Genomic DNA, 112,037 nt, shown 5'->3' on the forward strand with positions numbered 1-112,037 from the left:
ACCGGGTCTGGGGCTGGGGACCGGGTCCGGGGCTGGGACCGGGGCTGGGGCCGGTCTGGGGACCGGGTCCGGGAGCCAACCGCCGGGAGCCTGGGTACGCGCGACCGGAGGGCCGCGTGCGAGGCCGGGCCGCAAGGACGGGCAGCCGCGTCCGACGCCGGGTTCTGGGACCGTGGGGGCGCCGGAGGCCGGGGTGACCGACCGGCAGGTATGGAAGCGGGATACCATCGCTGACGCCATGCAGACGAATCCCGCATCTCCCCCTTACAACAGCCTGGTCGCGGTCGGCGACTCCTTCACCGAGGGCATGTCGGACCTGCTGCCCGACGGTTCCTACCGGGGCTGGGCCGATGTGCTCGCCGGGCGGATGGCTGCCCGCACACCGGGTTTCCGGTACGCCAACCTCGCCGTGCGCGGCAAGCTGATCGGGCAGATCGTCGACGAGCAGGTCGACGTGGCGGCGGCCATGAGCGCCGACGTGATCACGCTGGTCGGCGGCCTCAACGACACCTTGCGGCCCAAGTGCGACATGGGCCGGGTGAAGGGCCTGCTGACCGAGGCGGTGGAGCGTCTGGCGCCGTCCTGCCGGCAGCTGGTGCTGATGCGCAGCCCCGGCCGCCAGGGCCCCGTGCTGGAGCGGTTCCGGCCGCGCATGGAGGAGCTGTTCTCCTGCGTGGACGAGCTGGCCGCGAAGAACGGCGCGATCGTCGTGGACCTGTACGGCGCCGCGTCGCTGGCCGATCCCCGGCTGTGGGACGTGGACCGGCTGCATCTGACGGCAGAGGGGCACCACCGGGTCGCCGAGGCGGTGTGGCAGACGCTCGGGTACGAGCCGGAGGACACCGAGTGGCGGGTGCCGATGCCGGCCACACCGCCGCCGGGCTGGGCGACGCGCCGGGCCGCGGACGCGCGCTTCGCACGGCAGCATCTGCTGCCCTGGATCGGCCGCCGGCTGACCGGCCGCTCCTCGGGGGACGGCCGCCCGGCCAAGCGCCCGGAGCTGCTGCCGTACGAGGGACAGGCCTAGCCACGGGTGATCGACGCGCGGGACGGGAACCTCGCGCACCGTCGGCGACGATCAGTGACCCCCGTCTCGTAGCTTCCGCCGAACGGAGGTGTGGCGCCGACCTGCACAAACCGCCAGTAGAATCTGTACACGTGACTTCTGCTGCGCCCGCCAAGCCCCGCATCCCGAACGTCCTCGCCGGACGCTACGCCTCCGCCGAGCTCGCCACGCTCTGGTCCCCCGAGCAGAAGGTGAAGCTGGAGCGGCAGCTCTGGCTCGCCGTGCTGCGCGCCCAGAAGGACCTCGGCATCGAGGTGCCGGACGCGGCGATCGCCGACTACGAGCGCGTCCTCGACACCGTCGACCTGGCCTCGATCGCCGAGCGCGAGAAGGTCACCCGGCACGACGTGAAGGCGCGGATCGAGGAGTTCAACGACCTCGCCGGGCACGAGCACGTGCACAAGGGCATGACCTCCCGCGACCTCACCGAGAACGTGGAGCAGCTCCAGATCCGGCTCTCGCTGGAGCTGATGCGCGACCGTACGGTGGCCGTGCTGGCGCGCCTCGGCAAGCTGGCCGGCGAGTACGCCGAGCTGGTCATGGCCGGCCGCTCGCACAACGTGGCCGCGCAGGCCACGACGCTCGGCAAGCGTTTCGCGACGGCGGCCGACGAGCTGCTCGTGGCCTACGGCCGGGTCGAGGAGCTGCTCACCCGCTACCCGCTGCGCGGCATCAAGGGCCCGGTCGGCACCGCGCAGGACATGCTGGACCTGCTCGGCGGCGACGCGGCGAAGCTCGCCGAACTGGAGCACCGGATCGCCCACCACCTGGGCTTCTCGCAGGCCTTCACCTCGGTCGGCCAGGTCTACCCGCGCTCGCTGGACTACGAGGTCGTCACCGCGCTGGTGCAGCTGGCGGCGGCGCCGTCCTCGCTGGCGAAGACGATCCGGCTGATGGCGGGCAACGAGCTGGTCACCGAGGGCTTCAAGCCGGGCCAGGTCGGCTCGTCGGCGATGCCGCACAAGATGAACACCCGCTCCTGCGAGCGCGTCAACGGCCTCATGGTCATCCTGCGCGGCTACGCCTCGATGACCGGTGAGCTGGCGGGCGACCAGTGGAACGAGGGCGACGTGTCCTGCTCCGTGGTGCGCCGGGTCGCGCTGCCGGACGCGTTCTTCGCGCTCGACGGTCTGCTGGAGACCTTCCTGACGGTCCTCGACGAGTTCGGTGCCTTCCCGGCGGTCATCGCGCGTGAGCTGGACCGTTACCTGCCGTTCCTCGCCACCACCAAGGTGCTGATGGGCGCCGTGCGGGCCGGGGTCGGCCGCGAGGTCGCGCACGAGGCGATCAAGGAGAACGCCGTCGCCACCGCGCTCGCGATGCGTGAGCAGGGTGCCGAGCGCAACGACCTGCTCGACAAGCTCGCCGCCGACGAGCGCCTGCCGCTCGACCGGGAGCAGCTGGCAGCGCTGATGGCCGACAAGCTGTCCTTCACCGGTGCCGCCGCCGACCAGGTCGGTGTCCTCGTCGGCCGGATCGAGGAGATCGCCAAGCAGCGCCCGGAGGCGGCCGGATACACCCCCGGGGCGATCCTCTGACCCGCTTCAGCCGGGAGGAACTGGAGGCCGCCCGCGACCGTCTCGTGCCGGACGTCGTCGCGGCCGGCCTCCGGGTGCTCTTCTGCGGAATCAACCCGGGGCTGCTGACGGCGGCAACCGGTCATCACTTCGCCCGCCCGGGCAACCGCTTCTGGCCGGTGCTGCACCTGTCCGGCTTCACGCCGAGGCTGCTGGAGCCGGCGGAGCAGCGGGATCTGCTGTCGTACGGGCTGGGCATCACGAACGTGGTGGCGCGGGCGACCGCGCGCGCCGACGAGTTGAGCAACGACGAGTACGTCGAGGGCGGCCGGCTGCTCACCGAGAAGGTGGCACGGCTCGGGCCGAGGTGGCTGGCCGTGGTCGGGGTGACCGCGTACCGGGCGGCCTTCGGGGAGCGCACGGCTCAAGTGGGGCCGCAGGAGCGGACGTTCGGGGAGACCCGGGTGTGGGTGCTGCCCAATCCGAGCGGGCTGAACGCGCACTGGACGGCGCAGACGATGGCGGAGGAGTTCGCCCGGCTCAGGGTGGCCGCAGAGTCGTAGCGGCGAGGTGGGCGGTCACGGCGGCGGGGTCGCCGTGACCGCGGCCAGGAGCCGTATCTCGTCCGTGTCGTCCCGGTCGGCGACGCCGAGGGCGAGCCAGCCGCCGGCCCCCGTCGGCTGCCACACGTCCAGTTCGTCGGTGAGCAGGCTGAGGGTGGCCCAGGGCTCCGGTATCTCCTCGCCCCTGGCCAGGCGCAGCCGCACCGTCTGCTGGCCCGAGGGGTGTTGCCGGCCCCAGCGGTCGTGCAGCCGCTGCGCCAGCGCCTCCCGGTACGCGTGGAAGTCCGCGACGGTCCGCTCCCGCGTCAGGGCGTCGTCCGCGCGTGTCCCATGGCTGGTCGCTAACTCCACCGTCCGGTGGCCGGCTTCCGGGAACTCTCCCGTGCACAGCGACTCGACGGCGGTCAGGCACTTCGCGATGTCCATGTGTTCCAGTAAAGCGGGCGGTACTGACAATTGGCGGGCTGTCAGGCGTCCCGGCGGTGCAGGGTCCACGCGCCCGCGAGCAGCGCGGCCGCCGCCCACAGCGCGGTCACCGCGAGCCCGCTCCAGGGGCCGAGGGCGCCGTCCCAGGTGCTGTGCAGGGCCACCTGGCCGGCCCGGTCGGGGAGATAGTCGGCGACGCCGCCCGACAGGTCTCCGACGACGAAGGACACGATCAGCACGAACGGGATCAGGACGGACAGGGTCGCGACGCCGCTGCGCAGCACGGCCGCGAGTCCGGCGGCGAACAGGGCCATCAGGGTCAGCTGGAGGCCGCAGCCGACGGCGCCGCGCAGGCCCGCCGTCCACGTCGGCCCGTCGGCGCCGAGGACCGCCTTGCCGACGAGCAGCGTGACCAGTCCGGTGAGGAGGCCGACGGCCAGCGCGGGCAGGGCGATCGCCGTGGCCTTGGCGGCGAACCACCGCCGCCGGTCCGGCACCGCCGACAGTGTCAGCCGCAGCGCGCCACCGCGGAACTCCGCCGCGACCGCCGTCGTACCGAAGGCGATCGCGGCGATCTGGCCGAGGCTCACGCCGGAGAACACCGCGTACAGCGGGTCCGGGTCGGCGCCTGCCGCGGCCGCGACGGCGGAGAACGCGGTGGTGGCGAGGAGGATCCCGGCCAGGCCGCCGAGCAGCGAGGGCAGGGTGCGGATCTTGATCCACTCGGCGTGCAGTACAGGTGCGAGCGGCATGGTCAGGCCTCCTGGGGCTGTGCGGTGAACTCGGCCTCGGCCGCGGTCAGATCCAGATAGGCCTCCTCCAAGGTGGCCTCCCGCGCGGCGAGTTCCAGGACGGGGACGCCCGCCTCGGCCATGATCCGGCCGAGGTCGTCCACGCGCGCGTGCCGCACGGTCCGGGCTCCGTCCGCGTCCCGGGAGGCGTCGAGGCCGTGCCGGGCGAGCAGGTCGTCGAGCGCGGCGGGGTCGGTGGTGCGGATCCGGACGTGCGGCCGTACGCGCGCGTGGATGAAGTCCTGGACGGGTGTGTCGGCCAGCAGCCGGCCCCGGCCGAGGATCACGAGGTGGTCGGCGAAGGCGGCGGTCTCGCCCATCAGATGGCTGGAGACCAGGACCGTACGGCCCTGTGCGGCGAGGCGGCGCAGCAGCGTGCGGATCCAGACGATGCCCTCGGGGTCGAGGCCGTTGGCCGGCTCGTCGAGCAGGACCACGTCGGGATCGCCCAGGAGGGCGGCGGCGATGCCGAGGCGCTGGCGCATGCCGAGGGAGTACGTCCGCACCCGGCGCCGCGCCACCGAGGCCAGCCCGGTCTCCTCCAGGACGATGTCGACCCGGCGGTCCGGGATCCGGTTGCTCGCGGCGAGGGCGCGCAGGTGGTCGCGGGCGGTGCGGGAGCCGTGCGCGGCGCGCGCGTCGAGCAACGCGCCGACCGTGCGCAGGGGTTCGCCGAGCCCGGCGTAGACCCGGCCGCCGATCGTGGCCGTGCCGGAGGTGGGCCGGTCGAGGCCGAGGACGAGGCGCATGGTGGTGGACTTGCCGGCGCCGTTGGGGCCGAGGAATCCGGTGACGCGGCCGGGGCGCACGCGGAAGGTGAGTCCGTCCACGGCCCGTCGTCCGCCGTACTCCTTGGTGAGGTCGTGTACGTCGATGCTGGTCATGCCACCAGCCTTGCCGCTCGGGCGGGTCGGGGCCTCCCCCGTGGGCGGAGGGCTTCTCCCCCGTGCGGGGGAGGTCCGTTGTCAGTGCCGACTGCGACGATGGGCGTCGTGGTCATGCCCCGCTTCCTGCGCCCGCTGCTGCGCGGGACGACGTACGCGCGCCTGCTGCACCTGTGGGTGCCGATGCTGGTCGTCAGCATCTGGCTCTTCATCGACATGTCGACTCCCTGGGTGCCGGCGCTGCTGCTCGTCCCGGCCGGCCTGCTGCCCGCGGTGCGCACGGGCGAGGGCGTGCAGGCGCGCCTGCTGCTCACGCCGGGCGAGGCGGAGCCGGGCATCTCCGAGGCGCCGTCGGCGACCTGGCGGGACCGGCTGCGCACGGTGCTGTGGCTGGAGCTGCGGATGCTGCTCGGCGCGGTGGCCATGTTCGCCACGGTGCGGTTGCTCGTCATCGGCTTCGAACTGGCCCGGTGCGCCTGGGGATCGGCGCCGTCGGGGGTGCCGCTGCTGGACCGGCTGCCGCCGCACCGCGCGTGGGCCCTGCTCACACCGCTGCCGCTGCTCGCCCTGTACGGCGTGGTGGTGGGTCTCGGCGAGCTGGTCACGGCCTGCGCGCGCCGGCTGCTGGGCCCGTCGGCGGCGGAGCGGCTGGCCGCGCTGGAGGAGCGCACCGAGCAGCTGCTGGAACGCACGCGCATCGCGCGCGAGTTGCACGACTCGATCGGGCACGCCCTGACGGTGGCGGTGGTGCAGGCCGGTGCGGCGCGAGCGGCGGGCGATCCGCGGTTCACCGAGCGCGCGCTGGACGCCATCGAGGAGACCGGCCGGGCGGCCCTGGAGGACCTGGAGCGGGTGCTGGGCGTCCTGCGGGAGGCCGGGCGGCCGGTCAGCGCCCGGCCCACGCTCGCCGACGCGGACCGGCTGCTGGAGTCGGCGCGGGCCTCGGGCGCGAAGGTCGACGCCGAGGTGACCGGTCCGGTCGCGGCCCTGCCCGGGCCGGTGTCCCGGGAGGGCTACCGCATCCTCCAGGAGGCGCTCACCAACGTGCTGCGGCACGCCGGGTCCGTGCCGGTGCGGGTCCACATCGCGGTCACGGACGGTCGGCTCGCCCTGGAGGTCCGCAATCCGCTGCCGGCCCCGGTGCCCGGCCCCGGCCGGGGTAGCGGCCTGCGCGGCATACGCGAGCGGGCCGCCCTGCTCGGCGGCAGCGCCCGCACGGGTCCGCACGAGGGCGACTGGCAGGTGCGGGCGGAACTGCCGCTCGGCTGATCCGGGCCGGCCGGCCCGCTCATCGCTGCGCTCAACTGATCTAGTCTGGCCGGATGCCGGTCACCGTACTCCTCGTCGACGACGAGCCCCTGGTCCGCGCGGGTCTGCGGGCCGTGCTGGAGGCGCAGCCCGACATCGAGGTGGTGGGCGAGGCGGCCGACGGCGCCGCGGTCATCCCGCTGGTGCGGCAGCTGCGGCCCGACGTGGTCGCGATGGACGTCCGCATGCCCCTGCTGGACGGCATCGAGGCCACGCGCGCGGTGCTGCGCACGGTGGCCGAGCCGCCGAAGATCCTCGTCGTGACCACCTTCGAGGACGACGCGTACGTCTACGAGGCGCTGCGCGCGGGCGCCGACGGGTTTCTGCTGAAGCGGGCCCGGCCGGCCGAGATCGTGCACGCGGTACGGCTGGTCGCGGAGGGCGAGTCGCTGCTCTTCCCGGCCTCCGTACGGCGCCTGGCCGCCCGGTACGGCGACGGCGGGCGCCCGGCGCGTGCCGTGCTGGAGCGGGCCCGGCTGACGGAGCGCGAGGAGGAGGTGCTGCGGCTGATGGCGCGCGGGCTGTCGAACGCGGAGATCGCCGCCCGGCTGGTGGTGGGCACGGAGACGGTGAAGTCGCATGTGAGCGCCGTTCTGGCGAAGCTCGGCGCGCGCGACCGCACCCAGGCGGTGATCGCGGCCTACGAGTCGGGGTTCGTGGCACCGGGCTGAGCCGCACGGGCGGCCACCGGATGCGGAACGCGGCACTCGCCGCGGGCGCGTCCGGCCGAGTACGATCCGCCCCAACACCCCCGCGAGCTGGAAGGACGGACGGTGACGCAGCTGACCGGCGGCGATCCCTCGCTGCTGCGAAGGATCAATTCCGCGGTGGTGCTGCACGCGCTGCGCGGCACGGACTGCGCGACGCTCACGGAGATCACCCGCTTCACCGGACTGTCCCGGCCGACCGTCGAGGGGGTCGTCGAAGGGCTCATCGAGGCCGGGCTGGTCGTGGAGACGGCCGCCGACGAGGGCGGCGCACGCCGTCAGGGCCGGCCCGCGCGCCGGTTCCGCTTCCGGGCCGAGGCGGGGCATCTGCTGGGCCTGGAGATCGGGCCGCACCGGGTCGCCGCGCTGCTGTCCGACCTGGACGGGCGGGTGCTGGGCGCGCAGGCCAGGGAGGTCGACGAGACGGCCTCGGCGGACGAGCGCCTGGACCGGCTGCGCGGCGTGGTCGCCGAACTGCTGCGCCGGGCCGGGGTCGCGCGCGGCTCGCTGCGGGCGGTCGGCGTGGGCACACCGGGAATCGTGGAGACCGACGGCACGGTACGGCTGGGCACGGCGCTGCCGCAGTGGACCGGGCTGCACCTGGGCGAGCGGCTGGGCCGGTCCTTCACGTGCCCGGTGCTGGTAGAGAACGACGCCAACGCGGCGGCCGTCGCCGAGCACTGGAAGGGAGTGGCGACCGACTCCGACGACCTGGTGTTCGTGCTGGCGGGGCTGAGCCCGGGCGCGGGTTCACTGATCGGCGGGCGGCTGCACCGGGGGTACGGCGGGGCGGCCGGGGAGATCGGGGCACTGCACCTGCTGGGCCGGGAGGAGATGCCGGAGACGCTGCTGTCCACCACCGACGAGCCGCTGCATCCGCTGGACGAGCAGGCGGTCGCCGAGGTGTTCGCGCTGGCGCGCGAGGGCGACCAGCGGGCGGGGGCGGCCGTCGACCGGTTCATCCAGCGGCTCGTGCACGATGTCGCCGCGCTGGTGCTCGCGCTCGATCCCGAGCTGGTCGTGATCGGCGGCTGGGCGGCCGGTCTGGACGGCGTCCTGGAGCCGCTGCGCCGCGAACTGGCGCGGTACTGCCTGCGGCCGCCTCAGGTGGTGTTGTCGTCGTTGGGTGAGGCCGCCGTGTCCACCGGGGCACTGCGGTTGGCCTTGGACCATGTCGAGGCACAACTGTTCGCCGTCGACGGTTCGGTGACGGGCCGTCGGTGAGCGCCGCGCCGTGACGGCGCGGCGCGTCGCACGACTGCCGCACCGTCACGGAAGGACTCAGGACGCCTGGCGTTCCGGGTCGTGGTGTATCTCCACGCCCGTCGAGTCGCCGAAGGTCAGCCGGCAGGTGTCGGCCCGGTAGGTCGCGACGGACAGGACGGCCGTACGGCCCTCGGCCGCGAAGCGGGTCGTGACGACCAGGACGGGTGAGCCGGGGAGACGGTCGAGGTCCTTGGCGTCGTCCGCACGGGCCGAGCCCAGTTCGACGGAGCGGTCCTGGCTCTCCTGGGACAGGTGCTGGAGCTCGCGCAGCACCGCACGCGCGCGTGCCGGGCCGGACGGGGCGTCGATCGCGGTGAGGCCGGGCACCGAGGCCGCCGGGATGTAGAGCAGCTCGGTGGCGACGCGCTGGCCGTGGGACATCCGGGACCGGCGCACGACGTGCACGGGCTCGTCGGCGCCGCTGTCCAGGGCCGCGGCGACGACGGCGGGCGGGATCGTCTGCTCGCAGTCGACGGGCTGCCAGGCGTCGCCGGCGGCGCCCGGCCAGGCGTGCTGCTCGGTGCCGACGGCCACGCCGACCCGCGGCGGCGCCACGGTCGTGCCGACACCGCGGCGGCGCTGGAGGCGACCCTCCAGCTCCAGCTGTTCGAGCGCCTGGCGGAGCGTGGCGCGGGCCACGCCGAAGCGGGCGGCGAGGTCGCGCTCGTTGGGCAGGATCTCGCCGACCGAGAACTCGGAGTCCAGTGCCTCGCTCAGCACCGTCTTGAGATGCCAGTACTTCGGTTCCGGCACCGATTCCAGCTGCGTGGTCCCCACCCTGTCCTCCGCGAGAGCCGTGGTCCGGCGGTTTTTAGCGCCCTTGTTTATTAAAGGTTGTTGCACTTGTCTGCGACCATAGGGCGGCCGTCACCCTTGGTCAAGACCAATCCTCGATCCCTTGGGGAACCCACGGGCGCGCCGCCGCGCAGCGTTCACGAGGCGTTCGCACGCGCGCGTGGGTGTGACATCGCGGCAAAGCCCCCTGGAATCTGCCTAGGGCGGGGGCTTCGCGAGGCGGGAGGGTGCCCGGGTCAGACGGTGGCGAGGTGCCGCAGTTTGTCGGGGTTACGGACGATGTAGACCGTCGTGACACGGCCGTCCGTGATCTCCAGCTGGAAGAGGCTGTCGGGCCGGTCGCCGTCCAGGACCAGGACGGCCGGGCCGCCGTTGGCCTCCACGAAGCGGTACGACATGGTCTCCCAGGTGCCCGGTACGACGGCGGCCAGGAAGCGGCCGACCTTGTCGGCGGTCTGCACGATCCGCGAGGGCGCCTTGGCCTTGCCGCCGCTGTCGCCGACCAGACGGACGTCGGGCGCGAGCAGGGACATGAGCGCGTCCAGGTCGCCGTCGGACGCGGCGTCGAGGAAGCGCTCGGTCACCGCGCGGCGCTGGACCGGGTCCACCTCGTAGCGCGGCCGACGTTCGTCGACGTGCCGTCGGGCCCGCCCGGCGAGCTGCCGTACCGCCGCCTCGCCGCGGTCGAGCAGCGCGGCGATCTCGGCGAACGGGTAGCCGAACGCCTCCCGGAGCACGAAGACGGCCCGCTCCAGCGGGGACAGCGACTCCAGGACGACCAGTACGGCGAAGGAGACGCTGTCGGCGAGCAGCACGCGGTCCGCCGCGTCCGGGGCCGTGTCGCCGAACTCACCGACGTACGGCTCCGGCAGCCATGGTCCGACGTACGACTCGCCGCGCGCCTGGACCTGGCGCAGCCGGTCGATGGCCAGGCGGGTGGTGATGCGCACGAGATAGGCGCCGGGTTCACGGACCTCCGCGCGGTCGGCGCGGGACCAGCGCAGCCAGGCGTCCTGGACCACGTCCTCGGCGTCGGCCACGCGGCCGAGCATGCGGTAGGCGACCCCCATGAGCAGGGGCCGGTGGTCTTCGAAGACATCGGTGAAGGCATCGGTCTCGGTGTCGGAGCTCACCCGTGCATCCCATCCGACCCGCGCCGGGTGTGTCCAGTTCGCTCGCCTCCTCCCTCGCCCCCGTCCGTCGTCGCCGCGCTCCCCGCTTTCCGCGCTTTCCGCGTGCTTCGTCCGCGCCCTGACACGGACCGGGCGGAATCGGCCCGTCCGCACAAGATCCGGATCACAATGTCCGCGGACCGCCGGAGGTCGGCGGCAGGTGACCGGGAGGTGGCCGATGCGGTACGGGGTACTGGGCACGGGCGAGGTGGGCCGCACGCTGGCCGGCAAGCTGGTGGAGCTGGGGCACGAGGTGACCCTCGGGTCGCGCGCCAAGGACAATCCGGTGGCGCTGGAGTGGGCCGCGGGCAAGGGGGACCGGGCCCGCGCGGGCACGTTCGCGGAGGCGGCCGCGGCGGCCGAGGTGGTAGTCAACGCCGTGGGCGGCCCGGTGGCGCTCGACGCGCTGAGCGCGGCCGGCGCGGAGCATCTCGACGGCAAGGTGCTGGTGGACGTCTGCAACCCGCTGGCGTTCGTGGACGGCGAGGCGCGGCTGGACCCGGTGGAGTCGGACAGCGTGGCCGAGCGGATCCAGCGGGCCTTCCCGCACGCGCGCGTGGTGAAGACGCTGAACACGGTCAACGTCCAGGTGATGGTGGACCCGGACCGGGTGCCGGGTGCGCACAACCTCTTCGTGAGCGGTGACGACGCCGCTGCCAAGGAACAGGTGACGGCGCTGCTCGGGGAGCTGGGCTGGCCGGCGGAGCGCGTGGTGGACCTGGGCGGGCTCCGCACGGCGCGGGCGACCGAGATGTATCTGCTGCTGTGGTTCACCATGTACCGCAACTCCGGGAGCGCGGACTTCAACATCGAGGTGCGCAGGGCGGGCTGACCGACAGTGGCCCTTCCGGGGGCTACCGACGGGTAGCAGTTGCTGACAAACTGTCTATGACGTTCGTCAGCAGCCAGACGAGGAGCACCCCATGCCCGCCACCGTCTCCTTCCCGGTCCCCGGTCCGCACGGCCCGAAGGACGTGACCGTGTCCTTCGCGCGCGTGGGCCGCGGCGAGCCGCTGGTCCTGCTGCACGGCATCGGCCATCACCGGCAGGCCTGGGACCCGGTGGTGGACATCCTCGCCACCGAGCGCGAGGTGATCGCCGTCGACCTGCCGGGCTTCGGTGCCTCGCCGGGCCTGCCGGACGGCCTCGACTACACCCTGCCCGACACCAACGCCGTACTCGGCGCCCTGTTCGAGACCCTGGAGCTGGACCGCCCGCACGTGGCGGGCAACTCGCTCGGCGGCCTGCTCGCCCTGGAGCTGGGCCGGGAGAAGCTCGTACGGTCCGTCACCGCCCTGTCCCCCGCCGGGTTCTGGACCGAGGCCGAGCGCCGGTACGCCTTCACGACGCTGCTCGCGATGCGGGCGGTCGCCCGGCGGATGCCGCTGCCCCTGGTGGAGCGGCTGTCGCGGACGGCGGCCGGACGTACGGCGCTCACGAGCACGATCTACGCCCGTCCCGCGCGCCGCGCGCCCGAGGCCGTGGTGGCCGAGACACTGGCGATCGTGGAGGCCACGGGCTTCGACGCGACACTGCGGGCGGGCAAGGCGGTGCGGTTCACCGACGAACTGGCGGGCCTGCCGGTCACGGTGGGCTGGGGCACCCGGGACCGCATCCTCGTGCGCCGGCAGGGCGTGCGCGCCAAGCACATGATCCCGCACGCGCGCCTGGTGCGACTGCCGGGCTGCGGCCATGTCCCGATGAACGACGACCCGGCGCTCGTCGCACGCGTCGTCCTGGACGGCAGCCGCTGACCGGAACCGTGGTGCCGGCGCGCACGAACCCGCCGCCCCCGGCGGGTTGTTGCGCTGACCGGAACCGTGGTGCCGGCGCGCACGAACCCGCCGCCCCCGGCGGGTTGTTCACCTCGGGTTCGCGTGCGCGCCGCGACGGCCCCGTAGGTGTGGCTGTGCACACTGGCCGGATCCCGCCCCTGGAGGCACAGCCATGTCCCACCGTCCCTTTCCCAGCCGCCGCAGCGTGCTGCGCGGCTCGCTCGCCGCGTCGGCGGCCCTGACCCTGCCCGTCGGCCTCGGCGCGGCCCCGGCGTTCGCCCGCTCCGGCCGCCCTCAGGCGCGCTGGGGCGTGCAGGCGGGCGACGTGAGTGCGAACACCGGCCTGGTGTGGGTGCGTTCGGACCGGCCGGCCCGGATGATCGTGGAGACGGCGGCCACCGAGTCGTTCCGCAACCCGCACCGCTGGCGGGGCCCGCTGCTGGGCTCCGGCACCGACTTCACCGGGACCACCCGGCTGCACGGCCTGCCCGCGGGCGAGCAGATCCACTACCGCGTGCTGCTCGCCGACCCCGACGACCCGCGCCGTACCGGCGAGCCGGTGACCGGGACCTTCCGCACGGCGCCCGCCGGGCGGCGCCACGGCGTGAGGTTCGTCTGGTCGGGCGACCTCGCCGGACAGGGCTGGGGCATCAACGAGTCCATCGGCGGTTACCGCATCTTCGACGCCATGGCGAGGACGGACCCGGACTTCTTCCTGTGCAGCGGCGACAACATCTACGCCGACGGCCCGATCGCGGCGAGCGCGCCCCTGCCCGACGGCAGCGTCTACCGCAGCCTCACCACCGAGGAGAAGTCGCACGTCGCGACCACCCTGGCCGACTACCGGGGCAACTTCCGCTACAACCTGCTGGACAACGCGCTGCGCCGGTTCAACGCCCAGGTGCCGAACATCATCCAGTGGGACGACCACGAGGTGCGCAACAACTGGTACCCGGGCGAGGTCATCGGCACCGGCACCCCCTACCCGGCCGGCACGCGGCTCGACGACCTGGCGCGGCGCGCACGGCAGGCGTTCTCCGAGTACTTCCCGGTCTCCACGATCAGCGGCCGCCCCGACGGCCGGATCTACCGCGTCGTGCACCACGGCCCGCTGCTGGACGTGTTCGTGCTCGACATGCGCACCTACCGCAACGCCAACTCACCCGACGACCAGACCACGGACCCGGTGGGCATCCTCGGCCGCGAGCAGCTGGAGTGGCTCAAGCGGGAGCTGGCGAAGTCCCGCGCGGTGTGGAAGGTGATCGCCAACGACATGCCGCTCGGGCTGGTCGTGCCGGACCCGGTCGAGGGCAAGCCGAACTTCGAGGCGGTCGCGCAGGGCGATCCGGGCGCGCCGCTGGGCCGCGAGCTGCAGATCGCCGAGCTGCTGCGGTTCGTCAAGCACCGGCGGATCACCGGCACGGTGTGGCTGACGGCCGACGTCCACCACACCTCCGCCCAGCACTACGACCCCTCGCGGGCCGCGTTCAAGGACTTCGAGCCGTTCTGGGAGTTCGTCTCCGGCCCGCTCAACGCCGGCGCGTTCCCGGCCAACGACCTCGACGGCACGTTCGGCCCGGACCGGGTGTTCGTCAAGGCGCCGCCGACCGCGAACGTGTCCCCGGCCGAGGGCTACCAGTTCTTCGGCCAGGTGGACATCGACGGCGACAGCGGCGAACTGACGGTCCGGCTGCGGGAGTACGACGGTACCGTGCTGTTCACGCGGACGCTCCGGCCGGGCCGCGTCGGCCAGTAGGCGGCGGGTACGCTTCCTCTCACACCGTGCCGCGCTACGGCGTCATCCTCCGGAGCGCGGCAGGGTCCCGCCGCGCCCGGGTCCGGTCGGCGACCCGGGATCGTAGAAATCTGGACAAATGTCACGGAGCATGCTTTACCCATCGGTCACAAAGCGTTCGTGATCACGCAACACCTTTCCTTCACAGTGGGTGCATGACTCCAGAGATGTCCGATGTGACCCGCACGAAGCACGGACGCCCCGTGCACCACTGGCGCCGCGACGTCGTCGAACTCGCCGCGCTCTTCACCGCCGTCGCGGTCGCCGACGGAGTGGCGAACCTGATCGGCCACGGCCCCGACGGTCCCGCCCTGCTGGTGGTCTCGGCGGTGCTGCTCGCCGCGACGGCCGGCTTCCACACCTGGTGGGCACGGCGCCACGGCCACGCACCGCCGGCCGACGATACCGGTACCCGGCCCGCGTCCGAGGCGCGGTCGGCCGGGCCCGCCGAGCAGCCCGGCACGGCGGCGGACGAGCCGGCCGGCGCCGCCGCGCTGTGGCGGATGCGGACGACCGTGCGGGACGAGCCGGGCTCGCTGGCGGCCCTGTGCGCGGCGCTCGCCGGGCAGCGCGTCGACATCCTCAGTCTCCAGACGCATCCGCTGGCCGACGGCACCGTGGACGAGTTCCTGCTGCGGGCGCCGGGCGGTCTGGAGGCGGCCGCGATCACCCGGGCCGTCGCGCTGGCCGGGGGCGTGTCCACCTGGATCGAGCGGGCGGACGCCCACGACCTCGTCGACGCACCCACCCGGGTACTCGGGCTCGCCGCGCGCACCGCGCTGGACGCCGCCGAACTGCCGCTCGCGCTGCGGCAGTTGCTGGGCCGCTGCACCATCCGTTCACTGCCCGGCAAGCCGGTCGGCGGGGGCCGCGGGCCGCGGCCGGTGCCGGTCGAGGGCGTGCTGGAGGACACCGTGATGCGGCTGCGCGCGCCCGAGGGCGGGGTGCTCACGGTGGAGCGGCCGTATCTGCCGTTCACGCCGACCGAGTTCGCGCGGGCCCGGGCGCTGGTGGAGCTGGACAACCGGCTGGGCCCCCGCGTCCCGCGCGGCGAGGACGTGCTGACGCTGCCCGCGGGCCACGACATCACCGTCCGCCGCGCCGACACCGGTGACCTGGAGGCGGCCAGGGCGATGCACGAGCGGTGCTCGCCGCGCACCCTCGGCCTGCGCTACCACGGCCCGGTCGGCGACGCCGACCGCTATCTGAACCACCTGCTCAGCCCGCGCTTCGGGCGCACCCTGGCCGCGCAGACCGCCTCCGGCCGCATCGTCGGCCTCGGCCATCTGCTGTGGGACGGCGACGAGACCGAGGTCGCGCTGCTGATCGAGGACGACTGGCAGCAGCGCGGCATCGGCGCCGAACTGCTCCGCCGGCTGGTGGCCATGGCCGAGGAGGCCCGCTGCGCGAGCGTGTACGCCGTGACGCAGGCCTCCAACACCGGCATGGTCGCGGCGATGCGCGGCCTCGGCCTCCCCCTGGACTACCAGATCGAGGAGGGCACCCTGGTGATCACCGCCCGGCTGGACGCGACCCGCTCGGTCTCCTCCCACGACGCCGGTACCGCGCGCACCCGGCTCACCTGAGTCCGCCGCGCCGGCGCTCAGCCGCGACGAAGGTGTCCGGCGGCGACCGACGCACCGGCGCCCACCGGGGTTTCCGGCGCGGCCCCGAGGGCCTGGTCCAGGTCCGCCCACAGGTCGGCCACGTCCTCCAGGCCCACCGACAGCCGCAGCAGCCGGTCGCTCACCCCCGCGCCGCGCCGGTCGTCGGCGTCGACGATGCGGTGGCTGATGGAGGCGGGGTGCTGGATGAGCGTGTCGACACTGCCCAGGCTGACCGCCGGGGTGACGAGCCGGACCCGGGAGATGACCTCGTGCGGGTCGCCGTACACCTCGAAGGCGATCATGGCGCCGCCGAGGCGCGGGTAGTGGACGCGGGCCACGCGCGCGTCGACGGTGAGCCGGCGGACCAGTTCGGCGGCGTTCGCGGAGGCGGCCCGCACGCGCACCGGGAGCGTGGACAGTCCGCGGAGCAGGAGATAGCCCGCGAGGGGATGCAGGACGCCGCCGGTGGCGAACCGTATCTGCCGCAGCCGGCCCGCGAACTCCTCGTCGCAGGCGACCACTCCGGCCAGCACGTCCCCGTGGCCGCCCAGGTACTTGGTGGCGCTGTGCAGCACCAGCCGGGCGCCCTGCTCGGCCGGGCGTTGCAGGACGGGCGTGGCGAAGGTGTTGTCGGCGAGCAGCGGCACCGAGCCGCAGGCATGGGCGACGGCCCGCAGGTCGAGTTCGGCGAGGGTCGGGTTGGCCGGGGACTCGACCAGCACCAGACCGGTGTCCGGGCGCAGCGCGTCGGTGATCCCGGCCGGGTCGGTCCAGGTGACCTCCGTACCGAGGAGCCCGGCGGTCAGCAGATGGTCGCTGCAGCCGTACAGCGGCCGTACGGCGACGACGTGCCGCAGGCCCATGGCGGACCGCGCGAGGAGGACGGCGCTGAGCGCGGCCATGCCGCTGGCGAAGGCGACCGCGGACTCGGTGCCCTCCAGGCGGGCCAGTGCGGTCTCGAAGCGGGCGACCGTCGGGTTGCCGAGCCGGCCGTAGACGGGTGGCCCGGCCGGGTCTGCGCCGTCGGCCGCGAACGCGTCGATGCGGGCGGCCTCGGCGCGGCTGTCGTACGACGGGTAGGTGGTGGACAGGTCGATCGGCGGGGCGTGCAGGCCCTGGCGGGCGAGATCGTCGCGGCCGGCGTGCACGGCCTCGGTGGCAATGGCTCTGGTCGCGGTGCGTACGCCGTCGTAGGCACCGGTGCTCGCTGTGTCCATGGCCGGAAGGGTGAACATCGAACGGTTTCCAGGGATCGGTCACCGTGCTACGTTCGGCCAATGGCCGAATCTGTCGTACTGGATCCGGTGGACCTCCATCTGCTGCGGCTCCTGCAGAACGACGCCCGGACCACCTACCGCGACCTCGCCGAGCAGGTGGGCGTGGCGCCGTCGACCTGCCTGGACCGGGTGACCCGGCTGCGCCGCTCGGGCGTGATCCTCGGGCATCGGCTGCGGCTGGATCCGGCCAAGCTGGGGCGCGGGCTCCAGGCGCTGCTGTCGGTGCAGGTGCGACCGCACCGGCGGGAGCTGGTGGGACCCTTCGTGGAGCGGATCCGGGCGCTGCCGGAGGCCCGGTCGGTGTTCCATCTGACCGGGCCGGACGACTATCTGGTGCATGTGGCCGTCGCGGACATGGCCGATCTTCAGCGGCTGGTGCTCGACGAGTTCACGGCACATCGGGAAGTGGCCCGGGTGGAGACCCGGTTGATCTTCCAGCAGTGGGAGTGCGGGCCGCTACTGCCGCCCGGCCATGCCCACAGCTGAATCCCCCGAACACGGGTGACGCGGAGATCGCCGTCGTACGAGGATGGACGGCATGTCTGAGACCAAGAGCCCGTTGCCCCGTCAGGTGGCCGACGCGTATGTGGACGACCTCATCGCCCTCGACCCGGTCACCGGTACCTATCTCGGTGTGAAGGAGAGTTCGACCCGGCTGCCCGACTACTCTCCGGCCGGCCAGGAGGCTCTCGCCCGGCTGGCGCGGGCGACCCTCGCCCGGCTCGACGAGGCGGAGCGGCAGCCCGGCGCGGACAGTGACGTGGAGCGTCGCTGCGGGCGGCTGCTGCGGGAGCGGCTGACCGCCGAACTCGCGGTCCACGAGGCGGACGAACACCTGCGCGCGGTCGGCAACATGCACACCCCCGGCCACGCGGTGCGGGACGTGTTCACGGTGACGCCGCAGCAGACGGAGGAGGACTGGGCGGCGATCGCCGAGCGGCTGCGCGCGGTGCCCGGTGCGCTCGCGGGCTACCGGGAGTCGATCCGGCTGGGCCTGGACCGCAAGCTGTTCGCGGCGCCCCGGCCGACGGCGACGTACATCGAGCAGCTGACCGAGTGGACGGACACCGACGGCTCGGGCCGCGGCTGGTTCGAGGACTTCGCCGCCGCCGGGCCGGACGCGCTGCGCGCCGAGCTGGACGAGGCCGCCCGCGCCGCGACCGCCGCCCTGGCGGAGCTGCGGGACTGGCTGCGGGACGTGTACGCCCCGGCGATCGAGGGCGCCCCGGACACCGTGGGCCGCGAGCGGTACGCCCACTGGTCCCGCTACTTCAACGGCACCGACCTGGACCTCGACGAGGCGTACGGGTACGGCTGGGCGGAGTTCCACCGGCTGCTCGGCGAGATGAGGCGGGAGGCGGAGAAGATCCTGCCCGGCGCCGGGACGCCGTGGGTGGCGCTCGCCCACCTGGACGAGCACGGCCGGCACATCGAGGGCGTCGAGGAGGTCCGGGAGTGGCTCCAGGGCCTCATGGACCAGGCCGTCGCGGACCTGGACGGCACCCACTTCGAACTCGCCGAGCGGGTGCGCCGGGTGGAGTCGCGCATCGCGCCGCCCGGCGGCGCCGCGGCGCCGTACTACACGGCCCCGTCGGAGGACTTCTCGCGCCCGGGCCGCACCTGGCTGCCGACCATGGGCCAGACCCGCTTCCCCGTCTACGACCTCGTCTCGACCTGGTACCACGAGGGCGTGCCCGGTCATCACCTCCAGCTCGCGCAGTGGGCGCACGTGGCGGAGAACCTCTCCCGCTACCAGGCCACGATCGGCGGGGTCAGCGCCAACGCGGAGGGCTGGGCGCTGTACGCGGAGCGGCTGATGGACGAGCTGGGCTATCTGAAGGGCCCGGAGGAGCGGATCGGCTATCTGGACGCGCAGATGATGCGCGCGGTCCGGGTGATCGTGGACATCGGCATGCACCTGGAGCTGGAGATTCCGGCGGACTCGCCGTTCCACCCCGGTGAGCGCTGGACGCCGGAGCTGGCGCAGGAGTTCTTCCGTGCGCACAGCAGCCGGCCGGCGGACTTCGTGGAGAGCGAGGTGACCCGGTATCTGACGATTCCGGGCCAGGCCATCGGCTACAAGCTCGGTGAGCGGGCGTGGCTGCTGGGCCGGGAGAAGGCGCGCGAGCGGCACGGCGACGCATTCGACCTGAAGGCCTGGCACATGGCGGCGCTGTCGCAGGGTTCGCTCGGTCTGGACGACCTGGTGGACGAACTCGCCCGGCTCTGACGTCCCGCTGTTCCAGGGGAGTTGAGCAGGGGCGGACCTCCTGGCCGGCGGGCGCGTCGGCGGGGGGGGCCGGGTGAGGTGCCCCGCCCGGTGCCGTCGGCTCCCGCGCCGTGGCCGGTGTCCGCCGTCCGGCCCTGCCCCGGTGGCGGGCGCGGGCGGCGGGCTGCTGGCTGGTGGCGGAAGCGATGACGCCGGCGGCGAGGAGGCGGGGTGCGTGGCGGGGAGTCATGAGGCGGGGGCGGCGGGAGCGGCGGAGGAGGCGCTGCGGACGCCGCGGGCCGCCGGGCTGGCCGGGGTCGTGTTCGCGCTGCTGCTGGCGGCGGTCATCGTGCTCGTGCGGCTGGCCATCCCGGAAGGGGAGCACGTCGTCACCGCCCGCGGGTTCACCGACCCCGGGCGGCGTGGCGCGCTGCGGACGGCCCTCGCGCTGGTGCCGTTCGCCGGGATCTTCTTCCTGTGGTTCATCGGCGCCGTACGGGCGCACGTCGGCGCGGCGGAGGACAAGTTCCTCGCGACCGTCTTCCTGGGCAGCGGGCTGGTCTTCACCGCCGCGCTGTTCGGCGCCGCCGCTGCCGCCCGTGCGGTCCTCGACGTCGCGCATCCGAGCGGTACGGCGCCGCCGCCGGCCTCCTGGGACTTCGGCCGCCACTTCGCCTATCACCTGCTGATGGAGTACGCGATGCGGATGGCGGCCGTCTTCGTGTCCTCGCTGTCGGTGCTCGGCCACCGCCGCGGCGTGCTGCCCCGCCCGCTCACACTGCTGGGCTTCCTCACCGCCGTGACGCTGCTCTTCGCCGCCTCGAACGTGCCCTGGGCGGAGCTGGTGTTCCCCGCGTGGTCGCTGGTTCTCAGCGGCTACATCCTCGTGGTGGGCGGTCGTACCCGTTGACCCGGACGGTGGTGCCGACGAGCGCGGTGCACGCGCGTCTCTCATGCTGGCGAGCGGGACATGACCACGGGAAGAGCGGAGCGTCGATGAGGCTCGTCGTCGATCTCAACAAATGCCAGGGGTACGCCCAGTGCGCGTTCCTCGCGCCGGACGTCTTCGCGATGCACGGCGAGGAGTCGTTGATCTACAACCCGCACGCGCCGGAGGAACAGCGCGAGCGGCTGGCCCGCGCGGTCGCCGCCTGCCCGGTGCAGGCGATCACGGCCGACGGGCTGGAGGACTTCACGGGTGAGCCGGGGCCCGGTCCCGGCCAGGTGGCGTCCGATGGCCGGTGACTACCTGGACCGGCTCCGGCGCGAGGGCCGGATCGTCATCGTGGGCGCCTCCCTGGCGGGCCTGCGGGCGGCGGAGACGCTGCGCGCCGAGGGCTTCACCGGCGAGCTCACCCTGATCGGCGACGAACCGCACGAGCCGTACGACCGGCCGCCGCTGTCGAAGTCCGTCCTGCTGGGCATGGCGTCCCCGCGCCGCACCGAGCTGCCGCACCGCCGGGAGATCGACGCCAAGTGGCGGCTCGGCATCGCGGCGACCGGGCTGGACCTGGCGGCGAAACGGGTCAGGCTGGCCGACGGGGACGAGGTGCCGTACGACCGGCTGCTCATCGCGACCGGGGTGCGTGCCCGGCCCTGGCTGAAGGAGGACGAGGCCCGGCTCGACGGCGTCTGTCTGCTGCGGACCCGGGACGACGCGGCCGATCTGGTCCAGCGGCTGGACGCGGGACCGCGCCGGGTGTTCGTCATCGGCGCCGGGTTCGCCGGTTCGGAGGTCGCCTCGGCGTGCCGGGAGAAGGGCATCCCGGTCACCGTGGCGGAGCGCGCCGGGGCGCCGCTGGTGGGCGCGCTCGGCGGGGTGATCGGCGCGGTCGCCGCCGACCTCCAGACCGAGAACGGCGTGGACCTGCGCACCCATGTCACGGTGACGGGGCTCGAGGGCGACTCGATCGGCCGGGTGCGGGCGGTCCATCTGTCCGACGAGAGTGTCGTCGAGGCGGACGTGGTCGTGGTCTCGCTGGGCTCGCAGCGCAACACCGAGTGGCTGACCGGGTCGGGGCTGGGTGCGGGTCCCCGGGGCATCGCGTGCGACGCGGGCTGCCGGGCCTTCGACTTCCGGGGCATCGTCACGGACGACGTCTTCGTGGCGGGCGACGTGGCGCGCTCCCCGCACGCGCTGTTCGGCTACCAGTTCCTGTCGCTGGAGCACTGGGGCAACGCCGTCGCGCAGGCGGAGACCGCCGCGCACAACATGATCTGCCACGGTGCCGACCGCCGCCCGCACCTGTGGATGCCGGCGTTCTGGTCGTCGATGTTCGGCGTGAACATCAAGTCGGTCGGTGTGCCGCCCATGGGCGACCAGCTCATGATCACGCAGGGTTCGCTGGCCGAGCGCCGGTTCGTCGGCGTGTACGGCTACCAGGGCCGCGTCATCGCCGCCGTGACCTTCGACAACGCCCGTTGGCTGGAGTTCTACGCCCGGCAGATCGAGCGGGGCGCCCCGTTCCCGGTGGAGTACCCGACGATGGACCGGCGGCCCGAGAACCGGCAGCCGGTGGCGGCCGACTTCCCCGATCCGTCCCTGCCGACCCACGGCCCCACGGTGACGCTCAGCGGCTACTCGCCGGCCGACCAGCAGCTGGTCTTCCACCCCGCCCGCCACTGACGGCCGCCCGGCCCGACGCTCCGAGGAACGAGTCATGCCGAAAGCCCCGCTGTTCCGCCAGATCACCGACTTCGCCCACCGCGCCGACCCGTACCCGCTGTACGAGGAACTGCGCCGGACACCGGTGCTGCACGAGGAGGCGGACGGCCCCTTCGTCATCAGCTCGTACTGGGACATCGAGGCGCTGCTGCACGATCCGCGGATCAGCTCCGACGCCACCAATCTGGCCGCCGCCGGGGCCGACGAGCTGAGCCACTCGGACGAGACGGGCGGGCTGCCGCCGTCGTTCATCCGGCTCGACCCGCCCGAGCACGACCGGCTCCGGCGCATCGCCAACCGGGGCTTCGGTCCGCCGCGCCGGCCGCGCCGGATCGAGGGCATGCACGGTGAGCTGGAGGAGATCGTCGCCGGTCTGCTCGACGGACTCGGTGACGCCCGGCAGATCGACCTGGTGGACCAGTTCGCCTACCCGTTCCCGGTGACGGTGATCTGCCGACTGCTGGGCGTGCCCCGCGAGGACGAGCCCAGGTTCCGCGCCTGGGTCGACCCGATCGTCGCCGGTCTGGACCCCGACTCCCGCACGAGCGCCGACTCCGCGCGTGCCGCGCAGGAGGCACGGCTGCAGCTGGGCATGTACCTGTCCGGGCTGGTCGAGCAGCGCACCAGGGAGCCGCGGGACGACCTGCTGTCCGACCTGGTCACCAGTCACGGCCCGGACGGCTCCATGACGATGATGGAGGTGCTCGCCACCGCGGTGCTGCTGCTGATCGCCGGCCATGAGACGACGGTCAACCTCATCACCAACGGCATGCTGACCCTGCTGCGCCACCCGGACGTCCTGCGGCGCCTCGCCCGGGACCCGGGGCTGTCGGTGCGGATCGTGGAGGAACTGCTGCGCTACGAGCCGCCGGTGCAGATCGTGCCGCAGCGCACCTGTATCGCCGACATCGAGGTGCGCGGGGTGATCATCCCGAAGGGCTCGCGCATCTGGCTGATGCTGGCCGCGGGCAACCGCGACCCCGAGCGGTTCAAGGACCCCGACCGGTTCGACCCGGACCGTGAGGACATCCAGCATCTCGGCTTCGGCAGCGGCGTCCACAGCTGCTTCGGCGCCCCGCTGGCGCGGCTGGAGGCCCAGATCGCCCTGGCCGCGCTGGCCCGGCGGCTGGAGAATCCCCGCCTGGTCGCGGACCCGCCGCCGTACCGGCAGAACGCGATCCTGCGGGGCCCGCGCCATCTGGAGATCGCCTTCGACGGGCTGAACTGACCACCGGGGTCCGGTGCGGGGCCGGTCAGTTGCCGAGGCGGCTGAGGCTGACCAGCCCCACCCAGGTCTCCGGGCCCGGCTGGGCGTACGCGGCACGCACCGCGTACGTGCCCGCCTCCAGCGGCACCCGGAGGTGTTCGATACGGCCGGCGGCGCGGCCCGGCCAGGCCGAGTCGAACAGCAGCACCGGGCCGGGCACCCGCCAGCGCACCTCGCTGCCCCACACCGCCGAGTCGAGGGCCGCCGGGACACCGGCGAGCAGTTCGTCCTCGGAGTGGGCGGCGGACCACCGTACGAAGGTGGCGTGCTCCGGCAGGAAGGAGGTGGAGGCGGGTTCCTCGCCGAACACGAGGGCCGCGCTGTCACCGACGGGCAGCAGGCCGACGTGCCCGTCGACCTCGCACGCCCGGTCGTAGTCCGTGGCGAGGTCCTCGTTGTCGGCGCCCGCCCAGAACGGAAGTACCGTCTCGGGCACGGCTATCAGAGGGCCGCCGGCCGACTCCACCCACTCCAGCACGCCTGGATCCGCGTATCGAGCCATGGCCCAAGAACCTACACGGGCCGCCGTCAGCAGCCGCACTCGCCTTCGACCGGCGCGGTCAGCGGGTCGGCGTCCCGGCGTGCCGGTCCCTCCCAGGTGTCGTAGGCGAAGCCCTCACGTGCCCAGTACTCGAAGCCGCCGAGCAACTCCTTCACCCGATAGCCGAGTTCGGCGAGGGCGAGGGCGGCACGGGTGGCGCCGTTGCAGCCGGGGCCCCAGCAGTACGTCACCACGGGCACGGAGAGGTCGAGGAGTTGCCCGGCCTGTTCGGGGATGAGGGAGGTGGGCAGGTGGACGGCGCCGGGGATGTGACCCTGGTCCCAGGACGCGGTCGAGCGGCAGTCCACGACGACGAACCCGGGGTCGCCGCCGGCCGCCAGCGCCGCCGCCACGTCGGAGACATCGGTGTGGAAGGCGAGGCTCGCCCGGAAGTGGGCGGCGGCCTCGGCGGGGGCGGCGGGGGCCACGCGCAGGACGGGGTTCACGGAGGCCGGTGAGGCATGGGTGGTCATGGCTGAGAATTTACGGCCGCACGCCCGGCTCCTGAAGGGGCGATCCCCGGCCCCGCCCTTGCCGCGCCGGGGATTTCCCTGCTATCCATCCGGGATGACCGTGCATTCCCCGGACGCCACCGACTGGCGCATCCTCGAGGTCCTCCAGCGCGCGGGCCGGGCCAGTTACGCCGAGCTGGCGCGCGCCGTCTCGATGTCCCCGAGCGCCGTCACCGAGCGCGTACGGCGGCTCGAGGAGGCCGGCGTGATCCAGGGATACGCGGCGGTCGTTGACCCCGAGCGGCTGGGGCTGCCGATCCTGGCGTTCGTGCGGCTGCGCTATCCGAACGGCAATTACAAGCCGTTCCACGACCTGGTCGCCGTCACGCCCGAGATCCTGGAGGCGCACCATGTGACGGGCGACGACTGCTTCGTGATCAAGGTCGCCGCCCGTTCCATGTCCCATCTGGAAGAGATCTCCGGGAAGATCGGCGCGCTGGGCTCGGTGACCACCAGTGTCGTGTACTCCTCCCCGCTCCCCCGGCGCGCGCTCGGGCACTGACCCGAACAGGGCGTGCCGGACTACGGCTTGCGCGCCACTGCGCCGAAGTTGTCGACTTCGGCCGGTACTTCGGCCCCGCTCGATGCGGGACGCCACCGGGTCGTCGAGACCAGGCCGGGCTCCAGCATCTCCAGGCCGTCGAAGAAGCGGGCGAGCTGGTCGGGGCTGCGGTTGACGCGAGGGTTGTCGCTCGCCTCGTTCCACTGCTCGACCATGGCGCGCTGCTGCTCGGGGTGGACGATCTCGGTGCTGTCACAGAACACGAGGTGGCTGCCGGACGGCAGGGCGTCGAGCAGCCGGTGCACGATGCCGTAGACGGAGTCGTCGGTGACATGCGCGGCGATGCCGAGCAGGATCAGTGCCACCGGCTGGGTGAAGTCCAGTGTCCTGGCGGCCTGTTCGAGGATGCCGTCCGGGTCCCGCAGGTCGGCGTCGATGTAGTCCGTCGCGCCCTCGGGCGTGCTGGTGAGCAGCGCCTCGGCGTGCACGAGGACGACCGGGTCGTGATCGACGTAGACGATCCGCGCCTCGGGCAGCAGGCGCTGCGCGACCTCGTGCGTGTTGTCCGCGGTGGGCAGGCCGGTGCCCACGTCCAGGAACTGGCGGATACCGGCGTCCCGGACGAGGTACTCCACGGCCCGGACGAGAAACGCCCGCTGCGCCCGGGCGGTGTCGAGGATCCCCGGGTTGGCCGCGGCGATCTGGTCACCCACCTGCCGGTCGATCTCGTAGCAGTCCTTGCCGCCCAGCCAGTAGTTCCAGATACGGGCGGAGTGCGGCGCGCTGCTGTTGACAGGCGGGCGTTCGACGGACATGTGGGCTCCCCGAGTCGGACAGTGGTCACCACACAACTTAGCCCTCACACCCCCCGCTGCCGCAGCGTCGACCCCGTTCTCCCCTTGACGACCTCCAGTTGGGCATGGATCCTCCGCCGCAGGTCGGGCACGTGGCTGACGATGCCGACGCTGCGGTCGCGTTCGCGCAGGGAGTCGAGGACGTCCAACACCTCGTCCAGGGTCTGGTCGTCGAGGCTGCCGAAGCCCTCGTCGATGAAGAGGGTGTCGAGCCGGACGCCGCCGGCCTCGTCCGTGACGACGTCCGCGAGGCCGAGGGCGAGGGCGAGCGAGGCGAAGAAGGTCTCGCCGCCGGAGAGGGTGGCGGTGTCGCGCTCGCGGCCGGTCCAGGCGTCGACCACGTGCAGCCCGAGCCCGCTGCGACCGCGGCCGGAGCGGTCGTCGGAGTGGACCAGGGTGTACCGGCCGGACGACATGCGCTGCAGGCGCGCGGTCGCGGCGGCGGCGACCTGTTCCAGGCGGGCCGCCAGGACGTACGACTCCAGGCGCATCTTGCGCTCGTTGTCGGCGGAGGTGCCGGCGGTGAGGGCGGCGAGGCGGGCGACCCGGTCGTACTCCTCGCGCAACGGGGCGAGTTGGCGTACGGCCTCGGTGGCGCGGGCGGAGAGGCGGTCCAGCTCGGTGCGGCAGTGGGCGGCCGCGTCGCGCGCGGAGGCGGCCGTGCGCAGGCGGTGCTCCGCCTCGGCCGCGGTGCGCTCGGCCGAGGTGAGGTCGGCGGGTGGCTGCTGGGCGGCGGCCGCGGTGTCGCCCTCGGCCAGCACGGCCCGCACGGCCGCCTCCTCCGACTCCCAGGCGTCCAGCCGGTGTTGCAGCTCGCGGTGGGCGGCGGGGTCGAGGAGGGCGGCGGCCGCGGCCTGCGGGGTGTCGAAGCCGGCCCGGTAGGCGGCGTCGGCGAGGCGGGCGTCGGCGTCCTTCAGGCGCTGGGCGGCGTCCTCGGCGGTGCGCGTGGCGTCGGCGGCGTCGCCGAGCAGGGCGACGCGCCGCTCCAGCTGGGCGGCGCGCGCGGCCACGCTGTCCGCGCCGCCGCGCGCCTGCGTCAACTCCGTTTCCAGCCCGTCCTGTTCGCGCTCCAGGGTTTCGCGCCGGGTGAGCCGGGACGCGGTCCGCACGGCGGCCTGCTGGCGGTCGGCGAGGCGCTGCTCGCGTTCGCGCTCGGCGCGGCGCAGCTCCTCGTGGGCGGCGTGCAGCACGGAGGCCTCGCGGCGGGCGCGGGCGTACTCCTCCGTCAACTCGCCCGCCTGCGCTTCCAGTTGCTCGGTCGGCGTGTCACCGGCCTCGGCGGTGGCGGCGGCCAGGGCCTCGCGGACGACGCCGAGGCGCCGTTCGTCCTCGGCGCGGCGCTCGTCGGCCTGCTGGAAGGCCCGGTGCGCCCGCTCATCGGCCACGCGGTCGACGTGTCCGGCGGTCTTGCGGGCCGGGGCGGGGTGTGCGGTGGCTCCGCAGACGGCGCAGGGCTCGCCGTCGGTGAGGTGGGCGGCCAGCTCGGCGGCGATGCCGCTCAGGCGCTGTTCCTTGACGTCGAGCCAGTGGGCGCGGGCGTCGAGGGCCTGCTGCCCGGAGGCGCGCGCCCGGTGCTGCGCGGCCTCCAGATCGGCGGCCAGCGCGTCCCGGGTGCGGGCCGCGGTGAGCCGCTTGGCCATCGGTTCCCGCTGAACGGCGAGCTGTTCGGCGCGGGTGGCGGCCTCCTGGGCGAAGTCCACGCGGGCCTGGAGCGCGGAGCGCTTCGCGTCCCAGCCGTCGAGCCAGGTCTCGGCCTCGCGCAGCACCTCCTCGTCGGCGCGCTCCTGCCGGTCGAGTCCGCGCCGCTCCTCGGCCAGCTGGACGAGCCGCTGCTCGGCGCGCCGGGCCGCGTCCAGGCCGCCCAGCTCCTCGGCGGCCCGGCGGGCGGCGGCGGCCAGTCCGCTCGCCTCGGCGTCGGCGTACGCCTCGGGGAGCGCCCCGCGCGCGTGTCCCTCGGCCGCCGCGGCCCTGCGGTGCTCCTGCTCGGCGGCCTCGCGCAGCTCCAGCGCGGGCGCGACCATGTCCGCCCTGCGGGCCCGCTCCATGCGCTCCTGGGCCTCACGGTACGCGCCGGAGTGCTGCTGGAGCCGCTCGGCCCGCTGCCGGGCCTCGGCGAACCTGCCCTGGAGCCGGGCGAGTTCGCGCACGTCGTCCAGGGCGCGGCGGGCGTCGGTGTGCGCGGCCTCGGCGGCGCCGAGGCCGAGGTGGGCGATGGTGAGGCGCTCGCGGGCGGCGGCGCGGGCCACGGCGGCGGCAGCGAGCACCTCCTCCGTCAGGCCCGGCTCGCCCGGCGCCAGGTCCGGCAGCTCCATGGCGTCCCCGGCCTGCTGCTGCATGCGGTGGGCGCAGGCGAGCAGTGCGGCGTCGCCCTCGCGCACGCGTGCCTCGGTGTCGCGGCGGCGGTCGGCGAGGCGCTTCTCGACGTCGGCGAAGCGCTGGGTGTCGAAGAGCCGGCCGAGCAGCCGGCCGCGGGCCTCGGCGTCGGCACGCAGGAAGCGGGCGAAGTCGCCCTGGGGCAGCAGTACGACCTGGCAGAACTGCTCACGGCTCATACCGAGCAGCTGGGTGATCTCCTCGCCGATCTCCTGGTGGGAGCGGCTGCGGTCGCGCCAGGCCCCGGCCGTGCTGTCGTACTCGCGCAGCCAGGTCTGGGCCTTGTCGACCGTGGTGCCGCTGCCGCGCAGTTTGCGGCGCTGCCAGGGCGGCTGCCGGGTGATCTCCAGCCGGCGGCCGGCGACGGTGAGGTCGAGGCGGACCTCGGTGCGGGTGCCGGGCTCGGCGTGATCGCTGCGCAGGGTCATGCCCTGGCCGTTGCCGTTCTGCCGGGCGCCGGGGACCGAGCCGTACAGCGCGTAGCAGACGGCGTCCAGGACGGAGGTCTTGCCCGCGCCGGTGGGGCCGTGCAGCAGGAAGAGTCCGGCGGCGGACAGGGCGTCGAAGTCGACGCCGAGGGTGCCGCCGAAGGGCCCGAAGGCGGTGATGTCGAGCCGGTGCAGCCTCACCGGGCCACCTCCCGCACGGCGTCGTCGGCCCGCACGGCGTCGAACGCCTCGCGCAGCACGCCCAGTTCACGGTCGTCCGGCCCGGCGCCGCGCACATGGGCGACGAAGTCCTCGGCGACCTGCTGGTCGCTGCGGCCCGCGAGCCGCCGGGCGTACGACGCCTCGGGGTCGTCCGGGGCCCGCTCGGGGGCGAAGACGAGGCTGAGGGCGTGCGGGAAGCGCTCGGTGAGCCGGGCCATGGGATCGGCCGGGCGGACCGGGTCGGTGAGGGTGGCCTCGACCCAGGAGTCCTCGTACCGGCTCAGCTCCGGGTCGGCCAGCAGGTTCTCCAGCGTGCCCCTGACGCGGGCCAGCGGGCGCGGCACCGGGCAGTCGAGGCGCTCGGCGGTGACGGAGCCGTCGGCGCCGAGGTCGATCAGCCACATGCTCTTGCGGTGGTCGGCCTCGGAGAAGGAGTAGGCGAGCGGGGAGCCGGAGTAGCGCACGCGCGCGGTGAGGGTCTGGCAGCCGTGCAGATGCCCGAGGGCGACGTAGTCGACGCCGTCGAAGACACCCGCCGGGACGGCGGCCACCCCGCCGACGGTGATGTCCCGCTCGCTGTCGCTGGCCCGGCCGCCGGTGACGAAGGCATGGGCGAGGACGACGGAGCGGGTGCCCCGCGCGCGTGTGGCGAGGTCGGCACGGACGCGGTCCATGGCCGCGCCGAGCACGGCCTCGTGTCCGGCCCGCTCCACCGCGAACTCGTCCTTCACCAGGGCCGGTTCGAGATACGGCAGCCCGTAGAAGGCGACGTCCCCGTGGGCGTCCGCGAGCAGCACCGGGGTGCCGGCGGCGGCCGGGTCGGTGCGCAGATGGATGCCCGCGCGGTCGATGAGCCCGGCGCCGACGCCGAGGCGGCGGGCCGAGTCGTGGTTGCCGGAGATCATCACCGTCGGCACGCCGAGGCCGGCGAGGCGGTGCAGCGCGTCGTCGAAGAGCTCGACCGCGGCGAGCGGGGGCACCGCGCGGTCGTACACGTCACCGGACACGACCACCGCGTCCACGGCGCGCTCGCGCACGGTGGTGACGAGGTGACCGATGAACTCGGCCTGGGCCCCGAGCATGTTCACCCGGTGGAAGGCCCGGCCGAGATGCCAGTCGGACGTGTGCAGGAGTCTCATGATCCCCGAGATTAACGGCCGGGTCTGACATCACGGGCGGTTACTCCCGTATCGACCGGCAGGGTGGAGAGGTTCGTACGGTTACGTCCGATCAGTCCGAGATGTCACGCATCTCCGTAGGCCTCCCCGCCCAGTTCGAACCCCGCCGAGCCGGCCGTCGCGTCGGCGAGCCACGCCCGGAAGGCGTCCACGTCGGCGTCCGGCAGCCCGATCTCGATGGTGACGGCCTCGCCGTACCGGACGTCCCGCACCTCGCGCCCCGTGGCGCGCAGGTCGTTCTGAACCTTGCCCGCGCGCTGGTGGTCCACGGTGACGGTGGCCAGCCGGAAGCGGCGCCGGGTGAGGGTGCCGAGCGCGTCGAGGGTCTCGCCGACGGCGCCGCCGTAGGCGCGGATCAGTCCGCCGGCGCCGAGCTTGACGCCGCCGTAGTAGCGGGTGACGACCGCGACGACGTAGCGCATCTCACGGCGCAGGAGCATCTGGAGCATGGGGACGCCGGCGGTGCCGCCCGGTTCGCCGTCGTCGCTGGCCTTCTGCACACAGGCGTCGGCGCCGATCACGTACGCCCAGCAGTTGTGCGTGGCGTCGGCGTGCTCCTTGCGGACGGCGGCGACGAAGTCCTGCGCCTCCTGCTCGGTGGCGGCCGGGGCGAGGGCGCACAGGAAGCGGGAGTGGTTGATCTCGGTCTCGTGCACGCCCGCGTGGGCGACTGTGCGGTACTCGTCCTGCATCCCGCCAGCCTAAGCGGTGGCGGACGGTGCCGGTCCGGGCGGAGGCCGCGCCCACGCGCGCGTGGCGGCGGATCCGCCTTCTCGCCGCTGCCCGGCTACTGCTTCCTGCTGCCGCGCGGCACGGTGACCCAGGTCAGCAGGGCGACACCGGGGGCGAGGGCGGACCAGCCGGTGCCGTGCCAGGTGAGGACGGCGATCGCGGACGTCGGGAACTTGGTCCGCACCCGTTCCAGCGTGTCGTCGAGGCCGTCCCCGGCCAGCTCCAGGACCAGTTCCTCCAGCCCGGGGTTGTGCCCGACCAGCAGCAGGGTCTCCACCTGGGACGGCACCTCGCGGACCACCTCCATCAGGTCGGCCACGTCGGCCGCGTACAGCCGCCGGTCGTAGCGCACCGGCGGCGGGGTGCCCCACTCGCCGGAGGCCAGTTCCCAGGTACGGCGGGCGCGTGCGGCCGTGGAGCACAGGGCGAGGTCGGGCAGGCAGTCGGCCTCGGCGAGGGTGCGTCCGGCGGCCGGGGCGTCCTTGAGGCCGCGCGGCGCGAGGGGCCTGCGGTGGTCATCGACGCCCTCGGGCCAGGCGGACTTGGCGTGCCGCAGCACCACCAGCCGGCGCAGCGGACCCGAGGCGCCCGCCCGTGCGCTCACCCGAGGCTCCCGAGTTCGCGGGCGAGGTCGAGGGCCAGCAGCCGGTCCACGTAGGCGAACGTCTCGAACCGGGCGCCGTCGGGCAGCTCCGGGTCGCGCGCCACGTCCCGCAGCACGTCCAGGACGCCGGGCAGGTCGAGATCGTCCTCCCACGCGGAGCGCAACCGCACCCGCACCGGCTCCGGCACCGGCCTGGACGGCCGCCGGGCCCACCCGGCGACGGCCCGCCGCCACTGCGCCAGCCGCCCGGCCGCCGCGTCCAGTACCGCGGCGTCCAGCCGAACCGGCTCGCCCCGAGGGACGGAGAGCAGGGCGAGCCGCACCGCCTCGGGGTCTTCGAGGAGCGCCGGGAGCGCGGGGTGGGAGCGGGAGGCGGATGTGCGGCCGGGGGCGGGTGCGGACGCGGGTCCCGCGTCGCGGCCGGCCGTCTGCGCCCCCTGTCCCTCCCCGTGCCACTGCCCCTGACCCTGCTGCTGCCCCTGGCCGTCCGTCTGCCAGTGCACGGGTGCCACCCGCATCACCGGGCCTTCGCCGACGGTGGCCGTGGGGTCGGCCGTCACGTGGATCGCCTGGGACTCGCCCAGTCCCGAGGCCAGGTCGCGGCCGTCCTCGAAGGGCCGGATGGCGAGGGCGGTGGCGGCTGCCCGCAGTTCGGCGTGCTGGTGGGGGGACGTGAGGATCGTCCAGACCGGGGTGCCGCCCAGTTCCAGGGCGCGGACCAGGAGGTCGGCGGTGAGGAGCACCCGTAGGGCGGTCGGGTCCAGCCCGGAGGCGTAGGCCTCGATGCGGGTCAGGCCGCGGCGGGCGGGCGCGGCGGGGACGGGCTCACCGGTTCGGTCGTCGAAGATGCGCAGCACAGCGCGAGCGTAGGCGGGCAGAGCCTCCTACGCAGGCATCTTGCTCCGATTCCGGACATGGCGGCGGGTACCGGGGCGGGAATCCGTACCCTGCGCTCCGCTGTTGCCCAGGCGAACTGTTCCCGCGAACGGAGGAGGCGGCCATGGCGGTCGTGCACGGCGACGACAGCTACGACGGTGTCGACCACGGCGACGATGACGGCGACGAAGCGGTGATCCGCAGGATCCTGACCGGGCTGGGCGACACCTGGGCCGTGGTCGGCCTGTCGAACAACCGGAACCGGGCCGCCTACGGGGTGGCACAGGTGCTCCAGCGGTTCGGCAAGCGCGTCGTGCCGGTGCACCCGAAGGCGGAGACGGTGCACGGCGAGCGGGGCTACGCTTCCCTCGTGGACATCCCCTTCGACGTGGACGTGGTCGACGTCTTCGTCAACAGCGACCTGGCCGGGGCGGTGGCCGACGAGGCCGTGGCGAAGGGAGCGCGCGGGGTGTGGTTCCAGCTCGGGGTCGTGGACGAGGCCGCCTGCAGCCGGACCCGGGCGGCCGGGCTGGACATGGTCATGGACCGCTGCCCGGCCATCGAAATTCCCCGCCTCGGCTAGAGAATCTCTCCTTCTACCTACAATTCGTCGCTGAATATTGACATTCGCACGAGGCATCTGACCTGTGACAAGGCAGTGACCGAGCGTGGGCCCAAGACACCTAAGATCCCGGGTCAAAATTTGGTTAACGCTCTTTTGACAACATGGAACGCGCCCCTAGCCTGTGGCCTCCTCGCCCGTTAACGCTGCGTTTAGATCTGAGAGGCCACTACACATGGCGAATGTCGACCAGGCTGCACCGGTAGCCACAAGCGACACCGGTGGTCTGCGCCGAGACGTCGGACTGATCGGTCTGATGTGGGCCTCGGTGGGTTCCATCATCGGGTCGGGCTGGCTCTTCGGCGCCGAAAAGGCCGTCGTCGCGGCAGGTCCCGCTGCGATCATCTCGTGGGTGATCGGCGCGGTGGCCATCGTGCTGCTCGCCCTCGTGCACGCCGAGCTCGGCGGCATGTTCCCGGTGGCGGGCGGTACCGCGCGCTACCCGCACTACGCCTTCGGCGGCCTGGCCGGCATGTCCTTCGGCTGGTTCTCCTGGCTCCAGGCGGCTACGGTGGCCCCGATCGAGGTCGAGGCCATGATCGGCTATGCCAAGCACTGGCACTTCGCCGACGGCCTGCAGAACGCGAACGGCACGCTCACGACCAGTGGCATCGTCGTCGCCGTCCTGCTCATGGCGGTCTTCGTCGCGGTCAACTTCCTCGGCGTCCGCATCCTGGCCCACACCAACAGCGCCGCCACCTGGTGGAAGATAGCGGTCCCGCTCGCGGCGATCTTCATCATCGCGATCGGCAACTTCCACCCGTCCAACTTCACCTCCCAGGGCTTCGCGCCGTTCGGCGCGAAGGGCGTCCTCACCGCGATCAGCTCCAGCGGCATCATCTTCGCGCTGCTCGGCTTCGAGCAGGCGATCCAGCTGGCGGGCGAGAGCCGCAACCCGAAGCGTGACCTGCCGCGCGCGACGCTCGGCTCGGTGGCGATCGGCTCCGTGATCTACCTGCTGCTCCAGATCGTGTTCATCGCCGCCCTGCCGCACGCCTCCTTCGCGAAGGGCTGGGCGAACCTGGCCTACGCCGGCATCAGCGGCCCCTGGGCGGGTCTCGCCTCCGTGGTCGGCCTGGGCTGGCTGGCCTGGGTGCTGTACGCCGACGCGATCGTCTCCCCCGGCGGCACCGGCCTGATCTACACCACCGCCACCTCCCGTATCTCCTACGGCCTGGCCAAGAACGGCTACGCGCCGAAGCTCTTCGCCAGGACCGACTCGCGCGGTGTGCCGTGGTTCGGCCTGGCGATGTCGTTCGTGACCGGTGTGATCTGCTTCCTGCCGTTCCCGAGCTGGCAGACCCTGGTCGGCTTCATCACCTCGGCGAGCGTGCTGATGTACGCGGGCGCGCCGCTGGCCTACGGCGTCTTCAAGGACCGCCTGCCGAACCACGACCGTCCGTACAAGCTGCCCTTCGGCAACATCATCTCGCCGCTGTCCTTCGTGGTCGCCAACCTGATCATCTTCTGGTCCGGCTGGGACACCCTGTGGCGACTGGGCTTCGCGATCCTGATCGGCTACGTGCTGCTCGGCTCGTACGCCGCCTACGCGATCCGCAAGGGCCTGCCCGACGCTCCCCGGCTGGACTTCAAGGCCGCGCAGTGGCTGCCGCCCTACCTGCTGGGCATCGGCGTGATCTCCTACCTGAGCACCTTCGGCGGTACCGGTGACCTGCCGCTGTGGTGGGACATGCTGGTCGTCGCGGCGTTCTCGCTCGTCATCTACTACTGGGCCAAGGCCACGGCCTCCGCGCCCGAGGCGATCGAGCGCAGCATCGAGGAGGTCGTCGTCACCGACGCCCCCGCGCACTGAGCCGTACCTCCTCCCGGTGTCCCGTCAGCCGATTCCCGGCTGACGGGACACCGTCATAATGCGGGAGTGATCTCCCCCTCCCCCTCCCCTCACCCCGATCCCGCCCACCCCACGCGCCGGGCAGCCCGAACGGTCGTCGTCGTGGGCGCCGGTCCCGCCGGGCTCACCGTCGCCAACATCCTGCGGGCCGCCTCGGTCGACTGTGTCGTGCTGGAGACCGAGAGCAGGCAGTTCATCGAGACCCGGGCCCGGGCCGGTGTCATCGAGGAATGGGCGGTGCGCGAACTCGGCCGCCGCGGCCTCGCCGGGCACCTGCCCCAGCGGGCCGAGCTGCACAGCGCCTGCGAGTTCCGCTTCGCCGGCGAGCGGTACCGATTCCCGTACACCGAACTGACGAACCATCACCATTACGTCTACCCCCAGCCGTTGCTGGTGACGGACCTGGTGCGCGAGTACGCCGACGCGCGCGGCGGCGACATCCGCTTCGGCGTGCGCGACGTCATGCTGCACGACCTGGACACGGACCGGCCGGCGGTGTCGTACCGCTGTCCGGAGACGGGTGAACGGCGGCTGCTGCGCTGCGACTTCGTCGCGGGGTGCGACGGGGCGCGCGGGGTGACGCGCGACGCGATTCCCGAGCGGCACCGGCGGATCGCCCGGCAGGACGACGGCATCGGCTGGCTGGCGCTGCTCGCCGAGGTCCCGCCGTCGACGGACTGCGTCCTGTTCGGTGTCCATCCGCGCGGCTTCGCCGGGCAGATGCCCCGCAGCCCCGAGGTGACCCGGTTCTACCTGCAGTGCCCGCCGGGCGACGATCCGGAGAACTGGCCGCACGAGCGGGTCTGGACCGAGCTGCACGAGCGGCTGGCCGCGACCGGGGCGCCCCCGCTCACCGAGGGCCGGATCGTCGAGAAGCGGGTGCTGGACATGCACCACTACGTCGTCGAACCCCTCACCCACGGGCGGCTGTTCCTGGCCGGCGACGCCGGTCACCTCGTCGCGCCGATCGCCGCGAAGGGTATGAACCTCGCCCTGCACGACGCCTTCCTGCTCGGTGACGCGCTCGCCTCGTACGTCACGCGGGGCGACGGCGCCGGCCTGGACGGCTACTCGGCCGCCGCGCTGCGCCGGGTGTGGGACTACCAGGAGTTCTCACAGTGGCTGTCGGACATCTACCACGGTGTCGCGTCCGGTGATCCGTTCCGCGCCGGCACCACGCTCGCCCGGCTGCGCCGGCTGTTCTCCTCGCCCGCGGCGGCGTCCGCCTTCGCCGAGCAGTACCTCGGCACGGCCGCGACCTACTGAGCCCGTTCGGCGAGGTGGTGGTCGGCGGTCTTCAGCGCCTCGTCCACCAGCCGCCGCAGATGCCCGTGCGCGAGTGAGTAGACCACCCGGCGGCCCTCCTTGCGGGTCCGCACCAGACCCGCGAGCCGCAGCCGGGCCAGATGCTGGCTGACGGCGGGACGGGCCGCTCCGCATGCCCCGGTGAGCGTCGTGACGTCGGCCTCGCCCGCCGCCAGCGCGTGCAGCAGGGTGAGGCGGGTGCGGTCGCCGAGCAGGGAGAGCAGCTCGGCGGCGAGCGTGAACTGCTCCTCGCCCAGGGTGCGCGGATGCGTATGGTGCGCAGGTGATAGGTGCATGCGTGCGCTCATACGCACATAATGGTCCCGTGGACCGCCGCGCGTCCACTCCCGCACACCGGAAGGGGACCCACGTGAGCGACCGGCACCCTCACCAGCACGGGCATGCGCACGGGCACGGGCATGAGCACGGCCACCGCGCCGCCGGTCTCCGGCACCGCCTCGCGCATCTGCTGACCCCGCACTCCCACGAGAGCGCCGACAAGCTGGACCCCGCCCTGGAGTCCTCGGCGCGCGGGATGCGGGCGCTGTGGGTGTCGCTGGCCGCGCTCGGGGCGACGGCGCTGACCCAGGCGGCCGTGGTGGCCGTGTCCGGTTCGGTGGCGCTGCTCGGGGACGCCGTGCACAACGCCGCCGACGCCCTGACCGCCGTCCCGCTCGGCATCGCCTTCGTCCTGGGGCGGCGGGCGGCGACGCGCCGGTTCACCTACGGCTACGGCCGGGCCGAGGATCTGGCGGGGCTGGTGATCGTGCTGACGATCGCCGCGTCGGCGGCCTTCGCCGCGTGGGCGGCCGTCGGCCGGCTGCTCGACCCGCGCCCGGTCAGCCATCTCCCGGCCGTCGCGGCGGCCGCCCTGGTCGGCTTCGCCGGCAACGAGTGGGTGGCCCGGTACCGGATCCGGGTCGGCCGCGAGATCGGTTCGGCGGCGCTCGTCGCGGACGGGCTGCACGCACGCACCGACGGGTTCACCTCGCTGGCCGTGCTCGTGGGCGCGGGCGGCTCCGCGCTCGGCCTGCAACTGGCCGACCCGGTCGTGGGGTTGGCGATCACGGCCGCGATCGCGCTGGTGCTGCGGGACGCGGCGCGGGAGGTGTTCCGGCGGATCATGGACGCCGTCGACCCGGCGCTGGTGGACCGCGCCGAGCGGGCGGTGCGGGCGGTGCCCGGGGTGCGCGAGGTGGGCGAGCTGCGGCTGCGCTGGATCGGGCACCGGCTGCGCGCCGAGCTCGCGGTGGTCGTGGACGGCGAGGCGACGGTGCGGCAGGCGCACGCGATCGCCGTCGAGGCCGAACACGCCCTGCTGCACGCCGTACCGAGGCTGACGGCCGCCCTGGTGCACGCCGATCCGGCGCCGGCGCCGGGCGAACGCGACCCGCACCTGGCGCTGGCCCACCACCTGACCGCCTGACGGCGGGCTCCGGCAGCCCGGCCTCAGGCGGCCCCGAGTCCCTCCAGCACCATGGCGCCGGGCAGTTCGGCGAGGGCCTTGCCGGGTACCAGCAGCTTGCCGCGTCGGCGTCCGCTGCCGACGAGGACGTACGGCAGGTCGGCCACGGCCGAGTCCACGAGCACCGGCCAGCCGGCGGGCAGGCCGACCGGGGTGATGCCGCCGTACTCCATGCCGGTCTCGCCGGTCGCCGTGTCCATCGAGGCGAACGAGGCCTTGCGGGCGCCGAGATGGCGGCGCACGACGCCGTTGACGTCGACCCGGGTGGTGGACAGCACGAGGCACGCGGCGAGGGAGGTCTCACCGCCGCGCCTGCCCGCGACGACCACACAGTTCGCCGACTGCTCCAGCAGGTCGCGGCCGTAGTGCTCCACGAAGACGGCGGTGTCGGCCCAGCGCGGGTCGGTCTCGACGTAGAGGATCCGGTCGGCGGGGACCGCGCCCCGCCAGTGCCGGACGGCGTCGGCGACGGGTGCGACCAGGTCGTCCAGGCAGTCCGGGGCCGGGGTGGCGGTGTCGAAGTCCCCGATGGGTGCGCGCATGGCCGCACGCTAACAGTCCGCGCCGCGGGGCCGTTCAGCGCACGGGCGGCACGGAGACGGCCATGACCATCTCCATCGGTACGTCGCCCTCGTTGCCGTACGTGTGCTGGGTGCTCGCCTCGAACGTGGCGCTCGCGCCGGCCGGCACCAGGTGGGCCACGCCGTCGACGGTGAGGGTCAGTTCGCCGGCGGTGACGTGGACGAGTTCCACGGTGCCGGCCGGATGCGGCTCGGAGGGGCTGGACTCGCCCGGCATCAGCCGCCAGTCCCACATCTCGACCGGGCCGGGCGCCTCCGTGCCCGCCAGCAGGCGGTTGTAGCTGCCGGCGTCGGTGTGCCACAGGCGTACGGCCTGGCCGGGGGCGACGATGCGGACCTTGGGGCCCTGTTCGTAGTCGAGCAGGGTGGTGATGCTGATGCCGAGCGCGTCGCCGATCTTGACAACGGTGCCGAGGCTGGGGTTCGTCCGGGCCTGCTCGATCTGGATCAGCATGCCGCGGCTGACTCCCGCACGGGCGGAGAGCACGTCCAGGGTGAAGCCGCGCACCGTACGCCAGTGCTTGACGTTGCGTGCCAGGGACTGGGTCAGCAGGTCGAGGTCCGACACATCACGTCCATCGAGAGGAGTTCACTATATGGGATGACGTAGTTCATTGTGTTGAACTACGGTGGGGTGCACCTGATTGTTCAGCAAACTGTACTGCGAGGCCGCCCGTGACAGCATTCTTCGCCCTCACCACCAGTCTCCTGTGGGGACTGGCCGACTTCGGCGGCGGACTGCTGACCCGGCGTACGCCGGCGCTCACGGTCGTCGTGGTCTCCCAGTCCATCGCGGCGGCCGTACTGGGCGCGATCGTCGTCGCGACCGGCGGCTGGGGGGAGGCCGGGCCCCGGCTGTGGTTCGCGTTCGCGGCGGGGCTGGTCGGCCCGGTCGCCCTGCTCGCCTTCTACCAGGCCCTGGCGCTCGGCCCCATGGGGGTCGTCTCGCCGCTCGCCACCCTCAGCGTGGCCGTCCCGGTCGGTGTCGGCCTCGTCCTCGGTGAGCGCCCGGGGCTGCTCCAGGTCGCGGGCATCGCGGTCGCCGTCACCGGCGTCGTCCTCGCGGGCGGCCCCCAGCTGCGCGGCGCGCCGGTCCAGCGGCGGGCGATCCTGCTCACGCTGGTCGCGGCGCTCGGCTTCGGCACGGTGTTCGCGCTGATCAGCGAGGCCTCGACCGATGTGACCGGGCTCTTCCTCGCCCTCTTCGTGCAGCGGCTGACCAATGTCGCGGTCGGCGGGACCGCGCTCGCGGTCTCCGTCCGCCGGGGCGGCCGTGGCCTGCCGGACGGCGGCTTCCCGTGGTCCTCGCTGCCCGCGCTCGCCTTCGTCGGGCTCGCGGACGTGGCGGCCAACGGCACCTACGCACTCGCCGCGCGACACGGCCCGGTCACCGTCGCGGCGGTACTGGCCTCGCTGTACCCGGTGGTGACCACACTGGCCGCACGCGGCTTCCTCAGCGAACGGCTCCGCGCGATCCAGACAGCGGGCGCGGCACTCGCCCTGCTCGGCACGCTCCTGCTGGCAACCGGCTGACCAGCCCGCCCCGATCCCGGCCTCCGCGCCATCCTCGCTCCCGACATGGGAACAGCCCCGGCCCCGGGCCCCGACGCGGCCCCGGCCCAGCTCGACCCCGGCTGCGACCCGGCCTGCGATCCCGACTCAACACTCGACCCCGACACGGCTCCGGCCCCGGCGTCGGCTCGGCCCCCGACTCCGACGCCGGCCTCGGTCCAGCACCCGGCCGTAGTCCACCCCAGCCCCGACTCGGTCCCGGTCCCGCATCACCCCTCCGCTTCGAGCTCCGCGAGGCGCGTCACCGTTTCCTCGTCCAGTTCCGCCAGGGCGCGCAGCTGATCCGGGGTCGTGCCGACCGGGATCGGGACCGGGGGCGGGGTGCGCAGTGGGGGTTGCCAGCCGTCGGCGGGGGTCCAGCGGCGGACGACGCGGGCCGGTGCTCCGGCCACCACGGCGTGGTCGGGCACCGCACCGCGCACCACGGCGCCGGCCGCGACGACCACGTTCCGGCCGATCCGCGCGCCCGGCAGGATCACCGCGCCGGTGCCGATCCAGCAGCCCGGGCCTATCTCCACCGGCTCCATCCGCGGCCACTGCCTGCCGATGGGCTCGTGCGGGTCGTCGTAGGAGTGGTTGGTGGAGGTGACGTAGACGTACGGGCCGAAGTAGCAGTCGCGGCCGATGGTGACCGTCGTGTCCGCGATGACGTGGCTGCCGCGGCCGAGGACGACTCCGTCGCCGATGCGCAGGATCGGGTCCGGGCCGAGGTCCAGGTCCGGCATCAGACCGGCGGTCAGCGTGACCTGCTCGGCGATGATGCAGTGGGAGCCGAGGTGGATCCAGGGTTCGCCGAAGACGGTGCCGAGCGGGAAGGCGAGGCGGGTGGCTTCGCCGATCGAGCCGAAGCGGAAACCCGCCGGGTGCTCGGCCGTGACGGAACCCGCGCGCTGGATCCAGGCCCAGGCCTGGTGGACGACACGTTGCGCTGCGCGGCGTCGCCGGAATGAGAACGTGTTCTTCCGCTGGGGCACGGGGTTACGTTACTAAGCGGACGCTTTCGGCAAGAGGGCCGCCTGCTGTGATCTTTGCCCCAGCCCGTGCCGTACGGTGCGGGGGACGACGACGCGAGGAGAACCGTCATGACACAGCAGGCGCTGATCGTGGGCATCGGCGGCCGGGAGCCCCAGGTCGATGCCGAGGCGTTCGTGGCGCCCACGGCCTCCGTGATCGGGGACGTCACGCTGCACGCCGGGGCCAGTGTCTGGTACGGGGCGGTCGTACGCGGTGACGTCGAGAAGATCACCGTGGGGGCGAGCGCGAACGTGCAGGACAACGTGACGCTGCACGCCGATCCCGGGTTTCCCGTCAGCGTGGGTGAGCGGGTCTCCATCGGGCACAACGCGGTGGTGCACGGGGCGACCGTCGAGGACGACTGTCTCATCGGCATGGGGGCGACCGTGCTCAACGGCGCGGTGATCGGGGCGGGATCGCTGGTCGCCGCGCAGGCGCTGGTCCCGCAGGGGATGGTGGTGCCGGCCGGCTCACTGGTGGCGGGGGTGCCGGCCACGGTGCGGCGGCCGCTCTCCGAGGAGGAGCGGCAGGGCGTGACCCTCAACGGCACGATGTACGCGGACCTGGCGAAGGCGCACAAGGATGTGCATCGCCCGGCATAGCCGGGCACAGGGAGGTGTCGCCGGGCCGGTCACGGCCGTCCGGCAAAGCCGCGTGCCGGTACCGCCCCGCGCGCCTTCGGGGCGGTGTCAGTCACCGGCGCCGACCGGCTCCGCCTCCTGGCCGTGCTCCTGCCGGGCCTTCTTCGCCTTGCGCCGGACCAGCAGCATCGAGGCCAGGCCGACGAGGACCGCCGCCGCGAGGCCCACGTAGGAGAACTTCTTCAGCCAGCCCTCGGCGACCACGCCGACGTAGTAGATGACGGCTGTCGTGCCGCCCGCCCAGCAGATGCCGCCGAGGACGTTGGCGATGAGGAACTTCCAGTACGGCATCTGCAGGACGCCCGCGAGGGGGCCGGCGAAGATGCGCAGCAGGGCGATGAAGCGGCCGACGAACACGGCCCACATGCCCCACTTCTCGAAGGAACGCTCGGCGGTGGCCACATGGCCCGCGCCGAAGTGTCTCGGGAACTTGCCGCCCAGCCAGGCCAGCAGCGGGCGGCCGCCCTTGCGGCCGATCGCGTAGCCGATGGAGTCGCCGATCACCGCGCCGGCGGTCGCGCACGCGCCGAGGACGACGGGGTTGATGCCGGAGTGCTGGGAGGACAGCAGCGCCGCGGACACCAGGACGATCTCGCCCGGCAGCGGGATGCCCAGGCTCTCGACACCGATCACCAGGGCCACCATGGCGTAGACGGCGACCGCGGGCACCGAGTCGAGCCATTCCTGCACGTGCACCGCGGGTTCCTCCCCTGTCGCCGACCTTTGGCTGCCGGACACCGCATGCAAAGAGCGTCCCAAGGGAAGGCTACCCGGTCGGCGGTGAGCGGTGGTTAAGCGCAGAACTTCCCGGCCGTTCCCGGCGCCTCCCCGGTGGCACCCTCCCGCCCTCCGCCCTTGGGCTCTCGGACACCCCGGTGTCACTCGGGCGGGGAAAGCTCCCGCGGTATCGCCCGACCCGCCTCCCCCAGGTCCCCGCCCGGGACCCGCCGCGGAAGGACGACGTCCCCGTGCCCTCACCGTCCCCGGTCCCGCTCTCCCTCCCGCTCCCGCCGCCCTCCGCCCCGCTCGCCGGAGAACTCCCCGGTCACCTCGCCGACGGCCCCGTCGACGGCGTCGTCCACAGCCCCGCCGATGATCTCGCCGAGGAAGCCGTCCGCACCCCGCTCGCGGCGGCGACGCCCCCGCCCCGGCCGTCGTCCTTCCTGGCGGGCCGGTCGGTACGGCTCGCCCTGTGCCTCGCGCCGCTGCTGCTGGTGGGCGGCTGGGCGGTGGCCAACCGGCCCGTGGTGTACGAGGGGGTCCGGCGGCTCGTCGCGGCCGATCCCTGGTGGCTGCTGGCCGGGGGCGGTTTCACCTGCCTGAACTGGGTGGCCGCCGCGTGTGTCCGGCAGGGCGCGCTGCCCGACCGGGTCCCGGCGGGGCAGTTGCTGGCCTCGCAGTTCGCCGCCGGTGCCGCCAACCACGTGCTGCCCGCCGGGCTCGGCGCCCACGCCGTCACCGTGCGCTTCCTGCGGGCGCGCGGTGTGCCGCTGGAGCGGGCGACCGCCTCGATCGGGCTGTACTCGCTGGCGAAGTCCTCCGCCAAGACGGTCGTGCTGGTGGTCCTGCTCGCGGTGTCGCCCGCCTGGCGGCGCCTCGGCGAGCTGGTCCCGGACGGGCGGCTGCTGGTGCCGCTCGCCGCGGTCGCCGGCGGTGTCCTCGCGGTCGCCGGGGTGCTGCTGACCGTCGTACGACCGTTGCGGCGGCCCGTGACCGGGCTGCTGCGCTCCGCCCTCGCCGACGCGCGGGAGGTGCACACACGGCCCTGCCGGGTGGCCGCACTGTGGGGCGGGGCGGTCGCGATGCCGCTGCTGCAGGGGGCCACCCTCGTCTGTGTCGGGGCCTCGCTCGGGCTGCACATGCCGTGCGAGCAGGTGGTGCTGGCCTACCTCGCGGCCGGTACGGCCGTCGGGGCCGTCCCGGCGCCCGGCGGGTTCGCGGTCGACGCGGCACTGGCATGGACGCTGATCACCTTCGGCGCGGCACCGGCCGTGGCCACCGCGACCGTCATCGGCTACCGGGTGCTGACCGACTGGGTGCCGCTGGCGCCGGGCGCCCTGACGTTCTCGGCGTTGATCCGCGCCAGGATCCTGTGAGCGTGCGTCGCGTGCCGGTCAGTCGCGGCGCGCCACCAGGCGGTAGGCGTTCGCGACGCCCAGGCGGTGGGCGAGGGGGCGTACCGCGAAGCGGTCGAGGAGCGTGGCGGTGACGAGCGCGGGCACACCCGCGAGGAGAAGGGCGGTGCGTGCGGCGCGGCGCAGGCCGCCGGGCGGTTCGGGCAGCCAGGGCGCGTCCTCGCGGGGCGCCGCGTGGTCGAGGGCCAGCCAGACGGCGGCGAGCAGGTCGACCGGATCGTGCGGTTCGGCGTGCTGCTCCGCGACCACCGTGAAGCCCAGCCCGGTCAGCCGCCGCCGGAGGTTGGCGGCGGGCATGAAGTGCAGGTGCTGCGGCTGGAGCCAGGGCAGCCACCAGCGGCCGAGCAGCCGGGCGTAGCGGCTCTCGGGGTCCGGCACCTCGATGAGGAGGTGCCCGCCGGGGCGTACGGCCTCGTGGGCGGCGCGCAGTTCGCGGTCGGGGTCGGTGCTGTGCTCCAGGTAGTGGAACATGCTCACGACGTCGTAGCGTGCGGCGAGTTCGGGGGCGAGGGCGGGGAAGGCACCGCGGTAGCCGTGGTCCACGCGGCCCTCGCGGGCGGCGAGTTCGACGCCGTCGGTGAAGTCGAGTCCGTCGAAGGAGGTGCCGGGCAGGACGGTGCGGGCGGCGGCGCAGAAGTGTCCGTGGCCGGTGCCGACGTCCAGCCAGGTCTTCGGGGCCGGATCGTAGGGCAGCATGGCCTCGGCACGGCTGCGGTACATGGCGGTGCGGCCGCCGAAGGTGCCGCTCATGCGCTGCTCGCCGAGGCCGTCGTAGAAGTCCCGGTAGTAGAACTCCAGTCCCTCCTCGGTCAGTTGGGGGTTCTGGAAGACGTGGCCGCAGTCGGCGCAGCGGTCGAGGGTGAAACGGCCGGGCTTGTGCTGGAGCAGGTCGGTGGTGTGCAGGCGGGGGGCGAGCCGGACGGAGCCGCACCAGGGGCAGTCGGGGCGCGGGGTCGCGAAGAAGCGGTCCGGACCGGCGGTCAGGTCCCGCAGGTAGGCGGGGCGCAGGGCGGCGATGCGTGCCTTCCTGTCGCCCTTCTCGCTCGTGTCGTCGGTCATCGGCTCTCCGCTTCGAAGTCTGCGAGGTGTTCGAGGTGGGCGGCGGCGGTCCGGGCGCCGCCCGCCGCGCGGAACGCGGTGCGGATCCGGGCGGCGGCGGCTCGGTGGGCCGGGTCGGTGAGGACGGCGTCGAGGGCCGCGCCCAGCCGGTCCGCGCGGACCCGGCCGAAGCGGACCCGGACACCGGCCCCCGCGTCCACGACCTGCCCGGCGATCACGGGCTGGTCGTCGCGGATGGGGGCGACGACGAGCGGGACGCCGTGCCACAGCGCCTCGCACACGGTGTTGTGTCCCGCGTGGCAGACGACCGCGTCCATCCGTTCCAGCAAGGGGAGTTGGGGCACGGACGAGAGGGCCAGGACGTCCTTGTCGCCGGGCGGCACGGACAGGACACGGCCGGGGTCGGTGATCACCGCCTGCACCCGGTCGGCGCGCTCGCGCAGCGCGGTCAGACACTCGGTGAGGAACCGGTCGCCCGCGTCGGCGTTCGCCGTGCCGAGGGTCACCAGGACCTTCGACCGGCCCGGGTCGAGCCGCTGCCAGGGGAAGTCGGGACCGGCCGGGCGCCCGCCGACCGAGGGGCCGACGTAGTGGATGTGCCGGGCCAACGGCGCCTGGGGGCCGATGAGTTCGGGGGTGCTGAAGATCAACAGGAGGTGGGGCGAGAAGCGCGGGTCGGCGGTTGCGGACGGGTCGCCGATCCGGGTCCGCAGCTCGGCCAGACTCCGGTGCAGCCACTCGGCCACCTTGGGCAGGCCGTCGTACGCGCCGCTGAACTCGGCCGACGTGGTGGCGGAGGTGGCCCAGGGCAGCCCGCACCGCTCGGCGACCAGGGCGCCGGCGAAGGCCTGCTGGTCGGCCACGACGACATCGGGGCAGAACTCCCGGACCGCCGCCACGACACCCGGCGCCATGGCGTCGGCGAGCGGGAGCAGGTACCGCTCCCACAGGAACTTCAGCGCCTCCGCGCCCCGCAGGTCCGGCGGTCGTACGACTCCGTCGGCCCCTGGCACCGGACCCGCGCACCCGTGCACCTCTGCGTCCAGGCCCGCGAGCCGCCGCACCAGTGCCGGGTCGGCGCACGCCCAGGCGACCCGGTGCCCGCGCGCGGCCAGTCGGGCGGCGACGCCGACGGCCGGGTTGATGTGGCCGGTCAGCGGCGGTACGACGAAGAGGAAGGCGCTCACCGGACCCCCGCTCCCGCTTGGATCAGGTCCAGGATGTGCCCGCCGACCGCCGTCGGCGCCTCGACCAGCACCGAGTGCTCGTGTCCGGGCAGGACGACCGCGCGGAAGTCGGTGAGCAGCGCCCGCTTCAGCGGCACGAGGTCGACGAGGTCCGACTCGCCGCCGTACAGCCCGAGGACCGGGCAGTGTACGGCCCTGATCTCGTCCTCCGTGAGCACCCGGCTGGCCGGGATGTCCCGGCCGAGGGTGGTCTCGCGGGCGAGCCGGGCCGCGCCCTTGGCCAGGCGGGCGGTGTTGTGGCCCCGGTTCGCGGTGATCCAGGCGATCGCGTCGGGCTCGTTGTGCGCGAGGTGGATGACGACCCGGTCCAGGATGGCGCCGAGTTTGGTCGCCCAGGCGGAGGTCGCCGGCTCGGACTCGATCAGCGTCAGGCTGAGCACGCGATCGGGGTGGCGGGCCGCGTAGCCGAAGGCGATGGTGCCGCCGTAGGAGTTGCCGACGAGGTGGACGGGGCCGGTGACGGCCAGCCGGCCGAGCAGGGCTTCCAGGTCGTCGATGTTGTGGTCGAGGGTGTAGCCCGCGGAGGGGCGCTCGCTGCGGCCGTGTCCGCGCAGGTCGTACATGACCACGTCGAGTCCGGCCGCCGCGAAGCCGGGGGCGACGGTGAAGTAGTAGCTGGCCAGGCTGTCGGTGAGCAGCCCGTGCACCAGGACGACCGTGGGACGCGGGGACCGGTCCTCCGCCGGCCCCATGCGCTGGACGTGCAGCCGGATCCCGCCGGCGTCGACCATCGCCACGGCTCAGCCCGCCTGCGTGGTCTTCAGGCTCCACACCACGTACTCCACCAGCCGGCCCACGGTCAGCTCGATGATCTCGTCGAACTCCATGCCGGCCAGGAACTCCGCCAGGTTGACCCGCCGCCCGTACCACTCCTCCAACAGGCCGGCCAGGGTGACCAGGTCGATGCTCTCCAGCTCCAGGTCGCGGTTGAAGGTGGTGGACATTCCGATCTCGGCGTCGTCGTCGCCGTACTCCGCGAGCACGGTGCGGAGCATGCCGCAGACGTCGGCGAGGACGGCGTCGGTCGTGGGCGCGGTGTCGGTCGTGGGCTGCGCCGGGGCCGGCTGGGTGGGGTTCATCGGGGGTCACTCCTCGGCTGCGTCGTCATCGTCGGGTGGTGTGTCGTCGGTGCCGGGGCCGGCCGTCCAGGCCACCACGTAGGACCGGGCGGGCAGCGCCGGCGGATTGCCCACCAGTGCGCAGTGCACGGTGTAAGAGCGCTCCAGGCGGCCGGAGACGACCAGTCGGCCGCCGCCCGGGGCGGTCTCCAGCACCGCGAAGTCCCGTGGCCGGCCGCCGAATCCGACGCCCTCGGCCTTGGCGACGGCCTCCTTGGCGGCCCAGAAGCGGGTGAACCACAGGTCGCGGGGGTCGGGGCCGTCCGCCGACAGGCCCTCCAGGAGCCGCAGTTCGGCCGGGGTGAGCGCGGTGGCCAGGGTCGCGGGGTCGCGTGCGGTGACCTCCTCGATGTCGATGCCGGGTCCGGGCCCCGGCCCGTGCGGCCGTACGATCGCCACGCCCGCCTCGCTCCGGTGCGCCAGCGAGACGTCCAGCGGGGGCAGGGTGCGCCCGTGCACCCCGGTGACGTACGGCCGCCCCAACTCGTCGTTGTGGACACGGAGTTCGGCGGGGAAGACGGGGCCCTCACCGTGCCGCCAGAGCCACTGCCGCACCGCGTCCTTGGCCGCGATCCGGCCGAGCAGCCACTGACGGCGGCCGCGGGGCGGGCGGGCGGCGTACGCGGCGCGCTCGGCCGCGCCCAGCACATTGCGCATGATCAGCTCGCGGGAGGCGAGGTCGGGCCAGCGCTCGTGCACCAGCGCCCATCCGCCGGGGCGGGCCGTGGACAGGGTGTGGCGCTCAGGGAAGCGTTCGACGGGCCGGGTCGTGGGGTCGTTGTCGAAGCGGCGGTCCTGCCAGCCGGTGATCACTGCCCACACCCGGCCGTCGGCCGTCAGCTCGGCGTCCGCCTCCAGGAGGGTGTCCGTGAGGGTCGTGATCCGCACGCGGCAGCCGACCTCGGTGCCGGGGGCCGGGTGCGGACCGTGGAACCTCAACTCGCCGATTCCCACGGGGAATACGACGGTCCGTTCGGCGCGGGTGGCCATGATCCAGTAGCCGAGGAGCTGGCCCACGTTGTCCAGCAGGGCGCCGGGGGCGGCGGGCGCGGTGATCACTCCGCGGATGTGCCGTTCACCGATCGCGGTGAGGTCGGTGAGGCCCTGGAAGCCGGGGCCGTGGAACATCCAGCGCTCCCGGTACACCTGGGCGGCGGTGTGCTCGGGGCGGCGCTCCGCGGCGTACGGGAGCGGGCCCGGCGGGGGCGGTGCGGGATGGTCCGGGGCGAGTTCGACGACAGCGCGGGCCGTGGGCCCGAAGGCGACGGTGACCCGGTCCGGGCGGTCGGCCGACGGGGTGACGGCGACCTGGACGTCGACCGGGGGTGTCGCCGTGAGCCAGCGGTCGAACCGGGCGCCGTGCACGGCGACCGCCCGCAGCCCGGGGGCGGCGGCCTCCGCCGCGTCCATCATGTGCCGCACGATCGTGGTGGCCGGCACCACCGGCCAACGGTCCTCCACGTCCGGCCAGTCGGGCCGCTGCGGGAAGAAGCAGTGGTCCAGGAGGTGGGGCATGGTCCGGGGTGAGACGTGGAGCGTGGTGGTCGTCGCGGCCGGCCTGGCGAGGGTGGGTACGGCGGCGGGCGGGGGACGGCGGCGGCCCGCGGCGATCAGCTCGGCCGCCGTGTCCGCGGTGTCCCGGAGCAGGGCGGTCAGCTCGGCGGCGGCCGGGGTGCGGGTGGCCAGGGCGTCCAGCGCGTCGAAGCCCGGGCGGGCGGAGCCCGGGTGGACGGGGCCCGGGTGGACGGGGCCCGGATGAGTGGGGCCCGAGTGGGCGGCGGGACGGAGTACGGCGCGCAGTGCGTCGAGTTCCGGTCCGTCCAGCGAGACGAGGGCGCCGGAGAGGTCCAGGCGGACGGGCGGAGGCCGGCGCGAGGTCACCGCTGCCGTGTCGCGGAGCGGCAGCGCGGGTGCCACGGACGCGCCGGCCGTCCACAACGCCGTTGCCACACGGTGGAGTTGGGCCATCCCGCTGTGCTGGGGCGCGTTGGCGGCGACGGCCAGGTGGTCGCGATCGCCGAGGGTGTCGTCGATGAGGGAGGTGAGCCGACCGGGTCCGGTCTGGACGAAGACGCGGTGCCCGGCGGCGTACAGGGCCTCGGTCAGCTCACGGAAGCGGACGGGTTCCAGCAGATGCCGGACGAACAACGCGCGCACCTCCGCCGCGTCCTGCGGGAAGGGTGCCGCGGTCGTGCCGGACCACACCGGCACGGTCGCCGGATGGAGCCGGAAGCGGTCGGCGGCCTCTTTGATGGGGGCGAGGTACGGCTCCAGCATCGGGGTGTGGAAGCCGGAGCGGAACGGCAGCACCTGGCAGATCACGCCCTCGGCGCGCAGGGACCGCACGAACGCGTCGACGGCCGCGCCGGGTCCGCAGACCATGGACTGGCGGGGCGCGTTGTCGTGGGAGAGCACGATCCCGGAGTCCGGCCAGTCGTCGGCGAGCGCGGTGCGTACGTGCCCGGCGGAGGTGCCGAGGGCGGCGAAGACGAGGCCGGGGACGGTGAGCGCGTCGGGGTCGAATCCGGCCATGAACGCGTCGACCTCTGTGGCCGAGTAGAGCCCGGCCGCCGCCATGGCCGTCCACTCGCCGACGCTGTGTCCGGCGACCGCGTCCGGTACGACGCCGATGCGGCGCAGCGCCCGGTCCAGCAGGCGGCCCACACCGACGACACCGACGCCGTGCCGTGCGACGTCGCCGACCTGCACGTCCGTGGCGGGCAGCGGGGGCAGGCCGAAGTGGGCCGCGACGTCGTCGGTGCGCGGCGTGAAGTCCCCTTCCAGGCCGGGGAAGACGAACGCGAGCCTGCCACCGCCCGCCCCGAGCAGCGGGCCCGGCCGGAACCACAGGTCCCCGCGCCCCTGCCAGGCACGCCCCTTGGCCACCGCCCGCCGGGCCAGGCCCAGTGCCTTGGCGTTCGGCCCCACGATCCCGAGCCGCACGGGCCCGGCCCCGGGGTGCGACCGCGCAGGGTCGAGCCCGGCGGCGAGCACGACGGAGTCCTCGGCGTCGAGAAGCGCCCCGAGCCCCGCCACACTGCCGGCGGCCAGGAGCAACACCGGTTCGGGTTCGACGACGTGGGCTGCGGGCAGGGGCGGGGCGGTGGCGACGGGAACGGCGGAGTCGCCGGCCTGGGCGCCGGCTTCAGCTCGGGCAAGTACGGGAATCTGCAAGGCAATTGGCGCCGGGGCTGGGTCGGTGGCCCGGGGGGTGTCGGTGGTTCGGGTCGGGGCGGGGTGCGGGGCCGGGGCGGCGGAGGGCTCCTCCAGGACCACATGGGCGTTGATGCCGCCGAATCCGAAGGCGTTGACGGCGGCCCGGCGCACCGGTCGGCGAGGATCGGTCTCCCAGGGCCGGGACCGCTCCAGGGTGCGGAAGCGGGTCGCGGCGAGGGCGGGATGCGGGTCCTCGCAGTGGAGGGTGGGCAGCAGGGTGCGGTGGTGCAGCGCGAGTGCCGCCTTGACCAGGCCCGCGACTCCGGCGGCCGGCATGGTGTGGCCGATCATCGACTTCACCGAGCCGAGGACCGGGCGGAGGCCGTCGGGGCCGGGTACGGGTGCCCCGAACACCTCGGCCAGGGTGGTGAGTTCGGCCGCGTCCCCGGCGGGGGTGGCGGTGCCGTGTGCCTCCAGCAGGCCGAGGGAGTCCGGTGCGGCGGGGTCGAGTCCGGCGGTCCGCCAGGCCTGCCGCACGGCGCGGGCCTGTCCGCCCGGGTCGGGGTTGACCAGGCCCGCCGTACGGCCGTCGCTGGCCACACCCGTGCCCCGGATCACCGCGTACACACGGTCACCGGCGCGCTCGGCGTCGGTGAGTCGTTTCAGTACGACGACGCCGGTGCCCTCCCCGATGAGGATGCCGTCCGCGTGGCGGTGGAAGGGGCGGATGCGCTCGGTCGGGGACAGGGCACGCAGCTGGGAGAAGACGCTCCAGAGGGTGATGTCGTGGCAGTGGTGCACTCCCCCGGCCAGCATCATGTCGCAGCGTCCGGTGGTGAGCTCGGTGACCGCCTGGTCCACGGCGACCAGCGACGAGGCGCAGGCGGCGTCCACGGTGTAGGCGGGGCCGCGCAGGTCGAGCCGGTTGGCGATGCGGGAGGCGGCGAGGTTGGGGACGAGGCCGATCGCCGACTCGGGGCTGTCGGGGCCGAGCCGCTCGGTGAACGCCGTGCGGATCCGGTCGAGTTGGGCGGAGTCGAGGTCGGGCAGCAACTCGCCCAGCGTGCGGACGAGTTGACCGGCCGTCCGGACCCGCTGGTCGAGCCGGACCAGGCCGGGCGTCAGGTAGCCGCCGCGGCCCAGGGCGACCCCGATCCGGTGCCGCTCGGGGAGCCGGTCCGTGCCGCCCGCGTCGGCGAGCGCGGCGGCGGCCACGTCGAGGGCGATCAGCTGGTCGGGCTCGGTGCCGGAGACCGAGGCGGGCATGATGCCGTAGCGCGTGACCTCGACCTCGGCGAGGCCGTCCACGAATCCGCCGCGCCGGCAGTACACCTGGTCGGCGACGGCGGGCCCGGCAGCCGTACCGGGCCGGTAGTAGTCGGCGTCCCAGCGCTCCGCCGGGACCTCGCTGATCGCGTCGACGCCGTCGCGCAGATTGCGCCAGTAGGCGTCCAGGCCGGGGGCGCCGGGCAGCAGCACCGCCATCCCGACGATGGCGACCGGCGTATGACGTTCCGTCATGTCACCAGCCCGACGCGGTGTGGACGACGGCGCGGGTCGCCGGGTCGCCCCAGGCGAGTTCCCGGAGCAGGGCCGCGGTGCCCTCGTCCGGGTCGATCAGCTCGACTCCGCGCCGGGCGTACTCCCGGCCGAGTTCCGCCCCGACCATCCCGGTGTGCGTGCCGGACGGCGCCCAGGGCCCCCAGTGGACGGTCAGCGCGCGGTTGCCGGTACGGGCGGCCCAGTCCGAACCGAGCGACTCCAGCGCGTCGTTGGCGGCGGCGTAGTCGGCCTGGCCGCGGTTGCCGAGCACGGCGGCGATGCTGCCGAACAGCACCGTGAACGCCGGTCCCGATGGCAGGTCGTCGAGCGCGGCGAACAGCGCGGCGGCCCCGGCCGTCTTCGTGCCGTAGACCCGTTGGAAGGACTCGGGGGTCTTGTCGGCGATCAGCCGGTCCTCGATGATCCCGGCGGCGAAGACGACGCCGTCGAGTCTGCCGTGTTCGGCGTGGATCTCCTTGACCGCCTGGAGGACGGCTTCCCGCTCCCGGAAGTCGACCGCGCGGTAGCGCGCCTCGCTGCCGTGCGCGTCGAGTTCGGCCAGGGTGGTGGCGATCTCCCGCTGGGCGAGGAGCAGTTCGGCGGCCTTGTTGATCTCGGCGGGCCTCGGCGCCCCGGGCCCGGCGGCGAGCGCGGCCCGCAGTTCGGCCGGGGTGCGGGCGGCGGCGGTGCGCGGGTCCTCGGGCTCGGTGGGCGCGGGAGTGCGGCCCAGCAGTTCGACGCGGCAGCGGCAGGCGCGGGCGAGTGTGGCCGCGAACCGGGCGGTGATGCCCCGGGCGCCCCCGGCCAGCAGGACGACGGAGTCCCGGTCGAGCCCGAGCGCGGCCGCCTCGGCGGCGCCGTCGGCGGCGGGTCCGGCGCCGGTCGTGCCGAGCAGCCCGAGGGGCGCGGGCACCAGTTCCAGACCCTGCCGGGCGCCGGCCGCCGTACGCAGGACGACGGGGGCCGCGCCCTGCGGGGCACGCAGCTCGGCGAGCACGGCGTCGGCCACGGCCGCCGGCGCGGTGTCCGGTACGGCCACGACCCTGGTGAGCAGGTCGGGGTACTCGCGGCCGATGGTGCGGAACAGCCCGTCCAGCCCGGCCGCCCGTGCCGCCGCCCGCTCGGCGGACCGCACGGCGAGCAGCGCGCGCGGGCCGCACGCCAGCGCCGACCGGAGCACCGGGAAGGCGTCCGGCAGCGCGGGGAGCTCGGGACCGGGCAGCGCGCCCAGGTACACCACACCGTCGACGGGACCGTCGGCGGCGGCGAGGAGGTGCCCGCCGTCGAGCGCCACCGCCTCGGCTCCGGCCCCGGCGAGCCGCGCCGCGACCTCATCCGCCACCGCGTCGCCGCCGAGGAGGACGAACCGCCGGCCGGCCGGGTCGAGGCCTGCCGGTCCGGTCTCCGGGAGGCGTACGGGCCGCAGCTCACAGCGCCGGGGTGGCACACCGGGGACCTGCGCCGGTCCCGATGCCTCTGCGCCGGTGTGCGGCACCCCGCCCGAACGGCCCGCGTCCTCGGTACCCATGTCCTCGGCGTCCGCGTCCTCGGTGCCCTCCCCGACCCGCGCCGTCAGCCACCCCGTCACCGCCGCTGCCGTACGGGCCTTCGCGAGTTCTTCCAGCTCGGCGTCGTCCAGGACGGCGGCGCCGCCCGCGATGCCCAGGCGCTTGGCGAGTTCGCCCGCTATCTCGGCCCGCTTGATGGAGTCGATGCTCAGGTCCGCCTCGAGATCGAGGTCGGGTTCGATCATGTCGACGGGGTAGCCGGTCCGTTCACTGATGATCTCCAGGACGATCCGCTCGACGTCGTACACCGGCGCCTCGACGGCCTGCTCGGTCAACTGCTGTTCCACCGAAGCGAGTTCGGGCACCACGTGCGCAGTCGGTACTGCCACCGGGGCGACCGGCGGCGCCGGTACGGCACCCGGCACGGCTCCGAAGTAGGTGAGCAGCACATCGCGCTGGGCGGCGATCATCTCCCGGCTGGTGCGCAGGAACTCCGAGATCAACTCGTCCCGGTCGGCCGGGGTGCCGTGCGGCTGGTCGGTGGTCACGGGCGTCTCCACGACTCGTCGGGCCGGTGCGAGGGCACCGGGCAGGAGGGCTCCGTCGGCGGTGCGGACGAGGTGTCCGTCGACCGTCCAGCCGGGCCGTTTCGGCGCCGGGGCGCGCAGGGCGTCGACGGCGTCACGGCCCCGCAGCAGCCAGGCCGTACGCACCGGCCGCCCGGCGACGGCGAGCCGCGCGAGCGCGTCGAGCCAGCCGCGCAGACCGCTGTCGGCCGTCGGTTCGCAGGCGACCGTGCGGTGCGGTCGGTCGCCGAGGATCTTGCTCACCAGCCGGGTGAGCACGGTGCCGGGTCCGGTCTCGACGAAGAGCCGCGCGCCCGCCGCGTACATCGCCTCGATCTGGGCGGTGAAGTCGACCGGGGAGCCGATCTGGGCGGCGAGTTCGGCGCGCACCGCGGCGGGGTCGGCGGGGTAGGGCGCGGCGGTGCGGTTGGCCCAGACGGGGAACTCGGGCGCGCGTACCGGCTTGCCGGCGAGGACCTTCGCGAAGCGCTCGCCCGCCGTGGCCACGAGCGGGCTGTGGAAGGCGCAGGCCACGGGGATGCGCCGAGCCCCGAGCCCGGCCTCTCGCAGCAGTCGTACGGCGGTCTCGACATCCGGCGTCGGCCCCGAGATCACCGTCTGCTCGGGCGAGTTGACGTTGGCCACGACGACCGAGGCGGGCGCCCCCGAGGTGCGCAGGGCGGCGCCGACGGTCTCGGCCCCGGCGCCGACGGCGGCCATGGTGCCGGGTTCGTCACCGGCCGCCGCCAGAATCGCGTCGGCGCGTTCGGCGCTCACTTCCAGCAGGGTCTCGGGGTCGAGGGCGCCGGCCGCGGCGAGGGCGGCCAGTTCGCCGTAGCTGTGGCCGGCGGCCTGGTCGGGGTGGACGTTCGCGCAGGTGAGGAAGGCGTGAGCGGCGAGACCCGCGATGCCGAGGGCGGGCTGCGCGGACCGGGTGTCGGTGAGCGCGGCCCGGTGCCGTTCCCGGACGGTGTCGTCGAAGGCGGCCGGCGGGTGGACGGTGTCGGCGTGGGCGCGGCCGAGGTGCAGGAAGTGACGCAACCCGGGGAGCGTGACGAGGAGTTCGGACAGCATGCCGGGGCGCTGGCTCCCCTGGCCGGGGAAGAGGAAGGCGACCTGGCCGGCCGGCGGATCCGTGTCGTCCTGTGGATCGGTGCCCGGCGTCGGAAGCACCACGTGGATCCCGGCGGCCGGATCGTGCTCGCCTGCGAGGACCCGCCGCAGTTGACCGGCCAGGTCGTCGACGTCCCGGGCCACGACCGCGGCCCGTACCGGTTCGTGCGTGGTGTCGGCGCGGCGGGCGGCGGCGAGGGCGAGGTCCCGCAGCCGCCAGGGGCGGCCGTCCGCCTCGGCGGCGCGCAGGATCTCGGCCACCGTCCGATGGGCCGCCGCCGTGTCCCGGCCGCGGAAGAGGAACAGCTCGCACGGCCAGGCGTCCAGGCTCTGCGCGGGCGCCGCGGTGCCCGCGTGCGCGGCCAGCACCGCGTGGAAGTTGGTGCCGCCGAACCCGAACGCGCTGACCCCGGCGACGCGTCGCGCGGCCGGCTGCGTCCAGGGGCGGGCCCGGGTGTGGAAGACGAAGGGGCTGTCGTCCTGCGTCCAGGCCGGGTTGGGCCGCTCCAGGTGCAGGGTGGGCGGGGTGACCCCGGTGTAGAGGGCGAGGGTGGCCTTGATCAGTCCGGCGAGTCCGGCGGCGCACTTGGTGTGGCCGATCTGGGACTTGACGGACCCGAGCGCGCAACTGCCCGTGTCGGCACCGGCTTCCGCGAACACCTCGCTCAGCACGGTGAGTTCGGTGCGGTCGCCCACGACGGTTCCCGTGCCGTGCGCCTCGACCAGGCCGACGTCGGCCGGTGAGACGCCCGCGTTGCGGTAGGCCCGCTCCAGCGCGGCCCGCTGGCCTTCGGGCCGGGGCGCGGTCAGGCCGAGGGAGCGGCCGTCGCTGGCGGAGCCGAGGCCCTTGACGACGCCGTAGATCCGGTCGCCGGCGCTCTCGGCGTCCGCGAGCCGCTTGAGGACCAGGCACGCCGCGCCCTCGCCGAGGGCGATGCCGTCGGCGCAGGCGTCGAAGGCGCGGGAGCGGCCGGTCGGGGAGAGCGCGTGGACGGAGGAGAACAGGACGTAGTCGTTGATGCCGTTGTGCAGGTCCGCGCCGCCGCACAGCACCAGGTCGCTGGTGCCGGAGACGAGTTCCTTGCACGCCACGTCGAGGGCCGCCAGCGAGGAGGCACAGGCGGCGTCGACGGTGAAGTTGGCGCCGCCGAGGTCGAGGCGGTTGGCGATCCGGCCGGAGATGACGTTGGCCAGCATGCCGGGGAAGGAGTCCTCGGTCAGCCGGGGCAGCTGCTCCTCGATGCCGTCGGGGACGCGGCCGTAGTACGCGGGCAGGACGGCGCGCAGGGTGACGGCGTTGGACAGGTCGCTGCCCGCCTCGGCACCGAAGACGACCGAGGTCCGCGCGCGGTCGAACGCCCGCCCCCGCTCGCCGTACCCGGCGTCCTCCAACGCCCGGCGGGCCGCCTCCAGGGACAGCAGCTGGACGGGTTCGATACTGCCGAGGGAGGCGGGCGGGATGCCGTAGCTCAGCGGGTCGAAGGGGATGCGGGGCAGGAAGCCGCCCCACTTCGACGCGGTGCTGCCGGCCGCGTGGTGCACGGCGGGGTCCCAGCGGTCGGGCGGGACCTCGGTGACGGCGTCGTGTCCGGAGACGACGTTGGCCCAGAACGCGGCGAGGTCGGGGGCCTGCGGGAACATGCAGGCCATGCCGACGATCGCGATGTCGAGCGGGGCGGGCGGGGCCGGCTCCCGCACGCCCTGCGGTTGCGGGTGCCCGGCGCGCCGGGTCAGGAAGTCGGCGGCGCCGTCGGTCACCGAGCGGTGCAGCTCGGCGATGGTGGTGGTCGCCGAGCGCAGCACGGCGACCTCGCCCGCCATGAACATCCCGTCGGTCAGCTGCCGTCGCTCGTCGACGTCCGCCAACTGCCCGTCGGTGCCCCGCTCGACGCCCTTGCTGGCGATGCGCAGCCGGCCGACGTTGAGACGTTCCAGTCCCTCCCAGACCTCGCGGTCGGTCAGCCCCCGGGCTCGCAGGGCGGCCTCCCGGTCCGGGTAGTCGCCGGTGAAGGGGCTCGGCACACAGCGGGTTGCGTGGCCGGGCGCGGTCCGCAGCAGGGCGGTCCTGGTGGCGGAGAGCACCTGTCGCTGGAAGAGGGGCCGGATCGCGCCGTGTGCCACCGCCTCTTCCGTGAACAGGTAGGCGGTGCCCATGAGGACGCCGACGGCGGCGCCCCGGGCGGTGAGCGGGGCGGCCAGGGCGGCGACCATCGCGGCCGACCGCTCGTCGTGGATCCCGCCCGCGAAGAAGACCTCCACCTGCCGGGCGGCTTCGTCGTCAGCACTCGCCACGTACTCCTCCAGTACGGCGAGTTGCGCCTCCCACAGCGGGAAGGACGCCCGGGGTCCCACGTGCCCGCCGCACTCGGCCCCCTCGAACACGAACCTACGGGCCCCCGCCTCCAGGAACTGCCGCAGCAGCCCCGGCGAGGGCACATGCAGGAAGGTCCGGATCCCGGCCCGCTCCAGCACCTCGGCCTGGGCCGGCCGGCCGCCCGCGATGACCGCGTGCGTGGGCCGCAGCTCCCGTACGGCGTCCAACTGGGCGTTCCTGACCTCCTCCGGCGCGAAGCCGAGGACACCCACACCCCAGGGCCTGCCGTCCAGCACGGCCCGCGCCTCGGTCAGCATCGCCCGGGTCCGCGCCCCGTCCGCGAGCGCCAGCGCCAGGAACGGCAGCGCACCACCCTCGGCAACGGCGGCAGCGAAACCCGCCTGGTCGCTGACCCGGGTCATCGGCCCCTGCGCCAACGGCAACCTGGTCCCGAGCGCCCGGCTCATGGCGGACCCGGGGCGGAGAGCCGCGGCTGGGGCGGGGACGGAGGGGGGATGGGGTGCCGCGTCGGACGGGGTGGAGGTTCGCGCAGCGGTCGGGGCGGGGGTTCGCGTCGTGGCCGAGGCGGAGGTTCCCGTGGCGGCGCAGGCACGGGGTCCCGGGACGACCGGGGCGTCAGGTGCCGTACCCGCCGGGGCATGGGAGCCCGTACCGGCCGGGGCATGAGATCCCGGGACGACCGGGGTGTCGGGCCCCGTGCGCGCCACGTCGCGGATCGCCGTCGACAGTTCCCGCACCACCCGCCGAACGTCGCCCCACCGATCGGCGAACCGGGCGGCGAGGAAGCCGTCCTGGCCGACCGGCAGCAGCTGGCCGCGCGTGTCGTCCACGCCCAGCAGGGCCGCGATCGCCTCTGGGTCGTCGGCCGGGGCCTGCGGGGCGGCGGGGCCGCGCCGCCGCAGTACGCGGTGGCCGCCCAGCAGCACGGTCTCCGAGCCGTCCAGGTTCCGCAGCGCGGCCCGGACCGTCTCGGGCAGGCCCGACTCGGGCAGCAGGGCCAGTTGGCTGTCGAGGACGACACCGGCCGCCCCGCCGGCCACGGCGGCCGCCGCTGTTCGCGGTCCGACACCGCCACAGGCCCAGACCGGGACTCCACCCAACCCGCTGTCGGACAAGAGCTGTTGCAGCAGGACGAAGGTGCTCAGCTCACCGACCCGGCCGCCGCTCTCGCCGCCCCGGGCGATCAGGCCCCGGGCACCGGCACGGACGGCGGCGTGCGCCTCACCGAGATCGGTCACCTCCGCCAACACGCGGTATGACAGCGGGAGTTCGGCCATGTCCCACGGCGTGTCCGAGGTGAGGACGACCACGTCCGGGCCGTCCCCGACGTCGGCCGGAGCCAGCGCGCAGCGCCCGCTCACGCGTACCCCGAAGGCTCCTGGAGACGCTCGTTCCAGCCGGGACAGCTCCTCTCGTGATCTTCGGTCACCGGAGCCGAGGTCGAGGATGCCGAGCCCGCCGGCGGCGCTGGCGGCCGCGGCGAGCCCGGCGTCGGGCTCGCCGAACGGGGTGAGGCACAGGATCAGGTCGTGGGCGCGCACAGGGGAGGTCATGTTGCTCCGGCACGGTCGGCGAGACAGCACGGTGGGGGTGTGCGGCGGAACTCTCTGGTGCGAGGGCACCGGAACCTAGCGAGGTGTTACTGAGGGGTCAATAACGTCGCGCCCATTTCGCGGCCCGTGACGCCGATTCGGCCATGCGCTCGAATTCCCCGCAAGGGTCGAAAACGCGGCGAATTCCGTCACGGGCGTGGGCCCGGAACCGCCCCGGCCCACGCACCACACCACCCCAACCCCGGCAATCCGCCCGCCCGCTTCACCGCACACTCACCCGGGCGCAACACGCTGGGACAGTCTCGCGACGTCTGTAAATTCTGCATGACTTCACGCCGGTGACTCGATCACGATCCACCGCCCGCCGGCCCCCCGGCCCGGCCGCGCCCCCCTGCGCGCGCCCGGCCGACCTCGCCCCCGGCACACCGCCCGACCAGCGGCGCCACCGCACCCCCACCGCCTCGGCCGACCGTCGGACCACCGCCCCGTTCCGGCAGCTCAGCCGAGCAGTTCCCGCACCGTCGCCGGTGCCGCCGCGACCGGGCCGGGGGCCCGGCGGAGGACACCGCCCACCGCGCGGAGCACGTCCCCCGGGGACCCCGGTTCGGTACGGCGCCGCTGCTCACCGACCCGGACTTGGACGATCCTGGTCTCGTTCTCGTTCTCGGCCCCGCCCCCGGACGACCTCAACTGCCCGCCCCCACCGGGAGGTTCGAGATCTCCCGGCGGTGGCTCGGGCTGCCCGGCGGCGTCCGGCGCACCCGGCGCACCCGCCGGCCCTGTCCGGTCCGGCAGCCCCTGGCCACCGGGCGCCACCTCGCTCGCCCCCGGCACGCCCCCACCGGGCCCCAGCCCCCACCGCTGCCCGGTCGACCCGTCCCGCCGCGCCACCCCGACGCCGTCGGCCGAGCCGCCCGCTCCCGCAGCCAGCGCGAGTCCCCCGCTTCCGCGGAGCAGGATCTCGCCCCGCACGGTGAAGTCGTAGACCACCTCTCCCGCGTGCACGACACACCCGGCCAGCACGACGCTCTTCGTCCCGGGATCGGCGGCCAGGCACAGAGCCGGGTCGGCGGCACTGCGCAGCAGTCCGTCGTCCTGGTACGACCACTGCTGCGAGCCGACGGCCGAGCACGCTGCGAGCCGGACCCCGGCGCCCGGCTCGACCCGGCCCGCGCGCAGGTCGCCTCCGCGCACGTCGACTCCGCGCGCGTCCAGGCAGCGCCCGGAACCGAGGGCGCGCAGATTGCCGTGGGCGACCTCGACAGGGGCACCCAGGCCGCCGACCGAGCCGGTGGACGCGGCAGACGCGGCGGAGGGCGCGTCTCCGGGGCGGCTGTCGCGCGGCGGGCCGGTGTGGCCGGCAGGGGCGCCCCAGGTGGCGCCCGGGGTGGGGACACCGTTGTCATCGGACCAGCTTCTGACCGCGAGGACAGTGGCGAGCAGGGCGAGCGAGGTCAGTCCGGCGCCGACGAGCAGGGCCGTACGGCGGCGGCCACCGGAGCCGGTGCGATGCCGGGCGCCGCCCGCCGCCCGGTCCGGGTCCACCGCGGGTACGGCCGGCCACTCCTCGACGGCGCCGCGTCCGGGGCGCGAGTCGAGGTAGCGGCGGGCACCCCAGCCGAGCACGGTCTCGGCGAGCATCAGGCCCAGATCGCCCTCGAACTGCCCGATGGTGTCGGCGGCATGCCGGCAGTACGGACAGACCGACAGATGGTGCCGCACATCCGGCAGCAGGGCGCCGCCGCGGCGCATCGGGACATCGAGGAGCCGGTTGTAGAAACGACATTCCTTCGTCGGTGCGAGTTCTCTGTGGGCACGTACGCAGCCCGTACGGAATTGCTCGCGGACCCGTTCCAGTGCGGCCGTCGCGGTCGCCGGGGCGATACCCAGCAGACCAGCGGGTATGTTTATCGGCTCCGCTTCCACCTCGGTGTGCCACAGAAGGCATTGCGCCGTGCCGGGAAGGTCCCGGAAAGCGCGCTCGGCGAGCTGTCGCCTTTCCGGCGTTCCGGGGTGTGCGGCGCGCAGCCCGCGGCCGCCGGTGGGCCTGCGCAATTCCGGCAGAGTCGTACAGGTCGCGTCGTCCGCGGCCCAGGTGCGGACGGTGTCGCGGACGGCGACCAGGAGGTGCGGGCGCAGGGCGCCGCCGACGGCGCCGCCCGCCGCGCGGCCGAGCACGTCATGGAAGGCGGCGGTGGCGACGAGCGGGGCGGCGGGGCCGAAGGAGGCCAGGCAGACGACGGCGTAGTCGCGTGCGGCTCGCCAGTGCCGGGCCAGCAGCACCGCGACGGCGTGCTGGCGGGCGACGTGCGGGCCGGTCAGCCGGGCGAGGAGATCACGGTCGGAGGCTCCGCTCGGACCGGGCAGGGGCGGGTACGGCGGGCGTGGGGGGTGAGGGGACTGCACGGAACCATTTCCTTTCCCACCGCAGAACTGCGTACGAAATGCGGTTCTGTCGGAAAGCAGTGCCTGATCGGTGCGTACCACCAGGGCCGGTCTCGGCGTTCGACGCCGGCCTTCGCCCTTCCCGCGGGGAGGCTCACCTTCGCACACGCGCCTCACAGGAAACAAGGAGATGGATTGACTGGGCTTCAAAATCGGCGAATTCCACAAGAGTTACCGCCGGTATCCGATCCCGGCGGGTTCTCCGACGGGTTCTCCTGCAGCTTCTCCCGCGGGGTTCTCGGCGGGTGGCCCCGACGGCTTCTCCGGCGTCCACAGCCGGTTCCCATGCTTCTCCGGGCGCGCTCTCATCCACGTGCTCCACCATGAGCCGCATGATCGCCCCCCACTCCACAGCGACCCCCGTCTCCCCCCGCGCCGTCCGCAAGGCGGTCGTACCGGCCGCGGGACTCGGCACCCGGTTCCTGCCCGCGACCAAGGCCACGCCGAAGGAGATGCTGCCGGTCGTCGACAAGCCGGCCATCCAGTACGTGGTCGAGGAGGCCGCCGCGGCCGGTCTCGACGACGTACTGATGGTCACCGGCCGGCACAAGCGGGCCATCGAGGACCACTTCGACCACGCCTTCGAGCTGGAACAGGCGCTCGCTGCCAAGGGCGACACCGTGCGCCTGGACGCCGTACGCGATCCCGCCCGGCTCGCCGACATCCACCACATCCGCCAGGGCGAGCCGCTCGGCCTCGGCCATGCGGTGCTGTGCGCCCGGCACCACGTGGGGAACGAGCCGTTCGCGGTCCTGCTCGGCGACGATCTGATCGACCCGCGCGAGACCCTGCTCAGCCGCATGCTGGACGTGCGCGAGCGCCACGAGGGCAGCGTGGTCGCGCTGATGGAGGTCGATCCGGAGCAGATCCACCTCTATGGCTGCGCCGCGGTCGGGGCGACCGGCGAGGAGGGGGTCGTACGGGTCACCGGTCTGGTGGAGAAGCCGGCGCCCGGGACCGCGCCGAGCCGGTACGCGGTCATCGGACGCTATGTGCTGGACCCGGCGGTGTTCGACGTCCTGGAGCGCACCCCGCCGGGCCGCGGCGGCGAGATCCAGCTGACCGACGCCCTCCAGGACCTCGCGACGGGCGGCACCGTGCACGGGGTCGTCTTCGACGGGCTGCGCTACGACACCGGCGACAAGGCCGACTATCTGCGCACGGTGGTCCGGCTGGCCTGCGACCGCCCGGACCTGGGCCCCGAATTCCGGCGCTGGCTCAGGGAGTTCGCGGCCGGCCTGGGGGACGGCTCGACCGGCGACGGCGAGGAGCGCCGGGCCGCCTGAGCCGTCGACGCACCGGTCGGCGGGAGCAACGACAACGCCACAGGCCAGAGGGCCTTGCCCGGGAAAGGCCGCAGGTGACGGCGGACGGCAACGGCCGACCGGGGGCAGAACCGCCGCGCCGCACCGCCACATCGCGGCGACGCCGATGCCCGCCGACGGGGTCGAAGGGAACCCGGTGCCTCGGTGACGTACGGGCTCCACCCGGCCGACTCGCCTGTCCCGGCGAACTCGGCCCAGCGGTCGGGCATGACGTCGGAGAGTCCGGCGGGCGGGTTCGCCGGTAATGCGTCGACGCCGGGTGCGGTCAGGGTCCGCGTCCGCCACACGAACGGGATCCCGGCCACATGGCAGGCGCCCAGAGGCAGGCCCGGGGCGTACGCCTTCGGGGTGCGCCGGCCGAACTCGAAGACGCGGGTCGGGGCCGGGGCGGCCGCGGCGGGGATTCCACGAGAGGACCTCGTGCGCGACAGCAGGCAGGGGACCCCCGGACGTGCCGGCGGACTCCGGGCGAACCGACCGGGAGGCGGCACTCCGGGTGCTGGGACGCGCCGTTCGGTGAGCCGCCGACAGCCTCCGTCACCAGGACCGGGCCTCCGACGGCGACACGCTGGACGATGCCGACGAGGCCGAGGCCCTGACCGCCCTTGCGGAGGCGCTGCCCGGACTGCTGGAGGCGGGGATGGCGTCGGAGCGGGCAGCGTTGAGGGCTCGCGGAGAAGGAGCACGAGCTGGGCGTGGGCTCCCGGCAACTCGCCGCCGACCAGGACCGGCTGGAGCGCATACGGGCGGAACAGGGCCAGGTGTTCGCGTCCCTGACCCGCCACGCCGAGGCCGACCGGGAGCCGGCGCAGGCCCTGCACGAGGCCGCCGGTTCGGACATCCGACGCGTCGTCCGGGGCGGGGCCTCACCCTGGAGGAGGTGGAGGACCTCACCCGGGCCGTCGAGCGGCGGCTCATCGCCGCGGACCAGACCCTGAGCCGCGTCCTGACGGACCGCCGAGGGACGGAGGAGGACGGCGGGACGAAGATCACCAGGGCTCAGCCCTGACCGGGTCCTCCTCGGCCGCCGCAGCTCCCCGCGCCGTCCCCCGGTCCCGCGCCTCCCGCAGCAACCGCTCCGCGCGCTCCCGGTCCGCGGGTTCACCACCCCCGGCGGAGTACCGCATCTCCCCCGAGGCCTCGGCCCCGTTGGAATCAAGGCCACTATGCCGATCGGCCGGACGTACGGCGACGAGATCCTGCGCTTCTCCCCCTCAACGCCCGACGTTCGGCCCACCACCGACCATCGGCACCGCGGCCGGGAACGCACGCGCGCGGGGCGAGCTCGCCCCCCGGGAGCCGTACCGCCGGCCTTCCCCTTGCGACGTCAGCCATTCAGCCGCAAGGTCCACACAACCGTCATCTCACCCGTAACGGCCCCGTCTTCGCGCTGCAGAGCGATACCGACCGGAAACTCCGGCCGCCCGCCCGCGTCGAGCTCGGCAACCACCTCGGCCGCCGGGCGGCCCAGCGTCGCGGTGGCCGTCACCGACCCCATCGCCAGCTTCTTGTAATCGATCTCGGCCCGAACGGCGAGCGGCACCGCGCGGGAAAGCTGATCGCCGAAGGCCGTGAGCACGATGGCACCACTGGCGGACTCGGCCAGCGTGAACATGGCGCCGGCGTGGGGGCCACCGATGTGATTGTGGTAGTCCGGCTGATCCGGGAGCCTGAGCACGGCCCGCTCCGCGGTGACCTCGACGAACTCAAGGTTCAGCGTCCGCACCATCGGAACCGCGGTGGCAAGCATCTCGCCCATCGAGGCGCTGTCAACAGTCATGAGCCCGATGTTACCGATGGGTAGGACAGCTGGCCAGCCCCGCACATCTCACCCCCGGGCCGGACGGGCCGCGCCCGCCCGCGCATCGCCACGACCCGCTCGCTACGACCCTGACGAGGGCCGGTGACCGAACCGTGTCCCTGGCCCCATAGGGTTACTGGCCATGTGGCCAGATCAGCAGCCGCCAGGGGGCGCGCCGAACCCGCAGCAGAACCCGTACCAGCAGCCGGGTTACCAGCAGCCGAACCCGTACCAGCAGCCCGGGTACCAGCAGTACCCGCAGGCCGGGCAGTACGGCCAGCAGTCGCAGTGGGGGCAGTCGCAGCCGCCCACCGTGCCCGTTCCGACACCTCCGCAGGGCGGCGGCGGCCGCACGAAGATGATCGCGATCATCGCCGCGGCGGCCGTCGTGGTCGCCGCCGGCGTGACCGGATTCCTGGTCCTCGGCAAGGACGGCAAGAAGGACGACACGGCGGGCAAGGGCGGCGGGCAGAGCCAGTCGCCGTCGGCCCAGCCGTCGTCGCCCTCCCCGTCGGTCACCGACGATCCGCGCGGCGTCAGCAACGAGAAGGCGACCATCCCCGGCTGGAAGGTCGTGGTGAACCCCAAGTACGGCACGGCCTTCGACGTGCCGGCCGACTGGGAGGTGGAGCGTCCCGGCGTCTTCTCCTTCTTCGAGGACAAGAAGAAGAACGACGGGTCGGCGTACATCGGCTTCTCCGCGCCGTCGTTCCTGAAGCCGGACTACTGCAGCGTCGATGCCACCGGCTCCGGCTCGAAGGAGAACTACGCGCTCGCGGGCAGCGGCACGAAGGGCGAGAACGGCGGCAAGGACACGGCCAGCATCGCCCGCGGCGACGCGGCCGCCTTCGTGTTCGGCGGCTACACCGACCAGTCGGACGCGGCCAAGAAGTATCTCCGGATCGGCTCGGCGAAGCCCTTCACGACGACGTCCGGCCTCAAGGGCAGCGTCGCGTCGTCGTACGTCACCGGTGTGCCCAAGAAGAACAAGTGCGACACCGACGGCAAGGCCATCACGTTCGCCTTCAAGAACTCCGCCGACAACTTCGTCTCCTGGACGCTCTACGGCGAAAAGGGCATCAAGGACGAACTGTCCGACGCGACGATCCAGAAGATCCTCGCCACCGTACGGCTGCACGGCGCCCCGACCGTGGAATGACCGGCGCTCGGCACGCCTGACAAGCGTGTGGCGCCGCCCGCCCCGGGGAACGGGGTGGACGGCGCCACACAGGGAACCGGCTGCTTATCCGGGGAACGGCTTGCTGCCGTCCCGCTCGGACGCGATGCACTGGTCGAGCCGGTGCTGGATGGCCGCCGCGTCGCTGAGCGCCTTGCCGGCCGCCGCGGTCTCACCCAGCTGCTTGAGCTGCGCGGCCTTGCGCTTCAGGTTGGCTATCTGCTGGCGCATCTGGCTCTCGTTGCACGTGACGGTGGCCCTCGCGACCGCGTGGCCGGCCGTGGCGGCCTGAGCGGGTACCGACGTGACGAGGAAGCCTCCGGCGACGGCCACGGAAACGGCCAGGACGGAAAGGCGCTTGGTCATGAGTTGTTTCCCCCGGATAGGGCTGAGTCGATCGGAGTGGATCTTACAAGCCACTCGGACCCGACAGTAACAAGCCCTGCCACCAGCCGACTTGGTCCGGGCTTGGCAAACCCGGAGCAGGAGGGGACAGTCGGCCGGTGACCCACCGCACCCGCCGGTCGCGTCAGCCGATGCCGAACGCCCCGTCAGGGGGCTCGGGTGACGGAACCGCGTCCGCGTCCTCCACCGGGCGGGCGCCGCCGATGAACTGCCGCACCGCCGACCCGTGTTCGACCCGCGCCGGGAAGGCGTCCGCCGCCGTGCGCCGGGTCAGGGTGGCGACGTCGAGGGGACGGTGCGAGGCGACCAGCAGGGTGTTGCCGAACCGTCGTCCGCGCAGCACGCCCGGCTCGGCGATCAGCAGCAGCTCCTCGAACAGCTCGGCGAACACGGCCAGTTGGGAGCGGAGGAAGGCGAACGGCGCGGAGTCCGCGAGGTTGGCGAGATAGACCCCGCCGGGGCGCAGCACCCTCTCGGCCTCGCGGGCGTAGGCCCGTGTGGTGAGATGCGCCGGCACCCGGGAGCCGCCGAAGACGTCGGCGATCAGCACATCGGCGTGATCGTCCGGCGCCCCCTCCAGCCAGGCCCGGGCGTCGGCGGCGTGCAGCTCGACACCCGAGCCCGCCGGCAGCGGCAGATGCCCGACGACCAGCTCCAGCAGTGCGGCGTCCGCCTCGACGACGTCCTGCCGTGAGCCCGGCCGGGTCGCCGCCACGTACCGCGGCAACGTGAGCGCGCCCCCACCGAGATGCGCCACGTCCAGCGCCCGCCCGGCCTCGGCCACGACGTCGAGCACATACCCGAGGCGCCGCGCGTACTCGAACTCCAGATGCGCCGGATCATCGAGATCGACGTACGACTGCGGCGCCCCGTCGACCGTGAGCAGCCAGGCCCGCGCGCGGTCGACGTCGGGCATGAGCTTGGCGGTGCCGTGGTCGGTGGTGCGGAAGACGGGTATCGATTCGTTCACTCATCCATTGTGGACAACCGTCACCGTCCCCGCGCCCACGGTCCGGCCCCCCTCACGGATGGCGAACCCGAGCCCCGGCTCCAGCGGGATCTCGCGGCCCAGCTCGACCGTCATCTCCACGGTCTCGCCGGGCCGGGCCGCCCCCGTCGCGCCGAGGTCGACGTCGCCGACCACGTCCGCCGTGCGGATGTAGAACTGCGGCCGGTACCCGCTCGCGACCGGTGTCGTACGACCGCCCTCGCGTCCCGAGAGCAGATAGACCCGCGCCGAGAACCGCCGGGCCGGCACGACGCTGCCCGGCGCCGCGACGACGTGTCCGCGCCGGACGGCGTCCCGGGGCACGCCTCGCAGCAGCACCGCCACGTTGTCCCCGGCTTGCGCCTGTGCCATCGGCTTGCCGAAGGTCTCCAGCCCGGTGACGACGGTCTCGACGTCGGCGCCCAGCACGGACACCCGGTCCCCCACCCGGAGCGTGCCCCGCTCCACCGCGCCCGTGACGACCGTGCCCCGGCCGGTGATGGTGAGCACGTTCTCCACCGGCAGCAGGAACGGCGCGTCCAGATACCGCTCGGGCATGGGCACATAGGTGTCCACCGCGTCGAGCAGCGCCTCGATGGAAGCCGTCCAGCGCGGGTCGCCCTCCAGCGCCCGGAGCCCGGAGACCCGTACGACGGGTACGGCGTCCCCCGGGTAGCCCTGCGCCGTGAGCAGGTCGCGCACCTCCAGCTCGACCAGGTCGGTCAGCTCCTCGTCCGCGGCGCCGTCCGCCTTGTTCAGCGCGACGACGATGTGGTCGACGCCCACCTGGCGGGCGAGCAGCACGTGCTCGGCGGTCTGCGGCATGATCCCGTCGAGCGCGGAGACGACGAGGATCGCCCCGTCGAGCTGCGCGGCGCCGGTGACCATGTTCTTGACGTAGTCGGCGTGGCCCGGCATGTCCACGTGGGCGTAGTGCCGGGTGCCGGTCTCGTACTCGACGTGGGCGATGTTGATGGTGATGCCGCGGGCCGCCTCCTCCGGGGCCCGGTCGATGCGGTCGAAGGGCACGAAGGTGCCGGTGCCGCGCTCGGCGAGGACCTTGGTGATGGCGGCGGTCAGGGTGGTCTTGCCGTGGTCGACGTGACCCATGGTGCCGATGTTCAGGTGCGGCTTGGTGCGCACGTAGGCCGTTTTGGACATGGCTGTACCTCGAAGCCTCTCAGGCGTGGGAAGAGATGCGGGACCCCCGGGGACCGGCCGACCCTCCCCCTGCGGGGTCCGCCGGAATGTCCGGAGAGGGTCAGCTTCGGGCGCCGTCGACAGCGGCCGCGAGATACGGGACGGCAGCCTTCGGCGCATCCGCGACTGCGGATGACGCGAGGAGGAAGGCGTACCGGAACATGTCGTCGATCATCGCCGAGGAGCCGTTCGGCGTCGAATGGTTTTCCGTGCCGGACGCCGTCGTCAGGCGCCGATGTGCTTCAGCGCCTCCCGCACGCTCAGCGGGGCGAACCGGCCCCGCTCCCGCGCCAGGAACGCCCGTACGGCTCCGGGGTCGGTCCTGGCGTACTCGCGCAGGGCCCAGCCGATCGCCTTGCGGATGAAGAAGTCGGGGTGCCCGGACTGGAGCAGGCAGTAGCGGAACAGCCGCTCCGCGTCGGTGCGTTCCTTCCACGCAAGCTGGTGCAGCAGGGCCGTGCGCACCGCCCACAGGTCGCCGTCGGTGATCCAGGCGTCCATGGCGGCGGTGAGTTCCGGATCCGCGGCGACGAGCGTGCCGACGACGTGTGCGGCGAGCAGGTCGACGGTGTCCCACCAGGGGACGGTCGTCACCAGGTACCGGGTCACCGGCAGGAAGCCGGAGCCGCAGCGGGCGGCGTGCCGGCGCAGGTAGTCCACGGCGAAGTAGTGGTACTCACGCTCGGGCAGCGCCCAGCAGCGCAGGGCGATCGCGGTGCAGTCGGCCTCGTCGGGGCGGGGCGTACCCGCGAGGACGGTGCGGGACAGGGCGCGGCGGGCCGGGGTCGGGATGCCGAGGAAGGGGGCCACGTCCTTCATGTAGCCCCGCATGGCGACGGCCCGCCCGGGGTCGCCGGCGGCAGCGTAGGCGGGGGTGAGCCGGGCCAGCACGGTGTCGGCGAGTGCGCTGCGCGGCACGTGCTGCGGGGTCGCGCCGGTGACGGTCATGGGACGAACGATACGAGGGTTGCGCCCCGTTTCGTACGGGCGTTCCCTGGAAGTACCGACGGTGAAGCGGGCACGCGGGGCCATGGTCCGGTGTTCGACGCGGAGGTGACACAGATGAAAGCCGTCGTCTACGAAGAGCCCTTCAGCGTGCGGGTGAAGGACGTCCAGGATCCTTCGATCCAGCACCCCAACGATGTCCTCGTACGGGTCACGTCGTCCGCCATATGCGGCTCGGACCTGCACATGTACGAGGGTCGCACGGCCGCCCGGTCGGGCATCGTCTTCGGGCACGAGAACCTCGGCATCATCGAGGAGGTCGGCGCCGGCGTGACCTCGCTGTCCGTGGGCGACCGGGTCGTGATGCCGTTCAACGTCGCCTGCGGATTCTGCAAGAACTGTCTCGCCGGGAAGACCGGCTTCTGCCTGACGGTCAACCCCGGATTCGCCGGCGGGGCCTACGGCTATGTGGCGATGGGCCCGTACGAGGGCGGCCAGGCCGAGCTGCTGCGGGTGCCGTTCGCCGACTTCAACTGTCTGAAGCTGCCCGACACCGACTTCGAGACCGACTTCGTGCTGCTCGCCGACATCTTCCCGACCGGCTACCACGGCTGCGAACTCGCCCAGGTCTCGCCCGGCGAGAGCGTGGCCGTCTTCGGTGCGGGACCGGTGGGACTGATGGCCGCGTACTCGGCGCTGCTGCGCGGTGCGGCGAAGGTCTTCTCGGTCGACCGGGTGCCCGAGCGGCTCGCCAAGGCCGAGCAGATCGGGGCGATCCCCATCGACTTCACCAAGGGCGACCCGGCACAGCAGATCAAGGAGCAGACGGACGGAGAAGGCACCGACAAGGGCGTGGACGCCGTCGGCTACCAGGCCCAGGCGCACGACGCCAGCCACGAGGAACCCGCGATCGTCCTCAACGAACTGGTCGAGACGGTCCGGCCCACCGGCATGCTCGGCGTGCCGGGGCTGTACGTGCCCTCGGACCCGGGCGGCCCCGACGAGCACGCCAAGCACGGCCAACTACTGGTCTCCATCGGCCGGATGTTCGAGAAGGGCCAGCAGATGGGCACCGGCCAGTGCAACGTCAAGCGGTACAACCGCCAGCTGCGCGACCTGATCATCGCCGGGCGGGCCAAGCCCAGCTTCGTGGTCTCGCACGAGCTGCCGCTGGACCAGGCGCCGCTCGCGTACGAGAAGTTCGACCAGCGGATCGAGGGCTACACCAAGGTGGTTCTGCACCCCGGTCACGCGCTCGCCGCGTGAGTACGCGCGCGTGCACGCCGGGTCCGGGCGCCGAGGGCGCCCGGACCACCCCGTGGCGGCGATCACCCGCGTACGTCGGTTAATGTCACCGGATGCTCGACGCCGACTCCGCCGGCACCGCCGCGGCCGCCCCGGGACTCGCCGCGCGCTGCACGCGCGCGCTGCTGTCCCCGTACGCCCGGCTGTCGCTGCTGCTCGCGCTGCTGGCGGGCGCCGGTGCGGGAGTCCTGGTCTGCGAGCCGCAGCGGCTGCTGGCCCGGGGCTGGCCGCCGCAGCTCGGCGGGGCCGCGGCGGTCGTGGCGTTCGCGGCGGCGTACGGGCTGTGCACGGTGGCGTTCGTGCCGCGGCCGTTGCTGAACCTGGCGGCGGGGGCGCTGTTCGGCTCCCCGCTGGGGCTGGCGACAGCGCTGGCGGGCACGGTGCTCGGGGCCGGCGTGGCCTTCGGGCTCGGCCGGCTCCTCGGGCAGGACGCGCTGCGTCCGCTGCTGCGGGGCCGCTGGCTGAGGGCGGCCGACGGGCAGCTGAGCCGGCACGGGTTCCGCTCGATGCTGGTGGCGCGGCTGTTCCCCGGGGTGCCGTTCTGGGCGGCGAACTACTGCGCGGCCGTCTCCCGCATGGGCTGGTGGCCGTTCCTGCTGGCCACGGCCGTCGGGTCGGTCCCGAACACCGCCGCCTACGCGGTCGCCGGCGCCCGCGCCTCGGCACCGACCTCCCCCGCCTTCCTGATCGCGACGGCCTCCATCGCCGTACCGGCGCTGCTGGGCACGGTGGTGGCCTGGCGCAAGCGGCATCACTGGCGCGGCCGGTAGCGGTCAGACCCCTTCGAGGATCATGGCGTTGGCGAGTCCGCCCGCCTCGCACATGGTCTGCAGGGCGTAGCGGGCGCCGCGCTCCCGCATGGCGTGGACCAGCGTCGTGGTCAGCCGGGTGCCGCTGGCGCCGAGAGGGTGCCCGAGGGCGATGGCGCCGCCGTGCGTGTTGACCCGGGCGAGGTCGGCGCCGGTCTCCTGCTGCCAGGCCAGCACCACGCTCGCGAAGGCCTCGTTGACCTCGAAGAGGTCGATGTCGTCGATGGTCAGCCCCGCCCTGCGCAGCACCTTCTCGGTGGCCGGGACGACGCCGGTGAGCATCAGCAGCGGGTCGGAGCCGGTGACCGCGAAGCTGTGCAGGCGGGCGAGCGGGCGCAGGCCGAGCCGCGCGGCCGTCTCGCCGGAGGTGATCAGTACGGCGGAGGCGCCGTCGTTGACCGGGCTCGCGTTGCCCGCGGTGACGTTCCACTCGATCTGCGGGAAGCGTTCGGCGAAACCGGGGTCGTAGTAGGCGGGCCTGAGGCCGGCCAGGATCTCCGGGGTGCTGCCGGGGCGTACGCACTCGTCGCGGGCGACCCCGTCGAGCGGGGCGGTCTCGGCGTCGAAGAGGCCGTTCTCCCACGCGCGGGCCGCCTTGCGGTGCGAGGAGACGGCGAACTCGTCCATCTGCGCGCGCGTGAGGGACCACTTGGCGGCGATCAGCTCCGCGCTGACGCCCTGCGGGACCAGGCCCTCGGGATAGCGCTCGGCGACGCCCGGCCCGAACGGGTCCTTCCCGGCGGGCACGTTGGACCACATCGGCACCCTGCTCATCGACTCCACCCCGCAGGCGACCACGAGGTCGTAGGCGCCGGAGATGACGCCCTGCGCGGCGAAGTGCACGGCCTGCTGGGAGGAGCCGCACTGGCGGTCCACGGTGGTCGCCGGGACGGACTCGGGGAACCCGGCCGCGAGGACGGCGTACCGGGTGGTGTTCATGGCCTGCTCGCCGACCTGGTCGACGGTGCCGCCGATGACGTCGTCGATCAGCGCCGGGTCGACGCCGGAGCGCTCGACCAGGGTGCGCAGGGTGTGGGCGAGCAGCTGCACGGGGTGGACGTGGGCGAGGGAGCCGTTCGGCTTGCCCTTGCCGATGGGGGTGCGTACGGCTTCGACGATCACTGCGTCGCGCATCGCGGAGGCCTCCTTGGCCGTCCGGCTGACCGTAGACCGCTGCTGCGCGCTACGTCAGCTACCAGTGAGTAGGAAATCCAAACCCACCATAGCCCGATGGGTTGGGAAATCAAACCCTCCACTAGACTGACCCTCATGGCCGCACGGAAGACCACGCACGACTCGCGCCCCTGCTCCATCGCCGACGCCCTCGCGCTGGTCGGCGAGAAGTACTCTCTGCTCGTCCTGCGCGAGGTCTGCCTGGGCAACGGCCGCTTCGACCAGCTGGTGCGCAACACCGGCGCCCCGCGCGACATCCTGGCCACCCGGCTGCGCCGGCTCGTGGACGCCGGGATCCTCACCAAGCGCGTCTACAGCGAGCGCCCCCAGCGCTTCGAGTACCGGCCCACACAGGCGGGCCTGGAGCTGGAGCCGGTCCTGATGACCCTGAAGGAGTGGGGCGACCGCCACATCCGGGGCGGCGCCGACCTGCCCATGGCCGTCGAGCACAGCTGCGGCAACGAACTCGTCCCGGTCGTCACCTGCCAGGCCTGTGGCGAAGAGGTCCGCCACGAGGACCTCACGGCCCACCCCCAGGCCCCGGGGTGGACGCTCACGGGGCCCGTCCCGGCCTGAGCCCGAGCGCACCGCCGGATGCCCGGCCGTGGCCGGTCGGACCGACCGCCCTCATAGCCGAAGCACAGGCCGGGCAGGCTTCCTCCCCGGGCATCGAGACCACGATCTCCGCACCGGGATCCTCGATCCCCGCGGCCTTCGCAGGTCGGTCCCGTCACGGCCGTCGAGGGCGAGGCCCGACCCCCGGTGTCACACCGCCACCCGGGCCCGCTACGCTGCCCTCGTCATTTGGTCACTTCTTTACCCGACGGCACTGGACGCATTACCTACATGTCTTGGTTCGAATCCCTCGTCCTCGGACTCGTCCAGGGGCTGACCGAATTCCTGCCCGTCTCCTCCAGCGCGCACCTGCGGCTGACCGCGGCGTTCTCCGGCTGGAAGGACCCCGGCGCAGCCTTCACGGCGATCACCCAGATCGGCACGGAGACCGCCGTACTGATCTACTTCCGCAAGGACATCGGGCGCATCGTCTCGGCCTGGTTCCGGTCGCTGTCCGACACGGCGATGCGCCGGGACCACGACGCGCAGACGGGCTGGCTGGTGATCGTCGGCTCGATCCCGATCGGCGTGCTGGGTCTGACACTCAAGGACCAGATCGGGGGCCCGTTCCGGGATCTGCGTGTCACCGCGACGATGCTGATCGTGGTCGGCCTGGTCATCGGCGTCGCCGACCGGCTGGCGGCCCGCGACGAGACCGGCGGCCGGCACCGGGCGCCCAAGCAGCGCAAGTCCCTGCAGAACCTGGGCGTCAGGGACGGTCTGGTCTTCGGCCTGTGCCAGGCCTGCGCCCTGATCCCCGGCGTCTCCCGCTCCGGCGCGACCATCAGCGGCGGCCTGTTCATGGGCTACCGGCGTGAGGCCGCGGCCCGCTACTCGTTCCTCCTCGCCGTCCCGGCGGTGCTCGCCTCGGGCGCGTTCGAGGTGAAGGACTCGGTGGGTGAGGGCCATGTGGCCTGGGGCCCGACCCTGTTCGCGACGGCCATCGCGTTCGCGTCGGGATACGCGGTGATCGCCTGGTTCATGACGTGGATCTCCCACCGGAGCTTCATGCCGTTCGTCTGGTACCGCGTGGCCCTCGGCGTCGTCATCATCGCCCTGGTCGCGGCGGGCGTACTGAGCCCGCACGCGGCCGAGTCGGCGAGCTGAGCGGGGTTCCGCGCGGCGCACGACCACGGTGACCAACCCCATACGTTCTGCGTAGCGGGGCGGTAGCGCAGTGTCAGTGCTTGCCCCTAGGCTGTCCGCATGTCCCCCGAATTCCCGACCTCTGGTTCCGTGCGGTCCGCCGCCGAGGTGAACGAGCAGATACGGGCCCTCTGGCTGCGCGCGGGCGGCACCCTGTCCGCCCAAGAGCGCGAGGAGTACGAGCTGTTGGTGGTCCAGTGGGCCGCGGCGATCCGCGGAGAGGTCATCAAGGCCGCCTGAGCCGGACCGAGGCGCATACGCCCAGGTTCCGCCATGCGTCGCGTCCGCACCTCCGAATAACCCCGTTCGCCCTCTTGGCACTTCACCCGCCATGCCCAACACTGTGCCGATGACCCAGCGCGCGGAGCTCGCGACCGTGATCGACCGGCTGGCCGTGGACGAGGTGATCACCGCGTACGCCGTGGCGGTGGACGACGGCGACTGGACGGCGTACCGGCGGCTGTTCACACCCGACGGCCGCGCCGACTACCGCTCGTCGGGCGGCATCGAGGGTCCCGCGCCCGGGATCGCCGACTGGCTCGCCGAGAACCTGGCCCTGTTCCCCATGCGCCAGCATCTGATCGTCAACCGCCGGATCCGCTTCGGCGCCCTGGACCACGACACGGGCGACACCGCCCGGGTCCGGGCCGACTACCTCAACCCCATGCGGTTCACGACCACCGACACCCCCACGCCACCGGACCTGGTGTGCGGCGGCCGCTACGACTTCGGGCTCGTGCGCACGCCGGAGGGCTGGCGCCTGCACCGGGTGACGGTCGAGGAGAAGTGGCGCAGCCTTTCGGCAGAGGTGACCGCGGCCCCGCGGGGAGGCTCCTCAGGCCCCCTGTCCTAGATCGCTCCCCCGGCGCACACTGGACGTGCAGGCCGGGTAGGGAGGGTACCCATGAGGACGATCGATCAGTGGCTCACCTCCCCCTGGCGCCGCTCGGCCGTCGCCGCCCTCGCCGGAGCCCTGCCGGTACTGGCCTTCCCCGTCCCCTCCCTCTGGTGGTTCGCCTACGTCGCCCTGGTCCCCTGGATCCTGCTGGCCCGCTCGGCGCCGACCGGGCGGCGGGCCGCGTACGACGGCTGGAGCGGCGGCTTCGGCTTTCTGCTGGCCGTGCACCACTGGCTGCTGCCGAGCCTGACCGTCTTCCTCTTCGCGATCGCCGCCCTGCTCGGCGCGCTGTGGGCGCCCTGGGGCTGGCTGGTGCGCCGCTTCCTGGGCGGGCGGCCCTCGGCGGGCCGGGGCGGCGCCGCGCTGCTGGTGCTGCCGTCGGCCTGGCTGACGGTGGAGCTGGTGCGGTCCTGGCAGGGCCTCGGCGGGCCCTGGGGCATGCTCGGCGCCAGCCAGTGGCAGGTCTCGCCCGCGCTGCGGCTGGCCTCGGTCGGCGGGGTGTGGCTGCTCAGCTTCCTGATCGTGGCCGTGAACGTGGCGGCGGCCGTGCTGGTCTCGGTGCGCGAGGCGCGGGTGCCGGCGGTGGCCTCGCTGGTCGCCACGGCCGCCGCGACCTCCGCCGCATGGGCGTGGGCGCCGCGCCCGGAGGTGGACGGGCACGTCAGGATCGCCGTCGTACAGCCGGGAATCATGGACGGCGGCGACAAGCGGTTCGACCGCGAGGAGCAGCTGACCCGCCGGCTGGCCGGGCAGGACGTCGGCCTGGTCGTGTGGGGTGAGTCCAGCGTCGGCTTCGACCTGGGCGACCGGCCCGACCTGGCCCGCCGGATCGCCGCGCTGTCCCGGACAGTCGGCGCGGACGTGCTGGTCAACGTCGACGCCCGCCGCTCCGACCGGCCCGGCATCTACAAGAGTTCGGTGCTGATCGGCCCGAACGGCCCGACGGGCGACCGGTACGACAAGATGCGCCTGGTGCCGTTCGGCGAGTACATACCGGCCCGCTCGCTGCTCGGCTGGGCCACCTCGGTCGGCAAGGCGGCCGGCGAGGACCGCAGGCGGGGCACCCGGCAGGTCGTGACAGACGTCGGGCACGGGCTGCGGATCGGCCCGCTGATCTGCTTCGAGACCGCGTTCCCGGACATGAGCCGGCATCTGGCCGAGGACGGCGCGGACGTCCTGGTCGGGCAGTCCGCCACCTCCACCTTCCAGGGCAGCTGGGCGCCGGAGCAGCACGCCTCGCTGGGCGCGCTGCGGGCCGCCGAGACCGGCCGCCCGATGGTGCACGCGACTCTCACCGGGGTCTCGGCGGTCTACGGGCCGGACGGGCAGCGCCTGGGCCCCTGGCTCGGTACCGATGCGAACACGGCCCGCGTGTACGACGTACCGCTGGCGCACGGTGTCACCCCGTACGTCCGCTACGGCGACTGGCCGGTGGGCGGCGCCCTGCTGGTGCTGGCCGCGCTGGGCGCGACCGAGGGGGCACGGGCGCTCAGGCTGCGGCGGAACGGTCCCGAACCGCTCGTACCAGCCGCTCGCACAGTTCATGCGTGGCCAGTGCGTCCCGGGCGCTGAGCACCCTGCCCGCGCGCACGGCGTCGAGGAAGGTGAGGACCGCCTGCTCGATGCCGCGCTGCCGGGCCACCGGCACCCAGTCGCCACGCCGGCGCACGGTCGGCTGGCCCTTGTGGTCGATCACCTCGGCGAGGTTGAGCACCTGGCGCTTGGTGTCCTGCCCGGAGACCTCCAGGATCTCCTCGGCGGAGCCGCTGAGCCGGTTCATCACGCCGAGCGCGGTGAAGCCGTCCCCGGCGAGCTGGAGCACGACGTGCTGCAGCAGCCCGCCCTCGGTCCGGGCGCGCACGGACACGTCGTCGACCGTGCCCGGCACCAGCCAGCGCAGGGTGTCGACGACATGGATGAAGTCGTCCAGGATCATCGAGCGCGGTTCCTCGGGCAGCCCGATCCGGTTCTTCTGCATGAGGATCAGCTCGCGCGGATGGTCCAGGCACTGTGTGTACCCGGGGGCGTAGCGGCGGTTGAAGCCGACGAAGAGGGACACCCCGCGTGCCTCGGCGAGTGCCACCAGCCGTTCGGAATCGGCCAGTTCGTAGGCCAGCGGTTTGTCCACGTACGTCGGTACGCCCGCCCGGAGGAGCCGGGTGACGATCTCGGGGTGGGCGGCGGTCGGCGCGTGCACGAAGGCCGCGTCGAGGCCGGCGGCGAGCAGGGAGTCGAGTGTGGTGTGCCGCCGCTCGTCCGGCAGGTGGAGGCTGTCCGCGACCCGGCCGAGGGTGGCGGGGGTCCGGGTCTGGAGGTGGAGGTCGACCCCGGGCTGCGTGGCCAGCACCGGCAGGTAGGCCTTCTGCGCGATGTCCCCGAGTCCGATGCAGCCGACCTTCACGTGTGCTCCCTGTCTCGCCCGCCCGTGTGTGCTTCCCCGGCAGCATACGGCGGCCGCCGTCCGGCCATGCCGTCGAAGCCGCGTGGGAGCCGGAAAAGCGCTGGTGGGGCGGCCGGGGCCGGGGGAGGATACGGGGCATGACGACGACCGAACGCCGAGAGCCCGAGCAGACCGCCGGTGAACGCGCCATGCTGGAGGGCTGGTTGGAGTACCACCGGCGGACACTGGCCGCCAAGTGCGAGGGGCTGACGGACGAGCAGTTGCGCACCGCGGCGGTGCCGCCCTCCGAGCTGTCGCTCCTGGGTCTGGTGCGGCACCTGGCCGAGTGCGAGCGCGGCTGGTTCCGCAAGGTGCTGACGGGCGACGACCCGGGCCCGATCTACTACACAGACGAGGACGAGGACGGCGACTTCCATGTCACCGAGGCCGACACCTGGCAGGAGGCGTACGCGACCTGGCAGGCGGAGATCGAGACCGCCCGGCGCAACGCGGCCGGCTTCGGTCTCGACGACCTGTCCCGGGGGAAGAGCAGGTTCACGGACACACCGTTCAACCTGCGCTGGATCTACACCCACATGATCGAGGAGTACGCCCGGCACAACGGCCACGCCGACCTGATCCGCGAGCGGATCGACGGCGCCACCGGCGACTGAACGTCACCTTCGGCACTCCGGAACCCTCCGTACGGGGCACGAGATCACCCGTGCGGGGGCATCGGCCTCGGCTCCTTCGTGCCAACGCGGGCGCCGACCAGCAGAGTTGCCCGGGTGCATCGAACGACCACCACCGCAGCGCTCCTCGTCACCGTGGCCCTTTCGGCCCTCTCCGGCTGCGTGACGGTGCCACGCCCGGCGGCTCCCGCACCACCGCCGGACACGGCCCCCGCACAGCCGACGGCACCCCGGCCGGACGGCAGTGTGGAGCCGCGGGTGGTCCAGGCCCCGGCCCAGCAGGCCCTGGAAATGGCGGGCTCGCCCCGGCGTCCGAAGCACAGGAAGCCCGCTGCCCCACGGCATACGGCGGAGGCCGCACCGACCGCACCCCGGCCGCGGGCGGCCGAGCCCGCTCCCCCGCGCCCGCGCGCCCACCGCGAGCACCCGCACCGCTCCCCGCGCACCGGCACCCCCGACGTCTCCGGCCCGGCCCCGCGGACCCCGGACGTCTGCGCCCTGGGCCGGACGTACGGCGGCTGGCAGAGTGACAGCCCGGCGGCACGGATCTGCGAGCAGACGTACGGCCGCTGACCGCAGGGCCCCCGGAACACCGCTGGACACGGTCCGAAGACACCGCTTACTCCCCCAGCCGTAGCTCCAGTCGTGTGATGGCGGCCCGGACCCCGTCGCCGTAGCGGTCGTCGGACAGGGCGCCCGCGGCGCGGCGGGCACGGCGCACGTGGGTGCGTGCGGCCTCCGCCCGGCCGAGCTTCACATAGTCGGCGGCGAGATTGAGATGCAGGGAGGGAAGGAAGCCGCGGACTCCCGCCGGCTTACCGTCGGTGCCGTCGCCGTCGGCCAGTTCCTCGGCCGCCGACAACGCCCGCAGGTCCCAGGCCAGTTCGTCCCCGGGGTCGTCCTGGGTGTCGGCGAGATAGTGGGCCAGCGTGCACCGGTGCAGCGGGTCTCCCGACTCCCCGATCTCCGCCCACAGTGCGAGGAAGCGGCTGCGGGCCTCCTCGCGGTCGCCGCCGTGGTGCAGCATCACGACCTGCCCGATCCGCGTCAGCACGGCATCCGGTGCCACCTGCTCCTGCCGCTCCGCCACCGCGTCCTCCGGGCACTCGTCGACTGTCCGGTCCGACGCTAACCGGCCACGACGGCAATCCCGGGCAGGCGGCCCCGTACGGCACGGGACCGCCCGTACGGCCGGTCAGCCCTTCAGGTTCGGGATGGTCCAGTCGATCGCCTCGTGGCCCTGCGCCGCGATCGCGTCGTTGATCTGCGTGAACGGGCGGGAACCGAAGAACTTCTTCGCGGACAGCGGCGAGGGGTGCGCGCCCTTGACCACCACGTGCCGGGTCTCGTCGATCAGGGGCAGTTTCTTCTGCGCGTAGTTGCCCCACAGGACGAAGACCGCCGGGTCCGGGCGCGAGTCCACCGCGCGGATCACGGCGTCGGTGAACTTCTCCCAGCCCTTGCCCTTGTGCGAGTTGGCCTCGCCGGCCCGGACGGTGAGCACCGCGTTGAGCAGCAGGACGCCCTGCTCGGCCCACGGCATCAGATAGCCGTTGTCCGGGACGGGCAGGCCCAGCTCCTCCTGCATCTCCTTGTAGATGTTCCGCAGCGACGGCGGGGTCTTCACGCCGGGGCGGACCGAGAAGCACAGGCCGTGGCCCTGGCCCTCGCCGTGGTACGGGTCCTGGCCGAGGACGAGGACCTTGACCTTGTCGTACGGCGTGGCGTCCAGCGCGGCGAAGACCTCGTCGCGCGGCGGATAGACGGGACCCTGCGCCCGCTCCTCCTCGACGAACTCGGCCAGCTCCTTGAAGTAGGGCTGCTGGAGCTCGTCGCCCAGAACCCCGCGCCAGGATTCGGGCAGCATGGCGATGTCGGTCACGTCAACGTCCTCACGGTGTCGATCAATTACGGCCGAAGCCGACGTGCGGTCACTTCCAGGCTTCAGAACCTACAGGCGACCACTGACAACGGGCACATGAAGACCGGTTCACCAGCTGGTCTTGCGGTGCAGCATCCACATCATCATGATCGTCGACGGGTCGAGGGCCTGCTCGCCGCCGGAGATGTCGTCGCTGGCCGCCACGTACTGCCGGCCCTGCCACAGCGGGATCAGCCGGGCGTCGTCCACCATGATCTGCTGAGCTTGCTCCAGGTCCTTCACGGTCTGGGCGCGGTCGCTCTCCGCGCGCGAGTGCGGCAGCAGCTTGCCGGTGATCTCCGGGGACGGGTAGGGCGTGCCGAGCGCGTTGTGGTCGCCGACGAACGGGGCGATGAAGTTGTCGGCGTCGGGGAAGTCCGGGAACCAGCCGCGGCCGAACACGGGGTACTCGCCCTTCTGGTAGCCGACCACGAACGTCTTCCAGGGGCGGCCCTGGAGCGTGATGGTGAACAGCCCGGAGGCCTCCAGCTGCCGCTTCAGCTCCTGGAACATCAGGGCGGTCTCGGAGCCATAGCGGTCGGTGGTGTACCAGAGGGTGAGCGGGACGCGCTGGTGGATCCCCGCGTCGGTGAGGATCTTCGCGGCCTTGGGGACGCTCGGGTCGCCGTAGTCGTCGAAGAAGCCGGTGGTGTGGGCGGTCAGGCCCTTGGGGACCATCGAGTACAGCGGGTCGACGGTGTCCTTGTAGACCGTGTGGGCGATGGCGGCCCGGTCGACGAGCTGGGCGACCGCCTTGCGGACGGCCGGCTCCCTGGCCCAGGGGTCCTTGGGGTTGAACACGAGGTAGCTGATGTCGGTGCCCGCGCCGTCGACCAGTTGCAGGTTGGCGTTGCCGTGCTGCTGGAGGGTGAGGATGTCGTCGGCGGCGAGGCCGCGGTAGGTGACGTCGATCCGCTTGTCGCGCAGTGCCTTGACCATCTCGGCCGAGTCCTGGAAGTAGCGGATGGTCACCGCGTCGTTCTGCCGCTCGGCGAAGCCGTTGTAGCTGCCGTTGGCGGCAAGGACGGCCTGCTCGCCCTCCGTGTAGGAGCGGAGTGTGTACGGTCCGGAGCCGTTGACCGCGGTGTCCTTGCGCAGGGAGCGCGCCGGGTAGTCGTTCGGGTCGACGATCGACATGGCGGGGGTGGCCAGCACGAACGGGAAGGTGGCGTCGGGCTGGTTGAGGTGGAAGACGATCTCGCGGTCGCCGAGCGCCTGCACCCGGTCCAGGCTGCCGAGCAGTCCGGCGGGGCCGCTGGGGGCGTCGATCGCGCGGATGCGGTCGATGGAGTACTTGACGGCGCTCGCGGTCAGCGGGTCGCCGTCGGAGAACTTCAGGCCCGAGCGCAGCTCGCAGCGGTAGGTGCGGCTGCCGGAGTCGGTGAAGGAGCAGCTCCGGGCGGCGTCGGGCTGCGGGGTGGTGGCGCCGTTCGGGTAGGCGAGGAGCGTCTGGTAGATGTTCCGGTACAGCTCCCAGGAACCGTCCCAGGCGCCCGCCGGGTCCAGCGTGCTGGGCGCGCTGGTGGTCCCGACGACGATCGGGCCCTTGCCGTCACCGCTGCCGCCGGACAGCATCCCGCAGCCGGCCGCCAGGGACAGGGACGCGATCGCCGCGACGACACGCAGGCTTCGGTTCCGGTTGAACACGCGCACGCTCCTCGATCCGCCGTACCAAGGGTCGGCAGACCATACCGCAGCGTTCGATCCTCTGAACCTCCCCTGGAACAAGGGTTCTTGATCGAAAAAGCGATGACGAATCGATGACGACGTTGTCAGTTCGCTGTGCGGACCCGATGGGCGTTCCGGGCGCCGATCCGTCCGAAAATCGGCGCCCGGACCGTGGCTCAGCCCACGCCGGCGTTGAGGAAGATGCCGCCGTCCACGACGAGCGTCTGACCGGTGATCCAGTCGGACTGCGCCGAGGTGAGGAAGGCCGCGGCCCCGCCGATGTCGGAGGGCACGCCGAGCCGCGCGAGCGGGTAGGAGGCAGCGGCCTCCTCCTCGCGGCCCTCGTACAGGGCCTGCGCGAACTTGGTCTTCACGACGGCCGGGGCGATCGCGTTGACCCGCGCCTTCGGCGCGAACTCGTGCGCCAGCTGCTGGGTCAGGTTGATCATCGCGGCCTTGCTGACGCCGTAGGCGCCGATGAACGGCGAGGGCGCGAGGCCCGCGACCGAGGCGATGTTGACGATCGCGCCGCCGTTGTCCTTCTGCCAGGCGTGCCAGGTCTTCTGGGCGAAGCCGAGCGCGGAGATCACGTTGGTCTCGAAGACCTTGCGGGCGACGTCCAGGTCGAGGTCCGCGATGGGCCCGAACACCGGGTTGGTGCCCGCGTTGTTGACCAGGTGGTCGAGGCGGCCGAAGGCCTCCATGGTGCGGTCGACGGCCTCGGCCTGGTGGGCGAGGTCGTGCGCCTTGCCGGCGACGCCGATGACGCGTTGGGCGCCGAGCTTCTCGACGGCCTCCTTGAGGGCGTCCTCGTTGCGGCCGGTGATGCAGACGCGGTCGCCGCGGGCGACCAGTGCCTCGGCTACGCCGTAGCCGATGCCGCGGCTCGCGCCCGTGACGAGGGCGACCTTGCCGGACAGCTCCGGGAGTTCAGTCATGTCGGTGTATCCCCAGGTCCTCAGGGTTGCTTAGTCGAGCGGTCCGCCGGCCACGTACAGCACCTGGCCGGAGACGAAGCCGGCCGCCTCGCCGGTGAAGAAGGCGATGGCGTTGGCGATGTCCTCGGGCTCACCGACGCGCTGCACCGGGATGGCGCCCGCGGCGGCCTTCTTGAAGTCCTCGAAGTCCATCTTGACGCGGTCGGCGGTGGCCTTGGTCATCTCGGTGGCGATGAAACCGGGGGCGACGGCGTTGGCGGTGATACCGAACTTGCCCAGCTCGATGGCGAGGGTCTTGGTGAAGCCCTGGAGGCCGGCCTTGGCGGCGGAGTAGTTGGCCTGGCCGCGGTTGCCGAGCGCGGAGGACGAGGACAGGTTGACCACGCGGCCGAAGCCCGCCTCGACCATGTGCTTCTGGACGGCCTTGGTCATCAGGAACGAGCCGCGCAGGTGCACGTTCAGGACGGTGTCCCAGTCGGAGACGCTCATCTTGAACAGCAGGTTGTCACGGAGCACGCCCGCGTTGTTGACGAGGATCGTCGGGGCGCCCAGCTCCTCGACGATCCGGGCGACGGCCGCCTCGACCTGCGCCTCGTCGGAGACGTCCGCGCCGACCGCGATCGCCCTGCCGCCGGCGGCGGTGATCTTCTCGACGGTGTCCTTGCAGGCGGCCTCGTCGAGGTCGATCACGGCGACCGCGCGACCCTCGGCGGCCAGCCGTACGGCGGTGGCGGCACCGATGCCGCGCGCCGCGCCGGTGACGACCGCGACCCGCTGTTCAGTGGTGGACATTGCTTCTCCTCGCCCTTGAGAGAACCTGGCGGGGCCCTCGGTGGGAGAGCCCCTGGTGCGGTGAGCGACCGCTTAGTACCTTCAGTACAGGTGACGCTAGAAGCCCTGGCACCCGGTGTCAACGGCACACCGGGTGCGTGTGATCCATTACCTCACCAGGAGGTCGAGCAGGCGCTCGGCCTCGGCCGCCGGGTCGGTGGTCAGCCCGGTGTGCACCGGGCCGGGCTGGACGACGGTGGAACGGGGCGCGATCAGCCAGCGGAAGCGGCGCCCGGCGTCGTCCCGGGCCGCTTGTCCGGCCCCCTCGCCGCCCGCGCAGTGGAGCTCGATCGCGCCGAGCGCGGCCCGGATCCCGGCCACGTCGGCCGCCGGGTCGAGGGCGAGCAGCCGGGCCTCGTCCAGATGGGTGCGGGCGCCGACGTAGGCCGTGGCCCGGCTGTAGACGACCACGCCCGCGTTGATGCACTCTCCGCGCTCCACGCGCGGGACGACGCGCAGCAGCGCGTACTCGAACACGTCCCGGTCGCCGCCCTGGCCCGCCCGCGTGATGTGCCGCTCGACCACGTGCCCGGCCATGTGGATGTGGGTCTCGCTCACTTGCCCTCCTCGAAGCCGGAGCCGGTGCCGGAGCCGAGGCCGGTGATGCGCCCGGCGATGACGGCCGCGCGGGCGAGCAGCGGCCGCGCGTAGGCCCGGCGCAGGTCGTCCGGGGTGTCGAAGCCGGGCTCGTCGGCGAGCCAGGCGTCGGGGATCTCGGCGGTGACCTCGGCGAGCAGGTCCTCGGTGACCCGGGGCGCGAGGTCGGCCGCTGCGGCGGCGACGTCCGGGGCGAAGCGGGCGAGGGTGTGGTCGCGGGCGTCGTAGGGGCGGGCCGCGGAGGCCTCGGCCGAGGGCCAGTTGTGGTGCCAGATCATCGTCGCGCCGTGGTCGATCAGCCAGAGCTCGCCCCGGTGCACGAGGAGGTTCGGATTGCGCCAGGAGCGGTCGACGTTGTTGATCAGCGCGTCGAACCAGACGATCCGGCCGGCCTCCTCGGGGCTCACCGGGAAGGCGAGCGGGTCGTAGCCGAGGGCGCCGGAGAGGAAGTCCATGCCGAGGTTGGCGCCGCCGCTGGACCGCAGCAGGTCCTGCACCTGCTGCTCGGGCTCGCCGAGTCCGAGCACGGAGTCCAGCTCGATGGTGACCAGCCGGGGCATCCGGAATCCGAGGCGCCGGGCGAGCTCGCCGCACACCACCTCGGCGACCAGGGTCTTGCGGCCCTGTCCGGCTCCGGTGAACTTGATGACGTACGTCCCGAAGTCGTCGGCCTCGACGAGCCCCGGCAGCGAGCCGCCCTCACGCAGCGGCGTGATGTAGCGGGTCGCGGTGACTTCCTTGAGCATCGACCCAGGTTACTGGGGCGAGGCTGACAGCTCACGGACAGCTCCGGCTTACGCCCGCCTCATGTCCCGGCCGCAAGGATCTGGGTGCCCGTCTGAACGGGTCGTGCCCGAGCGCCGTACCCCTGGACGGATCACGAGAAGCTCCGCGGAAGGGAAATCCACATGACCACCGCATCGCCCCAGCCGTCGGCCGGACCGGCCCGCCGTACCGTCGTGGCGGCGGCCGGAGCGGCGGGTCTCGCCGCCGCGCTGACCGCCTGCGGTTCGAGCGACGACAGCTCGTCCAGCACGACCGGCACCGGATCCGGATCGACCGGTACGACGGGCTCGACCGGGGCCGGCGCCGCCACCGGTGGGGCGTCCGCGTCCTCCGGGGCGTCCCAGAACGGCGGCGGCACCGCGCTCGCCAGGACCAGCGACATCCCCGAGGGCGGCGGCAAGATCTTCAAGGACCAGGGCGTGGTCGTGACCCAGCCGACGGCGGGCACGTTCAAGGCGTTCTCGGCCAAGTGCACCCATCAGGGGTGCGCGGTGGGCAGCGTGTCGGGCGGCGTCATCGTCTGCCCCTGTCACAACAGCCACTTCTCGGTCGCGGACGGCAGCGTGAAGCAGGGTCCGGCGACCCAGCCGCTGGCCGCCGAGAAGATCAGCGTCTCGGGCGAGAACATCACGCTGGCCTGAGCCGGTTCAGCCGCGCCCGCGCGGCCGTTCCAGACAGCCGAGCACCTCGCCGGTGGTCGCGACCGTGGCGACCAGCGCGAGGGTGTGCCGGATCATCGCGAGGGTGTACTCGGCAGGCACCCCCGCGACCGCGTCGGCCGGGACGACGACGGTGTAGCCGAGGTTGACCGCGTCGAACACGGCGTTGGGTATCGCCACGTTGGCGGAGACCCCGGTGACGACCAGCGTGCGGCAGCCGAGGTTGCGCAGCAGGGCGTCGACCTCCGTGCCGTGCACCGGGGACAGCCCGTGCAGCCGTCGTACGACGATGTCCTCCTCGGCGACCTCGATCGGCGGCGCGACCCGGACGGCGGTACTGCCCGCCAGCTGCCGCACCGGAAGCCGCTCGGCGGCCCGGAACAGCCGGGCGTTGCGGCTCGCGCCGCGGCCGTCCGGGCGGCGCTCGGCGATGGCGTGGATCACCTGGACCCCGCTGCGGTGGGCGGCGGCGACCAGCCGGGCGACGTTGCGCAGGGCGCCGGAGGAGCGTGCCTCGCGGGCGAGTTCGGGCAGCGCGCTGTCCGGGCCGACGACCCCCTGCTGGCACTCCACGGTGAGCAGGACGGTGCCCGCGGGGTCGAGGAGTTCGCTGAGCTGTGCGTGCGACGGCATACCCATTTCCTTTTCTGACGAGATGTCAGAGGATCACCGGGACACGATAGTTCGCCGACACGGCGTGGGAGAAGAGGGGGCCGCATGACCGTGACCGAACAGCGCCGGGGCCGCAGGATCATGATGACGCCCGGTGAGCTGGACACGTTCCTCACCGCACAGCGCACCTGCCGGGTGGCGACCGTCTCGGCGGACGGCGCGCCGCACGTCAGCGCGCTGTGGTTCGCCTGGGACGGCACCTCGCTGTGGCTGTATTCCGTGGTGCGCAGCAGGCGCTGGACCCAGCTGAGCCGCGATCCGCGCGTGGCCGTCGTGGTCGACTCAGGCGAGGAGTACGACCAGTTGCGCGGGGTCGAGCTGGCCGGCCGGGTGGAGTTCGTGGGCGAGGCTCCGCGGACGGGCGAGCTGTGCGCCGAACTGGACACGGCCGAGACGCTGTTCGCCCGGAAGAACTTCGGCCTGGACGAGATGCCGCACGACGGCCGGCACGCCTGGGTCCGGCTGACCCCGGAGAAGATCGTCTCCTGGGACTTCACGAAGTTGGGTGCGGTGTAAGGAAGTTGGCCGGGGCGTAGGAAGTTGGGCGGGGCGTAGGGAAGTCGGGCGGCAGGCGAGACCGTTCGGGCAGGCCGCAGAGCTCAGCCCACCGAGCGCGCCGCCGCCCGCAGGGCCTCGACCGCCGCCCGGATGGAGGGGCGGCGGTCGGCGTCCGCGCGCCAGACGACGTACACATGGCGGCGCACGCGCTGGACCAGCGGGACCAGCACCACGCCCTCGGGCACCGGGTTCCGGCCCAGGCGCGGGGCGATGCACACGCCCAACCCGGAGGCGACGAGGCCGAGTTGGGTGTGGGTCTCGCTGGCGCGGTGGCCGACGATCGGCTCGATGCCCTTGGAGCGCAGGGTGAAGGTGAGCCACTCGTGGCAGAACTCGCCCTCGGCCCAGGTGATCCACTCGTCGTCGGCGAACTCGGCGAGGTCCACCTCGTCCCGGTGGGCCAGCGGATGGTCCACCGGCATGGCGACATCGGCCGGATCGTCCAGCAGCGGCGCCTTGACCAGGCCGTCGGGCACCGGCATCGGCTTGTTGTACCAGTCCAGGACCACCGCGAGATCGAGGTCACCGCGCACGACACCGGCGATGCCCTGCTCCGGCTCCAGCTCGGTCGAGCGCACGCGCAGCCCCGGATGCCGGCCCCGCAGCGTGCCGAGCGCGGCCGGGAAGAGCCCCCGGGCGGCCGTCGGGAACGCCGACAGCCGCAGCTCGCCGACGACCTGCCCGCGCTGCGCCTCCAGATCGGACTCGGCCAGCTCGACCTGCGAGAGGATCCGGCCCGCGTGCTCCGACAGCAGCCGGCCGGCGTCCGTGAGCCGCACGCCCCGGCCGTTCTTGGCGAGGAGTTGCTGACCGACCTCCCGCTCCAGCTTGCCCAGCTGCTGGGAGACGGCGGACGTGGTGACATGCAGCGCCTCGGCGACGGCGCTGACCGAGCCGTGCCGGGCGAGGGCGTCCAGGGTGCGCAGGCGCTCCAGGTTCAACATGTAAGTGATTCTAAGATATACCGCGTGACAAATCTCGATTGTGCTACGACGTTGTCTCCGGGCATCGTGAAGCCATGCGCAGCACGGTCACCACACCCCCGGCCCAGTCCCCCGCAACCGCCGAGTCCCCGTCCCGGCCCCGCGCCCGGCCCCGCCTCGACTGGCGGCTCCGCTTCGGCGCGCTGTCCCTGATCTGGGGCTTCAGCTTTCTGCTGATCAAGGTCGGGACGGACGGCTACGCGCCGTTCCAGGTCACCCTCGGGCGGCTGGTGTTCGGCACGGCGGTGCTGGCCGCGGCTATGGCGGTCAAGCGTGAGCGGCTGCCCCGCGGGGCCCGCCTGTGGGGTCGCATGGCGGTCGCCGCGTTCTTCCTGAACGCCCTCCCCTTCTCCCTCTTCGCCTACGCCGAGCTGACGATCCCGTCCACGCTGGCCGGTATCTGCAACGCGACCTCGCCCCTGTGGGGCATGGCCCTGTCCCTGGTCGCCCTCTCCGAGGACCGGCCGACCCGGGTCCGCGTGGCCGGCCTCGGCCTGGGCTTCCTCGGGGTGCTGACCGTGCTCGGCGTGTGGCAGGGCTTCCACGGCCTGGACGCCACGGGTACGGCGCTGGCGCTGCTGGCCTCGCTGAGCTATCCCGTCGGCTGGATCTACGTCCGCCGGACACTCGCCGCAACCGGCAACTCCCATCTGTCGATGACCGGGGCGCAGCTGCTGCTCGCGACGCTCCAACTGGCCGTGGTGACACCGCTGTTCGCCGGCTTCCCCACGCATCTCTCGCCGGTGCCGCTGCTGGCGATCGCCGCGCTGGGCGCCCTGGGGACGGGACTCGCGGTGCTGATCCAGTACGGCCTGGTCGCGGAGGTGGGTCCGACGACCGCGCAGATGGTCACGTACTTCATCCCGGTCATCGCCACCGCCGCCGGCGTCGCGCTCCTCGGGGAGTCGCTGCGCTGGACCACACCGGTGGGAGCGGTGATCGTGCTGGCGGGGGCCGCGCTGACGCAGGCGCGGGGGCGGAAGGGCGCCAAGGGCGCCTAGGGAGTGTCGATCAGGCCGCGGCCGGTCCGCGGGATTCGCCCTGGTCGCCTTGCCGACCTCTCGGCAGGACTTCTGCCGACCGGCCTCCGGGCGTACGACGTCCGGCTCCAAGGACGGCATCGGCAACCCCACGATCGAGGGCAGCGGCGCCCACTCCGGACGGGCCGACCCGCGCGACCCGGAGATCATCGGCGACGTTCGGCTGCACCGCGTGATCCGACGGGACACCGACGACGGCCCGCCGCTGCCGCACGGCGTCCTGGACGACGACGGCGCCGACCCCGGCAGATCGGCACCCGACCGCGGCGTTGCAGGCAGCGCGGCGCAAGGGAACCCTGTGCCCCGGCCGGCGGACCGCGCCGCCCCTCACGCCCTCGCTTCGGTCGCCGTCAGCCGTAGACCCGCGCCGGAGACGGCCGTACGGCTGCCGCCACCGCCTCCGCCAGGGGGGCGATGTCCTTCTCCGTGAGCATCGAGACGGTGATGCGGATCGCCGGGGGGCTGTTCAGGCGGAAGCGGGCGCCCGGGGCCACCGCCCAGCCGGACTGGACGAGGCGGGCCACCGCACCCGTCTCGTCGGGGACCGGGATCCAGACGTTCATGCCGCTGCGGCCGTGGCCGACGACGCCCCGGTCGGCGAGGGCGTCGAGCAGCGCGTCCCTGCGTGCGCCGTACGACCGTGCCACCGCCGTGCGGTCCACCGCGCCCTCCTGCCACAGCCGGACCACGGCCCGTTGCAGCAGCAGGCTGACCCAGCCCGGGCCCAGGCGCTGACGGCCGCGCACTCGGTCGACGGTGACCGGGTCGCCGGTGAGTACGGCCACGCGCAGGTCGGGGCCGTAGGTCTTGGAGGCGGAGCGGACGACGGCCCAGTGGCGGGTGACGCCCGCGAGGGGGTGCAGCGGGAACTCGACGATGCCGTGACCGTGGTCGTCCTCGACCAGCACGGTCCCCGGATGGTCACGCAGGACCGCGCGCAGCGCACGCGCGCGCGTGGCGGTCACCGAGGCGCCGGTCGGGTTCTGGGCGCGGTCGGTGACGATCAGGGCGCGGGCCCCGGAGTCGAGGGCCGCGCGCAGGTCTTCGGGGCGCGGGCCGTCGTCGTCCACGGCCACCGGAAGGATGCGCAGGCCCAGCGCGGGGATCAGGTCCAGGACGCTGCCCCAGCCCGGGTCCTCGACGGCGACGGCGTCGCCCGGCCTGAGGTGGGCCGACAGGACGCGTTCGATGGCGTCGAGGGAGCCGGACGTCACGGTCAGCGGGCCCTCCGGGACGCCGTCGGCGTCGAGTTCGGCGCGGGCGAGGCGGACGAGGTCCGCGTCGACGGGGTCGTCGCCGTAGCGGACGGGGCGCCGGTCGCCCTCCCGCGCCGCCGCGGTGAGGGCCGGGGCGAGGCGGGGCAGCAGGGCCGGGTCCGGGTTGCCGGTGGCCAGGTCGCGACCTCCGGCGGGGACCTCCACGCGCAGTTCCTCGCGTCCAGTGGTGGCCGGCCGGGGGCGCACCCGGCTGCCCCGGCGGCCGGCCGTCTCGATCACCCCGCGCTCGCGCAGGGTGCGATAGGCCGCCGCGACCGTGTTGGGGTTCACGCCCAGCCGAGCCGCCAACTCCCGCATGGGCGGCAGGGGTTGCCCCGGCGCCAGCTCACCGGCGCCGACCGCGCCCTCGATTCCGGCCGCAATCTCTGCTGCGCCGCGCCCCTCGATCCGATACTCTCCTAGCACAAAGTCAATTATGCACTAGTGCAATACGAGCGGCAATGCGGCTCGTCACAGCTCGCCATGGAGGACCGTCATGCAGGGGACGACCGAAGAATCCCGGGCCGCCGCCTACACCCCGACCGACCGCACCGTGCCCACGCGCTCCGCGGACCGGGCGTCGTACGACAAGGAACTGGTGCACGCGATACTCGACGAGGGGTACGTCTGCCACCTCGGCTTCGTCCGGGACGGGGCTCCCGTGGTGCTGCCGACGCTCTACGGCCGGGTCGGCGAGCGGCTCTACGTCCACGGGTCCACCGGTTCCCGTCCGCTGCGGATGTCCGGCGCGGCCGACCCGGGGCTGCCGGTGTGCCTCACGGTCACCCACGTCGACGGGCTGGTGCTGGCCCGCTCCGCCTTCCACCACTCGATCAACTACCGCTCCGTGGTGGTGCACGGCGTCGCGCACCAGGTCACCGACCCCGAGGAGCGGCGCCTGGCCCTGGACGCGCTGGTGGACCACGTCGTGCCCGGCCGCGCCGCCGACTCCCGGCCCGCGAACAAGAAGGAGCTGGCCGCCACCGCGGTGATCCGCCTGGACCTGGACGAGGTCTCGGCCAAGGTCCGCACCGGCGGTGCGAACGACGAGCCCGAGGACCTCACCCTGCCGCACTGGGCCGGCGTCGTCCCGCTCCGCAAGGGCTACGACGCACCGGTCCCCAACACCGACCTGGCCCCCGGCATCACACTCCCGGACTACCTCACGCGGGCGTAGGACACCGCGGCGCCGCACAGGTCCCGCACGGGCCGGTCACACAGGGATCGGCCCCCGACGACCGGCTCCGCGCGCCTCGCTCACCGCCAGGCCCGCGACCGCCGTGAGCATCAGCAGGGTGCCGGTCGCGGTCGCCGCCGTGAGCCGTTCGCCGAGCAGCACGACGGCGAGCACGGCCGCGGTCACCGGCTCCAGCAGCATGATCACGGACACGGTGGCGGACCGTACGACGGCCGCTCCCGCGAAGTACAGGGCGTACGCGAGAGCGGTCGGCACGGCGGCGATGTAGCAGAGGAGCCACAGCAACCGGGCCGGGTGGGCGGTGTGCGGGACCAGCCCCTCGTGCAGGGCGAACGGCAGGAGGCACAGGGTGGTCACCGCGAAGGCCCCGACGGTGGTGTCGGAGGCATCGACCGCGCCGCCCCTCCCCCACCGGCGCGTCAGCAGGGTCATGACCGCGTAGCCCGCGGCCGACAGCAGCGCCAGCAGCACGCCCGCCGGGCGGACGGTCGCGGCCGAGCCGCCGAAGGTCAGCACGGCCAGCCCGGCGAGCGCGCCGCCGACGGCCAGGACGCCTCCCGCGCCGAGCCGTTCGCCGAGCAGGAGCCGGGCGCCGAGCGCGATGAGCACGGGGCCCGCGCCGAGGGTGACGACGGTGGCCACCGCGAGCCCGGTCGACTCCACGGCGGCGAAGTAGGCGGTCTGGAACACCGCCAGCCCGAGGCCCGTGACGAGGGCACGGACCATCCGGCGCGCCGGCGGTTCGGTCGAGACCTGCCGGGTCTTCCGTGTTTTCCAGGGCAGCCCGCGCCCGGCCAGCAGCAAGAGGAGCCCCAGCGCACAGCGCCAGAACGACAGGCCGAAGGCGCCCATGTCGCTGGTCCGGTAGACCAGGGAGGCTGCGGCGCCGGCGGTGCCCCAGGCGGCACCGGTGACGATCAGATAGAGCAGGCCACGCCCGACGGGCAGGCCGGAAGCGGCGTTCGGGTTCGTCGACAAGAGAGTTTCTCCGCAGAAACGCACCGACGGGGTGCGGAAGTTCGAAGGCGACCCGCCTTCAGCGGGGCGCGCGGACTTCGTCTGCGGGCAGCACCGTCCGGCCCGGCGCACACGCGCCGGGCGGGTGTCCCGGAGGCCCGCCTCAGGCAGCCGGGGGCGGAAGAACCAGGGTGGACGGCATGACCGGAACCCTAGGCGGACGTCCCGCGCGCCGACAACTCCCGGTCCGGGCCGCGCGAGGCCACGGGCTCGGCGGAGTTCTTGGCCGGGGTGGAGGACTGCGCGATGAACGCGCCGATCAGGACGACCAGTCCGCCGACGAGCTGCGGCGCCGAGAGGTGCTCGCCGAGCAGCACCCAGGCCAGCACGGTGGCGACCACCGCCTCCAGACAGGCGACGACCCCGGCGACCTGCGGCGACAGCCGCCGCACCGAGAGCACCCCGGTGACGTACGCGGCGACCGTGGCGATCAGCACGATCCAGGCCAGCAGGACGACGGCGGGTACGACGGTGCCGTTCATCTCCGCGGAGCCGGTCAGCACCGACCAGCGCATGGTCCAGGGGCGGGCCACCACGGTGAGTACGGCGGCGCCGACGAGCAGGCCGTACGCGATGACGCCGAGCGGGTCCGGGGCCTCCTCGCCCGCGTCGCTGCCCTGGTCGGCTAGGACGAAGTAGCCGACCTGGCAGCAGGCGGCGGCGAGCGCGAACAGCAGGCCGAGCGGGTCGAAGCTCAGTCCCGACCAGACCTCGACGACACAGGCGAGGCCGCCGGCCGCGAGGACGACACCGAGCGCGGCGGCGCGGGTCACCGGCCGCCGCTGGACGAACCGCACCCAGCCCAGCACCAGGGCCGGGGCCAGATATTCGACGAGCAGCGCCACGCCCACCGGGATCCGGGAGAGCGCGGCGAAGTAGCAGGCCTGGACACCGGCGACGGCGAGCAGTCCGAACCCGGCGAGCAGCGCGGGCCGGCGGCGCGGCAGGCTCCGGTGGCGTACGGCGAGCGGCAGCATGACCAGGGCGGCGCCGGTGACCCGCAGCCACACCACGTGGAGCGGGTCGAGTCCCGCCTCGATCAGTGGTTTCGCGGCCACACCGGACCCGCCGAAGGCGAGCGCCGACACGAGCGCGAGACCGAGTCCGGCACCTTTGCCGTGACTGCCCTGACTGCTTTCAGACATCTGCACCGGCACATGATGGCAGGCGGCGACATGAGCGTCACTCCCTTTGACACCTGTCTCATGGACTGGACCGCCCAGCCGCCGACAGCCGGCCGGCTCTCCGGACCGTACGGGCTCAGCGGTTCAGCAGCTCGCGCTCCCGTCGCCCGCGTACTCCTCGGTACCGGCGTCGATCCGGGCGCCCAGGTCAAGGGCGGAGATGCCGGCGCGTTCGAGGACCTCGACCGCGCGGGCACCGGGGTCCGCGGCGAGCGCGGCGAGCAGATCGGTGCCGGCGGGGCGGAGCTCGCCGCGGTGCCGGGCCCGCTCGCGGGCGCCGCTCATGGCCGCGGCCGCGGCGGGCGACCAGGCGGGGGCGTCCCGGGTGTCGCGCGCGAGGGAGCGGGCCGGGGCGGGTACGACGATGGCGCCGGAGTCCTCCACACTGCCCTGCCAGCGCAGGCCGTAGCCGATGCTGCGCTGCACGAGGTAGCCGAGCAGCCTCGCGAGCCGCTGCGGGTCGCCGACGGCGGCACGGACCTCGGGGTCGTGCTCCAGGAGGGAGTGCAGCAGATGGGCGGTGTCGATCTGCCGGTCCCCGTCCCGGACGGCCCTCCGGCGGGCACCCGCGACCACCGCTGCCAGCTCGGCGCCGAGCGCGGCATCGTCCTCGATCTGCGGAACCGCCTCGTCATGGGCGGTCCCGCGGGTAGTACGGGGTTGCACAACCTCTACCCCATCAGCCTCAACGGTCCGAGTCATCCGCGAGCGGAACCATCTTCGCGTCCCACACAGAGTGGACATCGCCGAGCGCAATCTCATCCTTACGGAGGAGATTCGGCCGACCTGGCGGAGATCCGGACCGGGACGCCCCACAGGACGCGCGCGCCGCCTCGCCGTACGCCCTGGGCGCAACCGCCACGCCTCCGTACTCGTCCCCCTTGTATATGGAGAGCGCACGCGAGTGCTGGCTTGTGGCGCTGCCGGCGGTCGACGGCAAGCAGTACGTCTACCGGGTGTACGCCCCGGAGGGCGCCGTACTCGCCGACCTGTTCTGGGACGCCTGGCACTGCCACGACGAGAGCGCCTTCCCGCGCGCGTGGGACCTGTTCGACGCGGCGCTGATCCGACGGATCGGCTGAACCAACCGCCTCACGGTTTCCCCTTCACCTTCCATGTCACCATTTCCACGCCATTCCTGACGGTTCATCAGTGTTGAACATTGCAGCCGCTGCGGCTACGTTCCGCGACACCGTAGCCCGACACGAAGGGGTGGTCGCATGGCCGAAGTCAGTGCTGAGGCACGCGTGGAGGCGCAGGCCGAGAAGGTATGGGCGCAGCTCACCGACTGGTCGGCGTACGGGGAGTGGAACGCGACCCACACCAACTTCCCCAAGGGCGGACCGGAGACCCTGGCGGTGGGCGGGACCTTCCAGGAGAACATGAAGCTGATGGGCTTCCCGGCGGAGGTCGAGTGGACCGTCGAGGAGCTGGAGCCGGCCCGGGTGCTCGCCATTCGCGGCAAGGGGCCGATGGCCGTGACCGTCGCCACGCGGTACACGCTCACCCCGCAGGGCGAGGCCACGGTGGTCCGTATCGACGGCGAGTTCACGGGCGCCGCCGTCTCCCTCATGGCGGGCAAGCTCAAGGACTCGGCGACGGCCGCGCTCAACGAGTCCCTGCGCAAGCTGGCCGGACTGGTGGCCTGAGCGGCGAACGCGCGAAGGCGCCCCGCGGACGGTCCGCGGGGCGCCTTCGGTACGGGTCAGTGCTCGTCGGCGAGGATCAGGTACAGCTTCTTGCGGGCTTCGTTGATGACGGCCAGCGCCTTCTCGCGCTGCTCCTTGCTGCCGGTCTTCCAGACCTGGCTGAAGGCCTCCATCAGGCCGAAGCCGGCCTGCCGGATCTCGCCGAGGGCCTCCCAGTCGACCCCGCGCGAGGCCTCCTCCCACGGGGCGTCCGGGCCCTCGTCGGCGACGGAACGCCCGTCACCGGTGAGCGCGAACAGCTTCTTGCCGCCCTCGCTCTCGCTGGCGATCAGGCCCTCGTCCTCCAGCAGCTGGAGCGTGGGGTACACCGAACCGGGGCTGGGCTTCCACGCGCCGCCGCTGCGTTCGGCGATCTCCTGGATCATCTCGTAGCCGTGCATCGGCCGGTCCTTCAGCAGGGCCAGGATCGAGGCGCGTACGTCACCGCGCCGCGCCCGCCCCCTCGGACCGCCGCGCCCACGGGGCCCCCAGGCGCCGGGGCCGAAACCGGGTCCACCGGGACCGAATCCCGGCCCACCCGGCCCGAAGGGCCCGAACGCGGCCCGACGTCCCTCGAACCCGCCGAGGCCCCGGTACCCGTGACCCTCATGCCGGTGTCCGTGCTCGTATCCGTGGCTGCGCATCGCCATCACTCCATTCCATCGATGATCTGTCACGTCTGCATCGCGTATCGTTCGCGATGTCTCAACGATATATCGGAACCGATCGCATGGCAATGCCGTGGGTCGACTGCCTGGTGTCCCGTCCTCACTCAATCGGGTCGTGTCTCAACGAACCGAGTCGTTCGGGCTTCTGTCTCAGCGAACCTGGTCGGCGCGTCTGAGCCCGGTGTCCCGTCGCAGCGAACCGCGGCTCGTCCCCCACCTGTCAGTGCTGATCGCCATCATGGGGATATGACCAGCCTGAACCTGACCACCGGCAGTATCTGGCGGCTCCACCACGGTGGCCACGAGATTGCCCGGCTGACCGTGACCGGTACCGACATGCCCTGGACTCACGCCGAAGTCGAGACACTTCCTGGTTTTGAAGAGTTCCGTCCCCTCTTCACTGAGCAAGAGCGGGCTGCCGACGAGGAGGACTGGGAGCGGGCCGACGCCTGCTACACCCAGATTCGCAGTGCGCTCACCCTGATGTTTCCTGACGGCGGCCCGGTCGCCGAGTTCATGCTGCACATCCACGACGACGGCACCGCCGGCTGGCGATGGCACGACGAGCCCTTCGACGCGGTGAACCCGTGACACGCTGGGTTCGCTGCTTCTGGGACGAGGAAGCCGTCTGGTTCTGCTTCGAGCTGGACGCCGATGGCTATGCGATCCGGCAAGTCGAGTTGCAGGAGCCCGGAGACAAGGCTCTGACCGCTGCCTCGCTGGCCGAGTGGCAAGAAGCCCAAAGAGACGGTCGGTCGGCTGAATACGAGAGCGTCTACGGTCTGACCGCGGAACCACCCGTCTCCGAGTGGGAAGGGCACGACCCGCAGTCGTTGTCGGCCGACGAGTTCGAGATCGTTTGGTCGAACGCCCGCGATGAGCTTCAGGATCGTCAGTGGCGCCCCTCTTCCTGAGCACATCCACTACTGCGGCTTCCGACCAGGAAACTGCCATCTTCCATGCGAAACCGGCCGTCAAGCGTCTCACCAACCCGGCAAGGTCCTGCTCGGGCGGCATCACCCTCGCCATGATCCACGAGACGCGCCAACCGCACCGCCCACGCGTCTTCGCGACGCCTCGTCGCTGCCCTCGGCAGGTCGCGGTTGAACCTGTCGCCCCGCAGGGCAGCGGCCTCGCCTCTGCAAGATCCGATGAGACGGGACACCCGGAATCCCACGATGGGTTGGGGCCTCTACTCGTCAAGCGCGAAGCGATAGACAGTCGACTGCCTGGTTCGGAAGCCGAGACGCTCATAGAGCCGGTTCGCAGCCGAACGATCCGGCCGGGAGGTGAGATCCGCCGTGTTGGCATCGCAGGTGACCATCTGCCTGACCGTCTCATGATCAAGGGGCTTTGCCGTCGAGGACAACTGCAGCAACAGTCGACCGAAGGCGTTGACGAGTTCCTCACTCGTTTCCCTGATGATGTCTACACGGACGTCCATGCGACGAGCGTATCCGCCGCCCACGAGGCCGAGCCTGCTACGGCCCGGCGAGCCGTCCGTCTCAACGAACCAAGTCGCTGTGTCCCACCCAATCCAATCCAGTCCATGCAGGTCAGCGACGTACAGAAAACCAACTCCATGGAGACAGGACACCTGATACGGAACCCGAGGCGCTCACGGGGCCGGTTCGCTGCCGCGCGGTCCGGCCGGGAGGTGGGATCCAGCGTCCGGGCGCCGGCGATGAAACCCCGACATCCCGCTGATCGACGCGCGCCCATACGGTGGACCCATGACGTCGATCAAGAAGTTCCAAGTCACCTTCGACTGCGCGGAACCCGAGCGGCTCGCTCGCTTCTGGTGCGAGGTGTTGGGGTACGTCGTACCGCCGCCGCCCGAGGGGTTTGCCACGTGGGACGACTTCAAGCGATCACAGCCGCCTGAGCAGCGGGATTCATGGTTCGCCTGCAGTGACCCCTCTGGTGTGGGCCCGCGACTGTACTTCCAGCGCGTCCCCGAAGGGAAGGCCGCCAAGAACCGGGTGCATCTCGACGTGCGGGTCGGCACCGGACTCGTGGGGGAAGAGCGCCTCGCCGCGCTTGAGGCCGAATGTGCACGACTGGTCCCGCTCGGCGCCGTACACGTGCAGACGCTGTACGACGGCAATGATGCGTGCATCCCGATGCAGGACATCGAGGGCAACGAGTTCTGCATCGACTGAGGAGCCGTGGGCGGGCCGGTGGAGGCGGGGTACGGCTGGGCGGACGCGTCGGACGTTCAGGCGGGGTTCGTCGGTGTCGACGGGGTCGCCGCCCGCGGAGCCCGCCTCCCGCGGACCGGAACCACCGGCTCGACCGCACTCCACTGACATCTGACGGCCCGTCCACCGGCCTGGTGGACGGGGCGGTCCCACGAGCAATGGCGTCAACGTCCGTCGGCTTCAGCGCGAAGGGACGGCCTGGGCGCGCAGTGGGCGTCCGACGAGGGAGTCGAGGATGTCGCGAGCAGTGATCAGGTCGCCGATCGCCGCGTTGATCCGGTGGCGCTCCTTCGCGAGGCCTTCGATGAGTTCCGGGCACCGCCCGGACAGGACGACGCCGTCGTCGACGGCGCAGGGAAGGATCTCGGCGACGGCCGATGTGCCGAGTCCCGCGGAGAGCAGGACCTGGATGCGTCGCACGGTGGTGACGGTGTGTTCGTCGTAGTCGCGGTATCCGTTCGGCAGGCGTGTCGGGGTGAGTAGCCCCTGTTCTTCGTCATAGCGCAGGGAGCGCTGGCTCGCGCCGGTGCGTCGTGACAGTTCACCGATCCTCATGGGGATGAGTCCAACAGCGCTTGACCTTGACGTCAATGTGAGGGTTTAGCGTTCGAGACGTGATCGAAACCTCTGACGAGAACACCCGGCTCACGCCCGTAACCGTCCTCGGCCTCGGCCCGATGGGCCGCGCCCTGGCCTCAGCCTTCCTCGAAGCCCGCCATCCGGTGACCGTGTGGAACCGCACGCCTGGAAGGGCCGGAGACCTCCTCGACCGGGGGGCGGCGACCGCCGGCTCGGTCCAGGACGCGGTGGCGGCCGGACAAGTGATCATTGCCTGTCTGATCGACTACGACGCGGTGCGGGCCACGCTCGAACCCGCGCAGGCGAGGTGGGGGAACCGGTGCCTGGTCAACCTCACCAGCGGAGAACCGGCTCAGGCCCGCCAGATGTCACGGTGGGCGTCTTCGCGCGGGATCGACTACCTGGACGGCGCGATCCTGACCCCGACACCGGCGATGGGCACGCCGTCCGCCGCCGTCCTCTTCAGCGGCGGCCGTGATGCCTACGAGGCCGTTCGGGAGACCATGGCGGCGATGGGCGGCACCGCGGTGCATCTCGGGGACGATCCCGGCCAGGCATCCGCCTACGAGGTCGCGCTCCTGGACATCTTCGCCACCTCGGTCAACGGCGTTGCGCACGCCTTCGCCCTCGCGTCGGCCGAGGGCATCGAGCCAGAACGGTTCGCGGCCTTCGCCACCGGCATCGGCGGACTCCTCCCGGAGGTGATCAAGCGTTTCGCCCAGCAGATCCAGAGCGGCCGCTATCCCGGGGACCGATCCACGATCGCCTCCGCGGCATCCGGGATCACACACATCATCAACACCGCCTCCGGCCACGGAATCGACGTGGGGATGCTCAGTGCGGCGCGAGGCGTCATCGACCGCGCCGTCGCGGAGGGCTACGGGCCGGAGGGGCTCGCACGTCTGACGACCGTGCTACACACGGCCGGTCGGCCCTGAGAACCTGGCGTCTGAGGATCGCCTGAGCCCTCCCCCCAAAAAAAGAAATTCCCAACCCCCGCCCCCCTCAGCCCCATCGGATCCACGCTCGAACCCCGCCGTCCGGACTCCAGGACCCGCCCGGACCGCTTCGGCCTCATCCGGTCGCAGTGATGAGGGACATTCCCGATACCAGAGCGCGGGCAGCGTCGGCGAAGTACTGCTCGTCGGCCTCAGGGGCGAGGCCGAGGGGGACGCCCTGGCCGAGGCCGACGAACAGTGCCCTGAGCGCGGTGGTCAGGCGTTGTGCCTGTGGCGACGTCACGACGCCTCCGTCGTACGGCCTTCCGGTGAACAGCGCGATCAGATGGTTCTCCTGCGCCCGGACGGAGGTGGCGAGCTGGGCCCCCAGGTCCGGGTCATGCAGGGCCATGTCCAGCAGGGTGATCTGGAGCGACAGCCGGGACAGCGCGTCCGGGGCGTCACAACTGCGCCGGTAGTACCGGGCGAAGGCGTCGACCGCTTCCTGCAGATCGAGTCCCGCCGGAACCGCCTGCTCGATCTCCTCGTAGTACGGCCGCAGGTGGTCGGCGACCAGAGCGACCACCAGGCCGTTCTTGCTCCCGAACAGTGAGTAGACGGCGCCGGTGGTCAGGTCGGCGCGGTCGGCGATCTCGTCAAGCCTGGCCCGGTACCCGTCCCGGGAGACGACCTGGAACGCGGCATCCAGCAAGGCGCGGCGGTTGCGCTCCTTGGCCTCCGCTCTCGTCATTCTCATAGTCCGATTATTGCCGTAATATCGTTACGGGAACCACCGTGACGAGTTTCGAGGAGGACGCCGATGACCCAGGTCGTGGCAGCGCGGGTGACCCGCCGGACGGTGGGGGCCATCGCCGATGGCGGCTTCAAGGTGCTGCTCGCCGCCGGCTGCATCGCCGGCGCCGCCCCGCTCGGCCGGTTACTCGGCGCGCCGGTCTGGCTGATGGTCGTCTCGGGCGTGGCCCTGCTGATCAGCGGGGGCATCGAGATCGGATACACGCGCAGCCGGTCGATGCGCACGTACACGCGGCTCATGATCGCCTACGACAGCGGCTGGGTGCTGGCGGCCCTGGCCGGGCTCCTGACGGCGTGGCGGGGCGGCAGCGCCGGGGGCGAGGTCTGGATGGGGTACCAGACGGCGGCCCCCCTCGTGTTCGCCGCGCTGCTGGTCGCCGCCGATCCGGTCGGAAAGGCAGATCCGGACTGAGAGACGGGTCCCTTGAACGGATCCCATCGACGGCTCCTCAGTCGAGGCAGAACTCGTTGCCCTCGATGTCCTGCATCACGATGCACGACTCGTTCTCGTCATCGGCCGGCAGCAGTCGCACGCGTACCGCGCCGAGCGCGACCAGTCGTGCGCACTCGGCCTCGAGGACGGCGAGGCGCTCTTCGCCCACGAGCCCGGTGCCGGCCCGCACGTCGAGATGGACCCGGTTCTTGACGACCTTGCCCTCGGGAACGCGCTGGAAGAACAGGCGTGGGCCCACACCCGTGGGGTCACTGCAGGCGAACCATGCGCCCCGCTCCTCAGGCGGCAGCGTGCGATGGAAGTCGTCCCACGTGGCGAACCCCTCCGGCGGCGGCGGTGCGACGTATCCCAACACCTCGCACCAGAAACGAGCGACGCGCTCGGGTTCCGCGCAGTCGAAGGTGACCTGGAACTTCTTGATCGACGCCACCGGCCCACCCTAGCGGCCACGTACTGTTCACCGCGACCCCGGGGCGGTCGCCGGTGAAGCAGGCCAGGACTCGTGAATTGGCCTTGGGCCGGGGCCCGGTGCGACCACTAGCGTCGGCTCATGCACCTGCGAATCGTGGACGCCTTCACCGACCGCCCCTTCACCGGCAACCCGGCCGGGGTCCTGCTCCTGGACGACGCCTTCCCGGACGACACCTGGCTCCAGAACGTCGCCATGGAGGTGAACCACGCCGAGACGGCGTTCGCGCACCGGCTGCCCGAGGGCGGCGAGGCCGACTGGGCGCTGCGCTGGTTCACGCCCGTCACGGAGGTCGCGATGTGCGGGCACGCCACGCTCGCCACGGCCCACGTCCTGCACACCACCGGCGCCCACCCGGGCCCGGCGCGGTTCGCCACCCGCAGCGGCGTGCTCGTGGCGACGCCCGCCGCGGACGGCTCGATCACCCTCGACTTCCCGACCGCCCCGCTCACCCGGGTCGAGGCCCCGGCCGGGGTCGCCGACGCGCTCGGCGCCGAGCCGGTCGCCGCGTTCGACACCGGCGCGAACGTCGGTGACCTGCTGGTGGAACTGGCCGACGAGAAAACGGTGCTGGGGCTCGCCCCGGACCACAAGGCCCTGGCCGGCTGCTCCGCACGGGGCGTCATCGCCACGGCTCGCGCCGAGGATCCCGCCCGGGGCTACGACTTCGTCTCGCGCTGTTTCTTCCCGAACGTCGGTATCGACGAGGACCCGGTCACCGGCTCCGCCCACACCGCGCTCGCCCCGCACTGGTCCGCCCGGCTGGGCCGTGACGACCTCACGGGGCTCCAGGCCTCCCGCCGCACCGGTCTCGTCCGCACCGGACTGCGCGGCGAACGCACCCTCCTCACGGGTCGCGCGGTCACCGTCGTCGAGGGCGAGCTGCACGCCTGACGCGCGGTCAGCCCGTGGGCAGCCAGGGCACCCTGTGCGCGAGCAGGGCGTAGCCGACGAACGCGCCGATGTCGAGCAGGGAATGGGCGACGACCAGCGGACCGACGCGCCCCCAGCGGCGGTACAGGTACACGAACACCACGCCCATCACCATGTTGCCGACGAAGCCGCCGACGCCCTGGTAGAGGTGGTAGGAGCCGCGCAGGACCGCGCTGGCCACCAGCGCGGTCCCCGCGGACCAGCCCAACTGGCCGAGCCTGCGCAGCAGATAGCCGACGACGATGACCTCTTCGAGGACCGCGTTCTGCACGGCGGACAGGATCAGCACGGGGTACTTCCACCACACGCTCGGCAGCGCCTCGGGGATGACCGTGAGGTTGAAGCCGAGGCCGCGGGCGGCCAGGTAGAAGGCGATGCCGGTGCTGCCGATCACCGCCGCGATCGCGGCGCCCCGGCCGAGGTCGGGCCACGGCCTGGTGCGGTCGAAGCCCAGCGTGCGCAGGCCGGCGCCCTCGCGCAGCAGCAGATGGGCGATCAGGGCGACGGGGACCAGGGCGGTCGCGATGCCGAAGAGCTGCCAGGTGAGGTCCAGCCAGGGCCGCCCCGGGGCGGCCGACGCGTTCATGGTGGCCGCCTGGTCCTTCAGGCCGCCCGGCTTGGTCACCGAGCCGACGAAGCTGATCAGCGCGGAGACCCCGCTCGCGCCCAGCGACAGCGCGAGCACGAGCAGCGTCTCGTCCCGCAGGATCCGCCGCGGGTCGCGCCGCCGCGCCCCGGAATCGGTCACCGCGTCAGCCTCCACCTGCACCCCTGCCTCCCGCCGGCTCACGGGCCCGCAGGCCCACCTCTCGCCTGGCAAGGATCGCAGAAGGAGACGTGGGGACGGTGAGGACGGTACACCGGTAGGACGCCGAGCACTGCGGCCAGCCTCACCGGCTCAGCCCAGCTCAACCCCCAGCCCCAGCGGGGCGACCGGTTCCGGCAGGCCCACCGGCCACATGTGCACCGGCTCCCCCGCGAGCATCAGCTCGGCATAGCGGCGCGTCGTCGCGGCCAGTGCCGCCTCGCGGGTCAGGCCCTGTTCGAGGGCCTGGTGGAAGGTGGCCGCCTGCCAGGACGCCCCGTTCACCCGGCGTCGGCAACGCTCCTCGATGACGCCCAGGTACAGGTCCCGGTCGGCGGTCTCCACCCCCCACGCGTCCAGTCCGGCGGAGGCCAGCGGCAGCAGCTCGTCGCGGACGAGGGTGACCGCGTCGACCTCGCCCGTGCCGCCGTAGCGCCCGCGCCGCGGCCACACGAACCGCGCGTCGATGCCGTGGCGGCACGCGGCGTCGAAGTTGGCCTCGGCCGCGGCGAAGGGCAGCCGGGTCCACACCGGCCGGCTCTCCTCGGCGAGGGAGCGCACCAGTCCGTAGTAGAAGGCCGCGTTGGCGATCACGTCGATGACGGTGGGCCCGGCGGGCAGCACCCGGTTCTCCACCCTCAGGTGCGGTACGCCGTCGGCGATGCCGTACACCGGCCGGTTCCAGCGGTAGATCGTGCCGTTGTGCAGCACGAGTTCCGCGAGGCCGGGCGTGCCGCCGGCGGCGACGACCTCCAGCGGTTCCTCGTCGTCGCAGAGGGGCAGCAGGGCCGGGAAGAAGCGCAGGTTCTCGGCGAACAGTTCGTACGCGGAGGTGATCCAGCGCTCGCCGAACCAGGTCCGCGGCCGTACGCCCTGTGCCTGGAGTTCGGGCGGGCGGGTGTCGGTGGACTGGAGGAACAGCGGGGGCCGGGACTCTCGCCACAGCTCGTGCCCGAACAGGAAGGGCGAGTTGGCGCCGACGGCGATCTGCGGGGCACACGCCACCTGCGCGGCGTTCCACACGTCGGCGAACCGGCCCGGGGTGACCTGAAGGTGCAGCTGTACGGAGGTGCAGGCGGCCTCGGGGACGATCGACTTCGCCGTGCGGACGAGGTGTTCCACGCCCTCGATGTCGAGCCGGAAGTCCTCCCCGCGCGCGGCCACGATCTGGTCGTTGAGCAGGGTGTAGCGGTCGACCTCGGAGAGGTTGGCGGAGACCAGGTCGTCCGGGCCGAGCGTGGGCAGGATACCGATCATGACGATGCCGGCGTCCACCTCGCGGGCCTTGCGGTCGGCGTAGGCGAGCGAGGTGCGCAGTTCCTCGGCGAGTCGGTCGAATACCCGGCCACCCAGCCGGTGTGGGGCTATGTTGACTTCCAGGTTGAACATGGCGAGTTCTGTTTGGAAATCGCGGCTCGCGATGCGTTCCAGCACCTGACCGTTCAACATTTTCGGCATACCGTCGGTACCGGCGAGATTCAATTCGATCTCGACGCCCATGAGGTTCTTGGGACGGTCGAATCGCTTCTCCACCAAGAGTCGCTCCAGTCCCATCAAGCACTTCTGGAGCTTTTCGCGGTAGCGCTGGCGATCGGACAGGTCGAACTGCCCCGCCACGACCTTCTCCCCCATCGAAGCGTCCCTCCTCGGTGGGCGGACCGACGTTACGGCCGCCGGGCTCCCGGGTGCAGGGGGGATGATGCCCAGCGGAAGCGATCGATAACGCCCCGCGCGGACCCGGCGCACGCTACTCTGTCGGATTGTTCCCAGAGGCATTTTCACTGGGCATGCAGCAGCCCGTCCAGTCGGGTACCCGGCACATCTCGTGAAAAACGCCGACGACATTCGGCCGACCGCTACCGACGCGTATTCCGAGGTCAGCGGGGCGGGACCGGTCCGGGAATCGGGAGGATTCCCGCATACCGATGGCGTATTGCAGTCTTGCGCGGTTCACCGGAATGAGATAGACGAAACAACGGCCGAACGCGCGTCGTATAAACTTCGCCCACAAGGCAGAAGGTTGACGCCCTCGGTCGTGGTTCCCGCCATGTTCCTGCCGTCGCGGTCACGGGAGGCAGACCGAGCCGCACCCACGTTCACCGACCCGGGCCACCACCCTTCCGGCCTTTCCGTGAGCAGACAGCGCCGTCCGCCCCACCCTCCTCGCGCCGCCGCGCCTGTCGAATGAGAGAGGCGACCCACCATGCCGCTGCACGTGCCCCCAGCCCCCGCGCCCGCACTGCGTTCCGTCCTCGCCGCCCTCGGTTCCCCCACCGCCGTCCGCGAGGCCCGCACCCCGTCCCTGCGCGCCGCACAGGGCCCGGCGACACCCGAACTCCCGCTTCCCGTCCATGTGCTGGACCGGATCACGCCGCAGGGCCTGTCCGCGACCCGGCTGGCCGGCTGGCGCTTCCTGATCCGCTGCGGCGACAAGGCGGTGGCCGCCGCCGACACCATGCTCACCCCGGACGGCTGGGCCTTCTCGCACTTCTTCGAGGGCCCCTACGTCCCCTCCACCGAGCGCGCCATACAGCAGGCGGAGGCGCTGCAACAGCCGTACCAGGCGCGGCTGCTGTCCGTCCCCGGGCTGTACATGCTCACGCTGTGGCTGCACGGCGACACCACCGCCGACGGCGCCGCGGGGCACCCGGCCGGCACCGATCTGCTCGTGCCCCTCGCCCCGGCCCCACCCGGCATATCGGCGCACCGCCCGTTCCGCGTCGCCGAGCTGCTTCCGGTGCTGACCCATCGCGCGACCCCGCTCCCGCTCCTCGGCCCGCCCGTGCTCGGCTCGCCCGCCTGACCGGACCCTCCGCGTGCCCCGTCGCCTCCCCGGCGGCGGGGCACGCCCATGCCGGCACCCGGGCCACCCCCGTGCCGGACGCCCGTGCCAGGGACCCGGGGCAGCGGCTTGGCCTGCATGGACTAGCCCCATCCGACCACCGCGAACCACCCAAAGGGGCAGTGCACTTGGACTGAACCGTCCGGCCGGGTGACGCGTCATGAACCTGTGAGAAGCGGTGCAGCGAAATCCCTGCGGAATGACGCCCGGAGGGCAACACTGGGTTCCGACCGACTTATCACCACGGGGGACGGCCATGACCACGACAGAGCGAGAGATCCCACCCATGTGCCAGCACCAGCCGCCGTGTCCGACAGCAGAGTCCGCCGACCGGGAGTCCGCCCGTCTCGTGGCGCACCATCCCGAGCAGGGCTGGAGTCTGCTGTGCAACGGCGTCCTGCTCTTCGAGGACACCGGTGAGCTGCTGCCCGACGGCCGGATCATCGCCCCGCACCGCCCGCTGGGTGCGGAGCATGTGATGACCGCCGCCTGAGCGGAGGGCGCGCGAAGGACCTGCGGGGCCGGCCGCACCGTACGAGGTGCGCACCGGCCCCGACGTGCGTCCAGGGGCGGCTACTGACCGTGTCCGGGTGCTAGCTCAGCGCCTCCCGCAGTGCCTGGTACGCCGGTTTGGGGTTCAGCTGCTCGTCCCAGGGCAGGGCGGCACCCTCGCCGGGGAAGACCCCCGGGATCCAGGAGTACTTGTCCGTGTAGTCCCAGACGGTGATGCCCACACACCGGCGCACGGCCAGGCAGGCCTGTGTCAACTGCCGGTACCAGTCGGCCTGTTCGGCCAGCATCGCGTCGGTCGCGGGCAGCCGCATCCGTACGTCGGCCTCGGTGAGCGCGGTGTCCAGGCCGAGGCCGGAGAAGCGGCTCAGGTTGCCCTCGATCGTGGTGGGATAGCCGTACTGGAGCGCCAGATGGGTCTGGAAGCCGATGCCGTCGAGCGGGACGCCTTCGGCTCTGAGGTTCTTGGCGAGCGCGTAATAGGCGTCGCTCTTCGGGCCGGTCGCCTCTATGTTGTAGTCGTTCAGGTACAGCCTGGCGTGCGGGTCGGCCTCGTGGGCCCAGCGCAGCGCGTCGGCGATGTAGCCGGGGCCGAGCGTCTTGTACCAGAGGGACTCGCGGTAGGTGCCGTCGTCGTTGAAGGCCTCGTTGACGACGTCCCAGGAGTACACCTCGCCGCGGTAGTGCCGCACCTCGGTGGTGATGTGCTGCCTCAGCACGGCCCGCAGCGCGTCGGCCGTCCACTGCTTCGAGGTGAGCCAGTCGGGCAGCTGGCTGTGCCAGACCAGGGTGTGGGCGCGGACCTGCTGGTGGTTCTCGCGGGCCAGGTTCACGATCTGGTCGCCGGCGGTCCAGTCGAAGACGCCCTGCCGGGGTTCGGTGGCGTACCACTTCATGCCGTTGCCCGGCGTGATCATGTCGAACTCGCTGCCGAGGATCTTCGTATAGGCGCTGTCGGTGAGTTCGGGGTTGTCGGTGGCGCTGCCGAAGTACCGGCCGTGGCGCCGGGCGAGATCGGCGAGCGTGGGCTGCCGGTCATGGGCCTGGGCGGCGGGGCCGGTGGCGACACCGGCGGCGACGAGGACGGCCGCGAGGACGCCGGCGAGTCTCAGACGTGTCTTGGGCATGGTGCGGCTCCGATCTGCGGGAAGGGGGGTGCTCGGCCCTTGGTGACGCCGGCGGTGAGGCCGACGACGAGCTGGCGCTCGGCGACGGAGTGGACGGCGTGCGCGGGGAGGCCGACGGAAAGCCACGGCGGGACGGCGCAGGGTCGCCCATCGTGTACTCCTTCGAAGTTCACCGCATCCCGGTGGGCCGAGTGGGCCGAAACATTCGAGAAAAATCCCGAACGTTCCGAACCGCGACTCTAGAAAGGCCCGTTGGGAGCGTCAAGGTGTCGTGCACGCGGGGTCTGAGACTGAGGGCGCGTAGCCGAACCACTCGAAGGCGCCCGGGCGCGGGTCCGGCGCGCCGGTGGGCGCGGATGTCGACGGCCAGGGTGACCGGGCGGTCCGTCGGTACGGGGTGTTCGGCGACGCGCTGACGCAGCCGGCCGTTCCGGGCGAGCACGGCCGCCGTGCCGCCGGCCACCTCCAGGTCCTCGTGGTGCCCCTCGTCCGGCCGGACCGGCAGGCCCGCCCGGGCCGCCGGGTGAGGGACCAGCAGCGCGCGGGCCGACGGTGCGGGGAGATCCAGCACGGGGCGAGCACGGGGGCGGTGAAGTCGTCGCGCACCGGCGGCTGTTCGAGCGGCGCCGGGCGGCCGGCGCCGGATGGCTCTCCCGCACCGGGCCCACCCGGGGCCAGCCGTCGGCCCACTCCACCGGCACCAGGAAGGTCTCCCGGCCGAGGACGTGGAACTCCGGGAACCAGTCGCGCGGCCGGGTGCCGAGCAGCACCATCCACCGGCTGCCGTCAGCGGCCTGGACCAGGTCGCTCTGGCCGGTGCAGCGGACCGGCAGGCCGGTGCCGCGGTGGCGCAGCAGCGGGTTGCCGGGGGGCCGGTTCCGAGGGGCCGTGCGGCGCTCGGGCACGGGCGGCCGGGACGCCGTGCCGAGCGCGGTCCCGCCCCCGGCGAGCAGCAGGTACCACCACGCGCCGATCCGGTACGGATGCGGGGCCCCGGAGTCCCTGAGGCCGGTGCCCGACCACATCGGGAGCGGGCCCTCCAGCACCGTCCCCGTGCGCGGATCGACGCGGGCCACGCTCACCCCGCCCTGGCTGCCGCCAGTGCACCGGGTCCCGGCTGTGGAGGAGCGGGACACGGGGAAGTACGCGAAGCTGGAGCACACGAGGCATGGCTCACCTCACAGCGTTCGAAAGTTTCGATCGTGGCGGCGAACTTTATCGGCGGGGCGCGCCGCGGCGGAGGGTCGGGAGAGCTTCGGCGGAGGAACGGGAGAGCGGTGTGCGCCCCGGCTGGTCGAATCCTCCGCGCGGGGGTGGGATGGAAGGGAGCAAGGGCCTTGCAGCGGGCACGTCCGCACGCTCACCCGGGCGTCGTCCGCCAGGGCGCGAGGAGCGGTGGAGCGATGTCCGGTTACGACACCTCGGCGGTGGCTCGGGTGGTGGTCGGCGTGAGCGGCTCCCTGGGCAGCGTCACGGCCCTGCGCCGGGCCACCTCGCTGGCCCGGCGGCTGGGCGCCGAACTGTGGACCGTGCTGGCCTGGGAGCCGCCGGGCGGCGACCCCGCCGCACGCCGCTCCCCCGCCGGCGGTCCGGCGGCCGAGGAGTGGCAGCGGCTGGCCCGGCAGCGGCTGATCGCGGTGCTGGAGGAGATCTTCGGCGGGGACGGCCCGGGGGTGCCGATCCACGCGGTCGTCGTCCGCGGCCCACCGGGCCCGGCGCTGGTGGCGACCGCGGACCGCGAGGACGACGTCCTGGTCGTCGGCGCGGGGCGCCGCGGACTGCACCGCGCCTTCTCCGGCCGGGTCTCCCGGCACTGCCTCGCGCACGCCGTCTGCCCGGTCCTCGCCGTACCCCCCTCCCCGCTCCAGTCCCAGCTGCTGTCGGTCCACCGGCGGAACACATGGCATCTGCGCATGGACCTCCGCCGGCTCTAGGAGCGGTCCGGCACCCGACCATGGTCACGCACCGTGGTCGTGGGTCGTGCCGCCAGGCGGCCGACGGCCACCATGAGGACGTCAGGAAAGCGTTCTGCTGCCGTGAACGCACGCCGGGCCATGACGCCGGGTGAGGGTCACCGGAATGCCCGCGGACGCGCCACCGGCGGGATCGTGGCCCAGGCCACACCGCTCCCGGCCTCCGCTGTTGATGCGACCGGGTCGGCCGCCGGTCATTCTTAACGCAAGTTTGACGCCCACCGAGCCGAGATCCATAGGCCCAGACGTCACTCTCTGCATACGCTGGTGCGGCCGTCCGCGTGATGGCCGGAAAGAGCTGAGCCGCACACAGGAGCACGCCGATGGCCACGACCGAACACCCTCCTTCCAGCCGATTGCGCACCTGGATGCTGGAGGGGCTGTCCGACATGGGCAAGCCCGGTGGCCACACGGGTCCCCACGCCGAACCGGAGCCCCCGCACAAGGGCCAGCGCTGGTGGCGGGTGATGTGTCTGACCGGTGTCGACTACTTCTCCACCCTTGGCTACCAGCCGGGTATCGCGGCCCTCGCAGCCGGTCTGCTCGGGCCGATCGCGACCATCGTCCTCGTCATCGTGACGCTGGCCGGCGCGCTTCCGGTGTACCGCCGGGTCGCCGAGGAGTCTCCGCACGGCGAGGGTTCGATCGCCATGCTGGAGCGGCTGCTGTCCTTCTGGCAGGGCAAGCTCTTCGTGCTCACGCTGCTCGGCTTCGCCGCCACCGACTTCCTGATCACCATCACGCTCTCCGCCGCCGACGCCTCGACCCACCTGGTGGAGAACCCGCATCTGACGAGTGCCCTGCACGGCCACCAGATGGTCATCACGCTGTTCCTGGTCGCCCTGCTCGGCGCGGTCTTCCTCAAGGGCTTCCTGGAGGCGATCGGCGTCGCGACGGCGCTGGTCGGCGTCTACCTCGCGCTGAACGTCGTCGTCGTGATCGTCGGCCTCTACCACGTCATCACCGCGGGCCATGTGATCACCGACTGGTCCAACGCGCTGACCGTGCAGCACGGCAACATCTTCGTGATGATCGGCCTCGCGCTGCTCGTCTTCCCCAAACTCGCGCTCGGCCTCTCCGGGTTCGAGACCGGCGTCGCCGTCATGCCGCACGTCCAGGGCGACCCGGACGACACCGAGGAGACGCCGACCGGCCGGATCCGGGACACGAAGAAGCTGCTGACCACGGCCGCGATCATCATGAGCGGCTTCCTGATCACCTCCAGCTTCATCACCACACTGCTCATCCCGGAGAAGGACTTCAAGACCGGTGGCCAGGCCAACGGACGTGCGCTCGCCTACCTCGCGCACGAGTACCTCGGCGGCGCCTTCGGCACGGTCTACGACGTCTCGACCATCGCCATCCTGTGGTTCGCCGGCGCCTCCGCCATGGCCGGTCTGCTGAACCTGATGCCGCGCTATCTGCCCCGCTACGGCATGGCCCCCCACTGGGCCCGCGCGGTGCGCCCGATGGTCATCGTGTTCACTCTGATCGCCTTCCTGGTCACCTGGCTCTTCGACGCCAACGTCGACGCGCAGGGCGGCGCCTACGCCACCGGTGTGCTGGTGCTCATCACCTCCGCGGCGATCGCCGTGACCATCGCGGCGCGCAAGGCCGGGCAGCGCAAGTGGACCATCGGGTTCGGCGTGATCTCGGTGGTCTTCATCTACACGACCGTCGTGAACGTCATCGAGCGGCCGGACGGTGTGAAGATCGGTGCCTGCTTCATCGTCGGCATCATCCTGGTCTCGCTGCTGTCCCGGCTGGCCCGCGCCTTCGAGCTGCGCGTGACCAGCGTGACGTTCGATCCGCTGGCTGAACGATTCATCCGGGACATGGCCAGCCGCAAGATGCGGTTCATCGCCAACGAGCCCGGGCACCGGGACAAGGCCGAGTACCGCGACAAGATCGAGCAGATCCGCGCCGACAACGACATGCCGGAGCAGGAGGACTTCGTCTTCGTCGAGGTGACGGTCACCGACCCGTCCGAGTTCGAGGCAGGCCTGACCGTGCGCGGCGAGGTGCTGCACGACCGCTACCGGGTGCTGACCCTGGAGTCCGCGTCCATCCCGAACGCCCTGGCCGCGCTCCTGCTCAACGTCCGCGACATGACGCGCTGCACCCCGCACATCTACTTCGAGTGGACCGAGGGCAATCCGTTCGCCAACTTCCTGCGCTTCTTCCTCTTCGGCCAGGGCGAGGTCGCCCCGGTCACCCGCGAGGTGCTGCGCGAGGCGGAGCCGGACCGGGAACGCCGGCCGCGCGTGCACACCGGCTGAGGCCCGGAGCGGACAGCGCCGGGCCCGACGGGCTCGGCGCTACTTCCCGAACCACCGCCGGGGCGGCCGTACGTCCACCTTCCCCATGCTGATCCGCCCTCCTATCCCCACCCGGAGCACGACCGGCGCCTCGGGACCGCGGGCCGGGCGGACCCTGGTCTTGCTGTAGCCGACCGCCAGCGCGTCCGTGTCGACGACCATGCCGGGCCGGGTGATCAGGCGCAGGGTGCCGCCGCACAGGTCCAGGTCGATGTCGAGGGTGTCGTGCGTGAGCACGGCGTCGGAGAAGTCCAGGGTCACGTTTCCCCACGCGCACACGATCTCCAGCCGCCGGGGCACGATCCAGGGGCCCTCGCGGGTGGCCGAGGCGTACTGCTGCTCGATCCGGACGACGTCCTTGGCCGCCGCCGGCACCGCGGCGGCACCGGCCTGCACCGGCAGGTCGGCGGTGAGCACGGCCAGCTGCCCGAGCGTGCGGGCGGACAGCGCCGCCGCCACGCGCTCGTCCAGCTCCTCGTGGGTGAGCCGTCCCTCCCCCGCGGCGGCGGCGAGCGCCTCCACCACCCGGTCGCGGTCCGCGTGCGAGGCGCGCAGCCCGTCCGGCACGTCCGCGTCCACCATGTCGGCCGTCATCCCCTCACCCCGTTTCAGCAGGCTCCGTGCGGAGCCGTCACCATCGAGAACTAACGTTATATCGCGTTATACCTGACGGCCAACCCCACGTCCATGGTTCCCGGCGGCTGGCCCTATCGTGACCGGCATGCAGTCCTACACGATCGGCCAGGCGGCGCGGCTGCTCGGCGTGAGCCCGGACACCGCCCGCCGCTGGGCCGACGCGGGCCGGGTGGCC

General features: G+C 73.0%; 109 protein-coding genes (1 of these 109 running past the window's edge). 53 read left to right on the top strand and 56 right to left on the bottom strand.

Annotated features, from left to right (window positions below):
- The first annotated feature begins 238 nt into the window (after nt 1–238).
- The 3 genes from BIV23_RS07265 (at nt 239) to mug (ending at nt 3,146) form a co-directional block, all read left to right on the top strand.
- Nucleotides 239–1,027 (top strand): SGNH/GDSL hydrolase family protein, encoded by a 789-nt coding sequence (locus BIV23_RS07265; RefSeq protein WP_071380024.1) that lies wholly within the window; start codon nt 239–241, stop codon nt 1,025–1,027.
- 131 nt (nt 1,028–1,158) lie between these two features.
- Nucleotides 1,159–2,604, top strand: a complete 1,446-nt coding sequence (gene purB / locus BIV23_RS07270; protein ID WP_071379922.1) for an adenylosuccinate lyase — start codon at nt 1,159–1,161, stop codon at nt 2,602–2,604.
- Nucleotides 2,605–2,648: 44 nt separating this feature from the next.
- Nucleotides 2,649–3,146: a G/U mismatch-specific DNA glycosylase gene (mug, locus tag BIV23_RS07275; protein ID WP_245790417.1), complete on the top strand. Its 498-nt coding sequence runs from the start codon at nt 2,649–2,651 to the stop codon at nt 3,144–3,146.
- A 15-nt stretch (nt 3,147–3,161) separates the two neighbouring features.
- Here mug and BIV23_RS07280 read toward each other — a convergent pair whose 3' ends face one another.
- The 3 genes from BIV23_RS07280 to BIV23_RS07290 are packed head-to-tail and all read right to left on the bottom strand — an operon-like array spanning nt 3,162 to nt 5,247.
- The gene (locus BIV23_RS07280) at nt 3,162–3,572 is read right to left on the bottom strand and encodes a hypothetical protein (protein ID WP_071379923.1); all 411 of its coding nucleotides are present in this window, start codon (nt 3,570–3,572) and stop codon (nt 3,162–3,164) included.
- A 41-nt stretch (nt 3,573–3,613) separates the two neighbouring features.
- A complete protein-coding gene (locus BIV23_RS07285) occupies nt 3,614–4,324 on the bottom strand; it encodes an ABC transporter permease (RefSeq protein WP_071379924.1) in 711 nt (236 codons plus the stop codon).
- Nucleotides 4,325–4,326: 2 nt separating this feature from the next.
- Nucleotides 4,327–5,247, bottom strand: coding sequence for an ATP-binding cassette domain-containing protein (locus BIV23_RS07290; RefSeq protein ID WP_071379925.1), 921 nt, complete (start codon nt 5,245–5,247; stop codon nt 4,327–4,329).
- 114 nt (nt 5,248–5,361) lie between these two features.
- Here BIV23_RS07290 and BIV23_RS07295 point away from each other — a divergent pair, with 114 nt between their 5' ends.
- The 3 genes from BIV23_RS07295 to BIV23_RS07305 all read left to right on the top strand — a co-directional run bounded on the left by BIV23_RS07295 (nt 5,362) and on the right by BIV23_RS07305 (nt 8,486).
- Nucleotides 5,362–6,516: a sensor histidine kinase gene (locus BIV23_RS07295; RefSeq protein WP_071380026.1), complete on the top strand. Its 1,155-nt coding sequence runs from the start codon at nt 5,362–5,364 to the stop codon at nt 6,514–6,516.
- 53 nt (nt 6,517–6,569) lie between these two features.
- Nucleotides 6,570–7,226 (top strand): response regulator transcription factor, encoded by a 657-nt coding sequence (locus BIV23_RS07300; protein ID WP_071379926.1) that lies wholly within the window; start codon nt 6,570–6,572, stop codon nt 7,224–7,226.
- Between the two features lie 102 nt (nt 7,227–7,328).
- Nucleotides 7,329–8,486 carry an ROK family transcriptional regulator gene (locus BIV23_RS07305; RefSeq protein ID WP_071379927.1) on the top strand — a complete coding sequence of 386 codons (1,158 nt, stop codon included), beginning with the start codon at nt 7,329–7,331 and terminating at the stop codon, nt 8,484–8,486.
- Between the two features lie 57 nt (nt 8,487–8,543).
- On the opposite strand, the gene BIV23_RS07310 is transcribed toward BIV23_RS07305, so the two are convergent.
- Both BIV23_RS07310 and BIV23_RS07315 read right to left on the bottom strand, forming a co-directional pair.
- The gene (locus tag BIV23_RS07310) at nt 8,544–9,305 is read right to left on the bottom strand and encodes a GntR family transcriptional regulator (protein ID WP_071379928.1); all 762 of its coding nucleotides are present in this window, start codon (nt 9,303–9,305) and stop codon (nt 8,544–8,546) included.
- Between the two features lie 254 nt (nt 9,306–9,559).
- On the bottom strand, nt 9,560–10,456 hold the full coding sequence (locus tag BIV23_RS07315; protein ID WP_281250111.1) for an RNA polymerase sigma-70 factor: 897 nt from the start codon (nt 10,454–10,456) through the stop codon (nt 9,560–9,562).
- Nucleotides 10,457–10,673: 217 nt separating this feature from the next.
- Between BIV23_RS07315 and BIV23_RS07320 the strand changes: the two genes are divergently transcribed.
- The 4 genes from BIV23_RS07320 to BIV23_RS07335 all read left to right on the top strand — a co-directional run bounded on the left by BIV23_RS07320 (nt 10,674) and on the right by BIV23_RS07335 (nt 15,651).
- On the top strand, nt 10,674–11,327 hold the full coding sequence (locus BIV23_RS07320) for an NADPH-dependent F420 reductase (RefSeq protein ID WP_071379929.1): 654 nt from the start codon (nt 10,674–10,676) through the stop codon (nt 11,325–11,327).
- Nucleotides 11,328–11,418: 91 nt separating this feature from the next.
- The gene (locus BIV23_RS07325; RefSeq protein WP_071379930.1) at nt 11,419–12,249 is read left to right on the top strand and encodes an alpha/beta fold hydrolase; all 831 of its coding nucleotides are present in this window, start codon (nt 11,419–11,421) and stop codon (nt 12,247–12,249) included.
- 193 nt (nt 12,250–12,442) lie between these two features.
- A complete protein-coding gene (locus BIV23_RS07330; protein WP_071379931.1) occupies nt 12,443–14,026 on the top strand; it encodes an alkaline phosphatase D family protein in 1,584 nt (527 codons plus the stop codon).
- A 194-nt stretch (nt 14,027–14,220) separates the two neighbouring features.
- Complete coding sequence (locus BIV23_RS07335) at nt 14,221–15,651, top strand: GNAT family N-acetyltransferase (RefSeq protein ID WP_177239764.1); 1,431 nt, start codon at nt 14,221–14,223, stop codon at nt 15,649–15,651.
- A 17-nt stretch (nt 15,652–15,668) separates the two neighbouring features.
- Here BIV23_RS07335 and BIV23_RS07340 read toward each other — a convergent pair whose 3' ends face one another.
- The gene (locus BIV23_RS07340) at nt 15,669–16,889 is read right to left on the bottom strand and encodes a trans-sulfuration enzyme family protein (RefSeq protein ID WP_071380029.1); all 1,221 of its coding nucleotides are present in this window, start codon (nt 16,887–16,889) and stop codon (nt 15,669–15,671) included.
- A 60-nt stretch (nt 16,890–16,949) separates the two neighbouring features.
- On the opposite strand from BIV23_RS07340, the gene BIV23_RS07345 reads away from it, so the two are divergent.
- From BIV23_RS07345 to BIV23_RS07370, 6 genes are all read left to right on the top strand, one after another.
- Entirely contained in the window at nt 16,950–17,435 is a 486-nt protein-coding gene (locus tag BIV23_RS07345; protein WP_071377901.1) for an Lrp/AsnC family transcriptional regulator, read from the top strand.
- A 52-nt stretch (nt 17,436–17,487) separates the two neighbouring features.
- Nucleotides 17,488–19,179 (top strand): DUF885 domain-containing protein, encoded by a 1,692-nt coding sequence (locus BIV23_RS07350; protein ID WP_071380030.1) that lies wholly within the window; start codon nt 17,488–17,490, stop codon nt 19,177–19,179.
- A gap of 214 nt (nt 19,180–19,393) precedes the next feature.
- Nucleotides 19,394–20,068, top strand: a complete 675-nt coding sequence (locus tag BIV23_RS07355; protein WP_071379932.1) for a hypothetical protein — start codon at nt 19,394–19,396, stop codon at nt 20,066–20,068.
- Nucleotides 20,069–20,154: 86 nt separating this feature from the next.
- Nucleotides 20,155–20,403: a ferredoxin gene (locus tag BIV23_RS07360; RefSeq protein ID WP_071379933.1), complete on the top strand. Its 249-nt coding sequence runs from the start codon at nt 20,155–20,157 to the stop codon at nt 20,401–20,403.
- On the top strand, nt 20,393–21,784 hold the full coding sequence (locus BIV23_RS07365; RefSeq protein ID WP_071379934.1) for an NAD(P)/FAD-dependent oxidoreductase: 1,392 nt from the start codon (nt 20,393–20,395) through the stop codon (nt 21,782–21,784). The genes BIV23_RS07360 and BIV23_RS07365 overlap by 11 nt, the downstream gene beginning before the upstream one ends.
- 34 nt (nt 21,785–21,818) lie before the next feature.
- Nucleotides 21,819–23,051 (top strand): cytochrome P450, encoded by a 1,233-nt coding sequence (locus BIV23_RS07370; protein ID WP_071379935.1) that lies wholly within the window; start codon nt 21,819–21,821, stop codon nt 23,049–23,051.
- A gap of 25 nt (nt 23,052–23,076) precedes the next feature.
- Here BIV23_RS07370 and BIV23_RS07375 read toward each other — a convergent pair whose 3' ends face one another.
- Complete coding sequence (locus BIV23_RS07375) at nt 23,077–23,592, bottom strand: immunity 21 family protein (protein ID WP_071379936.1); 516 nt, start codon at nt 23,590–23,592, stop codon at nt 23,077–23,079.
- Between the two features lie 26 nt (nt 23,593–23,618).
- Nucleotides 23,619–24,104, bottom strand: coding sequence for a rhodanese-like domain-containing protein (locus tag BIV23_RS07380; RefSeq protein WP_071379937.1), 486 nt, complete (start codon nt 24,102–24,104; stop codon nt 23,619–23,621).
- Nucleotides 24,105–24,198: 94 nt separating this feature from the next.
- Here BIV23_RS07380 and BIV23_RS07385 point away from each other — a divergent pair, with 94 nt between their 5' ends.
- Entirely contained in the window at nt 24,199–24,645 is a 447-nt protein-coding gene (locus tag BIV23_RS07385) for an Lrp/AsnC family transcriptional regulator (RefSeq protein WP_071379938.1), read from the top strand.
- A 20-nt stretch (nt 24,646–24,665) separates the two neighbouring features.
- On the opposite strand, the gene BIV23_RS07390 is transcribed toward BIV23_RS07385, so the two are convergent.
- The 6 genes from BIV23_RS07390 to BIV23_RS07415 all read right to left on the bottom strand — a co-directional run bounded on the left by BIV23_RS07390 (nt 24,666) and on the right by BIV23_RS07415 (nt 31,893).
- Nucleotides 24,666–25,460: an SAM-dependent methyltransferase gene (locus BIV23_RS07390; RefSeq protein WP_071379939.1), complete on the bottom strand. Its 795-nt coding sequence runs from the start codon at nt 25,458–25,460 to the stop codon at nt 24,666–24,668.
- Between the two features lie 44 nt (nt 25,461–25,504).
- Nucleotides 25,505–28,501, bottom strand: coding sequence for an AAA family ATPase (locus BIV23_RS07395; RefSeq protein ID WP_071379940.1), 2,997 nt, complete (start codon nt 28,499–28,501; stop codon nt 25,505–25,507).
- Complete coding sequence (locus tag BIV23_RS07400; RefSeq protein WP_071379941.1) at nt 28,498–29,661, bottom strand: exonuclease SbcCD subunit D; 1,164 nt, start codon at nt 29,659–29,661, stop codon at nt 28,498–28,500. The genes BIV23_RS07395 and BIV23_RS07400 overlap by 4 nt, the downstream gene beginning before the upstream one ends.
- Before the next feature lie 104 nt (nt 29,662–29,765).
- On the bottom strand, nt 29,766–30,392 hold the full coding sequence (locus tag BIV23_RS07405; RefSeq protein WP_071379942.1) for a YigZ family protein: 627 nt from the start codon (nt 30,390–30,392) through the stop codon (nt 29,766–29,768).
- 95 nt (nt 30,393–30,487) lie between these two features.
- Nucleotides 30,488–31,036 (bottom strand): SixA phosphatase family protein, encoded by a 549-nt coding sequence (locus BIV23_RS07410; protein WP_071379943.1) that lies wholly within the window; start codon nt 31,034–31,036, stop codon nt 30,488–30,490.
- A complete protein-coding gene (locus tag BIV23_RS07415) occupies nt 31,033–31,893 on the bottom strand; it encodes a hypothetical protein (RefSeq protein WP_071379944.1) in 861 nt (286 codons plus the stop codon). Before BIV23_RS07415 ends, BIV23_RS07410 begins: the two co-directional genes overlap by 4 nt.
- 143 nt (nt 31,894–32,036) lie before the next feature.
- On the opposite strand from BIV23_RS07415, the gene BIV23_RS07420 reads away from it, so the two are divergent.
- The 3 genes from BIV23_RS07420 (at nt 32,037) to BIV23_RS07430 (ending at nt 35,652) form a co-directional block, all read left to right on the top strand.
- Complete coding sequence (locus BIV23_RS07420; protein ID WP_071379945.1) at nt 32,037–32,495, top strand: CoA-binding protein; 459 nt, start codon at nt 32,037–32,039, stop codon at nt 32,493–32,495.
- 214 nt (nt 32,496–32,709) lie between these two features.
- On the top strand, nt 32,710–34,347 hold the full coding sequence (locus tag BIV23_RS07425) for an APC family permease (RefSeq protein WP_071379946.1): 1,638 nt from the start codon (nt 32,710–32,712) through the stop codon (nt 34,345–34,347).
- Nucleotides 34,348–34,488: 141 nt separating this feature from the next.
- Nucleotides 34,489–35,652: a 4-hydroxybenzoate 3-monooxygenase gene (locus BIV23_RS07430; protein WP_071379947.1), complete on the top strand. Its 1,164-nt coding sequence runs from the start codon at nt 34,489–34,491 to the stop codon at nt 35,650–35,652.
- Here the strand turns inward: BIV23_RS07430 and BIV23_RS07435 are convergent.
- The gene (locus BIV23_RS07435) at nt 35,646–35,999 is read right to left on the bottom strand and encodes an ArsR/SmtB family transcription factor (protein ID WP_079172999.1); all 354 of its coding nucleotides are present in this window, start codon (nt 35,997–35,999) and stop codon (nt 35,646–35,648) included. The two genes, BIV23_RS07430 and BIV23_RS07435, sit on opposite strands and share 7 nt — an antisense overlap.
- Before the next feature lie 62 nt (nt 36,000–36,061).
- On the opposite strand from BIV23_RS07435, the gene BIV23_RS07440 reads away from it, so the two are divergent.
- Nucleotides 36,062–37,117: a cation diffusion facilitator family transporter gene (locus BIV23_RS07440; RefSeq protein ID WP_071379949.1), complete on the top strand. Its 1,056-nt coding sequence runs from the start codon at nt 36,062–36,064 to the stop codon at nt 37,115–37,117.
- 23 nt (nt 37,118–37,140) lie between these two features.
- Here the strand turns inward: BIV23_RS07440 and BIV23_RS07445 are convergent, their stop codons facing one another.
- Together BIV23_RS07445 and BIV23_RS07450 are read right to left on the bottom strand one after the other, a co-directional pair.
- Entirely contained in the window at nt 37,141–37,698 is a 558-nt protein-coding gene (locus BIV23_RS07445) for a YbaK/EbsC family protein (RefSeq protein ID WP_071379950.1), read from the bottom strand.
- 34 nt (nt 37,699–37,732) lie between these two features.
- On the bottom strand, nt 37,733–38,305 hold the full coding sequence (locus BIV23_RS07450) for a helix-turn-helix domain-containing protein (RefSeq protein WP_071379951.1): 573 nt from the start codon (nt 38,303–38,305) through the stop codon (nt 37,733–37,735).
- Between the two features lie 107 nt (nt 38,306–38,412).
- Here BIV23_RS07450 and BIV23_RS07455 point away from each other — a divergent pair, with 107 nt between their 5' ends.
- Nucleotides 38,413–39,270, top strand: a complete 858-nt coding sequence (locus BIV23_RS07455; protein ID WP_071379952.1) for an EamA family transporter — start codon at nt 38,413–38,415, stop codon at nt 39,268–39,270.
- A 248-nt stretch (nt 39,271–39,518) separates the two neighbouring features.
- On the opposite strand, the gene BIV23_RS53145 is transcribed toward BIV23_RS07455, so the two are convergent.
- Complete coding sequence (locus BIV23_RS53145) at nt 39,519–40,283, bottom strand: acyltransferase (RefSeq protein ID WP_071379953.1); 765 nt, start codon at nt 40,281–40,283, stop codon at nt 39,519–39,521.
- Between the two features lie 108 nt (nt 40,284–40,391).
- On the opposite strand from BIV23_RS53145, the gene BIV23_RS07465 reads away from it, so the two are divergent.
- Nucleotides 40,392–40,925, top strand: a complete 534-nt coding sequence (locus BIV23_RS07465) for a gamma carbonic anhydrase family protein (RefSeq protein WP_071379954.1) — start codon at nt 40,392–40,394, stop codon at nt 40,923–40,925.
- Between the two features lie 87 nt (nt 40,926–41,012).
- Here BIV23_RS07465 and BIV23_RS07470 read toward each other — a convergent pair whose 3' ends face one another.
- The gene (locus BIV23_RS07470) at nt 41,013–41,660 is read right to left on the bottom strand and encodes a DedA family protein (protein WP_071379955.1); all 648 of its coding nucleotides are present in this window, start codon (nt 41,658–41,660) and stop codon (nt 41,013–41,015) included.
- A 272-nt stretch (nt 41,661–41,932) separates the two neighbouring features.
- Here BIV23_RS07470 and BIV23_RS07475 point away from each other — a divergent pair, with 272 nt between their 5' ends.
- Complete coding sequence (locus BIV23_RS07475) at nt 41,933–43,060, top strand: lysylphosphatidylglycerol synthase transmembrane domain-containing protein (RefSeq protein ID WP_071379956.1); 1,128 nt, start codon at nt 41,933–41,935, stop codon at nt 43,058–43,060.
- An 18-nt stretch (nt 43,061–43,078) separates the two neighbouring features.
- On the opposite strand, the gene BIV23_RS07480 is transcribed toward BIV23_RS07475, so the two are convergent.
- From BIV23_RS07480 to BIV23_RS07510, 7 genes are all read right to left on the bottom strand, one after another.
- On the bottom strand, nt 43,079–44,158 hold the full coding sequence (locus tag BIV23_RS07480) for a class I SAM-dependent methyltransferase (RefSeq protein ID WP_107471102.1): 1,080 nt from the start codon (nt 44,156–44,158) through the stop codon (nt 43,079–43,081).
- Nucleotides 44,155–45,345: a glycosyltransferase gene (locus tag BIV23_RS07485; RefSeq protein ID WP_071379957.1), complete on the bottom strand. Its 1,191-nt coding sequence runs from the start codon at nt 45,343–45,345 to the stop codon at nt 44,155–44,157. Before BIV23_RS07485 ends, BIV23_RS07480 begins: the two co-directional genes overlap by 4 nt.
- The gene (locus BIV23_RS07490) at nt 45,342–46,136 is read right to left on the bottom strand and encodes an alpha/beta fold hydrolase (protein ID WP_079173000.1); all 795 of its coding nucleotides are present in this window, start codon (nt 46,134–46,136) and stop codon (nt 45,342–45,344) included. Before BIV23_RS07490 ends, BIV23_RS07485 begins: the two co-directional genes overlap by 4 nt.
- A 9-nt stretch (nt 46,137–46,145) precedes the next feature.
- Nucleotides 46,146–46,484: an acyl carrier protein gene (locus BIV23_RS07495; protein ID WP_071379959.1), complete on the bottom strand. Its 339-nt coding sequence runs from the start codon at nt 46,482–46,484 to the stop codon at nt 46,146–46,148.
- 6 nt (nt 46,485–46,490) lie between these two features.
- Nucleotides 46,491–51,200, bottom strand: coding sequence for a type I polyketide synthase (locus tag BIV23_RS07500; RefSeq protein ID WP_071379960.1), 4,710 nt, complete (start codon nt 51,198–51,200; stop codon nt 46,491–46,493).
- 1 nt (nt 51,201) lies between these two features.
- Entirely contained in the window at nt 51,202–58,296 is a 7,095-nt protein-coding gene (locus BIV23_RS07505) for a type I polyketide synthase (protein WP_107471103.1), read from the bottom strand.
- A gap of 498 nt (nt 58,297–58,794) precedes the next feature.
- Nucleotides 58,795–60,702: a ricin-type beta-trefoil lectin domain protein gene (locus BIV23_RS07510; protein WP_071379961.1), complete on the bottom strand. Its 1,908-nt coding sequence runs from the start codon at nt 60,700–60,702 to the stop codon at nt 58,795–58,797.
- A gap of 371 nt (nt 60,703–61,073) precedes the next feature.
- On the opposite strand from BIV23_RS07510, the gene galU reads away from it, so the two are divergent.
- Both galU and BIV23_RS53150 read left to right on the top strand, forming a co-directional pair.
- Entirely contained in the window at nt 61,074–62,027 is a 954-nt protein-coding gene (gene galU / locus BIV23_RS07515) for a UTP--glucose-1-phosphate uridylyltransferase GalU (protein ID WP_071379962.1), read from the top strand.
- A 919-nt stretch (nt 62,028–62,946) separates the two neighbouring features.
- A complete protein-coding gene (locus BIV23_RS53150; RefSeq protein WP_281250112.1) occupies nt 62,947–63,075 on the top strand; it encodes a hypothetical protein in 129 nt (42 codons plus the stop codon).
- Nucleotides 63,076–63,393: 318 nt separating this feature from the next.
- Here BIV23_RS53150 and BIV23_RS07520 read toward each other — a convergent pair whose 3' ends face one another.
- A complete protein-coding gene (locus tag BIV23_RS07520) occupies nt 63,394–63,846 on the bottom strand; it encodes a DUF4442 domain-containing protein (protein WP_071379963.1) in 453 nt (150 codons plus the stop codon).
- 163 nt (nt 63,847–64,009) lie between these two features.
- On the opposite strand from BIV23_RS07520, the gene BIV23_RS07525 reads away from it, so the two are divergent.
- Nucleotides 64,010–65,026, top strand: a complete 1,017-nt coding sequence (locus BIV23_RS07525; RefSeq protein WP_071379964.1) for a DUF8017 domain-containing protein — start codon at nt 64,010–64,012, stop codon at nt 65,024–65,026.
- Nucleotides 65,027–65,110: 84 nt separating this feature from the next.
- Here BIV23_RS07525 and BIV23_RS07530 read toward each other — a convergent pair whose 3' ends face one another.
- From BIV23_RS07530 to BIV23_RS07545, 4 genes are all read right to left on the bottom strand, one after another.
- Nucleotides 65,111–65,410, bottom strand: coding sequence for a hypothetical protein (locus tag BIV23_RS07530; RefSeq protein WP_071379965.1), 300 nt, complete (start codon nt 65,408–65,410; stop codon nt 65,111–65,113).
- Between the two features lie 163 nt (nt 65,411–65,573).
- Nucleotides 65,574–66,419, bottom strand: a complete 846-nt coding sequence (locus BIV23_RS07535; protein ID WP_071379966.1) for a spermidine synthase — start codon at nt 66,417–66,419, stop codon at nt 65,574–65,576.
- Complete coding sequence (gene tuf / locus BIV23_RS07540; protein ID WP_071379967.1) at nt 66,420–67,598, bottom strand: elongation factor Tu; 1,179 nt, start codon at nt 67,596–67,598, stop codon at nt 66,420–66,422.
- A 264-nt stretch (nt 67,599–67,862) separates the two neighbouring features.
- Complete coding sequence (locus BIV23_RS07545) at nt 67,863–68,585, bottom strand: DNA alkylation repair protein (protein WP_071379968.1); 723 nt, start codon at nt 68,583–68,585, stop codon at nt 67,863–67,865.
- 114 nt (nt 68,586–68,699) lie between these two features.
- Between BIV23_RS07545 and BIV23_RS07550 the strand changes: the two genes are divergently transcribed.
- Both BIV23_RS07550 and BIV23_RS07555 read left to right on the top strand, forming a co-directional pair.
- Complete coding sequence (locus BIV23_RS07550) at nt 68,700–69,848, top strand: glutathione-independent formaldehyde dehydrogenase (protein WP_071380032.1); 1,149 nt, start codon at nt 68,700–68,702, stop codon at nt 69,846–69,848.
- Between the two features lie 92 nt (nt 69,849–69,940).
- Nucleotides 69,941–70,657 (top strand): TVP38/TMEM64 family protein, encoded by a 717-nt coding sequence (locus tag BIV23_RS07555; RefSeq protein WP_079173001.1) that lies wholly within the window; start codon nt 69,941–69,943, stop codon nt 70,655–70,657.
- A 3-nt stretch (nt 70,658–70,660) separates the two neighbouring features.
- On the opposite strand, the gene BIV23_RS07560 is transcribed toward BIV23_RS07555, so the two are convergent.
- The gene (locus BIV23_RS07560; RefSeq protein ID WP_071379969.1) at nt 70,661–71,830 is read right to left on the bottom strand and encodes a thiolase family protein; all 1,170 of its coding nucleotides are present in this window, start codon (nt 71,828–71,830) and stop codon (nt 70,661–70,663) included.
- Nucleotides 71,831–71,965: 135 nt separating this feature from the next.
- Between BIV23_RS07560 and BIV23_RS07565 the strand changes: the two genes are divergently transcribed.
- The 5 genes from BIV23_RS07565 to lnt all read left to right on the top strand — a co-directional run bounded on the left by BIV23_RS07565 (nt 71,966) and on the right by lnt (nt 76,100).
- Nucleotides 71,966–72,445 (top strand): winged helix-turn-helix transcriptional regulator, encoded by a 480-nt coding sequence (locus tag BIV23_RS07565; RefSeq protein ID WP_071379970.1) that lies wholly within the window; start codon nt 71,966–71,968, stop codon nt 72,443–72,445.
- A gap of 270 nt (nt 72,446–72,715) precedes the next feature.
- Nucleotides 72,716–73,591, top strand: a complete 876-nt coding sequence (locus BIV23_RS07570; RefSeq protein WP_071379971.1) for an undecaprenyl-diphosphate phosphatase — start codon at nt 72,716–72,718, stop codon at nt 73,589–73,591.
- Between the two features lie 99 nt (nt 73,592–73,690).
- A complete protein-coding gene (locus BIV23_RS45775; protein ID WP_079173002.1) occupies nt 73,691–73,870 on the top strand; it encodes a hypothetical protein in 180 nt (59 codons plus the stop codon).
- A gap of 109 nt (nt 73,871–73,979) precedes the next feature.
- Nucleotides 73,980–74,483: a nuclear transport factor 2 family protein gene (locus BIV23_RS07575; protein ID WP_071379972.1), complete on the top strand. Its 504-nt coding sequence runs from the start codon at nt 73,980–73,982 to the stop codon at nt 74,481–74,483.
- A gap of 51 nt (nt 74,484–74,534) precedes the next feature.
- Nucleotides 74,535–76,100, top strand: coding sequence for an apolipoprotein N-acyltransferase (gene lnt / locus BIV23_RS07580; RefSeq protein WP_071379973.1), 1,566 nt, complete (start codon nt 74,535–74,537; stop codon nt 76,098–76,100).
- Here the strand turns inward: lnt and BIV23_RS07585 are convergent.
- A complete protein-coding gene (locus BIV23_RS07585; protein WP_071379974.1) occupies nt 76,018–76,929 on the bottom strand; it encodes a Gfo/Idh/MocA family protein in 912 nt (303 codons plus the stop codon). The two genes, lnt and BIV23_RS07585, sit on opposite strands and share 83 nt — an antisense overlap.
- A gap of 137 nt (nt 76,930–77,066) precedes the next feature.
- Between BIV23_RS07585 and BIV23_RS07590 the strand changes: the two genes are divergently transcribed.
- Nucleotides 77,067–77,582 (top strand): DinB family protein, encoded by a 516-nt coding sequence (locus BIV23_RS07590; RefSeq protein WP_071379975.1) that lies wholly within the window; start codon nt 77,067–77,069, stop codon nt 77,580–77,582.
- Between the two features lie 114 nt (nt 77,583–77,696).
- A complete protein-coding gene (locus BIV23_RS48380) occupies nt 77,697–78,173 on the top strand; it encodes a hypothetical protein (RefSeq protein WP_071379976.1) in 477 nt (158 codons plus the stop codon).
- Between the two features lie 46 nt (nt 78,174–78,219).
- On the opposite strand, the gene BIV23_RS07600 is transcribed toward BIV23_RS48380, so the two are convergent.
- The 7 genes from BIV23_RS07600 to BIV23_RS07630 form a co-directional block, all read right to left on the bottom strand.
- Nucleotides 78,220–78,690 (bottom strand): tetratricopeptide repeat protein, encoded by a 471-nt coding sequence (locus BIV23_RS07600; RefSeq protein WP_071379977.1) that lies wholly within the window; start codon nt 78,688–78,690, stop codon nt 78,220–78,222.
- A gap of 105 nt (nt 78,691–78,795) precedes the next feature.
- Nucleotides 78,796–79,482: a uracil-DNA glycosylase gene (gene ung / locus BIV23_RS07605; protein WP_071379978.1), complete on the bottom strand. Its 687-nt coding sequence runs from the start codon at nt 79,480–79,482 to the stop codon at nt 78,796–78,798.
- A 108-nt stretch (nt 79,483–79,590) separates the two neighbouring features.
- Complete coding sequence (locus BIV23_RS07610; protein WP_071379979.1) at nt 79,591–81,168, bottom strand: ABC transporter substrate-binding protein; 1,578 nt, start codon at nt 81,166–81,168, stop codon at nt 79,591–79,593.
- A 197-nt stretch (nt 81,169–81,365) separates the two neighbouring features.
- The gene (locus BIV23_RS07615; RefSeq protein WP_071379980.1) at nt 81,366–82,127 is read right to left on the bottom strand and encodes an SDR family oxidoreductase; all 762 of its coding nucleotides are present in this window, start codon (nt 82,125–82,127) and stop codon (nt 81,366–81,368) included.
- 30 nt (nt 82,128–82,157) lie between these two features.
- Entirely contained in the window at nt 82,158–82,919 is a 762-nt protein-coding gene (fabG, locus tag BIV23_RS07620) for a 3-oxoacyl-ACP reductase FabG (protein WP_071379981.1), read from the bottom strand.
- Between the two features lie 147 nt (nt 82,920–83,066).
- On the bottom strand, nt 83,067–83,516 hold the full coding sequence (locus BIV23_RS07625) for a DUF3037 domain-containing protein (protein ID WP_071379982.1): 450 nt from the start codon (nt 83,514–83,516) through the stop codon (nt 83,067–83,069).
- Complete coding sequence (locus BIV23_RS07630) at nt 83,513–84,301, bottom strand: HipA family kinase (RefSeq protein WP_071379983.1); 789 nt, start codon at nt 84,299–84,301, stop codon at nt 83,513–83,515. The genes BIV23_RS07625 and BIV23_RS07630 overlap by 4 nt, the downstream gene beginning before the upstream one ends.
- Nucleotides 84,302–84,463: 162 nt before the next feature.
- On the opposite strand from BIV23_RS07630, the gene BIV23_RS07635 reads away from it, so the two are divergent.
- Nucleotides 84,464–84,982, top strand: coding sequence for a Rieske (2Fe-2S) protein (locus BIV23_RS07635; protein ID WP_071379984.1), 519 nt, complete (start codon nt 84,464–84,466; stop codon nt 84,980–84,982).
- Nucleotides 84,983–84,988: 6 nt separating this feature from the next.
- Here BIV23_RS07635 and BIV23_RS07640 read toward each other — a convergent pair whose 3' ends face one another.
- On the bottom strand, nt 84,989–85,633 hold the full coding sequence (locus BIV23_RS07640; protein ID WP_071379985.1) for a cysteine hydrolase family protein: 645 nt from the start codon (nt 85,631–85,633) through the stop codon (nt 84,989–84,991).
- An 84-nt stretch (nt 85,634–85,717) separates the two neighbouring features.
- Between BIV23_RS07640 and BIV23_RS07645 the strand changes: the two genes are divergently transcribed.
- Entirely contained in the window at nt 85,718–86,188 is a 471-nt protein-coding gene (locus tag BIV23_RS07645) for a pyridoxamine 5'-phosphate oxidase family protein (protein ID WP_071379986.1), read from the top strand.
- Between the two features lie 83 nt (nt 86,189–86,271).
- Here the strand turns inward: BIV23_RS07645 and BIV23_RS07650 are convergent, their stop codons facing one another.
- Nucleotides 86,272–87,174: a LysR family transcriptional regulator gene (locus BIV23_RS07650; RefSeq protein ID WP_071379987.1), complete on the bottom strand. Its 903-nt coding sequence runs from the start codon at nt 87,172–87,174 to the stop codon at nt 86,272–86,274.
- Between the two features lie 74 nt (nt 87,175–87,248).
- Between BIV23_RS07650 and BIV23_RS07655 the strand changes: the two genes are divergently transcribed.
- The gene (locus tag BIV23_RS07655; RefSeq protein WP_177239766.1) at nt 87,249–88,214 is read left to right on the top strand and encodes a DMT family transporter; all 966 of its coding nucleotides are present in this window, start codon (nt 87,249–87,251) and stop codon (nt 88,212–88,214) included.
- A 389-nt stretch (nt 88,215–88,603) separates the two neighbouring features.
- Here BIV23_RS07655 and BIV23_RS07660 read toward each other — a convergent pair whose 3' ends face one another.
- The gene (locus tag BIV23_RS07660; RefSeq protein ID WP_079173004.1) at nt 88,604–89,935 is read right to left on the bottom strand and encodes an aminotransferase class I/II-fold pyridoxal phosphate-dependent enzyme; all 1,332 of its coding nucleotides are present in this window, start codon (nt 89,933–89,935) and stop codon (nt 88,604–88,606) included.
- A 70-nt stretch (nt 89,936–90,005) separates the two neighbouring features.
- Here BIV23_RS07660 and BIV23_RS07665 point away from each other — a divergent pair, with 70 nt between their 5' ends.
- Nucleotides 90,006–90,686, top strand: coding sequence for a pyridoxamine 5'-phosphate oxidase family protein (locus BIV23_RS07665; RefSeq protein ID WP_071379990.1), 681 nt, complete (start codon nt 90,006–90,008; stop codon nt 90,684–90,686).
- 36 nt (nt 90,687–90,722) lie between these two features.
- On the opposite strand, the gene BIV23_RS07670 is transcribed toward BIV23_RS07665, so the two are convergent.
- From BIV23_RS07670 to BIV23_RS07680, 3 genes are all read right to left on the bottom strand, one after another.
- Nucleotides 90,723–91,685 (bottom strand): DMT family transporter, encoded by a 963-nt coding sequence (locus BIV23_RS07670; RefSeq protein WP_071379991.1) that lies wholly within the window; start codon nt 91,683–91,685, stop codon nt 90,723–90,725.
- Nucleotides 91,686–91,876: 191 nt separating this feature from the next.
- A complete protein-coding gene (locus BIV23_RS07675) occupies nt 91,877–92,869 on the bottom strand; it encodes an EamA family transporter (RefSeq protein WP_425443468.1) in 993 nt (330 codons plus the stop codon).
- Between the two features lie 123 nt (nt 92,870–92,992).
- Nucleotides 92,993–93,574 carry a Clp protease N-terminal domain-containing protein gene (locus BIV23_RS07680; RefSeq protein ID WP_245790420.1) on the bottom strand — a complete coding sequence of 194 codons (582 nt, stop codon included), beginning with the start codon at nt 93,572–93,574 and terminating at the stop codon, nt 92,993–92,995.
- 221 nt (nt 93,575–93,795) lie between these two features.
- Between BIV23_RS07680 and BIV23_RS48385 the strand changes: the two genes are divergently transcribed.
- Both BIV23_RS48385 and BIV23_RS07685 read left to right on the top strand, forming a co-directional pair.
- Entirely contained in the window at nt 93,796–93,990 is a 195-nt protein-coding gene (locus tag BIV23_RS48385) for a hypothetical protein (RefSeq protein WP_177239762.1), read from the top strand.
- A 138-nt stretch (nt 93,991–94,128) separates the two neighbouring features.
- The gene (locus tag BIV23_RS07685) at nt 94,129–94,557 is read left to right on the top strand and encodes a type II toxin-antitoxin system Rv0910 family toxin (RefSeq protein WP_071379993.1); all 429 of its coding nucleotides are present in this window, start codon (nt 94,129–94,131) and stop codon (nt 94,555–94,557) included.
- A gap of 56 nt (nt 94,558–94,613) precedes the next feature.
- Here the strand turns inward: BIV23_RS07685 and BIV23_RS45785 are convergent, their stop codons facing one another.
- Nucleotides 94,614–95,240 carry a PadR family transcriptional regulator gene (locus BIV23_RS45785; protein ID WP_079173010.1) on the bottom strand — a complete coding sequence of 209 codons (627 nt, stop codon included), beginning with the start codon at nt 95,238–95,240 and terminating at the stop codon, nt 94,614–94,616.
- A 270-nt stretch (nt 95,241–95,510) separates the two neighbouring features.
- Here BIV23_RS45785 and BIV23_RS07695 point away from each other — a divergent pair, with 270 nt between their 5' ends.
- Together BIV23_RS07695 and BIV23_RS07700 are read left to right on the top strand one after the other, a co-directional pair.
- Nucleotides 95,511–95,855 (top strand): hypothetical protein, encoded by a 345-nt coding sequence (locus BIV23_RS07695; RefSeq protein WP_071379994.1) that lies wholly within the window; start codon nt 95,511–95,513, stop codon nt 95,853–95,855.
- Nucleotides 95,852–96,178, top strand: coding sequence for a hypothetical protein (locus BIV23_RS07700; protein WP_071379995.1), 327 nt, complete (start codon nt 95,852–95,854; stop codon nt 96,176–96,178). Before BIV23_RS07695 ends, BIV23_RS07700 begins: the two co-directional genes overlap by 4 nt.
- Before the next feature lie 278 nt (nt 96,179–96,456).
- Here the strand turns inward: BIV23_RS07700 and BIV23_RS07705 are convergent, their stop codons facing one another.
- On the bottom strand, nt 96,457–96,708 hold the full coding sequence (locus BIV23_RS07705; protein ID WP_071379996.1) for an N-acetyltransferase: 252 nt from the start codon (nt 96,706–96,708) through the stop codon (nt 96,457–96,459).
- Between the two features lie 289 nt (nt 96,709–96,997).
- On the opposite strand from BIV23_RS07705, the gene BIV23_RS07710 reads away from it, so the two are divergent.
- Entirely contained in the window at nt 96,998–97,426 is a 429-nt protein-coding gene (locus BIV23_RS07710; RefSeq protein ID WP_071379997.1) for a VOC family protein, read from the top strand.
- Between the two features lie 219 nt (nt 97,427–97,645).
- Here the strand turns inward: BIV23_RS07710 and BIV23_RS07715 are convergent, their stop codons facing one another.
- Nucleotides 97,646–98,020 (bottom strand): MerR family transcriptional regulator, encoded by a 375-nt coding sequence (locus tag BIV23_RS07715; RefSeq protein WP_071379998.1) that lies wholly within the window; start codon nt 98,018–98,020, stop codon nt 97,646–97,648.
- Between the two features lie 59 nt (nt 98,021–98,079).
- Here BIV23_RS07715 and BIV23_RS07720 point away from each other — a divergent pair, with 59 nt between their 5' ends.
- Complete coding sequence (locus tag BIV23_RS07720) at nt 98,080–98,982, top strand: NAD(P)-dependent oxidoreductase (RefSeq protein WP_071379999.1); 903 nt, start codon at nt 98,080–98,082, stop codon at nt 98,980–98,982.
- Nucleotides 98,983–99,118: 136 nt separating this feature from the next.
- On the opposite strand, the gene BIV23_RS07725 is transcribed toward BIV23_RS07720, so the two are convergent.
- A complete protein-coding gene (locus BIV23_RS07725; protein ID WP_071380000.1) occupies nt 99,119–99,733 on the bottom strand; it encodes a TetR/AcrR family transcriptional regulator in 615 nt (204 codons plus the stop codon).
- 69 nt (nt 99,734–99,802) lie between these two features.
- Here BIV23_RS07725 and BIV23_RS07730 point away from each other — a divergent pair, with 69 nt between their 5' ends.
- Nucleotides 99,803–100,207, top strand: a complete 405-nt coding sequence (locus BIV23_RS07730) for a hypothetical protein (RefSeq protein ID WP_177239770.1) — start codon at nt 99,803–99,805, stop codon at nt 100,205–100,207.
- Between the two features lie 37 nt (nt 100,208–100,244).
- On the opposite strand, the gene BIV23_RS07735 is transcribed toward BIV23_RS07730, so the two are convergent.
- Entirely contained in the window at nt 100,245–100,679 is a 435-nt protein-coding gene (locus BIV23_RS07735) for a VOC family protein (protein ID WP_071380001.1), read from the bottom strand.
- A 120-nt stretch (nt 100,680–100,799) separates the two neighbouring features.
- Here BIV23_RS07735 and BIV23_RS07740 point away from each other — a divergent pair, with 120 nt between their 5' ends.
- On the top strand, nt 100,800–101,612 hold the full coding sequence (locus BIV23_RS07740; protein ID WP_071380002.1) for a PhzF family phenazine biosynthesis protein: 813 nt from the start codon (nt 100,800–100,802) through the stop codon (nt 101,610–101,612).
- Between the two features lie 7 nt (nt 101,613–101,619).
- On the opposite strand, the gene BIV23_RS07745 is transcribed toward BIV23_RS07740, so the two are convergent.
- Nucleotides 101,620–102,420 carry a CPBP family intramembrane glutamic endopeptidase gene (locus BIV23_RS07745; protein WP_071380003.1) on the bottom strand — a complete coding sequence of 267 codons (801 nt, stop codon included), beginning with the start codon at nt 102,418–102,420 and terminating at the stop codon, nt 101,620–101,622.
- A gap of 129 nt (nt 102,421–102,549) precedes the next feature.
- Nucleotides 102,550–104,088 (bottom strand): glutamate-cysteine ligase family protein, encoded by a 1,539-nt coding sequence (locus BIV23_RS07750; RefSeq protein WP_071380004.1) that lies wholly within the window; start codon nt 104,086–104,088, stop codon nt 102,550–102,552.
- Between the two features lie 571 nt (nt 104,089–104,659).
- Here BIV23_RS07750 and BIV23_RS07755 point away from each other — a divergent pair.
- Together BIV23_RS07755 and BIV23_RS07760 are read left to right on the top strand one after the other, a co-directional pair.
- Nucleotides 104,660–105,259 carry a hypothetical protein gene (locus BIV23_RS07755; protein WP_071380005.1) on the top strand — a complete coding sequence of 200 codons (600 nt, stop codon included), beginning with the start codon at nt 104,660–104,662 and terminating at the stop codon, nt 105,257–105,259.
- A 325-nt stretch (nt 105,260–105,584) separates the two neighbouring features.
- Nucleotides 105,585–105,791, top strand: a complete 207-nt coding sequence (locus BIV23_RS07760) for a DUF5999 family protein (protein ID WP_071377983.1) — start codon at nt 105,585–105,587, stop codon at nt 105,789–105,791.
- A gap of 100 nt (nt 105,792–105,891) precedes the next feature.
- Here the strand turns inward: BIV23_RS07760 and BIV23_RS07765 are convergent, their stop codons facing one another.
- Nucleotides 105,892–106,935 (bottom strand): glycoside hydrolase family 10 protein, encoded by a 1,044-nt coding sequence (locus BIV23_RS07765; RefSeq protein ID WP_071380006.1) that lies wholly within the window; start codon nt 106,933–106,935, stop codon nt 105,892–105,894.
- A gap of 239 nt (nt 106,936–107,174) precedes the next feature.
- Nucleotides 107,175–108,098 (bottom strand): family 43 glycosylhydrolase, encoded by a 924-nt coding sequence (locus BIV23_RS53870; RefSeq protein ID WP_079173005.1) that lies wholly within the window; start codon nt 108,096–108,098, stop codon nt 107,175–107,177.
- Between the two features lie 240 nt (nt 108,099–108,338).
- Between BIV23_RS53870 and BIV23_RS07770 the strand changes: the two genes are divergently transcribed.
- Both BIV23_RS07770 and BIV23_RS07775 read left to right on the top strand, forming a co-directional pair.
- Entirely contained in the window at nt 108,339–108,869 is a 531-nt protein-coding gene (locus BIV23_RS07770; protein ID WP_071380007.1) for a universal stress protein, read from the top strand.
- A 362-nt stretch (nt 108,870–109,231) separates the two neighbouring features.
- Complete coding sequence (locus BIV23_RS07775; protein ID WP_071380008.1) at nt 109,232–111,187, top strand: APC family permease; 1,956 nt, start codon at nt 109,232–109,234, stop codon at nt 111,185–111,187.
- Nucleotides 111,188–111,226: 39 nt separating this feature from the next.
- On the opposite strand, the gene BIV23_RS07780 is transcribed toward BIV23_RS07775, so the two are convergent.
- Nucleotides 111,227–111,820 (bottom strand): DUF1707 SHOCT-like domain-containing protein, encoded by a 594-nt coding sequence (locus BIV23_RS07780; RefSeq protein WP_071380009.1) that lies wholly within the window; start codon nt 111,818–111,820, stop codon nt 111,227–111,229.
- A gap of 127 nt (nt 111,821–111,947) precedes the next feature.
- Between BIV23_RS07780 and BIV23_RS07785 the strand changes: the two genes are divergently transcribed.
- Nucleotides 111,948–112,037, top strand: the beginning of a protein-coding gene (locus BIV23_RS07785; protein ID WP_071377990.1) for a TOBE domain-containing protein. 306 nt of this gene lie beyond the right edge of the window; only the first 90 of its 396 coding nucleotides appear in the window; its start codon is at nt 111,948–111,950; its stop codon lies beyond the right edge, outside the window.

Origin of the sequence: Streptomyces monashensis, assembly GCF_001866665.1 — a bacterium.
Lineage (GTDB): Bacteria > Actinomycetota > Actinomycetes > Streptomycetales > Streptomycetaceae > Streptomyces > Streptomyces monashensis.

Coding starts and splice junctions, on each gene's coding strand:
- BIV23_RS07340 (WP_071380029.1), bottom strand. CDS start 16,889: ATGGACACAGCGAGCACCGGTGCCTACGACGGCGTACGCACCGCGACC.
- BIV23_RS07290 (WP_071379925.1), bottom strand. CDS start 5,247: ATGACCAGCATCGACGTACACGACCTCACCAAGGAGTACGGCGGACGA.
- BIV23_RS07300 (WP_071379926.1), top strand. CDS start 6,570: ATGCCGGTCACCGTACTCCTCGTCGACGACGAGCCCCTGGTCCGCGCG.
- BIV23_RS07325 (WP_071379930.1), top strand. CDS start 11,419: ATGCCCGCCACCGTCTCCTTCCCGGTCCCCGGTCCGCACGGCCCGAAG.
- tuf (WP_071379967.1), bottom strand. CDS start 67,598: ATGTCCAAAACGGCCTACGTGCGCACCAAGCCGCACCTGAACATCGGC.
- BIV23_RS07295 (WP_071380026.1), top strand. CDS start 5,362: ATGCCCCGCTTCCTGCGCCCGCTGCTGCGCGGGACGACGTACGCGCGC.
- BIV23_RS07760 (WP_071377983.1), top strand. CDS start 105,585: ATGTGCCAGCACCAGCCGCCGTGTCCGACAGCAGAGTCCGCCGACCGG.
- BIV23_RS07370 (WP_071379935.1), top strand. CDS start 21,819: ATGCCGAAAGCCCCGCTGTTCCGCCAGATCACCGACTTCGCCCACCGC.
- BIV23_RS07265 (WP_071380024.1), top strand. CDS start 239: ATGCAGACGAATCCCGCATCTCCCCCTTACAACAGCCTGGTCGCGGTC.
- BIV23_RS07695 (WP_071379994.1), top strand. CDS start 95,511: ATGACCAGCCTGAACCTGACCACCGGCAGTATCTGGCGGCTCCACCAC.
- BIV23_RS07380 (WP_071379937.1), bottom strand. CDS start 24,104: ATGACCACCCATGCCTCACCGGCCTCCGTGAACCCCGTCCTGCGCGTG.
- BIV23_RS07420 (WP_071379945.1), top strand. CDS start 32,037: ATGGCGGTCGTGCACGGCGACGACAGCTACGACGGTGTCGACCACGGC.
- BIV23_RS07465 (WP_071379954.1), top strand. CDS start 40,392: ATGACACAGCAGGCGCTGATCGTGGGCATCGGCGGCCGGGAGCCCCAG.
- BIV23_RS07550 (WP_071380032.1), top strand. CDS start 68,700: ATGAAAGCCGTCGTCTACGAAGAGCCCTTCAGCGTGCGGGTGAAGGAC.
- BIV23_RS07435 (WP_079172999.1), bottom strand. CDS start 35,999: ATGAGCGCACGCATGCACCTATCACCTGCGCACCATACGCATCCGCGC.
- BIV23_RS07655 (WP_177239766.1), top strand. CDS start 87,249: ATGCGCAGCACGGTCACCACACCCCCGGCCCAGTCCCCCGCAACCGCC.
- BIV23_RS07740 (WP_071380002.1), top strand. CDS start 100,800: ATGCACCTGCGAATCGTGGACGCCTTCACCGACCGCCCCTTCACCGGC.
- BIV23_RS07645 (WP_071379986.1), top strand. CDS start 85,718: ATGACCGTGACCGAACAGCGCCGGGGCCGCAGGATCATGATGACGCCC.
- BIV23_RS07495 (WP_071379959.1), bottom strand. CDS start 46,484: ATGAACCCCACCCAGCCGGCCCCGGCGCAGCCCACGACCGACACCGCG.
- BIV23_RS07555 (WP_079173001.1), top strand. CDS start 69,941: ATGCTCGACGCCGACTCCGCCGGCACCGCCGCGGCCGCCCCGGGACTC.
- BIV23_RS07750 (WP_071380004.1), bottom strand. CDS start 104,088: ATGGGGGAGAAGGTCGTGGCGGGGCAGTTCGACCTGTCCGATCGCCAG.
- BIV23_RS07490 (WP_079173000.1), bottom strand. CDS start 46,136: ATGGTCGACGCCGGCGGGATCCGGCTGCACGTCCAGCGCATGGGGCCG.
- BIV23_RS07350 (WP_071380030.1), top strand. CDS start 17,488: ATGTCTGAGACCAAGAGCCCGTTGCCCCGTCAGGTGGCCGACGCGTAT.
- BIV23_RS07570 (WP_071379971.1), top strand. CDS start 72,716: ATGTCTTGGTTCGAATCCCTCGTCCTCGGACTCGTCCAGGGGCTGACC.
- BIV23_RS07770 (WP_071380007.1), top strand. CDS start 108,339: ATGTCCGGTTACGACACCTCGGCGGTGGCTCGGGTGGTGGTCGGCGTG.
- BIV23_RS07390 (WP_071379939.1), bottom strand. CDS start 25,460: ATGTCCGTCGAACGCCCGCCTGTCAACAGCAGCGCGCCGCACTCCGCC.
- BIV23_RS45775 (WP_079173002.1), top strand. CDS start 73,691: ATGTCCCCCGAATTCCCGACCTCTGGTTCCGTGCGGTCCGCCGCCGAG.
- BIV23_RS07615 (WP_071379980.1), bottom strand. CDS start 82,127: ATGACTGAACTCCCGGAGCTGTCCGGCAAGGTCGCCCTCGTCACGGGC.
- BIV23_RS07400 (WP_071379941.1), bottom strand. CDS start 29,661: ATGAGACTCCTGCACACGTCCGACTGGCATCTCGGCCGGGCCTTCCAC.
- BIV23_RS07405 (WP_071379942.1), bottom strand. CDS start 30,392: ATGCAGGACGAGTACCGCACAGTCGCCCACGCGGGCGTGCACGAGACC.
- BIV23_RS07705 (WP_071379996.1), bottom strand. CDS start 96,708: ATGGACGTCCGTGTAGACATCATCAGGGAAACGAGTGAGGAACTCGTC.
- BIV23_RS07665 (WP_071379990.1), top strand. CDS start 90,006: ATGCAGGGGACGACCGAAGAATCCCGGGCCGCCGCCTACACCCCGACC.
- BIV23_RS07545 (WP_071379968.1), bottom strand. CDS start 68,585: ATGACCGTCACCGGCGCGACCCCGCAGCACGTGCCGCGCAGCGCACTC.
- BIV23_RS07285 (WP_071379924.1), bottom strand. CDS start 4,324: ATGCCGCTCGCACCTGTACTGCACGCCGAGTGGATCAAGATCCGCACC.
- BIV23_RS07345 (WP_071377901.1), top strand. CDS start 16,950: ATGGCCGAATCTGTCGTACTGGATCCGGTGGACCTCCATCTGCTGCGG.
- fabG (WP_071379981.1), bottom strand. CDS start 82,919: ATGTCCACCACTGAACAGCGGGTCGCGGTCGTCACCGGCGCGGCGCGC.
- BIV23_RS07520 (WP_071379963.1), bottom strand. CDS start 63,846: ATGACTGTTGACAGCGCCTCGATGGGCGAGATGCTTGCCACCGCGGTT.
- BIV23_RS07685 (WP_071379993.1), top strand. CDS start 94,129: ATGGCCGAAGTCAGTGCTGAGGCACGCGTGGAGGCGCAGGCCGAGAAG.
- BIV23_RS07530 (WP_071379965.1), bottom strand. CDS start 65,410: ATGACCAAGCGCCTTTCCGTCCTGGCCGTTTCCGTGGCCGTCGCCGGA.
- BIV23_RS07780 (WP_071380009.1), bottom strand. CDS start 111,820: ATGACGGCCGACATGGTGGACGCGGACGTGCCGGACGGGCTGCGCGCC.
- BIV23_RS07505 (WP_107471103.1), bottom strand. CDS start 58,296: ATGACCTCCCCTGTGCGCGCCCACGACCTGATCCTGTGCCTCACCCCG.
- BIV23_RS07730 (WP_177239770.1), top strand. CDS start 99,803: ATGACCCAGGTCGTGGCAGCGCGGGTGACCCGCCGGACGGTGGGGGCC.
- BIV23_RS07675 (WP_425443468.1), bottom strand. CDS start 92,869: ATGTCTGAAAGCAGTCAGGGCAGTCACGGCAAAGGTGCCGGACTCGGT.
- lnt (WP_071379973.1), top strand. CDS start 74,535: ATGAGGACGATCGATCAGTGGCTCACCTCCCCCTGGCGCCGCTCGGCC.
- galU (WP_071379962.1), top strand. CDS start 61,074: ATGATCGCCCCCCACTCCACAGCGACCCCCGTCTCCCCCCGCGCCGTC.
- BIV23_RS07480 (WP_107471102.1), bottom strand. CDS start 44,158: ATGACCGACGACACGAGCGAGAAGGGCGACAGGAAGGCACGCATCGCC.
- BIV23_RS07590 (WP_071379975.1), top strand. CDS start 77,067: ATGACGACGACCGAACGCCGAGAGCCCGAGCAGACCGCCGGTGAACGC.
- BIV23_RS07640 (WP_071379985.1), bottom strand. CDS start 85,633: ATGCCGTCGCACGCACAGCTCAGCGAACTCCTCGACCCCGCGGGCACC.
- BIV23_RS07375 (WP_071379936.1), bottom strand. CDS start 23,592: ATGGCTCGATACGCGGATCCAGGCGTGCTGGAGTGGGTGGAGTCGGCC.
- BIV23_RS07560 (WP_071379969.1), bottom strand. CDS start 71,830: ATGCGCGACGCAGTGATCGTCGAAGCCGTACGCACCCCCATCGGCAAG.
- BIV23_RS07565 (WP_071379970.1), top strand. CDS start 71,966: ATGGCCGCACGGAAGACCACGCACGACTCGCGCCCCTGCTCCATCGCC.
- BIV23_RS07360 (WP_071379933.1), top strand. CDS start 20,155: ATGAGGCTCGTCGTCGATCTCAACAAATGCCAGGGGTACGCCCAGTGC.
- BIV23_RS07385 (WP_071379938.1), top strand. CDS start 24,199: ATGACCGTGCATTCCCCGGACGCCACCGACTGGCGCATCCTCGAGGTC.
- BIV23_RS07525 (WP_071379964.1), top strand. CDS start 64,010: ATGTGGCCAGATCAGCAGCCGCCAGGGGGCGCGCCGAACCCGCAGCAG.
- BIV23_RS07715 (WP_071379998.1), bottom strand. CDS start 98,020: ATGAGGATCGGTGAACTGTCACGACGCACCGGCGCGAGCCAGCGCTCC.
- BIV23_RS07365 (WP_071379934.1), top strand. CDS start 20,393: ATGGCCGGTGACTACCTGGACCGGCTCCGGCGCGAGGGCCGGATCGTC.
- BIV23_RS07320 (WP_071379929.1), top strand. CDS start 10,674: ATGCGGTACGGGGTACTGGGCACGGGCGAGGTGGGCCGCACGCTGGCC.
- BIV23_RS07765 (WP_071380006.1), bottom strand. CDS start 106,935: ATGCCCAAGACACGTCTGAGACTCGCCGGCGTCCTCGCGGCCGTCCTC.
- BIV23_RS07335 (WP_177239764.1), top strand. CDS start 14,221: ATGACTCCAGAGATGTCCGATGTGACCCGCACGAAGCACGGACGCCCC.
- BIV23_RS07635 (WP_071379984.1), top strand. CDS start 84,464: ATGACCACCGCATCGCCCCAGCCGTCGGCCGGACCGGCCCGCCGTACC.
- BIV23_RS07755 (WP_071380005.1), top strand. CDS start 104,660: ATGCCGCTGCACGTGCCCCCAGCCCCCGCGCCCGCACTGCGTTCCGTC.
- BIV23_RS07725 (WP_071380000.1), bottom strand. CDS start 99,733: ATGACGAGAGCGGAGGCCAAGGAGCGCAACCGCCGCGCCTTGCTGGAT.
- BIV23_RS07630 (WP_071379983.1), bottom strand. CDS start 84,301: ATGCTCAAGGAAGTCACCGCGACCCGCTACATCACGCCGCTGCGTGAG.
- BIV23_RS48385 (WP_177239762.1), top strand. CDS start 93,796: ATGGAGAGCGCACGCGAGTGCTGGCTTGTGGCGCTGCCGGCGGTCGAC.
- BIV23_RS07575 (WP_071379972.1), top strand. CDS start 73,980: ATGACCCAGCGCGCGGAGCTCGCGACCGTGATCGACCGGCTGGCCGTG.
- BIV23_RS07425 (WP_071379946.1), top strand. CDS start 32,710: ATGGCGAATGTCGACCAGGCTGCACCGGTAGCCACAAGCGACACCGGT.
- BIV23_RS07445 (WP_071379950.1), bottom strand. CDS start 37,698: ATGCGCGCACCCATCGGGGACTTCGACACCGCCACCCCGGCCCCGGAC.
- BIV23_RS07500 (WP_071379960.1), bottom strand. CDS start 51,200: ATGACGGAACGTCATACGCCGGTCGCCATCGTCGGGATGGCGGTGCTG.
- BIV23_RS07650 (WP_071379987.1), bottom strand. CDS start 87,174: ATGTTGAACCTGGAGCGCCTGCGCACCCTGGACGCCCTCGCCCGGCAC.
- BIV23_RS07330 (WP_071379931.1), top strand. CDS start 12,443: ATGTCCCACCGTCCCTTTCCCAGCCGCCGCAGCGTGCTGCGCGGCTCG.
- BIV23_RS07710 (WP_071379997.1), top strand. CDS start 96,998: ATGACGTCGATCAAGAAGTTCCAAGTCACCTTCGACTGCGCGGAACCC.
- BIV23_RS07280 (WP_071379923.1), bottom strand. CDS start 3,572: ATGGACATCGCGAAGTGCCTGACCGCCGTCGAGTCGCTGTGCACGGGA.
- BIV23_RS45785 (WP_079173010.1), bottom strand. CDS start 95,240: ATGCGCAGCCACGGATACGAGCACGGACACCGGCATGAGGGTCACGGG.
- BIV23_RS07775 (WP_071380008.1), top strand. CDS start 109,232: ATGGCCACGACCGAACACCCTCCTTCCAGCCGATTGCGCACCTGGATG.